The sequence below is a fragment of the Brevibacterium sp. genome (genome assembly GCF_052105255.1).
In the GTDB taxonomy this organism is placed as follows: Bacteria; Actinomycetota; Actinomycetes; order Actinomycetales; family Brevibacteriaceae; genus Brevibacterium; species Brevibacterium linens_B.
Genome location: NZ_JBQDYQ010000005.1, coordinates 1 through 86494, shown reverse-complemented (window position 1 = coordinate 86494; position 86494 = coordinate 1). Strand labels below are relative to the sequence as shown.

The following is an 86494-nucleotide window of genomic DNA, read 5'->3' as shown; positions in this document are numbered from 1 at the left end:
GGGGGGCCCCGCGCGTGTTTTGGTGGGCGCGCCCCCCCTTCGTCCCCCCCGCCGGCCGCCCCCCCCCCCGCGCCGGCGGTGCCGCCCCCGCCGTCAGGTAGCAAGAGCCTATTCGGGGTCGAGGGCCTCGCGTCCGCCGCGGGGGAACCCTCCCGCCCGGCGGGCGGCCACGAGCCCTGTGATCGTGAACGCGAGGGTGGCAGCGAGGATGAGCAGCAGCGTGGCCGTCCATCCGGCTGTGGCGGTGTTGAGCCAACCGGCGAACGGCGGGGCCAGGGTCGCTGCGAGGTAGCCGCCGAATTGGACGCGCGCCGAAGCGGACGCGGTCTGGGCGTCGCTGCCGGCGGTGCGGGCGATGATCGAGAAGATCGCGGTGAACCCGCCACCCTGGGCGATGCCGCCGGTGGTCGCCCACAGCCAGTAGGCGCCGGGGGCCGCCAGCAGTCCCACGGGCAGGGACAGCCAGAGGACTGCGACGGTCGCCACGGGCACCCACGGCTTCGTCTTCACGGCCAGCAGCGGCACTCCGAAGGCGCCGAGGATCGCCGCGATCTGGAACAGGGATGCCGTGCCTCCGGCGGCAGTGGGGGCGAGCCCGATGGTGTCGCCGAGGTAGCTCGGCAGCCACGTCGTCGTCGTGTAGTAGGCGGTCGACTGGCCGGAGAACGTGATGATGAGCAGGGCGATGATCAACCGGAAGGAAGCCGGAGCCTCGGCCCACGACTGCTTCGCGGCGGGGGCCGCCTCGGTGATGGACGGGTCGTCAGTCGAATCGACGGCCTCCGCGGCAGCGCGGGCAGCCTCCCCCTCGCGGCGCACGCGCACGCGGATGAGCACCATCCAGAAAGCGAGCCCAGCGAAGGCGAGAACACCCCATGCGGCCAGGGCCCAACGCCATCCGAGAGCCTCGGCGAGCGGGCCGGTGCCGATGAGAGTGGCCATCGACCCGACGTTCATCATCGCCGAGTACAGGCCGGTGACCATCGACACCTGTTCCCACGGGACCTCGCGGCGGATGATGACGGGGACGACGATATTGCCCAGGGTGATCGCGAGGCCGATGATTCCGGTGCCCACGAGCACGAGCCAGGACGGACCGACCGACCGCAGAACTGTGCCCAGCAGGACACCGGACAGACAGGCGAGAACCGTGGCTTCGGCCCCGAGGCGGGTGATGAACTTCCCCGCCAGCGGCGTGGCCAGCGCAAACAGCAGAACCGGCAGACCAGTGAGGAGACCGAGTCCGGCGGCGCTGAATCCCGTGCCCTCCTGGATGTCGGGCAGGATCGCCGTCGGCGCGATGATCGGGGTGCGCAGGTTGAGGGCGAGGATGACGATGCCCAGAACGATCCAGGGCAGCATCCTCTTGGCAGAAGGCCGCTGAGGCGAACTCACATCCGCTCGGGAACGCGGATGCCGAGCACCCCTAGACCGGCCTGGAGGACCTCGAGCACGATCGCCGAGAGCCGCAGACGGGAGTCGCGCAGCTCTTCGGTCTCGGCGATGAGCACCGGGCACTGCTCGTAGAACGAGGTGAATGCCTGGGCGAGATCGAACAGGTAGGTGCACAGGCGGTGGGGCGTCGACCCGGCGGCCACCTCGGCGACCACATCGGCGAAGCCGAGGATCGACAGGGCCAGCTCACGTTCGGCCGTCTCGCCGAGGCTGATCGCCGCGTTCGCGACCTGGGAGGCATCGACGCCTTCGGCCTCAGCTTTGCGTCCGATCGAACGGATCCGGGCACCGGCGTACTGGAGATACGGGGCGGTGTTGCCGATGGGGGCGAGCATCCGGTCGAGGTCGAAGGTGTACGAAGTGTCGTGGGCGACGGAGAGGTCGGCGTACTTGACCGCACCGATGCCGACGATGCGCGCGACCTCATCGGCCTCCTCGGGGCCGAAGTCCACGTGTGATTCTGCCAGGGTCGTCTTCGCTCGGGTCACGGCCTCTTCGAGGAGTTCGGCCAGGCGCAGCGGGGCACCCGAACGGGTGCGCAGGATCTTGCCGTCGGATCCGAGCACATTGCCGATCTTCACGTGCTCGGCGCTGAAGGTCTCCGGCAGCCAGCCGGCCGCGCGGGCGACGGTGAAGACCATCTCGAAGTGCATGGCCTGCGGGGTGCCGACGACGTAGAGCGCCCGATTGACACCGAGGTTGATCGCCCGGTTGCGGATGGCCGCGAGGTCGGTCGTGGCGTAGCCGTAGCCGCCATCGGACTTGCGGATGATGAGCGGCAGGGGTTCGCCCTCACGACCGGTGAAGCCTTCGGGGAACACGCACAGCGCTCCATCGGAGATCGTGGCCAGGCCCTTCGCCTCGAGCTCGTCGCAGACCTCGGCGAGCATGTCATTGTAGGTGGACTCTCCGGCAAGATCGGCGTCGGTGAGGGTGACGTCGAGGAGGGAGTAGATGCGGTTGAAGTACTCGCGGGAGTAGCCGACGAGCGTCGTCCACAGGCCCAGGGTCTCTTCGTCGCCGCTCTGGAGTTTGACGACGCGGGACCGGGAGCGGGTGGCGAAGGCTTCATCTGAGTCGAACTTCGCCCGGGCCGCCTGGTAGAAGGCGTTCGGGTTCTCGGACACTTCGGAAGCCTCGTCGGAGTCGACTCCCACATCGAGGAGGTGCTCGATGAGCATGCCGAAGGGGGTTCCCCAGTCGCCGATGTGGTTCTGGCGGATGACCGTGTTGCCGACGAATTCGTGGGTGCGGGCCAGGGCGTCGCCGACGACGGTGGTGCGCAGGTGCCCGACGTGCATCTCCTTGGCCACGTTCGGGGCCGAGTAGTCGATGGCTACCGTCTGCGGATCCGTGTTCTCAGGAGCGGCGGCGACTCCGCCGGCGGACAGGGTGGAGGCAAGGAATTCCGGGGTGAAGGTGAGGTTGATGAACCCGGGTCCGGAGATCTCCGGGGTCTCGCACACACCCTCGAGGTCGAGGTTCTCGACGATCTGTGCGGCGATGTCGCGCGGCTTCGACTTCAGCTCCTTGGCCAGCGGCAGGGCCACATTGGCCTGGAAGTCTGCGAACTGGCTGCTGCGGATGACGGGGTCACGTCCGGCGAAGTCCTCACCGAAGGCCTGGGTGAGGGCGGCGGCGAAACGGTCCGTGAGCACAGAAGTCAGAGATGGCATGTGCCCATTCTATTGCCGCGTGCAAGTTGCCTGGGCATCGGTTCCGGCCCGCGGTCGCCGCACAGTCGAGCTTGTAATGTGGGTCACGTGACTTATCTTCGCTATCCCCATATCCAGTCCGATCTCATCACCTTCACCGCCGACGACGATGTCTGGCTCGTTTCCTCCGCCGGCGGCCGCGCCTGGCGGCTGACCTCCGATCATGCGCCCGTCCGGTCACCGAGGATCTCCCCCGATGCAGCGCACGTCGCGTTCGTATCCTTCCGCACCGGACAGGCGGAGCTCATGGTCGCCGAGGTGGCCACCGGAGCCCTGCGTCGGCTCACCTGGTTGGGGTCGAGCGCGATGACGATGCTCGGGTGGGCCGATGCCGCCCATATCCTCGTCGGTGCGAATGCCGGGGAGTTCGAGGTCCGCAACCATGTCGTGAAGTCCGTGAGCCTCGACGGTGAGGTCGATCGGCTGTCGTTCGGTCGTGCCTCGGGTCTGGCCCGGCACCACACGGGAGTGACCGCTCTGTCGACGCCGTTCTCCCGTCCGCCCGCGCACTGGAAGCGCTACCGGGGAGGCACTGCGCCGAGGCTGTGGCTCGATCGGGTCGGCAACACGAACTCTGCCGGCATCGGAGATGGAACCGGAGCCCGGTGGCAGCGGCTGCTGCGCGAGGAGGAGGCCTCTCTGACCGACCCGCTGTGGGTCGGCGATTCGCTCGTGTTCACCTCGGACCGGGCCGCGACCTTCCCTCACCATGCCGATGAGCAGGCGAACCTGTGGATCATCGACGGACTGGCCACCTCGGCGAGTTCGGGTGATGACTCGGTCGAACCACGGCAGCTCACGCACCAGACCGAGGCCACCGGCTATGTCCGTGACGCCACGACCGACGGCACCCGCATCGTCTGGCACTCCCGTGGGGAGATCAAGATCCTCGACAGCCTCGACGCCGAGGTCCGCACCCTCGCAGTGACCCTGCCGGGCACCCAGGTGCAGCCGCTGAGCCTCGATCCGAAGACCGGGCTCAACCACATCAGCCCCGACAGAGAAGGCAATGCCTCGGTGGTGGAATGGCGGGGCAAGACGTTCTGGCTCGCCCACCGCGAGGGCCCGGCCCGGGCGCTGTGCGCGGATTCGTCGATCCGCACCCGCGAGCCCCTCGTCCTCGGGGACACCGGGTTCGCCGCGTACATCACCGACGTCGAAGGGGAGGACGCGATCGAGGTCGCGTCCGTGACTGGGGACAAGCCGCCTCGGCGAATCGGGGTTGGAGCCCTGGGACGGGTCCTCCACCTGAAGGCGGATCCGGCGGGGAAGATGCTCGCCACGATCTCCCACGACGGATCGATCCGGACCGTCGAGGTGGGCAATGGTCGGACGCGTCTGGTCGGGCATTCGGGACACGGCGAGGCGCGCGATCCGCGGTTCTCACCCGATGGGAAGTACCTCGTGTGGTCCCAGCCGACGCAGGGTGAGGAGCTGCTCGCGCAGCTGATGATCGCCGAGGTGAAATCGGATCGCGAGGCCCAGCCGCTGACGACCGGCAAGTTCAATGATTTCTCGCCGACGTTCACCCGGGACGGGAAGTTCGTCGCCTTCCTCTCCGATCGCACCTTCGATCCTTCGTACAACCAGCATTCCTTCGATCTGTCGTTCAACGGCGTCACCCGACCGTGGCTGCTGCCCCTGGCCGCCGGTGAACCTGCGCCCTTCGGACCGAGCGCCGGCGGATGGGCGATCAGCGAGGTCACCGAGGAGGCGAAGTCCGAGCGCGGTCGCGGGGACAAACCGGCCGCCACCGTCGAGGTCGAACTCGAGGGAGCCGAGGAGCGCATCGTGCCGTTCCCGGTCGCCTCGGGGGTCTTCCGCGATCTCGAATCCGCCGAGGGAGGACTCGTCTGGCTGCGCACCGGCGACGTCGAAGCCGGTGAGCTCGGCACCGGGCGGGCCGGAGATGCCGGTGACAAACCCGCCGAGGTCATCCAGTACTTCGATTTCGCCAAGCGGAAGGTCACCACCGTCGTCGACAAGGCCGACGAGTATGAGATCTCCGGAGACGGCAAACTGCTCGTCGTGCGCAGCGACGATGCGATCAGCGTGGTTCCGGCGAACCGGAAGGTCGAGGCCGACGATGACGAGTTCGTCTCCATCGACATCTCGCGTCTGCGATTCGAGCTCGACCGTCGGGCCGAATGGCTGCAGATGTTCGAGGAGAACTCCCGGATCATGCGCGACCACTATTGGCGCGAGGACATGAACGGGGTCGATTGGGAGTCGGTGACGCTGCGCTGGCGTGCCGTGGCTGCTAAGGCCCTGACCCATGACGATCTCGTCGACGTACTGTGGGAGACCGTGGGCGAGCTCAACACCTCGCATGCCTATGTCAGTCCGCCGTCTGGGCTCGGCGATGGGTCGAAGAAGCTCGGATTCCTCGGTGCGGATCTTGAGCGGAGCGCTGAGGGTTGGACGATTTCTCGCATCCTTCCCGGTGAGAGCAGTGAACCGGAGGCAAGGTCGCCGCTGCGCCAGGCCGGAGTCGGAGCTGCCGTCGGCGATATCATCGTGGCTGTCAACGGTCAGCCCGTCGACGAGGCGGCCGGTCCCGCCGCACATCTGCAGGGGGCCGCGGACACGATCGTCGAGCTGACTCTGCGCCGCGGTCGCAAGGACCGCACGGTCGCCGTCATTCCGCTGCCCACCGAGGAGAAGCTGCGCTATCAGGATTGGGTGCGCTCCCGCCGGGAGTATGTGGCCGAGAAGTCCGGCGGCCGCATCGGCTACGTCCATGTGCCGGACATGACCTCGTACGGCTGGGCACAGCTGCACCGGGATCTGCGACAGGCCACGGCCTGTGAAGGCGTCATCGCCGATGTGCGATTCAACCGAGGCGGTCACACGAGTGCTTTGGTGGCCGAACGCTTCGCCGACCAGGTGGTTGCCTGGGGTGCGGCGCGCAACTATGACCAGATGGACCGGGATCCCGAGGACGCTCCGCGCGGGCCTGTGGTCTTCGTGGCCAATGAGTTCTCCGGCTCCGACGGCGACATCATCAACGCGCGCGTGCAGGCCAAGGGCATCGGCCCGGTCGTCGGCGTGCGCACGTGGGGCGGAGTCGTCGGCATCGACGGTCGCTACGATCTCGTCGACGGCACCGGAGTGACGCAGCCGCGCTATGCCTTCTGGATCGAGGGCAAGGGCTGGAGTGTGGAGAACTACGGCGTCGAGCCCGATATCGAGGTCGAGCACGATCCCGGTCAGCTCTTCGCCGCCGACGATCCACAGCTCGACCGTGCCATCGCCGAGGTGTTCGCGGGGTTGGAGGCCCGGCCCGCCGCTCAGGCGCCGGAGTTCCCGCCCCCGCGCGTGCAGCCGCTGAAGAAGGACGGTGCCGGGGCGCCCGACGCTCCTGCCGAGGACTGACCTCCCGCGCAGGCATCACTGGCCGGTCGGCACCCGACCTAAGCCCACTTGCCTGCTGCCGGAAGCCGGCGGCTGCTTCGGCCCAGCCACCGCGTGGTGAGTCATCGACTTTTGGTCCAGTCATCGAGATAAAACTCGATGACTGGACCAGAACCCGATGACGAACCGAACGAAACCCGATGCGTGCCGGGCTCTCTACCGCTCGGTCGGGGCCAGGGCCCACACGGCGACGGCGAGCAGCACGAAGCCCGAGATCACGCCGCTGATGACCGGGATGAACGCCGGAGCCGCCGCGAAGAAGGCGATGAACCCGCCGATTCCGCAGAGGGTCACGGCGGTGGCGAGCACATGAAAGCGATCGAGCTCGAACACCCAGCCGAGCGCGAAGAAATGAGTGCCGACGACCACCGCCACCCACGCCACTCCGAGTTCCGAGTGGCCGAGGCTCGCCAGCAGCCGGGTTCCGGCGAACAGCAGGACCGCCTCGATGAGCACGATGATCCAGTAAGCGCGCCAGGACGTCCGTTCACGACGACCGCTGTCCCCTGATGCGCCGAGGCGGTCGCCACCACCACGTTTCCGCAGCAGTCCGCGAACTGCGAAGACGACGACGCCGACCGTGATGACGAGTGTCCGCCCCAGGGTCGAGAACTGGACGGTGTTGAGGACGAGGAACAGCAGTCCGAAGCCGGCACCGATGAGCGCCCCGATCTCAGCACCGTCCGCTGTCCGCCTGGTGCTGAGTCCTGTCGTGTGGTCAGGGTCGGGTGCTTCTGCGGTCATCATCGTCCGTTCGTCCGTGCGCTCTATCTGCCCCCGGGAGAGTACCGAGGGCCCGGCAAAGCCATTTTCCACCACGAGGTCTGCGACAACATCCCTTACAGCAGTCTTCCCAGCGAACTCACGTGTTTCCGCCCGAGCAACGTGGAGAGTCCATCAAATACGTCGTTTCCACTCCCTCCAAATGAGTCATCGGGTTCTGATCCAGTCATCGAGAGAAAACTCGATGACTGGATCAAAACCCGATGACGAAGTGGCCGAAACCCGATGCAGGAGGCAGATGAACCCGTCTTCAGTCACGTGGACGCTGACGAACTCCGCGCCGTGGCGGGGGCAGAAGCCTGCACACCAGCGGCTCGTTCGGTCATTCCGACAACCTCACCACGAGTGAAGGCGGCCTGACCATGAGTGAAGGCGGCCTCATCACGGGTGCAGCGGCACGCTCGATTCGTCGGTGAGCGCGAGGAAGCCGAAGGTCTCCTGCAGATACAGCTCGACTGTCTCACCGTCGTGGCCGCTGTAGCCGATCGACAGGTCCTGGCCGAGGTGGAGTTCGTAGTCTCCGCCGCGGGTGGACACGAGCAGAGCGCCCTCGAGAGCCGGCGCCCAGACGATCTCCCCGGCACCGAGCTGGCGCGAGAGGTGATCGCGGATCGGGAAACCGTGGTCGGTCGACTCGGAGACCTTCGTGTATTCGGCCTCGGACAGCAGCAGGCTGTAGGGCCCGTCGACACCGGCCGTGCGCAGGCCGGACAGCGCCTGCGCCACCGCGTCCGCATAGTCCTCGACCGCATCGGGCAGGGTCACGGTCGCGTTCGACGAGTTCGGGACGATACCGCCGAAGCCTGCGGAGTCGAGTCCGTGGAGGATGGCCCGGTCCTCGGCCAGCGCGATCGTCGTCGCCGCGTCCTTGACCGGCTGCCAGTCCGAATCGCCGGAGCCGCGCGCTACATCGTCGATGGCCTCACGCGTGACCGTGAATGGGGCGCGCAGTTCGACGAATTCCTGCACGATGCGCTGTCGAATGTGCAGACCCGACGAATACGACTGCACATGTCTGATGTGCCCCGTGGTCACCGAGGAGGTCTCGAAACCGGTCGGCCCTGCGACGTCGACGATGCGCCGACCGGCGATATTGCGCTTGAAGGTGCGCCGAGCCTCTTCCTCGATCTCCGCCCAGGCCGGGCCGGTGATGGGGGCGAGTTCGCGATAGAGATTGTTCACTGTCGTCTCCTGTTCAGGCTGCCGATTCCCAGGCTGCCGTCCGTGGGTGCTGAGGGGTCTGCGTCTGTCCGGTCATCGCTGTGTGTCGGGTCATCAGCGACCGGATCAACGTCCGCTCCGTCGTCGCTGTCCGGTCCGTCGGCCTTCGCCGAGGCGGCTCCACCGATCCCGAGTCCCGCCTGGATAAGTTCCCCGTCGGGATCGTCGAGGAAATCCTGGGAGGGGACGAAGAACAGCCCGCCGGTCACCGCGGTCGAGAAGTCGAGGATCCGGTCGTAGGTGCCCACCGGGTCCCCGATGAACATGTTCTCGAGCATCTGCTCGGTCGTCGTCACGTCGGCGGCATAGGCGATGAAATAAGTGCCGTATTCCCCGGAGCCGACAGATCCGAAGACCATATTGTCGCGCACGATCTCCCGGTCGTTGCCGTCCTCGTCCTCGATCGAGTTGAGCACGAGGTGCGAGTTCGGAGCCTTGTCCTCCTCGGCGAACTCGACGTCGGAGAGTTTGTGCCGCCCGAAGGCCGCTTCCTGCTCCTCGACGCTGAGCTCGTCCCAGGCGGCCATGTCGTGTGTGTACTTCTGAATGATCACAAAGGTGCTTCCCGGATACCCCGGAGCGCCATCGCCGGGAACGGCGCCGGCCCCGGCTCCTGCCCCGACGGCGGCAGCAACATCGGGTCCCGCCTCGGCGGAATCCGAGACGGACTCCAGTGCGCAATCCTCGGCGAGGTCATCGGGGTGGCGGAACACGGCGTCGACGGCACCCTGGTCCTCGGGGTTCTCGGTGCCGTCGACGAAGCCGAGGATGTCACGTTCGTCGAAATACCGGAAGCCGTGGACTTCGTCGGCGACATCGACGGCGCCCTGCAATGCGTCACCGATGAGGCGGGCGAGTTCGAAGCACAGGTCCAGGCGGCGAGCGCGGATGTGGAACAGCAGGTCACCGGGGGTGGACGGTGCCGTGTGGACGTCTCCGCGCTGTTCGATGAACGGGTGGAGACCCCATGGTCGGGGCGCGGTGAACATGCGGTCCCAGAGGTCGGCGCCGATGCCCGTGACACAGCTGAGATCTGCTTCGCGGGAGCGGAAGCCCACCGTTCGGGTCAGACCTGCGATCTCGGGCAGGAAGTCCTTGGCTGTGCTCTCGAATCCGGGGCGAACGGTGAGGACGAGGAAGATCGCCGACGGCGACGGCGGAACGAGCACCCGTTGCGGACTCTTCCCATTGGGGAATGCCTGTTGCCAGACGGTCACTGCATCATCTCCTCCGCTCGCGGATTCGGCGCGGTGCACCTCGGGACACCAAGGTGACCTCCGTCTCGGAGTCTACGCCTCACCAGGCCTGATTGGCCATGGTGTTCGGCGGTTGACAGGCACCCCTGAGATCGACAGTCACGGCGGCTGTGCCCCGTCGTACACTCGAAGGAAAGCGAACGAAAGGAGCATCTGCCGATGTCCGAGAAGAAGAGCTCCGCCACGAGCAGCGCACACGAGGTCCGGGTCCGCCGCATCTACGACGACGTGCAGAAGTCCGATGGGACACGGATCCTCGTCGATCGCGTCTGGCCGCGCGGGGTGAGCAAAGACAAGGCCCACCTCGACGAATGGGTCAAGGACGTCGCGCCCTCGACCGAGCTGCGCAAGTGGTATTCCCACGACCCGGAGAAGTTCGACGAGTTCGCCCGCCGCTTCCGCGAGGAACTGAAGAACGATGATGCCGCGCAGGCTCTCGATGAGCTGCGCGAGCTCGCACGGACGGGGACTCTGACCCTGCTCACCGCGGCCAAGCGCGACGACATCAGCCAGGCCACGGTGCTCGCCGAGATCCTCAATGACGACAAGAAGACGAGTGGCGCAAAGACGAGTGGCAAGGCCAGCGAATGAGCGAGATCAGCCCTGACACCCGCGACAGGACCGATGTCCTCACCGGGGGCTGCTCCGAGTGCGGCTTCACCGGCACCGAGGACCCGACCGGAGTCCCCTCCACCCTCGCCGAGGCGGCCGCCACCTGGCAGACAGTCCTGACCAGGGCTGACGCCACCGAACGGCGCAGCCCCGACCGGTGGTCCGACGTCGAGTACGCCTCCCATATGCGCGATGTCCTCGACGAATTCCGCCGCCGCACCGAGCGCATGCTGGCCGAGACCGACCCGACCCTGGACAACTTCGACGGCGATGCGGTCGCCGTCGACGCCGATTACGCCCATCAGAATCCCGCCGAGGTGGCCCCCGCCCTGCGGGCGAACGCAGAGTCCTATGCCGGCCTCCTGTCCCAGGTCAGCGGGGAGGAATGGGATCGGCGCGGCTTCCGCGCCGACGCTCACTCCTTCACCGTCACCTCACTCACGCTCTACGGACTCCACGAAGTCCGGCACCACCTCGGCGACGTCGGGGCCTGACAACACGACCGAAACGCCCGGCGAAAGGTGAGGCCATGTCATTGGAATGGGAACAGATCGTCATCGATTCGCCCGACCCGTTCACGCTCGGGCGCTGGTGGGCTCGGGCGCTCGAATGGGTGATCGTCGACGAGAACGACACGGAGATCGAGATCCGGCAGACTCCCGATCGCCTGCCGGGAATCATCGTCGGCATCGACCGGGAAGAGAAGGTCGTGAAGAACCGACTCCACCTCGATTTCCGGCCCGATGATCGGGACGTCGAGGTGGCCCGCCTCCTCGACCTCGGAGCACGCCGTGTCGATGTGGGTCAGACCGGAGACGAACCGTGGGTCGTCCTCGCCGACCCCGAGGGCAACGAGTTCTGCATCCTCGGCGGCTCCTGATCCGACCGCGCACGGCCGGAACACCGGCCGCAGCCGGACAGGAGGCACTGACGTCGAGGTGACGCACCCAAAGTATTTTGGACAACTGTGTCCACTAAATTCGGATCAATGGGCGCTTGGCCGATAGGAACGTCTTCGGCAATATCATCCTCGCGCTCGCCGCGCTCGTCATGGTGGCCGTGGCGATCCGCGTCGAACGGACGTGGGCACGGCAGTCAGAACCCGCCCTCGCCGAGGCGGCCTGCTAGTCCCAGCTCAACCGAGGCTCAGCCCTGATCCTCCGGTTCCCACAGCTCGATCCGGTTCCCTTCGGGATCGGTGACCCAACCGAAGCGTCCGATTCCGTCCATCTGCTGGGTCTCGTCGTCCACCTCGGCGCCGGCAACGCGGAGCTGCGCGATCATCGCGTCGAGGTCGGCGACACGGAAGTTCAGCATCGTCTGCTGCCGGTCCTGGCCCTCCGCACGCGTCCCGAAGTAGTCGGTGTCGGCCTCGAAGAGTCCGATCACGGTCGGTCCGGCCGGCTGCTGCCACAGCCCCTGATCACCGAAGTCGACGCCGAGGACGTCGCGGTACCAGGCCGTCATCGCCTCGGGGTCGGCAGCCCGCAGGAAGTATCCGCCGATTCCATTCACTGTCTCCATGGATGAATGGTAATCCCAGGGATGGACTCAAGTGTCGCGGAATGTCGGGAGACTGTAGTTTGTTACAGGGCACAGATCGTCAACCCGTGAAAGGACGTTCCATGAGCAAGTTCGCAGTCACCAATGCCAACACCGGCGAGGTCGAGGAAGAGTTCGCCTCGGTTCCCAAAGAGGAGATTCCCGCCTACATCGATCGTGCCCACGAGGCACATCTGGCGTGGAAGGAGACGCCACTGTATAAGCGCGGGGCGATCCTGCGCAAGTTCGCCGATCTCGTCGATGAGAATGCCGATGAGATGACCGACATCATCGGCCGTGAGATGGGCAAGATCAAGAAGCAGGGCCTCGGCGAGGTCGACAAGGTCGCCCGCACCGCCCGCTGGATGGCCGACAACGCCGCCACCCACCTGTCCACGACCCACCTGGCCGCCGCCGGTGCGGCCAAAAGCTATGTCGAGCACCAGCCGCTGGGCGTGCTGCTGGGCATCATGCCGTGGAACTTCCCGTACAACCAGATCGCCCGCTTCGTGTTGCCCAACCTCATGGTCGGCAACACGATCATCATGAAGCAGGCATCGATCTGCCCGAAGTCCTCGCAGTACTTCGAGGACCTCCTCACCGAGGCGGGACTGCCGAGGGGCGTGTACCAGAACATCTACCTCGATTCCTCCCACGCCGAGGAGGTCCTCAAGGACTTTCGCGTCAAGGGCTTCTCGCTCACCGGTTCCGAGGGTGCCGGTGCCTCGGTGGCCGCGATCGCCGCGAAGTACTACAAGCGCGCCGTGCTCGAGCTCGGCGGCAACGACCCGGCTGTCGTCCTCGATTCGAAGGATGTCGCTTCGGTCGCGCAGAAGCTCGTCGGACTGCGCCTGGCGAACGCCGGTCAGGTCTGCACTTCGCCCAAGCGCATGATCGTCGTCGATGAGCTCTACGACGAATTCGTCGCCGAAGCCATCAAGGCCACCGAAGCCATCAAGGTCTCGGACTTCGACGACCCCGAGGCCGGCATGGGACCCGTGTCCTCCGAAGGTGCTCGCGACGAGATCATCGAGGCGATCGAGAAGGGTGTCGCCGATGGTGCGACCCTGCACACCGGGGGCAAGAAGCTCGACCGTCCCGGCTGGTTCATGTCCCCGGCCGTGCTCACCGACATCGACCCGAAGTCGGACCTGGGCTGCAACGAGCTCTTCGGACCGGCCGTGATGATCTACCGCGCCAAGGACGAAGAGGATGCTCTGCGCCTGGCAAATGACACCGAATACGGCCTGATGTCCTCGGTGTGGACCGACGACCTGGAGAAGGGGCAGGAGTTCGGCAAGAAGATCAACGCCGGCATGACCCTGATCAACGCCCACATGGAGTCCGGACCGGAATACCCCTTCGGCGGCATCAACCGCTCCGGCTACGGCCGCGAGAACGCCCAATGGGCGTTCCAGGCGTTCACCAACGAACACCTCATCCGCGTCCACGTCTGATCAGTCACACCTGGTCTCAGGTTGATCTGATCGGCTGAGTCCTGTGCCCTAGCGCAGGATCACCATCGCCGAGGCGACCGAAAAGGCCCGATCGACAGCGAACTTCCGCTGTCGATCGGGCCTTTTCCGTTTCGAACAGTGAGATCCGGCGAAAAGGTCACGGCAGATGAAGTTGCGTTTGTATAACGCTTCTCAAGCGGTCGCGGGACCGGTGGACGACTGCGACGGATTCTCGCTGCTCCGAGAGCACATCTCCGACTGTGACCAGCAACGATGATCCGAATCACACCTCTCAACATTGCATCCGTTTCTCTGCCTGCATGGACGTCGGTGATGGGGCAGAAACGGTTACAGCACCGGAAAAGAGGCGAGGGACCCTTTGACTCCCTCTGGGGCCCGGCATACTGTGAAAATTCTTAAAGACCAATGGATGTTTTTGAATGTGAGGCAGAAGTGAACGTCAGAAAGCGGCTCTACTCGGGAATTGCGATCGCGGCTTCTCTGGCCCTGACGGCCGGACTCTCAGCCTGTTCCTCCGGGGGCGGCGATGAAGATGCGCCACTCGAGGACACCTACACCTATGCCACGGATACGTCATTCGTTCCCTTCGAATTCAAGGAAGACGGCAAGTATGTCGGCTTCGACATCGACCTCATCACCGCTGTCGCCGATGAGGCCGGGTTCGAGCTCAAGCAGGAAGTGACGAACTTCGACGGCATCATCCCGGGACTCCAGACCGGGTCCTTCGATCTGGCTGTGGCCGGAATCAGCATCACCGACGAGCGCAAACAGACGATCGACTTCTCCGATCCGTACTACAAGTCCGGCCTCATCCTCGGTGTGCCCACGGACAACGACGACATCAAGAGCGTCGATGACCTCGACGGCAAGACGGTCGCGACCCGTCTGGGTTCGACGAGTGCCGCCTATATCGAGGACAACATCAAGGGCGCGGAGGCGAAGACCTACGAGCAGCTCGATCAGGCTTACCTCGCTGTCGAGTCCGGCAGCGCAGATGCGGTTCTCTACGACCAGCCGAACGTCGCCTACTACATCCGCACAGAGGGTGAGGACAAGCTCAAGATGGTCGGTGACCTGCTGGAAGCCCAGGACTACGGCATCGCCATCTCCAAGGACAATCCGAACCTCGTCAAGGCCGTGAACGAAGCACTGGCGACGATCAAGGAAGACGGCACGTATGCGGAGATGTACAAGAAGTGGTTCGGCGAAGAGCCGCCGGCAGAAGACTGACATCCCAGTTGTGAGCACACAGCGGACTGCGGGCAGGGGAAGCATCCCGTGCCCGCAGTCCTGTGGAAGGAAGATATGTCCCGCTTAGCCCGCTTCGACTGGCTCGGAGTCATCGACTACATCCCGGCCCTGCTGCAGGGCCTCTACTACACGCTGCTCGTCTCCGTCGTCGGTCTCATCATCGGATTCGTCCTCGGTGCGATCTTCGGTCTCGGCAGGATCTCGCGCAGCAAGATCGTCTATGGGATCTCGACGGCCTATGTCGAACTGCTGCGCGGCACTCCGGTGCTCGTCCAGGCGATCTGGATCTACTTCGCCCTGCCGCTCATCATCGGCTTCAACATCCCCTCGCTGACGGCGGGCATCATCGTCATCGGGCTGAACTCCGGGGCCTATATCGCCGAGATCGTCCGCGGCGCCGTCCAGTCGGTGGAGAAGGGCCAGATGGAGGCGGGCCGGTCGCTCGGTCTGTCCCAGCATCTGACGATGCGGTATGTCATCTGGCCGCAGGCTTTCAAGCGGATGATCCCGCCCTTGGGCAACCAGTTCATCATCAGCATCAAGGACACCTCGCTGCTGTCGGTCATCCTGGTGCCCGAGCTCATCTTCCAGGGTCGTCTGGTCGCGTCCAACCACTTCAATGCGGTCGAAATCTACACCACGGTCGCGATCTTCTATCTGGTCATCACGCTGACCCTGTCGAAGGTTCTCAACATCATGGAGAAGAGGCTGACTCACTGATGATCATCCACGTAGCTGATCTGCACAAATCTTTCGGCGACAACGAGGTGCTCAAGGGCATCGACTGTGATGTCGAACCGCAGGAGGTCGTCTGCGTCATCGGACCCAGCGGTTCTGGAAAGTCGACGTTCCTGCGGTGTCTGAACATGCTCGAAGAGATCACGAACGGTGAGGTCGTCATCGACGGCAAGAGCCTCACCGACAAGCAGACGAACATCAATGAGGTGCGCACGGAGATCGGCATGGTCTTCCAGCAGTTCAACCTCTTCCCGCATATGAGCGTGCTCGAGAACATCACCTTGGCGCCTCTGAAAGTCCGCAGCCTGAGCACCGAGGCGGTCCGTGACCGGGCTCTGAAGCTGCTGGACAAGGTCGGGCTCGGTGACAAGGCAGATGCCTATCCGGCGCAGCTCTCCGGCGGCCAGCAGCAGCGGGTGGCGATTGCTCGGGCCTTGGCGATGGAACCGAAGATGATGCTCTTCGATGAGCCGACCAGTGCCCTTGATCCCGAACTCGTCGGTGAAGTCCTCGCCGTGATGAAGCAGCTGGCGAACGAGGGGATGACCATGGTCGTCGTCACCCACGAGATGGGCTTCGCCAGCGAGGTCGCCGATCGGGTGCTGTTCATGGACGGCGGTGTCATCGTCGAAGAAGGCACTCCCGACGAGATCTTCAAGACCCCGAAGTCAGAGCGGACGAAATCCTTCCTCAATAAGGTGCTGTAGTCCGCCGCCGCGAGTTCCGACGTCTCTGTCTGGAAGACACTTCACGCACAATGGCCTCTCCGGAAATGAACAGTGCGGCAAGTACCGTGAACAGCACCAACTCTATCGGCACTGTGTACAACACTCGGGGAAGAATCTCGTACTGCGTAAAACCGAACTGATCGAAGATCAGTGCGTTGGCGTACGACGCGGCGATCCCGACAGCCACGAACACCAGGTAGGTATAGCCCAAGAACCGTCCGAGTGTTCTGTCCGTGCACAACAGCATGATCATGCATGTGAGGACCGGTGCCAGGAGAGCATCAGACAGGTCGTGCACATTGCTCAGAGTCACAACCGTGTTCTCGCTGATGTGCTCTGCCAGATAGAACGAGTAGCAGATTCCACCGGCCACGAACACCAGAACAGCGATGACAGCGTTCACGCTCCGCCGCGTCAGAGCGAAGCTGTTTTCGGTAGTGCGTTCCTCGCGCATGTGCGCCTTTCAGACTTCCGACTTCACCTCACAAGCCACCTTACCTCTGAAAGGAATCAGCTGCTGACGGGACCGACGCGGATCGCGCCGGCGGCATCGAGGGCGAGTTCGATGCTCTCCCCGGCGATGTCGACAGCGATCGAGGAAACCGCTGAACTGACCGTTCTCACCGTCAGGCGGGCACCGATGACGATTCCCCGCTCGGTGAGGAAGCGCAGCAGCTCCGGGGACCGGTCGGACACCCGCACCACTTCGACCTCGACACCCGGGGTCGTCTCTTCCAGCCGCCGACTCGGCACCGACGTCATCTGACCCTGGGTATCGGGGATCGGATCGCCGTGCGGGTCACGGTCCGGATCGCCGAGCACCGCGTTCATCCTCTCGAGCACGAGATCGGACACAGCATGTTCGAGACGGTCGGCCTCCTCGTGGACCTGATCCCAACTCAGTCCGAGCGCCTCGACGAGGTAGGTCTCCACGATCCGGTGGCGGCGGACGATGGCCACCGCGATCTCCCGCCCGGCATCGGTCAGCACGATCTGTCCGTAGGGTTCGTAGTCGATATAACCGTCGCGGGCGAGCTTCTTGAGATTCGCCGACACCGTCGAGGCGGTCACAGCCAGCTGCTCGGCCATCTCCGTGGTGGTCGGTCGACCGCCCGGCCACTCATAGGCCTTCCAGATGAGGGTGACGTAGTCCTCGACCATCCGGGTCACTGCAGGGCGCGGCATGGACCTCATTCTACGCATCGGCCTGTGCCCGATCGGCCGCCACGGCGGATCCGGCCTCCGGGGTTCGGACGTCGGATCCGTGGTCGGTGGGGGCCGCCTCGGCGAGGTCGCCCGACACGGGATCCTCCGGACCCTCCTGCGGGGGACGGCGGAACGGAGCGGCGAGGGTGGGCAGGATGTCACCCCGGTGGAGGATGAGGAACACGATCGCCAGCACCGCCTGGATCGCGGAGAGGATGTAGCGCCCGGACGTATCGGTGACGAAGAACTGCAGTCCGAAGAGCGCGGCGATTCCCAGCGCGGGTGCCCAGTGGAAGCGCAGAGCCAGGATGATCGCGACGCCGAGGATGGTCTGCGTGGCCGTGAGCGTGAACTCCTCGATCTGCCGCCCGTCCAGGGGCAGCCCGAGGCCGCCGCCACCGGCGAAGTGCGCGATCGGCAGGGAGCCGACGAGCAGGCTCCACTGGTTGACCTTCGAGGCGATGAGCGTGCCGATGGCGGCCCCGCCCATGCCGCGGACGGCGAACATCGCGGCGATGATGAACTCGGGTGCTTCCGAGGCCAGCGGGGCCAGCCACTGGACGAGGAAGTAGCTGTCGATCCCGAGGCGCTCACCCGAGGCCACGAGTGCCTCGGCGAACGGTTCGGCCGAGAGCAGGATGATCGCGGCTGAGACGACGAACATGGTGACCACTGTGATCCGGCGGGCCTTCTGCGGCATGGCGACGATGAGGGCCGCGGCGCCGACGAACTCCTCGTCTTCATCTCCCGCGGCCTGTCCGGCCCGCCACAGATAAGCGGCGAAGATGAGGACGAGCCCGATGCCGAACCACATGGGGATGCTGCCGAGCAGCGGGATGGCGAAGGCGATCACGCCGAGGATGACGAGGAAGCCGATATCCATCCGGCTGCCCGAGTCGAGACGCAGGGAATGTTGGACGGGTGACTTCGTCCGTTTGGCCATGCGGCGCGCGACGAGCAGGGCGATGATGACGACGAGCGGCCAGCCGAAGCCGAGGAGCAGACGGTTCGATCCGGTCATGTTCGCCGCCGCGAAGTGCAGGTAGTCCGGATCCGATCCGGATCGGAACGCGTAGTAGAGGTCCACGGCGTATTCGGGGAGGACCGCGATGAGGGCGAGCAGGGCGATCGCGAGAGCTCCCGAGATGTCCTTCTGCGCCGCCTCGGCGGCCCAGGCCAGCAGGAAGGCGGCCGCGACGATGGCGGCGCCGAAGGCGAGGAGCTCGAGGACCGGGGCGAGTTCGATGCCGCTGATTCGCAGCACCACGGCGGGTGCGGCGATGAGCAGGCAGATTGCGAAACGGCGAAGGATTGCTGTGGGCATGCTTCAAGACTTCCCGCCGCGAATCGGGTGTGTCTACGCACAACTGAGACTTAGACGCCTCCAACAATTGCGAAAGGTGCCGGGATCCGCTTGTTTCTGGGGATCTCACGGCCCGCTGAGATGAAGTCGTGTGCCTCAGATCACCGGAGTTCGGAGAGTGCCGCGGCGAGGTATTTCGCGGAGGGGCCCGCTCCGGCATCGACGATGTCGGCGGGGGTGCCGGTCGCCACGACCCGACCGCCGTCGTCACCGGCGCCGGGGCCGAGTTCGACGACGTGGTCGGCGACGGCCACGACGCGCATATCGAGTTCGACCATGATGACCGTGTTGCCGGCGTCGACGAGGGTCTGCAGGTGTGCGACGAGCCGGTCGGCATCCGCACAATGCAGTCCGGAGGTGGGTTCGTCGAGGACGTAGAGGGTGTCACCGCGCTGGGAGCGCTGGAGCTCGCTGGCGAGTTTGACCCGCTGCGCCTCACCGCCGGAGAGTTCGGTGGCGGGTTGGCCGAGGCGCAGGTAGCCGAGGCCGACGTCGATGAGGGCGGTCAGGGAGCGCATGATGTCGAATTCGCCGGTGAAGAAGTCGTGGGCTTCCTCGACGCTCATGGCCAGCACCTCGGCGATGGTGCGTCCGCGCCACAGGATCTCCAGGGTGCTCGACTGGAAGCGGGTGCCGTGGCAGTCGGGGCACTCGGTGTAGACCGAGGGCAGGAACAGCAGCTCGACCATGACAGATCCTTCACCCTCGCAGGTGGGGCAACGTCCACCGGCGACGTTGAACGAGAAGCGGCCGGGTTTGTATCCGCGTTCCCGGGCCTCGGGGGTTTCGGCGAAGCGGCGGCGCACATGATCGAACAGACCCGTATAGGTGGCGACGTTGGACCGGGGCGTGCGACCGATGGGCCTCTGATCGATGCTCACCACCCGTCGGATCCCTGTGAGTTCCCCGGTGACTGTGCCCTCTAGTTCCTCGGGTTCGTCGGTGAGCAGCAGCCCGTCGTCATCGGACGTTGGTTCGTCAGCAGTGGTGGCGGTGCCCAGTCGGTCGCCGACGACGGCCGGGAGCACTTGGCTGACGAGGCTGGACTTGCCCGATCCCGATACTCCGGTCACGGCGGTCAGCGAGCCCAGCGGCAGATCGAGGCTGATGTCAAGGAGGTTGTTGCGGCGAATGTTCTCCAGGCGCATCCAGCCTCGCGGCTGTCGGGGTTCGTGGGGTTCGAGTCTGCGTCCGCCGAAGACATAGCCCCTGGTCACGGATTCGTCGATCTCGGCAAGTCCGGCCGTAGGTCCGCTGTAGAGGACGTCTCCGCCGCGTTCGCCGGCGCCGGGCCCGATGTCGACGAGCCAGTCGGCATGGCGCATGATGTCCACGGAGTGTTCGACGACGAAGAGGCTGTTCCCGCGGTCCTTCAACCCGTCGAGGATGCCCAGCAGGGCATCGACGTCCTGCGGGTGGAGGCCGGCGGAGGGTTCGTCGAGCACGTAGACGACGCCGAAGAGGTCCGAGGTCAGCTGGGTGGCCAATCGCAGCCGCTGCAGCTCACCTCCGGACAGCGTCGGTGTGGTCCGATCGAGCGAGAGGTACCCGAGCCCGAGGTCGACGATCGGCCGGAGCCGATCGATGAGACCCTCGCCGAGGCGGACGAATGCGGCGAGCTTGTCCGCCGCCGGGTGGTCGTCTGCCTCCGTAGCCGCCTTCGCCGAGGCGACCTCATCGCGGAGGACGGACATGAGTTCGTGCAGCGGAAGCGCGGAGAATTCGGCGATATCGAGACCGGCAATCGTCACCGACAGAGCGTCAGGTCTGAGTTTCTTTCCATGGCACACCGGGCATGTACCGGCACTGAGGAATTCGGCGACGCGCCGTTTCATCCCGGCACTCTTCGTGTTCGCAAACGTGTCGAGCACGTATTTCCGGGCTCCGACGAAGGTTCCCGAATAGGTCGGTTCGGCGCCTGCTGCGATCGCTTCGCGCGCTTCGGCCAGCGTCAGCCGGGAATGGACGGGAAGGTGCGGGGTCTCCTCGGTGTAGAGGAGCCAGTCGCGGTCGGCCTTCGGCAGGTCCTGCCAGGGGACGTCGACGTCGAAGCCGAGGGCCACGGCGGTATCGCGCAGCTGGTGGCCGTGCCAGGCCTTTGGCCAGGAAGCGATGGCGCGCTCCCGGATCGTCAGCGTCGGATCCGGGACCATCTTGTCCTCGGGCACCTCGTAGACGCGGCCGATTCCGTGGCATTCCGGGCAGGCACCTTCGACGGTGTTCGTCGAAAAATCCTCGGCCAACAGCATCGACTGCCCCTCCGGGTACTGCCCCGCCCGTGAGTAGAGCATGCGCACGAGGCTGGACACCGTGGTGACGCTGCCGACGCTCGAACGTGCGCTGCGCCCGCCGCGCTGCTGCTGCAGGGCGACGGCCGGCGGCATTCCGGTGATCGAATCAACGTCGGGGACCCCTGCCTGGTCGATGAGCCTGCGGGCATACGGTGCCACGGATTCGAGGTAGCGGCGTTGGGACTCGGCAAAGAGGGTGCCGAAGGCCAGGGAGGACTTGCCCGATCCGGACACTCCGGTGAAGACGACGAGCGCATCCCGAGGCACGGTGAGATCGACGTTGCGCAGGTTGTGTTCCCTGGCACCGCGGACCCTCACGTCCGACTGGATCTCGGTCGAGGATGTCGGATCTGAGGGCACAGAGGAGGTCATGAGGCCACCGTACCAAGGTCGGGACCCCCGATCACCTACGCGCCCGACGACAGAACCCCTCGTTCCGGGAATTTCGGAACGAGGGGTTCGATGTGCCTCAGTCGGCCGCTGTCATGGGCCGACCGTCATTCGGCGGGGCTGGCCTCGGTCGGTTCGACCACCTCGGCGGGATAGTCTTCCTGATCCTCTGGCTTGCGGATGAAGAACGCGAGGACGACGGGGACGATCGCGATGACCGTCGCCAGCAGGAACGCGGCGTGCCCGCCGGGGGCTCCCGCCTCGGGGACGGACTTGCCGTCGGCCTGGCCGGCATGCAATGCAGCGGAGTAGATCGAGATGAGCAGCGCGGTTCCGGCGGCTCCCGCAACCTGCTGCAGGGTGTTGAGCGCGGCCGAACCGTGCGAGTACAGGTGGCGGTCCAACGACCCCAGTGACGCGGAGAAGAGCGGAGTGAACGAACCCGCCAGGCCCAGGGACATGACGATCTGGATGATGATGAGCAGCCAGATCGGCGTTCCCACACCGGCCGTCGAATACGCGAACATCGAGGACGCGATCATGATCGTGCCGGGCACGAGCAGCGTCTTGGGCCCGCGGGCGTCGTAGATCCGACCCATCACAGGGCCGAGCAGGCCCATGAGCACGGACCCCGGCAGGAGCACGAGACCCGACTGGGTGGCGCCGAGGCCGACGACGCTTTGCAGGTACAGCGGCAGCAGAGAGAAGGTGCCGAACATCGACAGTGCGACGATGGCCATGATGATGACCGAGAAGACGTAGTTGCGCGAGTTGAACACGCGCAGGTCGAGCAGGGCGCGATCGCCCTTCTGCAGCACCAGTTGGCGCCACACGAAGAGGGCGAGGAAGACGACTCCGCCGCCGATCGTCGCCCATGCCAGGGTGCTCGTCGATCCGCCGCCTGCCTCACCGCCGTGGCCGCCGCCGAACCGGCTGAGGCCGTAGACTATGCCGCCGAAGGCGAACACGGACAGGATGATGGAGACGATGTCGATGGGGGCGTGAGTCGACTCGCCGAGGTTGGTCATCCACTTCGCGCCGAGTGCCAGTGCGATGAGCGCGATGGGCAGGATGATTCCGAAGAGCCAGCGCCAGCCGAGCGAATCGAGGACGATGCCGGACATCGTCGGTCCGATGGCCGGGGCCAGAGAGATGACGAGACCGACCCGTCCCATCATCCGACCCCGTGAGTGTGCCGGGACGACGTTCATCATCGTCGTCATCAGCAGCGGCATCATGATGCCGGTTCCTGCGGCTTGGACGATGCGTCCGATGAGAAGCAGGACGAACCCCTGCGAGACGAGGCAGATGAGCGTGCCGGTGGAGAACAGGATCATCGCGGCCAAGAAGATCTGACGCGTGGTGAAGCGCTGGAGGAGGAAACCGGTCGTCGGGATGACGACGGCCATGGTGAGCATGAACGCGCTGGTCAGCCACTGGCCGAGCTCCGGAGGGATGCCGAGGGCCTTGTTGAGCTCGGGGATGGCGATGGCCATCGTCGTCTCATTGAGAATGGCTACGAAGGCAGCCACGAGCAGCAGCCAGATGACTCGCATGCCGGCCGGGTCGATGGTGTCGCTATGCTGTGTCTGCGCCTGTGCGGGTGAGCTGTCGCTGGACAAGACGGTGCTCCGTTCGGATGTGTCTGAATGGCCCGGGGTGTGGGCGGAGGTCGCACGCAGATGCCGAATCGACGCGCAGACGAAAGTGTCAACAGCATCTCAGACTAACGTATTCCCGTTTCGCGCCGACAGTGGGGAGAACCCTATTCTGTCGACCGTCCGGTCCTCATCTCCTCCGAATGTCTGGTTGCTGCCGATTCACCGCCGATCTGCTCTGCGACAACGTCGAGACTGCGGGTGAGTTCGCTGATCCTGTCCTCGAGTCGGCGAACGTGGGCGACCGTCGCCGCTTGGTTCTCGTCGACGTTCGTCGAGACCTTCTCAACGATCCATGAGGCGAGCGTTCCCGTGACGACACCGAGCAGCGCGATGCCTCCGAGCATGAGGCACACCGCCAGCGTCCTTCCCACTCCGGTGACAGGTGTCATATCGCCGTAGCCGACAGTCGTGATGGTCACGAACGACCACCAGATGGCGTCTCCCATCGTGTTGATCGCAGAGTCCGTGTGCCGTTCGGCATCGAGCACGGCCAGCGAGGCGGCATAGACGAGCAGCGCCGACGCCGAGGCGGTGTAGATGAGGATCCGGCCCCGAACCGCAGTCCCGATCGTCCGATTGAGAACGTGCAGAACGGTGATCGCTCTGAGCACGCGCAGGGGACGCAGCAGCGGGAGGACGATGACGACGAGTTCGAAGAGATGATGGACGAACCACTCCCACCGTCGCTGCGCGAGGATGAGATTGACGGCGTAGTCGACGATGAAGACGAGCCAGGAGGCGAACACTATCCCGTAGGCGATGTCTCCGGCTCGCCCGGTCGGCTCTCCGATGACCTGCCAGCTGTACGCGGCGAGAAAGATCACCGCCGTGGTGATGAGCGGCCATTCCATGATGTCCTGCCAACGTTGCGATGTCACGCGTCGACTCTAGCAGTGCCTTCCGGACATCGACGATGACACGTTCCATGACGGATGAGCCGGCGTTCTCTGCCGACCCTTCGGTACCGCTCATCGCCGGCGCAGACGACGAAGGCTCCGAACCGCAATCGGTTCGGAGCCTTCGTTCTACGAGTGCTGTCTCAAAACTACTCGAGTGGAGGTAGCGCGACAGTGCTCTAACCTCGCCCCATCCTTACAGTTGGTGATCTCGGCGCATCGCGCGATCCGGCGGCGGCGCAGACCAGCGGTGGTCTCTCAGGAGTTCGCGGAGCGACTGCCTGTCCCTGTGCCGCGGTTGACAGCGGAGATGCTGGACGAGGCAGGGCGCAGATACGGCAACGGCGAGACGTTGCGCCAGGTCGCGCACGAACTGGGCGTGAGCAGGTCGCGTCTTGCGGATCGTTTGCGCGAGCATGGGGTCGTGATCCGTCGCCAGGCTCCTTCGCCGGAACAGGCGCTTGAGATGGCCCGCCACTACGAGCAGGGCGAGTCGCTGGCGAGGGTCGGTGCGCGGCTTGGCTTCAACGCGGGCACTGTGCGCACGCATCTATTGCGTGCTGGTGTCTCGCTTAGGGATAGCCACGGCCGGGAGAGATGAGCCGGGCACTTCGGATGAAGATCCGTCGTAGAACCAACGGACCTACCCCAGGACGGCACACGATGGCGCTAAGCGGTCCATCGGGCGACTCTACCTGCGGTGATTTCTAGGTCCGGAACGACCAAGCTCTCGGAGTAGATCACGGCTTCCGTTCCCACGTGTTGGCGATGAGCAGTATGGGCGATATCGAAAGTGGCGCACCTGCCACCGCTGTAGAGCAGATTCGTAATACGTGGGTCATCGTCGTAAGTGAGAATCCAAGGGAATCGGGCGCTCGCTAGAACCCTCGCAAGTTCTAGGTGCGCTTCCGCATCGAATGCGTGCAGGTAAAGGCCTTCACCCTGAACGAGGTACGGAGGATCTGCGTAGACGAAAACGTCAGTCGAGACGTCTTGAATCGAGCCTAGAAAATCTAGTGCATCATATTCGGTGACGTAGATACGATGACGCATATCTGCAATAGCCTGGACTCTTGACGAGAGTGATTCTCGATTGAATCGCGCATCAATCTTCCACTTGCCAAGCTGTTCAAATCCGCCGATCGGCCCCGCATCGAGGATTCCCGAACGGTTCGTTCGATTCAGGTAGAAGGTAGCGAAGCCAAGCTCAAAATCCTCACGGCCTGCGGGAGAGGCATATATTTCAGCCTGCCGACGCCATTCGTCGATAGTTAAAGGAACGGACTGAATCTCCCGGCAAAACTGGTTCGGGAAATCTAATGAAGCCCGCCAAAATGCTGCTATTCCGGGGTTCAGGTCGTTCAGGTGGATTCTATCTACGACCCCGTCGTGCAAGAGATGCAGAGCCGCGCCCGCTCCTCCGGCAAACGGTTCCGCATACTGACGCGGCTCAGGGTCTTGGGCAGTAATGAGCCTTGCGAGATAAGGCGCGAGTCTGGCTTTCCCCCCTGGGTATCGAAGTGGTGACAGATACCTCATTGGATCGGCGTGCTCCCCATATGGGCATTCATTTCAACGAGGACCGGAGCGTAGCGATCTGCCAAAGTCAGAACTTCCGCAGGGGTCCTGCCGCTGTGAATGTCGTGCACTGCGTACTGAGCAAGCCTAATGCTGTCGGGAGTCGTGTCGTGAAACGCCTTACGAAGCGGCGGCGTAGCCTCGGCGGTGCCGAGCGCATCAGATGCCTGTGGGTCAATTATCTTGATGGAGCTCTTGATTCTCTTATCAAGGTCCTTGGGCACATTTTGCTGACCATGCGACATGAGGAACTGATAGGCAGTGAGGTCAAGGATGACTCGCAGCATCACCGAGACTGTCTCGTTTTGGCGCTGCACGCTAAGCAATGATGTCTGGCGCACCATCTCCTGAATACGCGGCGTGAACTTGTCTAGGACGACCCCCCGAAGGATGTGCTCCCGGCCCCGCGTCGGCCGCGGAGGTCGTGGATCATTGGCCTCAGCCTGGCCGTTCCCACGGCTCTGACTGCCGCCTCCTGAGCCCTCGCCATTCGTTGGTGAGCCTCTATCTCCGCTTGAACCAGCACTCGTCGATCCGGCTGGCCCCGGTGTGTCCTGGCCGGCATCGTCAGCGGCCTTGGTACCCGCATCTCCCATGCCTGGAAGGAGATGTGAATACTTGTTGAGGTACTCGCGGAAGTCGTCGACTGTATCCAGTTCCCGCGCCCATGTCTTACCAGATTCAGCCTTCGGTTGCGCGAAATCTGTGAGTACCTGTCGGATGATTGGCAGGGAAAGCTCGGCGCCGTGACGGAACGTCATCTTCCCTTCCGAAAACTCAAGACCGATCATGTCCCGAACAACGCTGCGATCCACAAATCTTTGGATGAACGTGTAGCGGGCACTACGGACCGTCTCGAGAGCTACAAGCACGTCCGGCTCCTCGGCATACTCGCCGGACACCAGCTCAACGAATGCCATAGCGCGAGAAGCCTTAGCCGGATCGTTTCGCGCTCGTCGACGGTCCTTCATAGCAGCGCCCCATTCAACGGTGCCTGCACCGCCCGCGCCACCCGTGTGCTTTCTCTCGATCCAGACGTCCGCGTCCGCCTCATCCGGCGCTACAGCCACCCGCAACACTGCTGGCGGAGCGTAAGCGCTATCTTCGATCAGTCGTTCTATACGAGAAAGGTACTGTTTCTCCAACGATTCATCCTGGCTTAGCAGCGCAGGTTTAGCCCATAGCCGGAGACACGTTAGACGTCGATTGCCTTCCATCATCACGTAACGTCCATCGCGAGCTACAACGATCGGGGTGTCAGAACTATTCATACGCCCAGACCGGGTCAAATCCCTGAGCATGTCGAGGCAGTCATCACCAGCGGTGTTCAACATCAACTCGAATGCATCGGTCTGCGATTGAGCGTCTCGCGGGAAACGAGAGTTCCGTAAATCAAGGTCAATCAGATCAAGGGATATGTCCTCAACTGGAAAAGGCGGTCGCATGGGCTTCTTAGATGACGAATCAGCCATGCACTTCGTCCCTTTCCTACTAGTCTTGACCCGCTACCGGCACGTCAGTTCTCCTCCTGGAGGTCTCCACCACATCATCCCACAGGCCGTGGACACGGTGCGAGTTACTGGCACAACGCCCTTGCCCAGCCGTGCCGCAGGTGCGGTAGACAGAGCGAGCCCCGCTCCCTGCGGGTCGGGAGCGGGGCCAGACGCCGGGGACTGAGGACTGTTCAGTCGAGCCCACCTCGCATGTCAGTGGTCTTCTCGTTCGCGACGTGGATCGTCACTCCGGCCTCGTGGAGGCGCCGCACCGTGGCGAGGTGATCGTCCATCTTCTCCCCGAGACGTGCGAGGTCATTGACGATGACCGCGCTGACCTCTTCCTGCTGGGCGAGGTCGAGCACGGTGGCAAGGCCGTCGCCGATGCGTCCGATGTCGTAGTAGGACCCATCAACGGTCAGCCCGAGCTCGCGTGCGTACTGGCGGCAGTGGATCTCCTGATCGTCCAGCCATTGCAGATTGTGGACCGCGCTGCGTCGGTAGATCAGGGTGGTCATGATGCGCCTCCCGTCAGTGCTAGGTCCACGTCGGCCTGCTCGCTCGATGCTGCCGCGCGCCGGCAGGCGTTGCGGCGCTGGACGTGCTCGCGGTGTCGGACGCGGGCGAGGGCGATGAGGCTCATCGGGCCGAGCCAGAGCATTTTGAGCGCGTTCCATGCGCACAGCAGGACGACCAGGTGGAGCCATCCCCACTCGGAGCCTGCCTGGTCGATGAAGTCGCTCAGGAACTTGCAGGCCCCGATGTAGGGCGCTGCGAGCAGCATCGCGGGAACGCCCCATTTGAGTCCGCGGCGGGTGTAGATGGCATCGCGGATGCGGTTCGTCGGGAAGAACCGGCGGGTCTCTTCCAGGTTCTGGGCGGTGTTCTCGCTCTGACGCCAGCGGCGTCGGACGCGGTCGCTGAGGAACATCGTGGGCCTCCTTCAACACGGTCGAATGATCGAAGCGGCGTGTTGGTGGTGGCCCCTGGAAGGGGGCGATCCCGAAGGACCCTACAGATTGGAAGCCTGCGCTTCACCTCCTAGTTTACGCCGGCACCGGACGGAGTGGAAGGTCTCATCGTGGTGCCGGTGCACCTGGTCGGTAGTGCCTGCGAGTGGAAGGACCCGATCATGGTTTCTCTGGCTGACTATGCCCGCGATGAGCGGACGGCCCGCGTGATGCTCTCGATGATCGTCGAGCCCGATGACACCAACATCGGCCGCCTGCTGCGACGCGAAGGCGGCATCGAGACCCTTCGGCTGCTCGATGCGGGCGGTCCGATGCCCGGCGTCCGGCCCGAGGAAGCGGCGATCCTGCACCACACCGTCCAGCAGGCCGGCTCGCGGGTCGGCTTCGAGAACGATCTGGCGCACGTCCTCGACGGTTCGTATACGCCGCTGATCCCCGGTGATGCGCACTGGCCGGTCTCGGTCGACGCGCTGGGAGAACGCGCCCCCTACGTGCTGTGGGCGCGAGGTGCGACCTCGTTCCTCGCGAGCCGGCGCGATGCGCGGGTCACGATCACCGGGTCTCGGGCCGCAACCGCCTATGGGGATCACGTGGCCGGTGAGCTCGCCGCGGATGCGTCGATGGCCGAGCAGATCGTCGTCTCCGGCGGCGCCTACGGCATCGACGGCGCCGCACATCATGGGGCGCTGGCAGCCGATGGTGACACGATCGCGGTGATGGCCAGCGGCCCGGACCGCCTCTATCCCGCGGGGCATCGCGACATGCTCGAACGGGTCTCCGATCTGGGGCTGGTGATGAGCGAGATGCCACCGGGATCGACCCCGACCCGGCACCGGTTCATCGCCCGCGGTCGACTCCTCGCGGCGCTGTCCTCGGCGACGGTGATCGTGGAAGCCGGGGCACGATCCGGCGCGCTGAACGTCGCCCGCGAAGCACACGCGCTCGGCCGTGGCGTCGGGGCAGTGCCCGGCCCGATCACGTCCGCGGCGAGCACCGGCACGCATCTGCTACTCAGTGAGGGCACCGCTACCCTCGTCACCGGCTCCCACAACCTCGCCGCCCTCACGACCGGCCGGCAGCAGGCTCCGGCACGAGCCCAGGGTCTGAGCTCCGGACTGGACCTCGATGCCCTCGATCAGGAGCGGCCCGGCCGTTCCCTCTGATCCCCAGGGTTCGCTGCTCAGAGCGTGCGTCCCTGCCGGGCCTCCACCGTGAGGTCCGGCTGCTCGGTGTCCGGGGCCCGCTGGCTGAGCTGCTTCGCCCGGTTGAGCGCGGCGGCGGCGCGGGCGGCGTCGATCTTCTGCGCATCCGACCCTCCACCTGCGCCGAGGGGCTGGTCGTCGGTGATCTGGTAGCGGTCGCGGAAGGCCGCGACGACCTGCCCGGCCCGGCGCCACCGCTGCGCCGTCCGCGCGTCTGCCGGCTTTGTTCCGAGCGCGGCCGTCCACGGTGCGCCCTCGTTCGTGTCGCGGTCGAGGACCGCGACCGCGCGGCGTTCGATCAGGTCTTCCCGCTCCACGAGGGTGCGGTGCATCTCGGGGTCGGTGACGCCGGAGGCATACGGGATGAGGCCGGCGATGAGCCGCGGTGCCTGCCGGGTGCGCCCGGAACCTGCGGGCCGGGCGGTGGCGCGGGTGAGCCGGTGGTGCAGGACGGAGGCGATGTCGTCGGCATCGGAGAATCCCCGCGCCCGCACCAACCTGGGGAACAGCTCGTCGAGGTCGTGATGGTTCGCCTCGGCCCGGCGCAGCTCGGCAGACAGGGCACCGTAGGCGTCGGAGCCGAGCACCACGTCGACCTGCCTCTCGGTGAGGCCGGAGACTTCGAGGAGGGTCGCCCAGCGGTCGTGCTGGCCGGCTTGGGCGATGGTCTCGTACTCCGCGGCGAGCTGTCCGATCGACCCCCACCGTTCCTGCTCGGCGGTGATCGTCTCGTGCGCGGACAGCTCGGCCCCGACGTGCTGCAGCACCCCGTACAAGACGGTACGGGCAGTCGCGTCCGGGTTCTCGGAAGGGTGCGGGGCGACATGCGCGTCGTCTGTGGTGTCGGTGGCGACGTAGGCGAAGTTCCCGTGCCGGCCGCGGGTCATCGCGACGTAGAAGTTCTCCCGCGTCGTCGTCGCCGTGGTGATCACGTGCGAGGTGTCGACCGTCACCCCCTGGGCACGGTGCCCGGTGATCGCGTACCCCAACTCGACCTGCTCGGCCACATACGCAGCGGGGAGCACCATCGACCCGCCGAAGCGTCGCCCCTCCGGGCGGACGGTGATCGACCCGTCCTCGCCCACGGCGGTGATCGTCCACCGGTCGCCGTTGCGCACCCAGGCTCTCCCGTTCTTGGATCGCAGACGCCGGTTGTTCTCGCGGGTGATAACCCGGTCTCCTGGCGAGGCGGACGTGCCATCGTGCAGGTCGACCTCCCGGCCCGGCGTGATCGCGCCCTCCATGATGAGGTCGGCGCGGGCACGCTCGTTCAGCTGCGTGACCGTCTCCCGCGATTCGGCCAGCAGGATCGACGCCCGACCGCTCTGGGTGTCGTGCCGCCAGGCGGCGTAGGCGGCGTCGACCATCTCCTCCAGGTCCTCGCCGCGCACGCGCTGGTGCTCGATGAGGGTGTCGATCGCGCTCGTGCGGCCGTGGCGCAGGTTCAGGGAGTTCGTCTTCTCCCACCGGGCGGAGAACCGATGCACGTCGGTGAGCTCCGGGGCGTCATCGCGGTCGTGCACGAGCATCCCGAACGCGCCGCCGGCGTCGACCGCCTGCAACTGCGACCAGTCGCCCACGAGCAGCACCTTCGCGCCGGCTTGTTCGGCGAGGCCGGTGATGCGGTCGAGCGAGCCGGTGCCCGCCAGCGATGCCTCATCGAGGATCACAAGCTGCCCTCGTTCGAACGTGCGTCCCTGGAAGAGATGCATCTGCCACCAACGGGCCGTGTTGTCGGTCTCGATGCCCAACTCCACACCGAGCACCTGCGCCGCGTTCTCCGACGGAGCAAGCCCCACCACAGAGCCGCGGCCGTGCTGCTTCTCCCACGACCGCTTCAACGCGCTCATCGCCGTCGTCTTGCCCGCACCTGCCGGCCCGACCAACACGTCCACGACCCGACCCGAGACGCAGATGCGCTGCAACGCCTCGGCCTGATCCGCCCCGAGGCGGCGGCCCTCCATGTCGGGTCTGCTCGTGATCCGCTCCACTGTCGCGAGGTCGACGGTCGGTCCAGTCGTCGTGTGAGAGCGGTCGAGGAGACGGTCTTCTGCCGCCAGCAGCTCCTCCGTCGAATACAGCACCGCCCCCGAGTGACGGAACCGGCTCGACCCGTCCGGGCGGCGGAACAACAGCGGGCTCGACGCCAGCTCCGGCGGGGTCAGCCGCAGCGACGCATCCTCGGCGGCGTCGGTCACCATCGCGGTGATCGCCTCCCGATCCTCCGCGGACGCGAACCGGACACCCATGAGCTGCCGGGAAGTCTCGGCGTGCAGGTTCCATCTCCGCCACGTCGAACGCTTCTCACCCACCATCGCGACGACCGAGCGGCCGAGATCGGCGATCGTGTCCAACGGCACGTCGTCGGCACGCAACAAGGCCGCCGGCTCCCCGATCGCGGTGATCGTGCGCGCCCAGCCGGTCGCATCCTCACCGAGCAGGGCACTGGCACGGTTCCGCCATTCGGAGGTGAGGTCGGCGAGGGAATGCGCCTGCTTCTCCGGGCGGGTGGCGAGCGTCGCTTGCGCCCGCAACTTCACCACGGTCGTCGCCGACGGCTCCCGGCCGTGCTTCTCGACGTAGGCGTCGATCAGTCGGGTCTTCTCCTCCTCGATCTGCCGGGTCCGTGAGGAGAACTCCGTCACCAGCTCCTCCGGCACAGGGGCGAGCTCCCATGCCGGGTTGCGGTCGCGGCCGCGTTCCCGGGCTTCCCATTCGATGCCGAACGTGCCGGTGATCCGGTCGGCAAGGGTCGCGTTGTAGAGCTCGGACAGAGCGACGACCGAGGCATGCACGGGCCGCCCGGCGAGAGTGCGCCACTTCTGGTCCTGCACCGTCAGCACCTTGTTGCTCACAACCACGTGCGTATGCAACTGCGGGTCTGCCCTGCGCGAGTCGTAGTGGTCGAACGCGGTTGCGAGGACACCGGCGACATCGACATGGGCGACCGCCCCCTCGGGGCCTGCGGCACCCACGCGGGTGGTCGCGACCTCTCGTTCGAGGAACGCGATCACCTCTGCAACCGCCTGATGATGCGCGTCCGCAATCAGGGATTGCGTGCCCGCGTCCGCAACTCCCCACAGCGCCGACAGAGACTTCGGCACCGAGAACGTCAAGTCATAGCCGGCGACCGCCCGGCGGGTGCCGCGCTCGGCCTCCTCCGCCTCGATCGCCGCGACCTGCTGTGCACGCGAGACCGGCCCCAGCTCGGGGTCGAGGCCGGCGACGCGCTTGTCGACGCGCTCCTGCACACTCGCGTACTGCCGGTACGCCTCACCCAAGGCCTCGCCCGTGATCGGATCGCGGCCCATGCCGACCAGGAGCTGAAGCTGCGCCTCGGACACCTGCCCGCCCTCGGCGAGCTCGCCAGTACCGAGGTATGGCAGGCCCGAGCCCATCCAAGAGCCGGGAGGAGTTCCCTCTTCCGTGTAGTACCTCGTCAACGGCGTGGACAGCGAGCGGTCGCCATCGCCCGCGGCGACCGTGCGCAGGAGGTACTGGTAGCCGTCGCCGGCCGACATCACACGCATGGAAACCGTCATGTAGGCCAGGTGAACCGTCGGCATCTCGCATCGGTGACGCGGACGATCCCCGACGTGTCAACTTAGGTTGACGCGGCAGGCCTCTCTTGAAAGACGTGTGGCAGCTCATGAGGCGCTCCGGGCTGGGGTTGACTCAGGCGGATCTGCTCGCGGAACAGACGTCTGGCCGACGACGATCAGACGATGAGCCGCGCCGGCTGGGCGCTGCGAATGACGGTCGTCGTACACCGGGCAGGTGATCTTCCCGGCGAGGGACGTCACGAGGGGTGCGCTCACCGGACTGGGAGGCTCAGTCGCGGCTAGCTTGAAGTCGGGGTTCCTTCCTCCGTGTAGTACCTCGTCAACGGCGTCGACAGCGACCTATCGCCGTCGGCGGCAGCGATCGTACGCAACAGATACTTGTACCCATCGCCCGCGCTCATCACCCGCATCGACACCGTCATGCCCACCAGGTGAACCCGGCCAGCACGAGCCGAGGCGGCGCCTATCTCTGGACGGCGTTCCGTCGGTGGCGCGGTCTCGTCCCCTCTGATGTCCAGCCTTGAACGCTAGCCTTGGACAGCATGGTAGCCAGGACGACTCTCGACGCTAGTCACGAAGCGTCTACGTCTCAGGGCTGGGCGTGGGCTTATCGACGTCTCATCGATGCAGCAGTTGCGATACTGGTGTTCGCCTACGACCTCCTGTTCCTTGTCTCCATGCTGGTAGGCGGCGAGTTCACGCCGCTGATGTTCGTAACCGCACTGGTGCTGTCGCTTGCGATCTGCGTGCTCTATCTGTTCCGGCACCGGTCGCTCCCGTGGACTTTTGCTGGCATGTTCACCGCAGCGGCGGCGCAGGTCGCCATCGGGATCGGGCTCGCGCCGGCCTCGGTGACCGTGCTGGGGTTCATGCTGTACGCGATCGGTTCGTGGGGAACTTGGAGACTGCTGATCCCAGCCGTCGTACTGACGGCAGGATGGACGGTGCTCGCCGGTATTCCGGTGGTGCGGGACGATCGTGCGCGCGTCGGCGAGATCGGGATGCTGATGCTCGCCTACGTCCTCGTTGCACTCGTGGGGCGCCTCCTCCGTGGACGACGCGAACGATTCGAAGCATTGCAGGCACGTGCCGAGCAGTTGACGCGGGAACGGGATGCGCAGGCAGCGATCGCGGCCGCAGAGGAGCGGACACGGATCGCCCGGGAGATCCACGACATCGTCTCGCACAGCCTGGGCACGATGGTGGTAATGGCCGACGGCGCCGCGCAGACGGCGACTGCAGACCCCGAGCAGGCGGGGGTCGCGATGGCGCAGGTGCGCGACACCGGCCGTGACGCGATGAACGAGATGCGGCGGATGCTCGGGGTCCTGCGCACCGCTGATCCCACAGGTCGTTCGCCGCAGCCCGGGTTGGGCGAGGTGGATCGGCTGGTGGCGGAGGTGCGTGCGACGGGGTTGCGGGTCGATGTCTCAACTGCGGGCGTGCCGGTGCAGCTGCCGTCGGGTCTCGATCTGGCCGCGTTCCGGATCGTGCAGGAGGCGCTGACGAACGCGCGCAAGCACGGCGGGCCGCTGTTGAGCTTGGTGAAGGTGTCCGTGACCTACCGACCCGATGCAGTGGACCTCATCATCACTGATGACGGACGCGAGCCCGCCGCTGTGCCGGCCGGGGCGGGTGGAGGGCACGGCCTGGTCGGGATGCGCGAGCGCGTCGACGCCTACGGAGGCGCGCTGCGCGCCGGCCCTCGTCCGGGCGGCGGTTATGAAGTGCACGCGACGTTGCCCCTGGGAGGTGGTGCGGGATGACGATTCGGCTGGTGTTGGTCGATGACCAGGAGCTGTATCGGGCGGGCTTCCGGATGGTGCTGAGCAGCCGTCCCGAGTTCGAAGTCGTCGGCGATGCCGACGATGGCGACACCGCGTTGGAGTTGCTGCGCACAGTCGAGGCGGACGTGGTGCTGATGGACGTGCGGATGCCTCGCATGGACGGCGTGGAGGCGACCCGGCGCATCCGCGAGAAAGACGGCCCGCGGGTGCTGGTGCTGACCACGTTCGATCTGGACGAGTACGCCTACGACGCGATTCAGGCCGGCGCCTCCGGGTTTCTGCTGAAGGACGCCCCATTGGAAGAGCTTGTCGCGGCGATCCGGCATGTCCATGATGGCGACGCCGTGGTCGCGCCGAGCACCACCCGTCGTCTGCTGGATCGCTTCGCCGAACAGCGGCCCCACCCTGCTCACGATCGCACTTGGAATGGAGAGGGCATCTCCGAGTTGACGGCGCGAGAGCGCGAGGTGCTGGAACTCATCGCTCAGGGGCTGTCGAACGGTGAGATCGCCGAGCGTCTGGTGATCGCCGAGAGCACGGCGAGGGTGCATGTCGGTCGCATCCTCGCGAAGCTCGGACTGCGCGACCGAGTCCAGGCGGTCGTGATGGCCTATCAGATCGGGATCGTCCGCACCGGCACGTAAGCAGATCGAGTACGCGACCGGCTGCGGATAAGCAGAACGCGTAGCGAAAGATAGTCGTCCAGGCAGACGATTCCTCGCGTGATTCTGGCGAGAGTAGATGTCATGTCACTCGTCGTCTCCACCGAGAAGCTCACCAAGTCCTACGGCTCCCGCACCGTCGTCCAAGACCTGGACCTGCGCATTCCCGAAGGGTGCGTCTACGGGTTCCTCGGCCCGAACGGTTCGGGCAAGTCCACCACGATGAAGATGCTGCTGTCGCTGATCCGCCCGAGCAACGGGCAGGTGCAGATCATGGGCCGCCCGATGAACCGGAGCACCCGTCGGGAACTGCTCGGGAAGATCGGGTCGCTGATCGAGTCGCCTCCCGGCTACGGGCACCTCACCGGCCGGGAGAACATGCGCATCACCCAGCGCCTGCTCGGGTTGAACGACCAGCAGATCGACTTCGCCGTGCGCACGGTGCGGATGCAGAACCAGATGGACAAGAAAGTCCGCGAGTTCTCCCTCGGCATGAAGCAGCGCCTCGGCATCGCCATGGCGCTCGCGAGGCAACCGAGGCTGTTGATCTTGGACGAGCCGACGAATGGCCTGGACCCTGCTGGCATTGAAGAGATCCGCGATCTGCTCCGCCGCCTCGCCGAGGGCGGGATCACCGTCATGGTGTCCTCGCATCTGCTCGGCGAGATCGACAAGACCGCGACCATGCTGGGCATCCTCAGCCAGGGCCAGATGATCTTCCAAGGCACCCGCGACCAGCTCTTCTCTGCCGCGACCCCGGATGTGCTCATCGACTGCACACACCCCAGCCGGGCGCAGCAACTCTTCGCGCGGCACCACCAGACGACCTTGGAGAACTCGACGCTACGGCTGCCGGGTGCTGACGACCGCACCACCGCGGGCGTCGTCGCCGCGCTCGTCAGCGAGGGAATCGGCGTCTACGGCGTGCGCCGCGACGAACAGACCTTGGAGCAGATCTTCATGAGCCTGACCGCGGGCGGTGGACTGTGAACGGGACGGCGGTGCGCAACGAGTTCGCGAAGATGCGGCACCTGCACCTCGGCTTGCTCATCGCGCTGCTGGGCGTGATCATGCTCGGGATCGGCCTGTTCAGCTCGCTGGGCAGCCCGGACTTCGACCGTGCGACGCAGGATTCCTGGAACACGCTCATCGGCGGCACCGCGTCGGGTATCACTCTGGCCGCGCCGCTGCTGCTCGCGGCGATCGCCAGCCGGCAGGTCGATATCGAGCACCAGGGCAACGGCTGGCTCATGTCGGCCACCTCCGGCATCACCCCCGGCGGGTTGTGCCGAGCGAAGTTCCTCGCCCTCGGCCTCCTCGTCGCTGGGGCCACCGTCGTCACCAGCGGGCTGCTCGCGGGTGCCGGGCTGCTGCTGGGCATCACGGCCCCGTTCCCGGCCGGGCGATGGATCGGCTTCACGGCGGCACTGCTCGCAGTCAACCTCGTATTGATCGCCCTGCATACGCTCATCGCCGCACGGGTGGAGAACCAGCTTGTCGGCATCGGCATCGGTCTGCTCGGAACGATCCTCGCCCTGTTCGGCACCGCCGTTCCCGCGTGGATCTCCCACCTCACCCCCTGGGGCTACTACGCCCTGGCCACTGCATCCGGCTACGTCGACGGCGTTCTCGTCGCGGTCACGCCCGCCTATCTGAGCATCGCCGCGCTCTGTGTCATTGCGGGCGTCGCGTTCCTGCTCCTCACCCGCCAGTTTGACCGAAAGGAGGCCTGACGTGAACGCCATCGGTGCAGAACTCGTCAAGCTCAAGCGCTCCCTGAGTTGGGCCGTCGTCGTCCTGCTTCCCATTACCCTCGTCGTCTCCGGATCGGTCATGACCCTCATCGACGGGCGCCCGCTCGAAGACGGCTGGCACACGCTCTGGATGCGTTCGATCGTGTTCTACGGCCTGTTCCCCCTCGCGGTCGGCGTCGCGATCCTCGCCTCACTGATCTGGCGGGCCGAGCACCGCGGCAGCAACTGGAACGCGCTCATGAGCGGGCCGACGTCCTCGCTACGCATCGTCCTGGCGAAAGCCACTGTCATTGGGATGCTGGCCGCGATCATGCAGGTGCTCGCAGTGGCGACCACCATCGTGCTCGGCAAGCTCGTCTTCCAGTTGCCCGGCTTCCTGCCCGGCGAGTACCTGATCGCAGCGGTCGTCATCATCGTGGCCTGCTTCCCGGTCGCCGTGCTGCAGTCCTGGCTCTCGATGCTCATGCGTTCCTTCGCCGCGCCCGTCGCGGTCGCCTTCGTCGGTGCGGGCATCTCCGCGTTTCTGCTCGTGCTCAAGCTGACACCGGCTATCTTCATCAGCCCCTACGCCACCGTCAGCAGAGCCACCCAGCTCGGCACCTCCACCTTCGCCGACACCGGGGAGGTCACCGGGCCTGTCGTCGCTCTCATCATCGGAGCCGCTCTCATCCTGTCCGCCGTCCTCACCACCGCGAACACCGCCATCCTCGAACGCGGCGACACCCGAACCTGAACTCTCCGCCCTCTGTCCGCGAGAGCGCACACGTTCTCGCCTTCGATGCCTCAGAAAGGTCGATCATGTCCACGCCTCACCAGCCCCAGCACCCCGACCAGCACGCCACCGGGACGAATGCCCGATTCTGGCAGGAGACCGGCGATGCGATGGCCCCAGCGTCCGCACCCGTCGAAGACACCACACCCGAGCACCGCAGAAACGGCAGCCGCGGCTACGGTCTCACCGCCTTGATCATCGCTGCCTGCTCGATCGTGCTCGGCATCGTCACACCCCACTTCGCCGCCATTCTCGTCGCCGGCGGTGCCGTGGTCGCGGGGATCGGCATGCGCAAGTGCGCAGGCGGCCCGCGTAAACTCGCCGCCGCCGGGCTCATCGTCTCGGCGATCGTGTTCGTCCTCTGCGTCGTCTACACGATCATCGTCTACGCAGTTATGGGCCCCAGCATCTACCAGGGTCTCTGAACGCCACCCAAGACACTCCTCCCGATAAGAGCAACAGCGTGACGAGGAGGAAGGGGCGCCCTCCTCCGAGTAGTACCTCGTCAGCGGAGTCGACAGGGAACGATCGCCGTCACCGGCGGCGACGGTGCGCAGGAGATACTCATAGCCGTCGCCAGCCGACATCACCCGCATCGAGACCGTCATACCCACCAGGTGAGCCGACGCCGTAACCGACGCTGCCGCTACACCGAGGCAGGGTTCCGCCTTCAGGAATAGAGCGACTGCTTGTTCACGGCGTTCCAGAGGACGAGAGCGAGGCCGAGAGCGAAGGCGATCGCCGCGCCGAGGGCTGCGGCTCGGAAGCCGGTGATGTTGCCGAACCCGGTTGCGAGGCTGCCGAGCATGGCGACGCCGACGACGCTGCCGGTCTGTCTGGCGGCGTTGATCACGCTTCCGGCGATCCCCGTCAGGGTGTCCGGGGCGGCGGAGACCGCGGCGCTGGTCGCCGCGGGCATCGCGATCGCCATTCCCAGCCCTGCGACGAATGTCAGGATCGCCACCACCGGGTAAGGGGTAGAGGTGTCGAAGATCATCAGACTCGCGAATCCTGCCGTGCCGATCGCGAGGCCGGTGAGCATCGCCCGCTGTGGGGTGTGTGCGGCGGTGATGCGGCCGCCGAGCGGGGCGCCGATGATCGCGCCGAGTGCTTGCGGGGCCATGACGAGCCCCGCGATCGCGGGTGCGAGGCCACGGGTGTCCTGGATGTACAGGGTGAGTGCGAGCAGTTGCCCGAAGAAGCTGAAGTTCAGCACGAACCCGACCACCGTCGCCGTGGAGAATCCGGGCGCGGAGAAGATCGACAGTGGCAGCATCGGCGCCCGGCTGCGGCGCTCGTGCCACACGAACCCGACTGCAGCCAGGACCGCGACAGCGAACCCGGCGGCCGCACGGGCGGTGAGGCCGTGGTCGCCGGTGTCGATGATCGCGAACGTCAACCCGGCCAGCGCCAGGATCGCCAGCATCTGACCGGCCGCGTCGAGCCGGCCCGGTCTCGCGGTACGGGCGGGCAGAGACCGGAGGGCGCCAATCGCTATGGCGACGACGACGGGCACGTTGACCCAGAAAGCGGCGCGCCAGCCGATTCCGTCGAGGAGCACGCCGCCGAGCAGCGGTCCGACCGCCGCGGCCACGCCGCCGGCCGCGCCCCACAGTCCGACCGCTGTGGCTCGTGCGGCGGGGTCGGTGAAGAGCTCGGTGATCAGGGCGAGGGTGGCCGGTACGACCGCGGCCGCCCCGATGCCTTGGATCGCGCGGGACGCGATGAGCAGGCCAGCGTTCGGGGCCAGGGCGCACGCGATCGAGGCGAGCGCGAACACGGCGATGCCGGTCAGGTAGACGCGGCGCGCCCCGTATTGGTCGCAGGCGCTGCCGGCGGGCAGCAGCAGGGCGGCGAACACGAGCGTGTACGCGTCCATGATCCACGCCAGGCCACCCGGTGAGACTGACAGACCGGTGCCGAGGTGGGGCAGGGCGATATTCACGATCGTGGTGTCCAGCATCACGAGGAAGTAGCCGGCGACGACGACCCATGTCCCTGCACTGCTTGCCCGTTGCCCCATGGGTTTCCTCTCGTCGTACTGCGTTCAGCTACGACGCTCCCACGCGGATGGTTCGGTGGCCGCCGAACCGTTCGGGCGGGAGAATGGGGGGCATGGAGCGGACCTTCCCCGAAGCGGCGCCGAGTATCGCGCCGGTCGCGGCGGCGCTGGCCGACCCGTCACGGGCGGTGATGTGCACGGCGCTGATGGACGGGCGCGCCTGGACGCCGGGCGAGCTGGCGACGCTCTGCGGTATCGCGCGCTCTACCGCGACCGAGCACCTGCACCGGCTTGCCGAGGCTGGTATCACCGTCGACGTCCGGCAGGGCAAGCACCGCTACGTCACCCTCGCCGGTGATCAGATCGCGGAACTCCTCGAACGCCTCGCCGCCGTCAGCGGTCACACGCTCCCGACGGCGCCGAGCCTGAGCGCGTCCGACCGGACGAGGCGATTCCGCGAGGGGCGCACCTGCTACAAGCATCTCGCTGGGCGTCTCGGCCTCCACCTCACTGACGCCCTCCGCTCACACGGTCATCTCGATGAGGACTGGCGGCTCACCGGCGCCGGCACAGCGTGGGCCGCACGTCACCGTCTCGATCTGTCCGAGCATCGCGGCAAGCCCTGCCTGGATACGACGGAACGACGTCCTCATCTGGCCGGGCCCCTGGGAGTCTCCCTCTGCGCGGCCCTGTTCGCGCAGCGCTGGATCAGCCGCATCGGAGACGGCCGAGCGATCAGGCTCACGCCAGATGGTCGAGGCAACCTCCGCGATCTCCTACAACTCGCCTGAAACCATGCCCAAGGAGATGCCGCTACGTTCACGACCGGACGGCGTTCTCGCTTGCATGTGGTGCCGCTTGGCTGGCGTGGGCGGTGAGGGGTAACGCTGGGGTTACCTCCGATTGGGGTGGCAGCGTCATCGACGGAGGGGCGCTTGCGGCGTGAGATGGACGTATGGTTCTTCATCAGGCACCGGCCCCTCCTGCGTCGACGATTCACGCCGAGCAGATCGTCAAGATCCCCACCGGCAGCGTCGGGCAGCCTCCCATCCTTCGGGGTGTCTCTCTGGACCTGAGCGGTGGTGGACTCACCGCCGTGGTCGGCCCCAGCGGTGCGGGCAAGACATCCTTGCTGTATTGCCTCAGCGGCCTCGACAAGCCGGACCAGGGGCAGGTCTGGGTCAACGGAACGGATCTGTACTCGCTCGGCGACGAGAAGCGCACCCGGTTCCTTCGTGGGACGGCGAGTTTCGTGTTCCAGCAGTACAACCTCATCGGCTACCTCACCGTGGAGGAGAACGTCCGGCTCCCTCATGCCTTGGCCAAGCGGAGAATCGATGCCGACGCGGTGACGGACATCCTCGCCCGGTTCGGTCTGACGGAGAAGCGTTCGGCGCGGGTGAGCACGCTGTCCGGGGGTGAGCAGCAGCGGGCGGCTCTATGCCGGGCGATCCTGATGCGGCCGTCGGTGATCTTCGCCGATGAGCCCACCGGCGCGCTCGACACCGCCAATACCGGCATCGTGCTGCGGGTCTTGCGTGAGCTGGCCACCCAGGACTGCTCGGTCGTGATGGTCACCCACGACGTCGAGTCCGCCGCGTTGGCCGATCGGATCGTGTTCATGCGCGACGGGATGATCGCCCATGTCACCGGGCGGCTCGGCGTGGACGAGATCCTCCACACCATGGCACGGCTCGGAGGCAGGTGACATGCACAAGTACGCTCGTCGCATCCTTCTGTCCGATCTCGGCAGCTGGTGGCCGGCGATCGCCACGGTCGCCGGCGTGACCATGCTGGTCGGGTTGTGCACCGCGCAGTTCGCCTGGACCCACGACGCCCGCTTCATCGCCGCAGTCTCGGCGCAGGGCCATGCGATCACCGAGTTCACGATCGTGTCCGAAACGATCTACCTGCTCGTCGCCGCCCTCGCGCTGTTCTCGCTGACGGTCGTCGGCATCGCGACCGTGGAGTCCACTCGGCGCACGTTCTCCCAGTGGCGTCTTGTGGGGGCCACGCCGAACGATGTCAGGCGCAGCATCTGGGCGCTGGTCGCGACGGCGGCGTGCATCGGTGCCGTGCCCGGATCGGTCCTCGCGCTCGGCCTGAGCTATCTCGTCGTCCCGGCATTCAACCAGATGGCCGCGCCGGGCTTCGACGCCCCGATCCTGCCGCCGTCGATCCTCGCCTGGCTCGTGTCCCTGCTCCTGGGGGTGGCCACCTGCATGCTCGGGGCGTTCGGGCCGGCGCATCGAGCGTCGCGGACGCATGCGATCGAGGTCTTCCGTGCCGTTCCCGGCCGTCGCCGGAAGGGCTGGTGGTGGCGGGCACCACTCGCAGTGATCCTGCTCGTGTCCTCGCTGGCGATGGTGGTCGCCGCGGCCGTCATGGGCCGATCCGAGGCCGGTGTGGCGGTGATGTTCAACCTCGCCATGAACGCCGGCATCTCGGCGGTGCTGTTCATCTACGTCGTCGGCCCGCTCCTCATTCCCGTCGCGCTCGCGGGTCTGGGCCACCTGGCCGGGGCCGTGGGCAGCGTCACGGGGCGACTGGCGGGCAAGGCCGCCGTCGAGCGGGCGGGGACGAGTGCGAACACCATCGCCCCACTGGCGGCGGGCATCGGCGGTGTGGGCGTCATCCTCACCTCCGTCGAGTCAGCGGCAGCCGTGGTCAGGTCCTTCGACAGCTCGGTGGAGACGAACCTCGCCGACACGCTCATCATGGCCGCGCTGATCTCCTTCGTCCTCCTAGTCACCTCTGCCGCGGTCGTCTCGCTCGCCTCGCGTGATCTCGAACGCGAGCACTCGCTGCTGCGGATCGCCGGGATGCCCAGCCGCCGCATCACCCTCTGGTACGTCTGGCAGTCGTGCCTCCTCGCGCTGACCGGCACCGTGCTCGCGCTCGTCCCGATCGTCATCACCGTGGCGACGACGGCCATCAGCTCGGCCGCTTACGCCGGTCATCCGATCGTCTCTGTGCCGTGGATGACCCTGGTTCTCGGGTTCGTTCTGGCGTGGCTGGTGCTCTTCCTCGTGCAGTGGTGGCCTGCTCGGGCCTCGTTGCGCGCCGATGTCGCGATGGGGCTGCGGGCGGCATGACGAAGACGGGGCTGAGCGTGCGCCAGCGGGAAGCTCCAGGAGCGCCCGCGACAATGGGAGGCATGCGAGACAGGCAGCCGAGAGTCACGACCCCCGGTGTCGCGCTGCGCCGCCATCCGGGCCGCCTGCTGTTCACGTCTTGGCCGTGGCGGTGCCTCGCCTTTCTGCTCAGCACCCCGCTGGTCGCCGCGGTCTGGCTCGTGAGTTGCTGGCCGCTGCTGACCTTTGCCGGTGTGCCGCTCGGGCACCTCGAACGGCACCGGCTCAGGTTGCTCGATCTCGCACCGATCCCGAACCCGCACGTCCCGGGCCCGCGGGCAGGGCTGGCGGCGTGGATCCGTGTGCGGGCGAGGGAGCGGATCAGCTGGACCGAACTGCTGCACGGTGCGCTCCTGGTCCCGCTGTCGGTGCTGAACTTCGCCGTCCTGACGTTGGTGCTGCTGATGCCGGGCATGCTCGCCACGTCCAGTGGGCTCCTGGTCGTGTTCAGCATCTTGGGAGTGGATCCGGCGACCGTCGACCCGGGCACGACCGCGATCCAGCGTGACCCTCTCGCTCAGGTTCTGCTCTGCGTGCTCGGCCTCGTTCTCCTGATCGCCGGCCTCTACGCCGTCACCCTCCTCGCGGAGGGGCAGCGCTACCTCGCCCGGATGCTGATCACCGAACCCGCCCCAGAGCTGTCCGCTCAGGTCGAAGGGCTCACCCGCTCCCGTGCCCGCGTCACCGACGCGTTCGACGCCGAACGCCGCAGGATCGAACGCGACCTCCACGACGGAGCCCAGCAGCGCCTCACCGCGCTCGTGATGACACTCGGAACGATGCGCTACCAGCACGACCGCGGCCACGACGTCACCGACCTCATCGACCAGGCCGGCCACGACGCCCGCCGCGCCGTCGAGGAGCTCCGCCAGATCGTGCACGACATCTTCCCCGCCGCGCTGCGCGAGAACGACCTGACCGGTGCCCTCGACGACCTCGCCGCCAGCACGGAGACCGCAGGCATCACCACGACGGTCACCATCGACCTCCCCTCCGAACTCCCGACCGACGTGCAAGTCGGGGTCTACTTCGCGACCAGCGAACTGTTCACCAACGTGCTCAAACACGCCCGCGCGACCAACGTTCGCCTCCTCGGCCACCAAACCGAGGAAGGTCGCATCTTCGTGACCGTCGAAGACGACGGAGCAGGCGGCGCGGATCCGGACGGCACCGGCCTGCTCGGCGTAATCGACCGCATCGAGACGCTCGGCGGCCGGGTCCACCTCGTCAGCCCGGTCGGCGGCCCGACCCGCATCAGTTTGGAGGTCCCATGCGCATCGTGATCGCCGAAGACGCCGCACTCATACGCGAAGGACTGAAGAGTCTGCTGCACACGGCCGGCCATGATGTCGTCGCCGCTGTCGAGAACGGGGAGGACCTCCTCGACGCCGTCCGCGCCCATGCTCCCGATGTGTCGATCATCGATGTGCGGATGCCGCCGACGTACACCGACGAAGGCATCCAGGCCGCACGCGCACTCCGGCTCATCAACCCGGCCGAACCGATCCTCGTGCTCTCCCAGATCGTCTCCCGACGCGCCGCCGCCGAGCTGCTCACCACCGGCGACGGCGGGATCGGCTACCTCCTCAAAGACCGCGTCGGCAACGTCGAGGAGTTCTTTACCGCGCTCGACACCATCGCCGACGGTGGCCAAGTCATCGACCCCCAAGTCGTCCGCGAACTGCTGCGCCGCCGATCCCGCCTGGACGCCCTCACGCCCCGCGAGATCGACGTCCTCGCACTCATGGCCGAAGGCAAGACCAACACCGCCATCGCCCGGGCACTCGTGGTCAGCGATGCGGCGATCGCCAAGCACATCAACCGCATCTTCGCCAAGCTCGACCTGGACGCCGACGAGGCCTCCCACAAACGCGTGCAAGCCGTTTTGACGTATCTCCGCCAGTGACCACTCCACGCCTACTTGATCACCTCAATAGATTGAGAACCGCAGAAACTAGCCGATCAAGACGGCACTACTTTTACTTCCCCACGGGGTACCGACCTCGGCGTAGTAGCGCGTCAACGGTGTTGAGAGGGAACGGTCGCCGTCAGCGGCAGCGACGCTGCGAAGCAGGTACTTGAAGCCGTCGCCGGCGCTCATCACCCGCATCGAGACCGTCATGCAAGGCAGGTGCACACCGCGCGATGAGGGTGGCTTGATTGATCAAGCGGTGAAGCCGCGGCGCGCGCGAACGAGTTGCCGGTAGCGGCTGGGCGTGACGCCGACGGCCTGGCGAAACGTGCGGGCCGCGTGCCCTCGGCTGTACCAGCCGACTTGTTGCATCGCGGCTTCCACTGGCAGGTCAGTGTCGCGTAGGAGCCGCGCCAACTGCTCGGCCCGGACGGTCGCGAGGTAGCTCATGGGCGTTTTTCCATAGGCTTCGACGAAGATGCGGCCGAGTTGTGATGGTGACAGGTGCACGGCAGTAGCGAGCCCCGACAGAGTCCACCGCTCGGCCGGGGCGTCACGCAAGAGGGCTGCCGCGGTGCGGGTCTCGGTGCGCAGTGGTGCGAGGTGGCGGTAGCGCGGCACACGTGACCGCGTGGACCTGCGTTGTATTTGTACCGGTCCATAACGCGCCATGGTCGTCGTGATATGAGGCGTCACGACATCGAGCACGGAGAACAGCAGCGCTTGAAGGCGATAGAACCGCGCTGGCGAAGGACCGTTGAGGCTGAGCGCGACCAACTCATCGAGCCATGGCATCAGCACCCCGGCACGATCCGCACCGAGGCGCAGTATCTGGGCTGACGTGGAGTACAACTCTTCCGCAAAGTCACGCGCTTGCCACCGGTCAGTCAGGAGCGCAGCGTGCTGCCAGAAGACCTGGTCAATAACGTAGTCCCGGTCAAGGTAGACGGTGGTGACGGTGATCGAACCTTCGGGTTCGCTGCCGCAAAGTGTGTTGGCCGCAAGCAGCACTACATCACCGATGGTGACGGGTTTCTCGCCGAACTCGCTGAGGAGAATCGCCGACCCGTGCCGAACGAGGACGAGTTTCACACGGTCGTAGGCGATGGGAGCGATGGGCTCGCGAATGCTCCTGCTGCGAGCCACGATGGGTCGATAGGTTCCTGGCTCTTGAAGCACGAAGCCACCGCTGGGCGTCATCATGATCGTTGCCGCCGTGACGACTGGCGCGTCTGTGGGACTGCCAGGCGCCGTTCGAGAGACCCTTCCGCCACGCCCTCCACGTTCCAGGTGTCATCTGCCACTATCCGGTCGTTTGGCTCGTCGGCGGATGCTCACGTGTCGCGCCTTCTGGCGACGATGATGGAGGGCAGCAGGAACGCGAGGGTCCAGGCAAAGAGGATGAGCCAGGAGACGGCTGCTGGTGGGGCATCGTCGGGGACGGTGGCGAACCAGAGGGTGTAGGAGGCGATGTCGGGCAGAAAATACCAGTTCTGGCCCTGGAGAAACGGGCTAACGATCAGCAGGTAGACCAGCAGGATCGCCGCGGCGGGGATCGCCCTGCGGATGAGGAAGCCCAAGGCGGAGCTGAGCACTGCCATGAGAGTGAGGTATCCGGCGGCGCTCAACGTGATCCGGAGCGCCAGCGCGAGATCGACCTGCTCCACGTCGGTTCCGGTGGTGAGGAGCATCGTGGTGATGCTCGCCACGATGGTGACGACGGCGGCTGCGAAGGCGTGCGGGACCAGCGCCGCAGTGGCTGCCAAGCGTTGGGCCGTCCGGTCGGGGATGGCGACCAGGGTGGTGCGGATCTGCCCGCCGATGTATTCGGAGGTCGCGGCGATGACGCCGAGCAGGAAGAACCCGCATTGGGTCCAGGTGACGGCGGTGACGCCGTAGTCGAGCACGTTCGCTGAGGAGCCCGGACCGATTTGAGCGTTCGCGCCGAACGCGATCGACAGGACGATGGTGAGCGTGAGCGTGCCGGCCAGGATCAGCCAGATCGCTGGCAGCGACCACATCTTTGAGGCCTCGGCGCGGACGGCGTCGATGAACGCCTGGGCGTGGGTGCGAGTGGAGATCAGTGTGGTGGTCATGCGTCCCTCCGGGTGAACACGGTGCCTGCGGCGAGGAGCAGAACGGTGACCCAGGCGGCCATGATCAGCCCCCCGGTGAGCGGGGCGATCTCGACGCTGGTACGTACGGTGGTGAACATCCGCATTCCGGCCAGGTCGGGCAGGTAGCTCGCGGCGGGGAAGCTCTGCGCGAGGAGGTAGGTGACGGTGACCGCGGAGGAGTTGGCGACCAGGATCGCCATGGGGATGATGCCGTTGCGGGTCAGCACGGTCAGTCCGAGGCCTAGCAGCGCCATCAGCACCCAGTAGGTGGCGGCCCCGCCCATCCGCGCGAGGGCCTGGCCGTCGAGTGCGGGCGCGTCGGTGCCGAGCAGCAGGTGGATCGTGCCGAAGACGGCGGCGATCGCGACCACTGCCAGCAGCGCGGTGGCGACGATAACGGCTGCGGTCTTTGCGAGCAGGAGTTGAGTTCGGGAGGGGATGGCGGTGAGCGTTGTGGTGATCTGTCGGCTCCCGGCTGATTCTTCTCCCTCAGTGGTGTATTCGCTGCCAATGGCCGCGACGCCGAGGATGATCGCGCCGAGTACACCTACGGCGAGTTCGGAGAAGCCGGTGTCCGGTCCCGGGGTTCCGGTCAGGCTGGTGATCACGGCGATCCCGGTCGGCACGATGAGGCCGGCGGCGAACGCGAGCCAGACGAAGGGCAGGGTGGCGAGTTTGGACAGTTCTGCGCGCAGTGCTCTCATCGCTGGCCCCGGTCGGCAGTGAGCGCGAAGAATGCGTCTTCGAGGTTCTTGTGGTCGCTTGTGACCTCGGCCAGGGTGCCATCAGCGACGATCCGGCCGTCGCGAATGATTACGACATCGTCGACGGTCTCGGCGAGTTCCCCCATCAGGTGGGAGGACAGCAGTACGGTGCGTCCGGCTTGGGCCTGCTCGCGCAGGAACGTGCGTATCCAGCGGATGCCTTCGGGGTCCAGCCCGTTGATCGGTTCGTCCAGGACCAGGGCCGCCGGTTCGGCCAGCAGCGCGGCGGCGAGCCCGAGTCGGCGCCCCATGCCCAGCGAGTAGGTCGCCACCCTCTTGTTCCCGGCATCGGCGATCCCGACGAGTTCCAGCACTTCCTCGACTCGTGTGTTGTCGACGCCTGCTGATCGGGCGACCCAGCGCAGGTGGGCTCGCCCGGTGCGTGAGCGGTGGGCTCCGGACCCGTCGAGGAGCGCGCCGATACTGCGTAGCGGGTCGCGCAGTGAGGCGAATCGCTGACCATCGACGAGTGCCTGGCCGGAGGTGGGGCGGTCTAGGCCGAGCAGGATGCGCAGGGTGGAGGACTTCCCGGCTCCGTTGGGGCCGAGGAACCCGGTCACCCTGCCGGGTCGGGCTTTGAAGGTGATGTCGGTAAGGATGGTGCGGGAGCCGCGTGTCTTGGTCAGGTGTTCGAACGTGAGCATGTCCTCTATGCCATCAACGCGAGCGGCAGAACTCACCACAGCCAGGGGTGGTCTTCTTCCCGCGTTCTCACCCCAGGGGGTGTCACCTCCAGCGGGGAGTGTCCTCACCCCGTGGTGTGAGGACACGACAGCGGGTGGCTTTCTAAGATTGGAGAGTATGGAACACGAAGGGCGGCCCTCCTGGGATTCGCGCGCCTGGCTGATCGCGGCGGGCGTGCTCGTCGTGCTCCTGCTTGCGCTCCTGGCTCTCGGGCGAGATTCGCCCTACCTGGTCGTAACGGTCTCGCTCATCGTCGCCGCTGCCGTCATCGTTGCCACCTGGGCGTTGCTGCGAACCCGCGCCCAGCGCCGCGCCTACGAGGAGCAGCTGACCGACTGGGCTGCGGAGAAAGCCGCGCAGACTGAGCGGCTGCGAATCGCCCGCGAGTTGCACGACCTCGCGTCCCACGGACTCGGGCTGATGACCGTACGGGCCGCCACCGCGAACCTCACTGAGGACGAGGAGGATGCCGAACGCCGCCAGGCGCTGACCGATATTGAGCACCTCGGGCGTGAGGCCACCACCGAGCTGCGCCGCATGCTTGCCCTGCTGCGCAGCAACGGAGATCCCCCGGTGCCGCTGCGACCTATCGACTCGCTGGCTGATCTGCCGGGCATTGTTGAGAGCGCCCGGAGAGCCGGGTTGACCGTGACCGTGGATCAGGGCGACCTCGGCGAAGTGGCACCCGGGGTGCAGCTGACCGTGTGCGCAACCGTCCGCGAGGCACTGACCAACGTCCTCCAGCATGCCGGTCCGACGGCCGTGCACCTCACGATCCAGCGCGTGCACGACAACATCAGCGTCGACGCCCGCGACGACGGACGTGTGCCGGGGTGGCGGTCGCATCCGGGCACCGGCAACGGTCTGCGAGGACTACGCGAACGACTTTCTGTTCACCACGGGACCCTCATCACCGGCCCGGTCGACGAGGGTTTCCGCCTCCTGGCGCGGATACCCGAGCAGGCCGCATGACACCAGAGTCCACTACGCACATCGAGGCGCCCGTGCGGCTGTTGCTGGTCGACGATCAAGCGCTGCTACGACACAGCCTGCGCATCGCGATCGACCGTGAATCCGACCTCATCGTGGTGGGCGAGGCTGGCACCGGTGCAGAAGCCATCAGGGCCGCCCGCGAGCTACGACCCGACCTGGTCCTCATGGACATCCGCATGCCCGACGGCGACGGCATCCACGCCACCGAAAAGATCACCGGCACACCAGACCTCGCCCACACCCGAGTCCTCGTGCTGTCCATGTTCGAGATCGACGACTACGTCTACGGCGCGCTGCGCGCCGGCGCCAGCGGGTTTCTCCTCAAAGACGCCCGACCCGACCAGCTCATCGACGCCATCCGACGCGTCCACCACGGCGAATCGCTCTTTGCCCCCGCCATACTCATGAACCTCGTCGAACACTTCCTCGACCATCACACCCCCGGCGCCCCACGTGGAGTTGAACGGCTCACCGCGCGGGAAACAGAAGTGCTCACGCTTGTCGGGCGCGGACTGTCCAACGACGAGATCGCCCGAGAGCTGACCGTCTCCCACAACACCGTCAAGACACACATCAGCAGCCTCTTATCGAAGCTGGGTGCACGCGACCGCGCCCAGCTCGTCATCTTCGCCTACGAGCACCGACTCGTCGCCGCCACCAATCGTGGCCCGAACGGTTAACCGCCGATCCGCGGCCTCGGGCGAGAATGGAGCATTGGCCTCGAAGGAACCCGTCACCATGGCCGTGGAATCTCGTGACGGCGCCCGCATCAACATCGTCGAGTACGGCCGGAGCTGCGCGCTATTCCAGTGGACTAAAACCGCGAGACTACGCCGAACAAGACGCGACTACTCTTGCTTTCCTACGGGGTCCCCTCCTCCGTGTTGTACCTCGTCAACGGCGTCGAGAGAGAACGCTCGCCATCGGCGGCGGCGATCGTGCGCAGTAGGTACTTGTACCCGTCGCCCGCGCTCATCACCCGCATCGACACAGTCATGCCGACCAGGTGAACAGCACCACCACGACACGGCGCGAGGCTCACGTCCGGACGGGGTTTTTACTGGTGCGTGGCGGCGATTGTGGCCGCAAGACCGTCCTGCATGTCCTTGACGAAATATGTAGGCATCTCCAGAGACGGGAAGTGTCCTCCCGTCTCTGGCGCATTCCAATAAACGATCTGGCGGTATCGCTCTTGCGCCCATGATCGAGGCGACTTCTCAATGTCGTGCGGATAGACAGTGACCGCGGAGGGGACGTCGACTCTGAGTTCTGGGTCGAGCGAGTTGTGGCTTTCATAGTAGATACGCGCCGAGGACGCTCCGCTTCTGGTCAGCCAATACAGAGTGACGTTGTCGAGGAGAGCATCTCGAGAAACGGTCTCGAAAGGGCTGTCATCGGTATCTGTCCACTCAGCAAATTTGTCGAGTATCCAAGCAAGAAGTCCGACGGGCGAATCGACAAGCGAGTAGCCGATGGTCTGCGGCCGGGTCGCCTGCTGTTTCGCATACGCGGTGCCGTGGCGGGCGAAGTCCTCGGACTCTTGCACCCATGCGCGTTCGGTCGCCGTCAGTCCGTCCGCCGACAGTCCGGGTGGCGCCTCGGAGAACGTCGTGTGGATGCCGATGACATGCTCCGGGTACCGGCCGCCGAGGATCGTGGTGATGACTCCGCCCCAGTCACCGCCGTGGGCGACGAATCGGGGGTAGCCTAGCCGATCCACCAGCTCGACCCAGGCGGCTGCGATCTTATCGGTGCCCCAGCCCGCGACATCAGGCTTGTCGCTGTAGCCGAAGCCCGGCAACGACGGGACGATTACGTGGAACGCTGGAGCTCCTGCATCCTGGGGATTCGCCAGCTCGTCGAGCACATCGATGAACTCAACGACGCTGCCGGGCCAGCCATGAGTCATAAGCAGCGGCACCGCGTCTTGACGGTCAGAGCGATGATGCAGGAAGTGGATTCCTAGACCATCGATGGTGGTGCGGAACTGGCCGATCTGATTCAGCCGAGCTTCAAAGCGGCGCCAGTCGTACCCGGTGCGCCAGTAGTCGACAAGAGTCACGAGGTCATCAAGCGGCACACCCTGCTCCCATCGGTGGCGTCCTGGTTCGGAGCTGTAGACCGTCTCGGCCTCCGGCAGCCGCGCCGCTGCGAGCCGGGTACGCAACTCAACAAGCTCGGCCTCGGGCGTGTGAACCTCGAACGTTCGGACCTTGGTGGGTGGATTGGGCATATGGGCCTCCTCTGCATGTGAACCGCCTTAGACGGTTCTAGCACGACTGGGTGAACGGACACAACCAGCTAAGGTGGTTCCATGAGTCCTCGATTCCCCGGTTTCCGCCTCGGAGCCGTGCTCGCCACGAGCTTCACCGGAACCCTGACCGAACGTCAGGGCGATCCGGTCGAGCGCATCCCGACCCCGCAGCGGCTCGCTGATTGGCTGGGTGTCAACAGCCTCGCGGTCGACTCCTGCACTGACACCGATCTCGAACGCGCCAAGGAGCTCAGGGAGTCTCTTCACACCGCTGCGACCGCAGCAGCCGTCGGCGACCCGCTTCCAATGGCCGCTGTACGGGTCATCAACGAGTTCAGCGCCAGAGGTCGTGCCTCCGCGATCTTGACGTCCGGCGGTGACAGGGAGTGGCAACTCATGCCCGCCTCTCAGGTGGACGACGCGCTCGGCGTGATCGCCGCAGATGCGATCGCCATCCTTGCCGGTGAGCGCGATGGAAAGCTCGCTCTGTGCGCATCGCCTACCTGCCGTGCCGCGTTCTTCGACACGAGCCAAAGCCGCACCCGCAAATGGTGCGACATGAACACGTGCGGAAACCGCCAGAAGAAAGCACGACTCGACGCCAAAGAACGCGGGGCGTCAAGAACGAATGACTAGTCATCCTCGTTGCACGTGCGCCCGGTGCGCTGGGTAGCCCCTTTAGTCAGTCATCTGCCTGGCCCGTGGCGTTCCAGCTCGGGCTCCTCGGGGCCGTCGATGTACTCGTCGGCGTGGCGTACCTGCCGCTGCTCGTCCTCTTCGGAACCCGCATCTTCCACGGACTGGGCACCCGCGACCTGGCAAACATGGAACTCAGCGCCGGAATCGCGCTACTGATCTTTGGAGGCGTCCTCGCTTATGAAGTCGCGATCGACTGATCGGGGTGCCTGCTTCTTCCTAGTGGCCAAGGTCATCATTCTTTGCAGCGGTCGCTGCAGCGGCAAAAGTGCTGCCGTTCTTGATGGCGGTGCGCTACCCCTCTCAAAATAGGCACATGTAAGAGAGGCTTACGCTGGCGAGTAAGAGGCCCTACGGACTCTCGGCTCAGCTCGAAGCATTCCCGAGCCCAACGCTGTGATAGTCGGTACGGCCAGGCAGCAGATGGTCAGCACCGCCAATAAGCCCCACGGGAGATGGCTCAGCCCCACCAGCATTGGCATTCCTAGCAGTATTGACCCGACCAGGCTTGAGGTCAGCGTGAAGAACCATCCGAATACAACACCGGTGATCCCGTACGAGGCTCCTTCAAGCGCGTTCGCCAGGTTTATCGTGGTCGGGGCAACCCCGAGCGTTTCGAGCATGCGGGAATCGCTTCGTCGTTGAGGTCCGCACATGGCCACGGTGCCCATGCCGCCCGCAATGCAGATCGGTAGAACAAGCCCGAGCACCATCCCGAGGCCGTTTGCTTCCACGCCGGCGGCGGCCACTGATCCGTACAGGGTTCCGATTAGGGATATCGCAAGGGCGTAAGGAAGTGATGCGGAGATGCTTTGAGCGGTGCGCTGTCGAACCGCGGTCCGCGCCAAGTGCCATGCGAGAGCACGAGTGGGCGTGAAAAGCGACCAACAGGCGAGGGTCGCGGGCAGGGTCCAGGCTGAAAGGGCGAGCGCAGCCGCGAGTGTCATCAGCATCCCGGCGACGATGGCGTCCGGCTCGCCGTCTGCATAGATGCCGTCTATGACACCAGTGAAGAAGCAAAGACCAGCCATGCCCACCAGACACACGCCGGAGATTAGTGCTGACTTCGTGATGCGCGAAGTCGGCATAGCCGCGTCGCGTAGTGCTTGGAGCTCGTCCACGCGCGCGGCTCGCTTGGCCGGACCCCAGGCACCGGCCAGCGCGAACGCCATCGTGAGCGAGATTGTGCCGAACAAGACCGAGGGCGAGTAGGCCGGTGGGCCAGTCACCGGCAACCCCATCTCGGCCCACGTCTGCACATATAGTACGGAAACCACGGGAGCGAGGAGCGATGCGAAGACGCCCGCCACTGCACCCAACACCGCTATTTGGGTCAGGACGATTCGGCGTATCTTGCGAGAGGGCATTCCCAGGATTTTCCAGAGTGCGTGGCTTCGGGACTGAGCTAAGACCACGAGACGAGTGTTGGTTGCGGTGACAGCGCATGCGGTGATCCCGATGAACGACATCAGCACACTGACCAGCGATTGGAGTTCAAGCGCCATGGCCTCGCTGTTGGCCCGTGCGATGGAGGTGCCGACGGAGGCTGCCGAAGCGAATACCGTGCCGACGCATGTGCTGCATACGAGCAACGCGGCGAACGTCCATAGCCAGGTGCTGCGGTGAAACCACAGATCCCGCTTGACGATCTGGTTCATAGTGTCTACCACTGCGTCCGCTGCGCTGATATGACGCGGGAAGTCAATTGATCCCGCGTGGGATGGGGAATGTCATCCACTGTGCGAGCGTGCGCCATGACGACTGCTCGGTCTGCGCGGGCGGCGGCATCGATGTCGTGGGTGACCATGACCACGGTTGCCCCTCGACGCGAAAGGTGATGAAGGTGGTTGAGGATCAGGTCAGAGTTGCCGAGGTCGAGAGCAGAGGTGGGTTCATCCGCGAAGACGACAGCGGGTTGGGCGGCGAGGACGCGTGCGATGGCAACGCGTTGTTGCTCGCCGCCAGATAGTTCATGGGGTAGATGCTGTGCACGCTCGGCCAGGCCCACGGAACGCAGTACCTCCGCGGTGCCGACAGATGCTCGTGACCCCGGAGTGATGCGGGAGGGAAGCTCGACGTTTTGCGCGACGGTCAGCGATGAGACCAGGTTGTAGTCCTGGAAGATGAAGCCGACATGGTGCGAGCGAAACCGAGAGCGATTGGCCGGGTTGAGGGCGCTGAGGTTGGTGCCTGCCAATGTGACCGTGCCGGTCGTGGGGTCGGTCAAGCCGGCCGCGCAGTGCATGAGCGTTGACTTCCCTGAGCCGGACTCTCCGACGATGGCGACGAACTGACCGGCAGGTACCGCCAAGGAGACGCCGTGGATTGCCGTGACCTCCTTGCCCCGGTTTCCACGAAACGTCTTGGTGACATGACTGAGTACGATCGCGTCAGCGTGTGGTGATCGTGCTGAATCGTGCCAGTGGGTGTTCATATCCTCTATTCCAGCCCGCCCCGAAGTTGCTCGCACTGTCGCCAGACCGTCTCTTCGCGGTAGGGCTGGCCATACCTGTGTACTGGTGCCGCGCCCTGCCTCTCCGGCTCTGAAGCGTCGCATCCAAGTTGCCCGTGTCCGAAGGTCCGCGTACGGGAGGCCGGGGGTACGGGCAGGTGCCGCTCGAAGACTCCGGGTAGACCTACTGACCGGCCCTGTGGCGGCTGCTTCGCTTGAAGCATGACCCAAGCTCGCCTCGATTCATGTCTGCCTCGAAGAGTCCCTAAGACGACGGCTCCACAAGGGGACCCTCGGACTCGGGGTTGCGGGGATGGCCGGCACGGCGTGGGGAGTGAGCACTGAATCTCACCGCCGCCGTCGGCCTCATGGTCCTGTCTTCGTTCGGCTTCGCCGGCGGCGCGGTCTTCCAGCACATGTCCATCAAGGCCGAACAGCGACCGGGCAAAGAGCAGGCGCTGACGCTGCGGCAGCTCGGTGGGCAGTTGCGCGAGCCGAAGTGGCTTCTTGGCCTGCTGTTGATCGTCCTCGGAGCGGCCTTGCATGTGGCGGCGTTGTTCTTGGCACCGGTCACGGTGGTCCAGCCCATCGGTATCCTCGCCGTGCCGTGGTCGGTGCTGCTCGCGTCCAGAATCCACGGTTACCGGGCTTCACGGTCGGTGTGGCTCGCTGTATCCGTCACAGTCGCCGGCATCGTCAGCTTCACGGTGCTCTCCACTCGCTTCTCTCATGAGGAGCGCGCAAGCATCGATCTTCCTCTCGTGCTGATCGCGGTCGTCCTCGGCTGCATGATCAGCGCAGGACCATTCACGATCAGCCGGGGTGCGTCTGTCGCTTTTCGCTCGCTGGCCTTGGCTGCGGGCGGGGCGGTGCTCTTCGGTCTCACGTCGGCCTTGTTGAAGTCACTGTTCGTGTGGCTGGAGATCGGCGGAAGCTTGTTGTCTCCCACGTCGGGCTTGTTGTGGTTGGGGGTCATCGCTACCTGCGTTGTCGGTGGCTGGATGATCCAGCAGGCCTACGCGGTCGGACATCCCGAGGTCGTGGTCGGTGCGCTGACGACCGTCGATCCGGTGGTGGCGGTGGTCTACGGGCTGGTGGTGCTCGACGAGGGCATGCGCATCAATGCCCCGGTGGTCGTTGCGATGCTCGTTTGCGGAGCGGTGGCGGCGCTCGGGGTCGCCGGGCTCGCTCGATATCACCCCGAGGCGCGGCGACGTGCCTCACTGGTCGGTGCGCGGTACGGGCGGGGGTGAGACGGTGTCGCTCAGCCACGTAACGACGCCGACGCCGCGGGTGGCGGTGGTCAGCGACTACACGCTGGACACTCTCGGCGGTGCCGAGAACGCATTCGCCGAGCAGGTCGGTGCCCTCGCCGAGGTTACCGACGTGCTCGCCGTCTGTCCGCCCAGCGGCCGTCTGACGGCTCTCGGGGGTCATCCCCGCATCACGTCCGTATCCGTACCGGTCGCGTTCGTCGCTCCAGGGCTCGGGTTCCCGGTCGCCCGTCATACGCCGCGACTGCGCGCCAGGCTTCGCCACGCGTTCGAGGCCGCCGGAATCGATGTCGTGCATGTGCATTCGGAGTTCGGTATCGCCGCAGCGGCGATCGCTGCGGCACGTGAGCTACGGATTCCGACGGTGCAGACGGTACACACGTTTTTCTGGCAGACCGGCGCACACATACAGACGTTGCTGGCTGCCGGTGTCCCGGCCTTCCATCGATTAATGACGGGCCTGCCGTTCCCGTCGCAGCGGCTCGCTGAACGACGCGGGGACTCCGCGCTGCGGAACATGACCCTGGCAACTGGGTTGGCGACCGACCGAGTGATATCGCCGTCGGCACATCAGAGTCACCATCTGCGACAGGCAGGCCTCCGGGAAGTGGACGTCGTTCCCAACACGGTGCGTTGGAACACCGCGGCCCGGCCACTGACGCGGGTCGATGGACCCTTGCGGGTCTTATGGACCGGCAGGTTCTCGGCCGAGAAGCGCGTGCTGCCGTTCCTGCGCTCGAGCCTGCGAGCACTCGACCAGATGGGTCCGGGCCGGTTGCAGATCGACGTGCTCGGCACCGGGCCGCAGTTCCCAGCGGCGCAGCGGATGGTCGAAGAGCGCGCCGGCATCCGGCTGCACGGGCGGGTTCCCCATGCCGAGGTGCCGGGCTGGCTGTCGCGCAGTCACGTGACCGCCCTGACATCGATCGGATGGGACAACCAGCCGATGACCGTCGCCGAGTCGGTGATGGCGCTCCGTGGCGTCATCTGGTGCGATCCCGTTCTGACTGAAGGACTCACGGAGGCCGGGATACCCGCATTCGGCGACGACGAGAACGCGCTCGTCGACCGGCTGAGCGACCTCGCCCGCGATCCCGCACCAGTTGTGGCCGCCTCAAGAGCGGCTGTCAGTGCCCGCTCGGCATTCGGAGCGGAGTGCTTCACCCGGACGGTGCTCAGCGTCTATCGCCGTGCCGGCGTCCCGGATTCCTCTTCTCGATACGAAAGGCCACGATGAAAATCCTGATCGGCACCGACACGTACCCGCCTACGGTCAACGGTGCGGCGCAGTTCTCCCAACGTCTGGCGCGAGGGCTGGCTGGACGCGGCCACGAGGTGCACGTTGTCTGCCCGTCGCCGACCGGACAGGCTGGGCGAATCGAGACCGAAGACGGCCGCGTACACCATCGAGTGCGCTCCTTCCGCTACCCGAAGTACGACACGGTCCCGGTCGGCATGCCCGGCAGGGTGGGGCGGGTGGTTCGAGGGGTGCTGGACGATGTTCGCCCGGACGTGGTGCACGTCCAAGACTTCTTCTTGATTGGCCGGTCCCTGCTGAAGCATGCCCGGAACCGAGGAATCGGCGCGGTGGCGACTAATCATCTGATGCCGCAGAACGTCTTCGATCACCTCCCCGTGCCGGCGCCGCTGCACGACCTTGCCGCGAAAGCCCTGTGGTGGGATCTGGCGCGTGTTTACCGCAAGGCCGATGTCGTCACTTCTCCCACTCCGCGAGCCGTTGAGCTGCTGCGCGACTCCACGGGTCTGCATGCGATCGCCGTGTCCAATGGAATCGACATCGCCCCCTACCTCGCCGCCGTTGAGCCGGCTGACGATGACCGGAATCCGGTGATCGTATTCGTCGGACGGCTCGATCCAGAGAAGCGGGTCGGCGATCTGCTGCGGGCGATGGCCCGGCTGCCGGCCGAAGTCCCTGGACGATTGGAGGTCGTCGGCGAAGGGTCACAGCGTGCCGTGTGGCAGGCCGAAGCCCAGCAACTCGGGCTCAACGCCGACCGGGTGGTCTTTCGTGGATTCCTCTCTGATGGTGAACTGCTGGCCACGTATGGGCGTGCCGACGTGTTCTGTATGCCGGGGATCGCCGAGCTGCAGAGCCTGGCAACGCTTGAAGCGATGGCGACCGGAACGCCTGTGATCGCGGCAGACGCGATGGCGCTGCCGCATCTGGTGCACCACGGCCAGAACGGCTACCTCTATGCCCCCGGCAACATCTCCGAGCTGAGTGGTCATCTCGCGACGTTGCTTCAAGCCCCGGGCCTTCGACACACGATGGGCGACCTGAGCCGCGAGCTCGTGACCGCGCACAGCATCGAGCGCACGCTCGAGACCTTCGAGAGCCTGTACGCGCAGGTCTCTCGCACCTCCGGTGGCATTCAACTGCTGCGCAGGGCGGCTGCCCTACGTCTCGTGCTTGGCGTCGGTTCGGCCAAGAGCGGTGGGCGATGAGTTTCGGCCGGCGCGGCACGATGCGCAGGACCGGCCTTCGGAATGAGGCTCCGCTGGCGGCAGATTTGTTCGTGGAGTGGTCGGGCTGGCCATACCAAGAAGACTCAGGGTCGACGTATGTCGGCGATGCCCGATCCGGGCTGGAATGGAAGGCATGAACAAGATCTTTCGTAGCAGCATCGTCGGAGCGGCCATCGTCGCAAGCCTCGCCCTGGCCGGGTGCTCATCCAACGGCCACTCGGAGCAGGAGTCGTTCGATTTCAGCGGCGACACGCTCAACGTAGTTCACGACAACTCGTACATGAACGTCTCGGTGTCATCGCACTCCAGGGACGATGCGGTTGTCGTCGAGGTCAACACGCAGACGCTGGCCCAGAGCCCCGAGACACCGGCCTGGTCGTTGTCGGACGGCATCTTGAACCTGGGCACTCCCTGCGGTGGCAGCGTCGTCGGGTACTGCGAGGGCAGCTACTCGATCCAGGTTCCCCAGGGCACGGAGGTGCTGATCAACGGTCAGCCGACGTCGGTCGGCTGACCAGTCAGTTCTCCTGTCCGCGCAAGTAGGTCAGAACCGCCGCGACGCGGCGGTTCTGATCGTCGTTCGGGGGCAGATCGAGCTTCATCATGATGTTGCCGACGTGCTTGACGACCGCCGCATCGGAGACGACCAGGCGCCGTGCGATAGCTGCGTTGGAATGGCCCTCGGCCATGACCGCCAGCACCTCCCTCTCGCGTGGCGTGAGCCGGTCGAGCGGATCGCGGCGACGGCTGATCAGTTGGTTGATGACCGCCGGGTCGACCGCGGTGCCCCCGGCATGGACCCGGCGCAAGGTCTCGGCGAAGTCCTTCACATCGCTGACCCGGTCTTTGAGCAGGTAGCCGACGCCGGCTCCGCCGGCGCTGTCGAGGAGCTCGGCGACGTAGCTTTGCTCGACGTATTGGCTCAGGACCACTACGGGCAGGGCCGGATTCTCCTCACGCAGCCGCACCGCCGCGGTGAGCCCCTCGGACCGGAAATCCGGTGGCATCCGCACATCGGTGACCACGAGATCGGGGGCGGCTTCGCGGGTCGCGGTGATCAGTTCCTCGGCGGTCGCGACAGCGGCGGCGATGGCGAATTCGTTACGCTCGAGCAGCACCTGGAGTCCTTCGCGCAGCAGGGTGTTGTCCTCGGCGATGACCACGCGCAGCGGATCAGTACTGGCGGAAGACTCTGTCGATATGGTGACGGTTTCAGACATTGATGCGGCCTTCCCCGAATGCGGCGAGTGTGATGGTGATGGCCGTCGGCCCGCCAAGCGGTGAGTCGATGGCCAGGGTGCCATCGAACGCAGCGATGCGGTCGGCGATCCCGTCGAGTCCACCGGTCTCGTGGCGGTGTGAGCCCGCGCCGCCGCTGCCGTCGTCGTGGACGCTGACCTGTACCAGGTCTGGCCGGGGCTGCTGCAGCCGAATCTCAGCCCGGCTCGCGCCGCTGTGCTTGACGACGTTGGTGAGGAGTTCCGCAACACAGAAGTACAGGTTCGTCTCGACCTCGGCAGGTAGGCGGTCGGTGAGCTGATCCTCGATGTCGATGGGCAGGGTGAGCGTGTCGGCGAGCTCCCCGATGGCCGCGCCGAGCCCATGGTCGATGAGCACCTGCGGGTGAATGTTGCGCACGAACCGGCGCAGCGCCTCCAGCGTCTGGCGGGCCTGATCCTGTGCGCGGATCACATCCTCCCGGCCAGGGGTATCTGCGGACATCTCGGCGAGGGCGAGTCCGAGCGTCATGCTCACCGACATCAGCTGCGGTTGCACCCCGTCGTGCAGGTCCCGCTCGATGCGACGGCGTTCGACATCGAAGGCGCGCACCAGGCGGCTCCGCGACTGCGTGGTCATGGTCAGGTCGCGCTCCAGGCGCTGCTCAGGACGGGTCAGAACCTGCAACACCAACACGGCGTGCGCCCGCGCGGCGACAGGCGAGACGAAGACGAAACCTGCGAGCAGAACCACGGCGATGACCATCGCCAGCAGGGACTGGGGCACGGTGCTGACCGTGAACGGCCCGATCACCGCCTGGTCACCCACCGCGGCGAGAATCGGGCTGATCAGGGCGACACACGATGCCACGACGATCAGAGCCGCGAGTACCGCGATCGCACCGCCGAGGGTCAGCATGATCACCGTGTAGGCCAGCGGCCGGACCAGGGTTCGCGGCTCGCTCAACCGCGTCTGAGGATGACCGCCGGCGTTCCGGTCGAGCAGCGCGGCGGCACCGCTCCAGTCGGTGCGGGTGAGGACGAGAGAGATGAGCGGGAGGCCGAGACCGAGCAAGGCGAGCCCAGCCGCGACCAGTGCGCCCGCTCCCTCGGCGCCACGATCAGAATCCATCATGACCAAGCCGATTGGGGCGGTCAGCAGTGCGACCGTCACCATCGCGATGAGCGTGCGCGCGCAGACGGCGACGGTGTAGAGAGAGGCCCGAGACCGGCCGATCTTCGGCAGTCCTTCCGGCTCTAACTCCACACGACTCATCCATCTATCGTAAAGAACGACTCCGAGCAGCACCGTAGGGCCAGCCATACCTTGAATCGACGGTCCGGCCCCACTGCGTGCAAAGGACCCTGCGCGATGTGCTGGTGTGTATGAACGCATCTGCCCCGCCCAGCACCGTGCTGCATCTCCAAGATGTGACGCGCACCTACCAATCCGGCACATCCACGCTCACCGCCTTAGACCGAGTCACGATCGGCTGCCGCCGAGGCTCGTGGACGGCGATCATGGGACCCTCGGGGTCGGGAAAATCGACGCTCTTGAACTGCGCGGCCGGACTCGATAGCCCGGACTCGGGGCAGGTGCTCCTCGACGGACGCGATATCTCGGGTCTCAGCGACGACGTGCTGACCCGGATGCGGCGCACCGATACCGGCTTCATCTTCCAGCAGTTCAACCTGGTGGCCGCGCTGACCGCGATGCAGAACGTCATGCTTCCCCTGCGGCTGGCGAATCGCAAAGACGCCGGTTCAGCCGCCACCGATGCGCTGACCGCTCTCGGGCTGGGCGAGCACGTCCGGCACAAGCCCCGTGAGCTCTCCGGTGGCCAGCAGCAGCGCGTCGCCATCGCCCGCGCTCTGGCGACGCAGCCGAGCATCCTGTTCGCCGACGAGCCCACCGGAGCACTCGACAGCGCTTCGGCGAGCAGAGTGCTCGATGTGCTTCGCGTCCTGGTCGATGAGCAGGCGCAGACGATCCTGATGGTTACCCACGATCCAGCCGCGGCTGCACGCGCCGACCATGTGGCGTTTCTGCGCGACGGTCGCCTGGTCACGACGCTGAACGGGGCGAACGCGAGTCAGATAGCCGCGACCCTGGCCGATCTGGAGACCGTGCGATGATCCGGCTGGCCATCCGCACCTTCGCCGACCGCTGGCAGCTCTTCGTCGGAACCGTCCTCGCGGTCACCGCCGGCGTCGCCATCGTCCATGCGGGGATGACGATCATCCTCGGCGTCGAGAACGCCGAAGCCCCGGCAGGATCGACGCCCGCCGAGGCAGAGGCGTTCAGCCAGGCAGCGAGCGGGGCGAGCACGCTCACCGGCATGACGGTCATGCTCGGAGCGTTCCTGACGATTTTCGTCGTCGGCTCGACCTTCAATTTCGCGGTCGATCAACGCCGAGGCGACCTCGCGATCCTCAGACTCGGCGGAGTCACCTCCCGTCAGGTCCGCAGACTGCTGCTGGCCGAGGCCCTGCTGACCGCGCTCGTCGGCACCGTCGCCGGTGCGCTGCTCGGCGTGGCGCTGACGGGTGTGCAGAGCACGGTGTTGTCCTGGCTCGGTACCTTCCCCGCCGAGCTGGAGACTCCGCTCCAGCCCGCGATCCTGATCCTCGATCTGGTCATCGCGGTCGCCGTGTGCCTCGCCGGCGCACGAGGCGGTGCGCGCCGGGCGACGAAGATCAGTCCCCTGGACGCGTTGCGTCGAAGCAGCAGCGAGCAGCGTGTGATGACCGCCGGTCGGTGGATCGTCGCAGCGATCGCGATTGCCCTGACCACTGTGCAGACCTACTTCTCCGCGACCACCGGCGGGATGCTGATCCCGTTGCTGCTCGGCCTGGGCATCGTCATCACCGCCTCGGTCGCGATGAGCCGTCTCTCGCCCCTGCTCGTGCCAGCCGTCGCCCGCGTACTCGCCCCCTGGGCACAACGCTCACCGATCACCGACGTGGCCGTGGCGAACCTGCGCGACGCGATCCGCCGTACCGCCTCCTGCGCGGCGCCGATGATCGTGCTCGTCAGCCTCGTCATGGGCCTGCAAGGCATCCTCGACACCCAGACCAGGGCCGCCGCGACCGAGACAACCCAGCTTCTCCAAGCAGACCTGATCGCGACCGGCGACGGCATCGACCTGGACGCGGTGGACACGATCGACGGCGTCTCTCTGGCAGCACCGGAAACGGTCGTGCCGCTGGCGATTCAGCTCACGGACGGCGGCATCACCACCAACGGTCCGGGCACCGTCGTCGCCGTCGACCCCGACGCCTTCCGCGCCACCCATCTCCAAGAACCTGAGAGCGGAGACCTCACCGCCTTCGGCCCCGACAGCATCGTCTTCGGCCCCGGCCTGGACAGCACGATGGTCCGCGGCCACTACGACGAGATCATCCTGAACATCGACGGCGAGCCCGTCGCCCTTCGCGAGGCGGCCAGGATGGGTGAAACGCTCGCCGGCAGCGACGGGTTCTACATCGACCGCTCCATCCTGCCCGCCGATGTCCTCGACCGTCAGACGACCCTGCTCATCCAACTCGAGCCCGGCGCCGATGCCTCGACGGTCGAACAGAGCCTCTCCGCCGCCGGTGCCACGAGCGTGCAGACCCCCGCCGAACTCTCCACAGAACAAGACAGCGTCTCCGACAGTGAGAACCGTGCCGTCATGGCCGCCATCGTCGGCCTCGGCAGCATCTACGCGCTCATCAGCGTGCTGAGCACCCTCGCCATCTCGATCAGCCAACGCCGCAGCGAGATAGCCACCCTGCGTCTCACCGGTCTCACCCGACGACAGGTTCAGCGCACCACCGTCACCGAAGCACTCGCAGCCACCGGCATCGGACTCATTCTCGGCGCGGTCGCCGCAGTCCTCGCCCTCGTCGGTCTCTGGGCCGCGACAGCTCGCATCTACGGTGCACCCGTCATCGCGATTCCCTGGACGCTGCTCGGAGCCATCACGCTAGTCACCGTCGCGCTCACCGTCATCACAGCAGTCGTGGCAACCCGAGGCGCGCTCAAAACCCCTGCTGTTCAAGCGCTGGGAACCCAGGAGTGAGAAATCTGGCTGGCGCCGAACTGATCTGAATAGCGACGGCAGGAAAGGAACATGCATCATGAAAAAGACTCGGAACGAAATCGAAGCCGAACCCTCCCATCTTGACGCTGCTGAGATCGCCGCTCATCCGCGCGCCTCGGAGCCTGTGAAAGCGGCACACGCCATCATCGAAGAACACGGTGAAGAGAACAAAGAGATCATTCAGCAGCGGCTGGCCGAGCAAAACCCTCCCAGTCTTGACGAGATGGGCAGGCTGACAGCGAAGCACGCCCCCTCCTGGTGGAAGCTGCACCGAGCGCGAAAGAAGGTGATCGCGAAGATCGAACGTCCCGGATAACCGAAGACTCACGCCCATTTTCTGGTAGTCCAATGCGATGGCCTCCGGCTGAGTATCAGGTGCTGTTGGCCCGTACCCAGACCGTGCACCGTCCCGTCGGGCCGCTAGCCTACGACTGTGTGAAGGTCATCGTCGTCAGAGACGGTTCCGCGATCTTGTTCAGCGAGTTCGGGCAGAAGCCCGTCCGTCCCGGCGACGTGATCCTGCTCGGACCGAATATCCTGTGCGGGTCCGAGCCCGAGGGACACATCACGGTCACCACGATCTACGCCGACACCGACTATGTGATCGACCAGGCCTTCTGGCAGCACGCGGGCATCCTGCACGACCGACTCGACGCACCGTTGTTCGTCAAGGAGACCTTCACCGAACCCGCGCAGATCATCCGCCTCGGCGAGCACCACACCGGGCTGCTCATGCCCTGGCTGGACGAGCTGGTCGCACTCAGCCTCGATGACGCACACGCTCGCTTCCATCGGATGCAGGCGCTGTGGTTCGCCGTCATGGACCGCATCGCCCCACACATCCACGTCACCGATCACCGGGTCTCACCCTCGCAGCGTGCCAGGAGCCTGCCCGTGCACCCGCGAGTGCGGCGCTTCGCCCCGACACGGACCGAAGCGGCCGAGGTGCGTGAGGCGCTTAGCAGCGCGATCGCCGAGCCGTGGACACTGAGCGACCTGGCTGGGATGGTGCTTCTGTCCACGAAACAGCTCTCGAGAGTGTTCGTCGATGCCTATGGCAAGACGCCGCTCGCGTATCTGACCATGCTGCGAGTCGAGGAGATGGCCCGCCTGCTGAGGGAGACGGACCTGACGATCGAGCAGGCCGGCCGCAAAGTCGGGTGGCACTCCCGCAACCGCGCCTCCGACGCATTCCGGCAAGCAACCGGCATGACCCCAAGCCATTACCGGGCACTCCGAGTAACGAAGAACCGGCATTCAGCTTGAAGTGCTGACAGCGGGCTATCCCAGCAGCAGATCGACGCCGAGAACGGGGTTCTCAGTTCGGGGTAGCAGCCTGGCCGGGTCGCAGCCCACACCTACCTGCAGCCGAAGCATGCGTTCGTTCATCCGTTCGTAAGAGTCAAGACAGGTCTGTCAGCGCTTGCGGCTGTAGGAGACGATTGCTAGCGGGCAGAAGACGATCAAGATTCCGACGGACCAGATGATCGTCTGGACGATCGAGTCTCCTGCCGGTGCTCCGGCCAGCAATGCACGAGCAGCGTCCATCGCGTGCGTGACGGGGTTGATGTTTGCCCAGGCTTGGAGCCATGCGGGGAGCGTGTCGATCGGGGCGGCGAGGCTAGAGCCGAGCATCAGCGGGATGAACACGATGAACGCGAAGGCCATGACTGCGCCCTCGTCCTTGACGAGCACGCCGAGGAAGACGGTCACCCAGCTCAAGCAGAACCCGAAGGCCAACACGAGAACGACTGCTGCCAGGGATGATCCGGCGTCGGTTTGGATGCGGAAACCCATGAGGTAGCCGATCCCGAACAGCAACGCGATGGCGATGATGTAGCGCACCATGTCGGCCATGATCGACCCGAGCAGGGGTGTTGATCGTCCGATCGGCAAGCTGCGGAAGCGGTCGAAGACACCCTTCTTCATGTCAATGTTGATGCTCAGGCCGCTCGAAAGCATGCCGGAGAGTCCTGCGCCCATGACCACGATTCCCGGAAACAGATAGAAAAGATACTCGTCGGTGGAACCCGCAACCGAGCCGCCGAAGAGATAGACGAACAGCAGCAGGAAGATCGCCGGGGTGACCACTCCGTTGACCAGCGCACCGGGGTTCCTCGCGGACTTGGCAAGGCTCCGACGGGCCAGGATCAGGCTGTGCCGTAGCAGCCCTGCCGGACGTCTCTCGGAGCTGGTTGCGGTGATGGTGTCGGCGCTCATGCGTGGCTCCTTTCGGCCTCGTCGTTCGTGTCGCCGATGGTGGGTGCTCCGGTGAGGGTGAAGAACACCTCGTCAAGGCTGGGGAGCCGTAACGCGAACTCGGCAACCTCAATTCCTTCCGCTTCAAAGCGATGGGCGATGTCGAACATCGCCCGATCGCCGTCCACCGGCGTGATCAACTCGTGTTGAGCGGTGCGCTCGACCGGGTGGCCGGAGACGGCGGCCAGGATGGCAGCGGCCCTCTCCACGTCGCCGGGGTTCTTGGGACGGGTCGCGATGGCTTGGCCCCCGACGATCTGTTTCAGCTCGGGTGGAGTGCCGTGGGCGATCACGCGGCCGTGGTCGATGACGGTGATCTCGTCAGCCAGTGCGTCGGCTTCTTCCAGGTACTGCGTCGTCAGAAGGACGCTGGCGCCATCGGCGGTGAGTTCACGGATGATCCGCCATAGCTCTTCGCGCTTGCCAGGATCAAGACCGACCGAGGGCTCATCGAGGAACACGACACGAGGGCGACCGACGAGGCTCGCGGCGAGGTCCAGACGTCGGCGCATCCCGCCGGAGTAGGTAGCCACCGGCTTCTTCGCGGCATCGGTCAAGCCGAAACGCTCCAACAGCTCGGCCGCCCTGCGGGAAGCCTCGCGTTTGCGCAGATCGAGCAGACGCCCGATCAGGATCAGGTTACCCAGGCCCGTGAGCTCTTCATCCAGCGTCGCGTACTGGCCTGTCAAGCCAATGATCCGTCGCACCTTGGCCGCTTCGCGGGTGACGTCCATGCCGGCGACTCTGGCGGTTCCGGCATCGAGGCCTGTCAAAGTCGCCAGGATACGGATCGACGTTGTCTTCCCAGCCCCGTTCGGGCCGAGGACGCCGAGCACGGTGCCCGGCCGGGCACGCAGATCCACCCCGTCCAGAGCGGTGTGCTTGCCGTACCGCTTCACCAGCCCCTCGGCTTCGATCACATAGTCACTCAATTGAATCTCCTTGCCTTCATCGCCGTGTTCAGGGGCGCAGTGTCTTGGGGAATCCCGTCCAATGCAGATCGGGGCGCAGGTGGCTCATGTCGTTGAACATGACGATGCTCGGTGGCACGCTCGGCCGGTGCTCGATCACGGTCAGCGCAGCGTTGGCGCTGCTGAGCCCAAGCCACCTGATAGCCGGGGCGTCCATGGCGTGACGGAGGAGCCACGCGATCGGGTAGGCGTGCGTGATGAGCACTTCGTGCACGTCGTCATCGCCCTCGGGTGCGGTGGCGAACCTCGCGGTGAGGCTCTGGGCGATCTGGTGCCCTGCTTCGGCTTCGTCGGTGTCGTAGCCGTCGAAGAACGGCACCCATGACGGCGGGGTCTCCTCCGGCTTCGGCACGTAAGGCACATGGTCGATCAGCTCGGCCGCTTCGCTCACCTCGGCGGTGCCGGTGAGGAAGATGTTGAGCTGCCTCGCGCTGTCGGCGGCTCGCGGCAACGGCGAGTGCCAGACGGCGTCGATGGGCAGATGCGCTAAACGCTGACCGAGAAGACGAGCTTGCTCGCCCCCGGTGTCGGTGAGGTTGCCGAACGCGTCGGCGTCACCGTGGCGTGCGATGTAGAGATACCTAGTAGCCATAAGTATGTCGGGGAGCACCACGACGATGCCCCGGCTCTCCTTTCTCTCGGGGTAAGGCTTCGGGTCAAAGGACGGTGACGGTTCCGGCGGTACCGTCGAGCGTGATTCGGGCACCGTCGTCAATGCGGGTAGTGACACCGGCGACGCCGAGCACGGCGGGGATGCCGTATTCGCGGGCGACGATCGCGGCGTGCGAGAGCGCGCCGCCGGTCTCGGTGACCACCCCGGCGGCGACGGCGAACAGGGGTGTCCAGGCTGGGTCGGTGTAGGGGCAGATCACGATGGCTCCGCGGCGGACGGTGGCGAAGTCGGAGGGGCCGCGGACGATCCGTGCCGCTGCGGTGACCGTTCCGTGGGATCCGGGAGTCCCCCTCAACGCCTCAGCTGGGTGGGGCGGGCCGGGGACTCTGGTGTCGGGAACCGCTGCGGTGATCGGGCGTGCTTGCAAGATCCACACGGTGCCGTCTGCGACGGCCCATTCAATGTCTTGCGGCCCGCCGAGCACCGTCGCGATCCGGCCTCCCAGCTCGACCAAGGTCGCGACAGTGGCGTCGTCCAGGGCGCGTGCGGATTGCTGGTCGGGAGCGACCGCGCTGGTGACCACACCGCCGCGCTCACGGCCCAGGTCGATACGGGTCTGTTTACTTCCCACCGCGCAGCCGATGGCCCCGTCCGCGGCGACCTCGTAGGCGTCCGGCGTGATCGTTCCGCCAACGACGGCCAGACCGAGGCCCCAGGATGCTTCGATCCTGGTTGGCTGCCCGTGCTGCTGGGGTGTGAACATGACCCCCGACACATCCGCCTCGATCACTGGCTGCACGAGCACCGCCATGCCCGACGCGTGAGGCAACTCTCCACCCGTCCGAGCCCAGTAGCCATCCACTCGTGCAGCGCGGGCCGACTCCCAACAAGCCATGATCGCCTGACACACGTCGTCTGCGCCGCGAACCCCGATGACGCTCTCGTACTGGCCAGCTGCCGAAGCATCCCCGGTATCCTCGTTCATCGCAGACGAACGCACGGCCACCACCGGATCGCCCAGCCTCCCCAGCTCACCGGCGACGGCATCACGCAAGAAACGCACGGCCTCCGCGCCGGCCGGCTGATCGCCGTGTGGCACGACGAACCCGTCGGGCACCGGCAGCCCCTCCCGCAGCAGCACACCGAGCGCCGCCGCCTTGCCACCCGAGCTCGCCCGGGTCGATTCTGAGAGCGTCGTCAGCATCACACCATCCTTCAACGAAAGTTTGACAACATTCTGTTGATCGTAGCAGGATGGACGGCATGGAACGCAAGCACGACGTCGAGCAACTCAGCAGTGCCGACCACGAGTCGACCCGACGTGAGCGCGAGGCCCAGGGCCGACTTCTCGACAAGGGCGCAGACCAGTTGGAACCGCGCCCGTGGCAGCAGGCCGCAGCCCCGCCCTCGGCGGTGGATCTGACGCAGTACGCGCTCTGGCGCTCATCCGAGCTGACCCCAGACGAGCTTCTGGGCGCACTCTCGCTGCTCCCGGCAGCACGCGCCGAGGTCGAGAGCGTGGAGATCGGCGTACTCTTCGCCGCTCGCAACGAGGGGCTCACTTGGGCGCAGATCGCCCAGGCGATGGGGTTCCGATCCCCGCAAGCCTGCCAGCAGTACGTGAACCGGCTCAGCGCCAGGCAGGACAGGCGAGCATGACGCATCAGTCCACGCCGGAACTGCTCGTGCTGCACGCCGTGCGCCTCATGGGATTCGCCGACAGTGACGCCGTCGCCGAGCGTGCGGGAACGAGCCACGTCGAGGCGCTGCGCGTGTTGAGTGAGGCGGAGCGTGAGGGGTGGGTGCAGCACGCCGCGTTCGCCGACCTCGAAGGCTGGTCACTCACCGACTCGGGCAAGACGGAGAACGAGCGCCAACTCGCGACAGAACGCGCGGACGCCGACCCCGCTGGCGTGGTGGCGGCTGTCTACCGCGAGTTCCTTCCGCTCAACGCCCGCCTACTCCGAGCCGTCACCGACTGGCAGATCAAGCCCATCGGAGCAGACCAGCTGGCCCCGAACGACCATGCCGACCGCGCATGGGATGGACGCGTTCTCGATGAACTCACGGCACTCGGCAGGAAACTTGCACCCTTGGGCGAGCGCCTCGCTGCCGTTCTCGCGAGATTCTACGGCTACGCGGAACGGTACGAGACTGCCCTGCACAAGGCCAGGAACGGGGAGCTCGATTGGATCGACAGGACCGAAGTGGATTCCTGCCACCGAGTCTGGTTCCAACTCCACGAAGACCTCGTCGCAACACTCGGCATCGACCGTAGGAACGAAGCATAGATATCTATGCAAGCAGTCACCAAGCGGGCGAGGTCGCTGCCGGCGTCCGAGACATAGCGTGGATCCGCAAGTTCAAGCCGATCGAGACGCAGCTACTTTCACGACAGTACGCGGTGCTTTCCTCCACGAGTTAAAACGTCAATATGAGCGACCTATTTGTGGCGAGTTCGCGATGACGCGGGAGTACAGCGGGAGAGTCTGGGCGAGAGCCGTGAGGGCTACGCGCAACGCCTCGTCGGGCCGTCCAGCGCCTCGAAGCGCGAGCGCGAGAAACGTCTGCGCGGCTTCGCCCGTGGTCTCATAGCTCGGCTGGTTCCTCAGGAGATCAACTACGGCCTTTGGCGCGCCGGCGTTCCGCAGTGAGTTGGCGATGTGCATTGTTCCCTGCGCCCGGCTGGGCTCGGAGAGTCCGCGGTCGAGGCCGTCCCGGTAGAGGAGAACAGCTTCGTGTTCCTTGCCGAGGTAGTCGTGGACGAACGCCCACTCGTACAGGGCGTCTGGATCGTCTTCGGCGCGCTCCGCGACCAGGGCTTGCATGTTGTCGAGCATCGTGTCGGGTGCGGTGTCGTCTACCGATTCCCAGAATTACGCGATCCGGCGTCCCAGTCGGCATCCATCCCGTCAGGATCTCACGCAGTCGATGCTCCCGCGGCGGTCAGCCTGTCCCTGTCAGTGCTAGGCAACTCGGGGTTCTGGCTACCCCGCTGTAGCCCGAGCAGGGTGGATGCACGACCGGTTCGCAAGCTCTGCTGCTGGTTGGCACCGCCAGATGTTTCGAGAAGGGAAGCGCCGTATGACGACCACTGTCGGTCCCGCACCTGATGCTGAGGTCGGCCAACCACCGGCTGCCGTGACCCGACGGAACGCGGCACTCGCGCTGTTCGCGCTGAGTGTCGGCGGGTTCGGGATCGGGCTGACCGAGTTCGTCATCGCCGGACTCCTCACCGAGGTCGCCACGGATCTGGGCGTCACCATCAGCCAGGCCGGGCACCTCGTCGGCGCCTACGCGCTCGCGGTCGTCCCCGGCGCACTGCTCATCACCCCGTTTCTCATGCGGCGGCCCCCGAAGTACGCGCTCGCGGTGCTACTGGCGTTCTTCGTCGTGGGGAACCTGCTCTCGGCCTGGGCGCCAACGTATGAGGTGATGATGGCGGGCCGGATCGTGGCCGCGCTCGCGCACGGTGGCTACTTCGGCATCGGAGCCGTCCTCGCCGCCTCCCTCGTGCCCGCTTCGAAGCGGGCGTCGGCCGTGGCGGCCCTGTTCGCCGGGCTCACGATCGCGAACGTTCTCGGCGTGCCCGCGGGAGCGCTCGTGGGCCAGCAGTACGGATGGCGCACGGTGTTCTGGATCATCAGCGCACTCGGAGTGATCGCACTGGCCGGGCTGATCGCGCTCGTACCGAAGACCGAGCCTGAACGGGATCAGCTGCCCGTCGCCCGGCAGTTCCGGGCGTTGGCGCGCCCGCAGGTGCTCGCCTCGCTGCTGACCACCGCGCTGGTGTTCGGCGGCATGTTCGGGGTGTTCACCTATATCGAACCGCTGCTGCGCGAAGTCACCGGATACTCGGCCGCCGCGATCCCGTGGCTGCTCGTGATCCTCGGCGCGGGCCTGTTCGCGGGCAACATCCTCGGCGGCAAGGCCGCCGACCGGAACGCGGACAACGCCGTGCTGATCCTGTCGATCCTGCTGCCGGCCGTGATCCTCGCCCTGGGTGCAGTCGCCGGGATGCCGGTGCCGGTCGCGATCGGGCTGTTCCTGCTCGGCCTGACCGGCTTCGCCACCGTGCCCGGATTGCAGGCGCGGGTGATGCGGCACGCGACAGGAGCCACGACCCTGGCATCGGCGACGAACATCGCCGCATTCAACCTCGGCAACACCATCGGCGTCAGCCTCGCCGGAGCCGCAATCGCCGCCGGCTACGGGCTGGTCAGTCCCACCGTCGTGGGCGCGGGTCTCACGGTCATCGGCCTGGCGCTCATCGTCGTCGCCCGCATCGCCGCACGGCGCCGGGCCTCTTCATCCGCTCGCCACATCAGCTCGGCAATCTAGGAAGGCTTCACCATGCATCTCGATCTCGAAAGCCGCGTCATCATCGTCACCGGCGGCACCAGCGGCATCGGCCTCGCCACCGCCCACGAACTCGCAGGCGAGGGGGCGAAAGTCGTGGCGGTCGCCCGCCGCGGCCCCGGCGACGGCGTACTTCCCGCATCGGCGCACTTCGTCGCCGCCGACCTGAAAGCATTCGACGCCGCGGCCCGGGTCGTGGCGAAGACCATCGAGCGGCACGGCCGAATCGATGGGCTGGTGAACAACGCCGCTCTGTTCGATACCCGTGACTCGTTCGAGGCGATCGATGACGAGCTGTGGGAGGCGACGTTCGAGGTGAATCTGTTCGCCCTCGCCCGCCTCACTCGCGCCGTGATCCCGGCAATGCGGGACGCGGGCGGCGGAAGCATCGTGCATCTGGGCAGCGAGGCCGCCCGCATGCCCGACCCGACGATGGCCGCCTACGCCGCGTCGAAGGCAACAGTGCTATCGCTGTCGAAATCGCTGGCGATCGAGTACGGCCCGGCGGGGATCCGCTCGAACGTCGTGTCACCCGGCCCGACCCGCACCGCCCTCTTCGACGCACTAGGCGGGTTCGCTGAGCAGCTCGCCGCGCGCTTCGGCACCGACCCCGACACGGCGGTGGACCGGTTCATCCGCGAGGAGCGCCGCCTGCCCGCCGGCCGAATCGGCAAGCCGGAGGACGTCGCCGGGGTGATCGCCTACCTGCTCTCGCCGAGAGCGGGGCAGGTGACGGGTGCGGAGTGGTCGGTCGACGGCGGTGCCCTGCGCCAGATCTGACCGGACCCATCATGACCACGATCTCTGCCCCTGAGACGACGCTTTCCAGTGCTGTCGCCTCCGATGGCGCGCCGGTGCCGCTCCTCGTGCACCGGCCGGCGAACCCGCGCGGCTGGATCGTCTGGGCGCACGGCGGCTCCTGGCAGCACGGCTCCGTCACCGCCTGGGCGCCCGTCACTGGCGGTCTCGCCTCGTTGTCGGGGTGGGCGGTCGTCTCCGTCGAGTACCGCCTCGCCCCGGCTCACCGGTTCCCGGCCGCGGTGGTCGACGTGCTGGCGGCCCTCGACTGGGCCGACCGTCGATCCGACGGGTTGCCGGTGGTCGTCGGGGGCGACAGCGCTGGCGGCACGATTGCCGCTTCCGCTGCCCTCGCCCGGCGCGATACCGGCGATCGGGTGCCGGCCCAGGTGTTGGCGTATCCACCGCTCGATCCCCGTTGCGCCCGCCCGTCCTATCGCGCCGGGTCTGGCGCGTTTCCGAACCGGGCCGACCTGCGTGCGGCGTGGCGACTCTGGCTCGACAGCACTCCCGAGCCGACGATCCTGCCCACCCCACTAAAGGCTCCGAGTCTTGCCGCGCTGGCCCCGGTGTGCCTGATCGTCGGCAGCGACGATCCGGTTCGCGACGACGTGATCGCCTACGCCGACCGCCTCCGCACCGACGGCATCCCCACGACCTTGGAGGTGCTGCCCGCCGTCGGGCACGCCGACCTGCTCATCCCTCGTAGCCGCGTGCTGTCGGCGGTGGCCGCAGCCCTGTCCGAATCATCCCTGTGCGAACTATCCACTCCGCGACCTCAACCGACACACATGGAAGGAACCCCATCATGACCACCACCACTCCCGCGCCGCTGGAGGCGCTGACCCGTCACTTCATCGACCTGCGCGACGGCAACCACTTCGGCCACGTCACCCGCTCCGGCAAGGAGACCGCCTTCGGAGAGGCCGTCCAACTCCTCGACAGCCCGGCCCGACAGGTACTGATGGAGTTCAACGAGCACCTGCTCGCCGGTACCGGAAGGATCGACGCCACCGGTCTGCACCGCGACCAGCGTGGCGGGCTCATCGCGTCCTGGCTGCTGACCTGGCCCGAGCAGCGCGCCGCGAACCTCTCTCCCATCAGCCTGATCGCGACCTACGGGGCCGGGTTCCACCACCCGCACCTGCGCGGCGCGACCATCGGCGAGTGGCCGCTGAACGTCGCCGAGCCGGAGCACGCCGAAGAGCTGGTGCCGGTGCTGCGCACGATCGCCGGCGCCGACATCCACAACCTCGTGTTCCAGGTCGGCGGCGACTGGCGCATCATCCCCGCCCTCCACCCCGCTGCCGAGAAGCAGTCAGCATGAGAGTGTCGGTCCTCGACCAGGTGCCGATCACCGAACACACCGCGACCAGAGCGGAGGCCGTGCAGAGCGGTCTCCGTCTCGCCCAGGAAGCCGAAGCGCTGGGGTACCACCGGATCTGGTTCGCCGAGCACCACCGCTCGGCCTCCTTCGCCAGCACCGCCCCGGAGATGATGACCGCGCTCGCCCTGGAACGCACCGAGCGCATCCGGGTCGGCACCGGTGGCATCCTCCTGCCGCTGTACCCGGTGCAGAAGGTCATCGAGGTGATGGCCCTGCTCGGGCAGGTGCATGGCGACCGCGTCGATGCCGGCGTGGGACGGGCGGCGCTGGACGACCCGGACTACGGGGAGAAGATCGCCGCCCTCGTCCACGCCCTCGGTACCCAGCATCCGTCGGGGGCGGGTGAGCCTGATGGCCGGGTCTGGGTGCTCGGGGCGGGCGGCTCCGCCGCACCCCTCGCCGGCCTCGTCGGTGCCGGGTATGCGCACGGGCATTTCTTCGTGCCCCGCGGCGGCGAAGCTGCGACCGCCGCCTACCGTGCAACGGCCACCGAGCATGGTCATGGCGCGCATACCGTGTTGGCTGTGCGCGTGATCACCGCCGAGACGCACGAACGCGCCCAGCAGTAGGCGGAGGCGATGCTGCTGTGGCGGGCACGCAAAGATCTCGGCTTCGACGGGCCGATCCCGTCGGCCGAGAGCACGGCACGACACGAGTGGACCGATGCCGAACGCACCCGCGCGATGGGCCGTTCCAAGGCGATCATCGCGGGCACGCCTGACGAAGTGCACACTGAACTGACGGCTCTCGCCGAGGCGCACAGCGCGGACGAGGTCATGATCAACACCGTCACCAGCGACCCGGACGACCGACTGACCTCGTACCGGCTGCTGGCCGAACGCCTCATGGGGTGATCGTCGCGGTCACCGCACGAAGAAGCGCTCCCAGGATCGTCTCTGGGAGCGCTTCTTCGTGCGTCGGGGTGACTGGTTATGAGGCCGAGGTCAGTAGCCGCAGCGCGGCGAACGATGGGCTTCCGGGTTCGGCGGTGTGGGTGAGGATCCGTTGCCCGTTGCCCTCGGGCAGATGCAGCACCTCGTACCCGAGTTCCAGCTCTCCGACTTCGGGGTGGCGGAACCGCTTCGATCCGCTGGTGCACAGCCTGACGTCGTGGCCGGCCCACAGGCGGGCGAACTCGGGGCTATTCATCGAGAGTTCGCCGACGAGCTCGGCGAGGCGGCGGTCGTCGGCGAACTGTGCCGCCACATACCGCAGCGAGGCAACGGCGAGGGCGACCTCGTCGGTCCAGTCGACGTAGAGATCGCGAGTGTGCTCATCGAGGAACAGCAGCCTCAACTGGTTCGGTCGATCCTCGACCATCGACGGGGCGTCGTAGTCGAGGTGCCCGGCGAGCAGCAGGTGGCCGGAGCGGTTCCAGGCGAGGATGTCGTTGAATCGGCCCAGCAGCACTGCGGGCACGTCGCCCATCGAGTGCAGCAGTTGCTCCGCGCCGGGCTTGGCGACCTCGGGCTTCGATGTAGCGCGGGGCCGCTTCTCGGGGGTCGGGTGCGCGAGCGCGTACAGGTGGGTGCGTTCGTCGGCGTCGAGCTGCAGGGCGCGAGCAAGGGCGTCGATGATCGCATCCGAGGCGTTCTGCGACTGCCCCTGTTCCAACCGGGTCAGATACGTGACGGAGACCCCGGCGAGCTGCGCGAGCTCCTCCCGGCGCAGCCCCGGCACACGGCGGCGACCGTAGCTGTTCACGCCGACCTCGTCTGGGGTGATGCGGTCGCGGCGCGAGCGGAGGAACTCGCCCAGCTCGGTGACCGGGCCATCGGTATCAGTGGGCTGCGATAGTGCCATGCCATCTATTGTCCCGCATGCGTACCGGCGGAGCCTGACCCTGCCAGTGCTAGGCAACCGCAGGCCACGCAAACCGAGGATCTGGCTACCTCTTCCGCATCGTCCGAGTCTGGATGTCATGAGCCAAACAGACACCTCACCACCACCCAGTACCGCATCGACACCTGTTCCGGCGGAACGGTTCACCGCGGCGCAGAAGATCGCGATGGCGGTCCTGCTGACGGCGAACTTCACCCTCGCAGTCGACTTCTCGATCCTCAACGTCGCCCTGCCGCACATTGGCACCGAACTCGGCTTCGCGACCTCCGCGCTGCAGTGGATCGTCACCTCCTTCGCGCTCTGCGCCGCAGGGTTCACCCTCTTCTTCGGCCGCGTGGCCGACCTGTTCGGCCGCAAGCGCCTCTTCATGATCGGGATCGTGCTGCTCGGCGTCTCCTCCCTCGCAGGCGGGCTCGCCACCGAACCCGTGCTGCTCCTCGCCGCCCGCGTCGGGCAGGGCATCGCGACCGCGATGGTCACTCCCGCCGCGCTGTCGCTCATGACCACGATGTTCCCGGAAGGCCCGGCCCGATCCCGCGCGCTCGGCCTCAACGGAGCGCTCATGGCCGCCGGGTTCACCGCCGGAGCGGTGCTCGGCGGGCTCCTCACCGGGGCCGTGTCGTGGCGGTGGGCGTTCTTCATCAACGTCGTCGTCGCCGTCGCGGTGATCGTCATCGCCCCGTTCGTGCTGCGCGAGCCCGCCCGCGGGGCGCGCCCGAAGCTCGACGTGCCCGGAGCCGTCACCATCACGCTCGCGCTGGTGGCGCTCGTGTTCGGGATCGACACCGCCGGCCACAACGGCTGGACGCATCCCGGCACCTGGGGGCCGATCCTGGGCGCGCTGATCCTGTTCGCCGTGTTCCTGAAGATCGAGGCCCGCGTCACCGAGCCCCTCGTCGCACCGGGCCTGCTGAAGCGCTCGAATATCGGCTGGGGCAACACCGCCGGGCTCCTCGCGTTCGGCACCTTCACCTCGCTCGTCTTCCTGCTGACGCTCTACCTCCAGCAGGTCCTCGGCTACTCCGCCATCACCGCGGGCCTCATTCTCGGAGTGCTCGGCATCGGCACCGTGATCGGCGGCCTCGTCGCCCCGAAGATCATCGGCAAGACGAGCGCGAAGACCGCTATCGTCGCAGGCCTCGTCGTGCAGGCCGCCGCCACGGCGCCGCTCGCATTCGCGGGCGACACCCGCGCGTGGCTGGTACCGGTGCTGATCCTCACCTTCGTCGGCGGAATCGCGAACCTCGTCGCAATCGTCGGCTACGTCGTCGCCTCCACCTCCGGCGTCCCCGCCAACCAGCAGGGGCTCGCGACGGGCCTCGTGACGATGAGCCAGCAGGTCGGCATCGCCCTCGGCACCCCCGTCATGTCGGCGATCGCGACCGGCATGGTCGCCGCGACTCTCCTGCCCGGGCTGCAACTCGCGATCGGTGTCAACGCCGTGATCGCGATCGGTGCGGCGATCCTCATCGCGGCGTTCCTGCGTCTACCCAAGGCAGTCGCACCGGTCACAACACCCGAACCGGCCGACATGACCGTCTAACACACTGCCCTCATCATGAACGCCCCGCGAGTTCCTACCCTCACTGGAAGCTCGCGGGGCGTCCACTTGTTGCCGGACTGATCGCGGTGTTCGAGCCCGTTCTTGCGCGAACCAGCACGATCCATCGCCCTGTTGGTCCGGTCGCCTACGACTGCGTGAAGCTCATCGTCGTGCGCGATGGGTCCGCGATCCTGTTCAGCGAGTTCGGTGAACAACCAGTCAAGCCCGGTGACGTGGTGCTGCTCGGCGCGAACGTGCTGTGCGCGTCGGAACCGGAGGGGCATGTCACAGTCACCACGATCTACGCCGACACCGACTTCCTGCTCGATCAGTTGTTCTGGCAGTACGCCGACGTCCTCCGCGACCGCCTCGACGCGCAGGGGTTCGCCGACACGATCTACACCGAACCCGCCCAAGTGCTCCGGCTCGGGGAAGACCGCTCTGGAATGTTGATGCCCTGGTTGGACGAGCTCGTCGCACTCAGCGTCGACGGGCATTACAGGGAGCGGTTTCATCGGATGCAGGCGTTGTGGCACGCGATCATCGACCAGATCGCGCCGTTCATCCGCATCACTCCGTATCGAACTTCACCGCACCAGCGGGCACGGCTCCACCCGACGTTACCGAGGGATCGCCAGTTCGCGCCGTTGCGGGCGGAGGCACGCCAGGTGCGCGATGCTCTGCGCAGTGACATCGCTCGGAGCTGGGGACTGGCAGAGCTGGCGGGCATGGTGCATCTGTCCACGAAGCAACTCAGTCGCGTGTTCGTGGACGCCTACGGAAAGACGCCGTTGACGTATCTGACGATGCTGCGGGTCGAGGAGATGGCTCGACTGCTGCGGGAGACCGACCTGTCGATCGAGCAGGCCGGACGGCGGGTCGGGTGGCGTTCTCGCAATCGTGCGTCGGCGGTGTTTCGCGAGTGCGTCGGGAACACGCCGAGCCGGTACCGGGCCATGCGCTCCGCGGGCAGCAGCGTGCCCACGAATGAGACATCGGTGCCCACCTAAACGACCCCATCCCGGGCCGCCGCGCCCACGGTCGCGGTTTCGTTGATATCCCGTTGTTCTACGTCAGGTGCCTCCGAGTTCCTGACGGCCAACCTACCGCTCCATTCGTTCGCTGACCGTCTCGACACTCTCCGGATACACCTGGCTCACCTCGCAGGTGCAAGACCAGCCGCCCACACCCCCGGGTGGCTGGTCTACCGGGAGGAGGCCGAACGATGGCGACGAGGGAAGAGGCCCGCCAGAAGCGGGAAGAGAGGCTCGATGAGCTGCACAAGAAGCTCACCGGTGCGGTCGAGCAGCTCGTCACGGGCGAGGACTGGGCTGATGCGCTTCGCTTCGCCGCCCGGTTCCGGTCCCGCTCGTTCAACAACGTGCTGCTGATCTGGGAGCAGCATCAAGCGGCGTTTGAGCAGGGGCGGGTGCCCGAGCCGTTCCCGACCTTTGTCGCCGGGTACAAACAGTGGCAGCAGCTCGGCCGGCAGGTCGAGAAGGGCCAGCCGGGGTATCAGATCCTCGCCCCCGTCACGGGCAGGTTCGCGTCCGCGAACCCGTCCGACCCAGCTTCCTGGTATCGCCTGAATCGGGGTGAGAAGCCGAAGCCGGGCGAGGTGGTGCGCTCACGAATGGTCGGCGTGCGCCCCGCCTACGTCTGGGATGTCTCCCAGACCGCCGGCGAGCCGATCCCCGAACCGCCGTCGCCGGTGCTGCTCAAAGGTGAAGCGCCCGACGGGCTCTGGGACGGGCTCGCGCAGCAGGTACGGGCTGCTGGGTTCGAGCTGATGCGGGTGCCGCATGAGGGGATGATCCGCGGCGCGAACGGGCTGACTGATTTCGAGGCGAAGACGGTGGCGGTGCGGGAGAACATGGACCCCGCCGCCCAGGTGAAGACATTGGCGCACGAGCTCGCGCATGTGCTGATGCATGACCCCGACCGGGAGGATGCCCGCCTGCATCGCGGGATCGGCGAGGTCGAGGCAGAGTCCGTTGCGCTGATGATCGGCGCGGCCCACGGAATGGACACCACCGGTTACACGATCCCGTACGTCTCGGGGTGGGCCGCGAATGTCGATGGCAAGGAACCCGTCGAGGTTGTCAAAGCGACCGGTGAGCGGGTGCGGAAGACCGCCGCGGGGATTCTCGACCTGCTCGACACCGTGCAGGTGCCCGACGGCGCCCCGCCGGGCCTTGACCGTGATGCGCCGCGGCCTGCGCGTTCGAAGGAGCGCAGCGCTGCGACGGTTTTGGAGCCAGAGCCCAGCCGAGCCCCGGAGCCGGCGCGTGCACGGGGGCTGTGATGGCTGCCCGGACCTCGTTCACGACCGCTCTCGCCGGGCTCGCCCCGGATGCGCCGTTGCCGGTCGCCGCGCGTCTATTCGCGCAGGCGGGGGTGCCGGTGTTTCCGTGCGCGCCGGGCGGGAAGAACCCGCTCACCGAGCATGGCTTCCACGACGCCACTGCTGACCTTCGTCAGGTGGAGTCGTGGTGGCGACGGTTCCCGGCGGCCAACATCGGGATGCCCACTGGTTCCGCCTCCGGCGTGGTGGTCGTGGACGTCGATGTGCACGGCGTCAACGGCTACGAGGCGTTCCGTCGGGCACGTCAGACGGGGCTGATGAACGGGTGGGAGGCGCTGGTGCGCTCACCCACCGGCGGCCTGCACATCTACTACCCGGCCGCCCTAACGAGTGAGCAGCCGTCGTGGCAGGCGGGGCGTGCGGGGATCGACTTCCGTGGGGATCGCGGGTACATCATCGTGCCGCCGTCTCGCCGCATCATCGACGGGGAGACGGCCCTGTATCGTCTCGCGTCGCTGAGTCCGACGCCGGGCCGGGCGTTGGACGCGGCAGCGCTCCGCAGGTTCTTGGACCCGCCGCGTCCGCCGCGCAGGCTCCCCGAGCGAGGTTCCTCGCCGGGGCGGGCGGATCCGGTGAAGCTCGCGAAGTGGCTGGGCGGTGAGCGCACGGATCGCAACCACAAGTTGTTCTGGGCGTCCTGCGTGCTCGCCGAGGAAGGCGTGCCCTACCGGGAGGCGCTCGATGCGATGCTCACCGTCGCCCAGCCTGACTTCGGGCAGCGCGAGATCGCCCGCACCGTCGCCTCCGGCTACAAGCGCATCCACGGTGACGCACCCCGCCCCAGAGACTCCGACACGGCACGGGCCACCCCCGGTCACGATCTCGATGCCGGGCCTGTGGGTCGTGTCGCGTCGAGGGGGCTGCGATGAACCCTCAGGAGCGTCGCGGGTGGGCGGTGGTCACGGCCGCGTCGGGCACCGTGCTCATCGGGGCGGGTGCGTTCTGGTTGAGCTTCACCGCGCTGGCCGATCTCGCTGTGCGGTCGGGCATCGCGGCCGGGCAGGCGTGGATCTGGCCGCTGCTGGTGGACGGCCTGATCGTGGTCGCCACGGTCGCCGTCGTCGCCCTCGACGGACACCGGACGGCCTGGTATCCCTGGGCGTTGCTGATCGCCGGCGCGCTGGTGTCGGTGACTGCGAACGCGGCCCACGCTCTCGTCACCGCCGAGGCGACCGTGCCCGGTGTCCTTGCCGCGACGGTCGCCGCCGTCCCGCCCCTGGTGCTCCTGGCCTCCACGCATCTGACGGTGGTCCTCATCCGCTCCACCCGTGTTGCCGATGTGCCGGCCGAGTCGCCGGTTCCCGTGCTGTTCCCGGCGACCAGCTCCGAGGCTGAGGCCCCCGACCGGCCGGCTTCGGAAGCGCTCGCCCTGGTGGAGCCGCCGGAGACGGAGGAGATCACCGCCCCAGTCGCGCACGAGCCGGTCGCGCCCGAGCCGACCGAAGTCAATGTGCCGCCGACAGTCGCGGGCGGCGAGGGCCGGCGTGAGCAGGCGGCTCGGTTGCGGGGCGAGGGGTGGTCGAACAAGCAGATCGCCCGCGCCATGGGCGTGCATCCCTCGACCGTGGGCCGGTGGCTCCCACGCCCACCCGACCCCGACCCGCAGGGGCCGCGTGAGTCGTCCGACCCAGCACGGGTCGGCATCCCATCCAATCACTCTGAGGAGGAATCACCATGAACGCCGAACCGCATCCGCACGACCCCCAGCAGCAGCGGCCGCCCGATCCGTCCCCGACACCGGAGCGGCCCGAGGTGTCGGCGGTGATGGCGCCGGAGGCGATCCAGGCCGCCGACGTCGACCGCAACCAGCAAGCCGAGCTAGACACCGAGAAGCCGACGCGTGGGGTCGACTGGGTGCGCCCGTCGGATCTGATGGCGCGGGCCGGCGGTGCCCTATCGCGGCGCGGGATCGACTTCCAAGCCGGCCTCGCACTCCGCGCCAGGACCGGTATCGCCACCGGCGCGAAACACCTTGCCGCGTCTGCGAAGCGGTTGCCGCCGCTGTCCGCGTTCGGGCGAGACGAGCCCGCGATCGAATCGCGCGGCCTGGGACGGGAATGAGGCGGGCTGACCGATCATGCACACGACCCGACCGGCTTTCCCTGACCGCCCGCCGTGTCGTGGGAGGCGCGGTGCACCTGTCTGTCAGGAGGTGCCGTGATGATTCCGCACACGATGACCGCCGCCCCGGGTGGCGGCGAGGACTACACGACCGGTGAAGGGCTCCGCGCGCTGCTGGGCCGGCTGCACGAGGAAGGGCCAGGAGCATGGCGTACCGACTCGACCGCCGCGAAACTCATGAGCTTCGCGGCGGACAAGTACGCGGCTCTGGCGCGGAAGCATGGTCTTGATCCCTGGGAGGCCGTCAGCGCGGCGTTCGAGGTGATGCGCACCCGCTCGGCGCGGGAGGCGGAGGACCCGTGGGCGGTGGTCACGCACGCGGTGCGGATCACCTGCATCGCCGAGGAACGCGGCCAGGGCCTGCTCTGTTCGACGCATCAGGCCCGCCGCCCGCACTACTCGGTCTTCCACGACGCCGAACGCCTCTCCGACCGCGAGAACCCCCTCGATGACTACCACCCCGCGTTCCACACCACCGACCCCGATCCCGGCAACGACGACGAGGAGTCGCGGCCGGAGGCGGCGGGGCCGGCCGTGGTGGTGACGTCGGCGTTTGGTGCGGTGGAGGATGCGATCGCGTTCGTCACCGTGCTGGGGTGGCCGCCGCAGACCGCCCGCGCCGCGGTCGAGCACGTCTGCCAGGCGCTCGCTCGGGCGGGGTCGCGGCAATCAGCGTTCGAGGTGCTGCGCCGCGACCAGCACTCCCGCGCCCTGCTCGACCTCCCCGGCACGTCCTGGACGGCGCTGCTGCGGGTCCTGCTCGGCAACCCCGCCCCGGGCCTGTGCGCGACGAGCGCGGGCCGGGGCATCCTGCTGCGGTTGTTGATCGGTGAGACGTTGCCGGTGCTGCTGCACGACGACGACCTCGTGCTCACCGTCTCGCTGGCGGCCCCGAAACATGGGGGTGGGCGATGAGCGGCGGGCATATCGAGCTGGAGCGGGCGGTGTCCTCGATCATCATCGGCAACCGGCACCGCACCGACCTGGGCGACATCGACGCCCTTGCGGCGTCCATCGCGCGTGACGGGCTGCTCCAGCCCCCGACGATCACGCCGGACGGGGTGCTCGTGTGCGGCAGGCGCCGGCTCGCCGCGATCCAGAAGCTGAACTGGCGGGTGGTGAACGTCTGGGTCCGGCAAGGGATCTCCGACCGGCTCGGGCACCTGTTGGCGGAGCAGGACGACAACCTGCTGCACAAGGACCTCACCCCGCTGGAAGCTGCCAGCCTCTACCGCGAACTCAAAGCCCTCCTCGCCGAGGACGCCGCACGTCGGCAGGAAGCCTCGCGGTTCTCCGCCGACCGTCAGTCCGAGGAGGAAGGGGACGGTGGCGGAAATTTTCCGGCACCGTCCCCTCGTGCGGGTGAGGCCCGGCAGCAGGCGGCGGCGATGATCCCCGGCGCTGCGTCCTATCGGACGTTGGACAAGATCGAGTACGTCCAGCAGGCCGCCGCCCGCGACGACCTCCCCGATGAGACCCGCACCCAGGTCGCGGACGCGCTGGCGCGGATCGAGGCCGGCGCGCCGGTGCATCCGATCTTCGAAGAAGTCCGCGGCCTGGTCGGTGATCCAGGGGCGTCGCGGGATGCGCAGTTGGATGAGCTGGCGAAAGCGGCGCTTGCCCGGGCCAAGGGCAAGCCGCAGCGCCGCAAGGCCGGACGGTCTCCGGTGGCGGGGCCGGTGGTGTGGACCACGCGGTCGTTCCTGGTGATCTGGGGCGAACTCACCGATTGGTGGACGCACTACGACCCCGCCCAGCTCGCCACCGAGCTCACCGATGAGCAGATCGAAATGTTCCTGACGATCGCCGCCGGCACCACCGCGTTCGCCACCGCCCTCTCCACGGCGCGGAGCACCGAGCCCAGCGATGCAGGCGATCCCGCCGAAGATGCGGATGGGGAGGGCGCGGTGCGGCACCTGCGCGCCCTCTGACCTCTCTGGTTGTTCGCCGCCCCGGACCCGGTATGGGTGTCGGGGCGGATGTGCGTCTGGTGCACCTGGTGGCCATGAACCCGACAGATGCTTCTCGTTCCCGCCGCCTCGTCGTGATCGTCACGGCCGCCGCCCTCGTGCTGGTCCTCGTCGGCGTCGGCGTCTACGGCCTGGTCACTGGCCCCCGCACTTCCGACCCGCCGCCCGCGACCTCGTCCGCACCGTCCGGACCGGTCGCTCCCGGCGGTGATCCGCGCGAGCTGGCGCCGATTCCGGAGACGGATGATCCGGAGGAGTTCGCCCGCTCCGTCGCCGAAGCCTTGTTCGCGTGGGATACCGCCAGTGGGTTGATGCCGTTGGACTACACGAGCGTGCTGCTGGAGGTCGCCGACCCCACCGGTGTCGAGCAGGCCGGCCTCGCCTCCGATATCGCCGGCTACCTCCCAACCCGCGAATCCTGGACCGAACTCCGCAAATACAGCACGACCCAGCATCTGGAGATCACGAACGTGTTCGTGCCAGAGGCGTGGGCGGAGGCCGTGGAGCAGGCGCAGCCGGGGCAGCTGCAGCCGGGCACGACCGCGTACACGATCGAGGGCATCCGCCACCGCGCCGGGGTCTGGAACGACGAACCCACGACGAGCGCGCATGAGGTGGCGTTCACGATCTTCCTGACCTGCCCGCCCGACGGCGACCCCTGCCACCTGCTGCGGCTGTCGATCCTCGACCAGCCCCTGCACTGAAAGGGAGGCCATGATGCGGAAGGTGATCGCGGCACTCGCCGCCCTCGTCCTGCTGGGCCCGCTGCTCGGGCTCGTCTCGGTCGCGTTGCTCATGAACCCGGCCACCGTCTCCTGCGCCGCCCCCGACGGCGGGTTCCAGGTCGGTGAGAACCCTGGGGAGCTGACGGCGACGACGCGGAACGGGGAGACGATCACGCTCGGCCGCGCCGAGCTCACCCATGCGGCGACGATCATCGAGACCGGATCGGGCATCGAGGGGGTGGGGCGCGACGGCATCCTGATCGCGCTGATGGCCGCGCTCACCGAGTCGCGGATGCGGATGCTCGCCAACACGAGCGCCTACCCGGAGAGTGGCGACTATCCCAACGACGGCAACGGGTCGGACAACGACTCACTGGGCTTGTTCCAGATGCGCCCGCAGGCGGGGTGGGGCACGGTCGCCGAGCTCATGGACCCCGACTACCAAGCCGCGGCGTTCTACGGCGGTCCCGGTGGGCCGAACCAGGGCTCGCCGCGGGGGCTGCTGGATATTCCGGGGTGGGAGCAGATGGGCAAGGGCGAAGCGGCCCAGGCCGTGGAAGTGAGCGCGTATCCGGAGCGGTACGACAACTACGAGCCCGTCGCCGAACAGATCCTCACCACCCTCACGAGCACCGGCGTTGGTGCTCCCGCGACCATCGCCCCGGCGCTCGTGCTCGCCACGGAACCGGTGACAGAGTCGTCGCGGGTGGTGTTCCCGCTGCCTGAGGGCACCTGGGTTGCCACCTCGCCGTTCGGGCCGCGCACGCACCCCATCACCGGCGAGGAAGAGTCCTTCCACACCGGCGCAGATTTCTCCGCCCCTGACGGCACGCCGATCCTTACCGCCGCGGACGGCACAGTGACGGTATCTGAGTTCTCCGGTGGGTACGGCGGCCTCGTCGTCCTCGAACACCACATCGACGGGCAGACCGTCGCGACAGCGTATGCGCACTCGTGGGAGACCGGCATCCACGTCCAGGCCGGCGACCAGGTGCGGGCCGGGCAGCACATCGCCGACGTCGGCTCCAGCGGCATGTCGACGGGCCCGCATCTGCATTTCGAGGTCCGCCAGGGCGGCACCGACGGCGAGTACATCGACCCGGCGAAGTGGCTCAACGACCACGACGCCGTCGACCTCCCCGAGGCCGACGTGCCACCGGCCGGGCAGGAGGAGTGCGACACCGGGGCCGGGGCGCTGGGTGATCCGGTGCCGGTCGAGGGCGACCCGGATGAGCTGGTGGACGATCCGACTAGCGACGGGCAGATCACGGTGCGGATGCTCAGCGTCTACGAACAGACGCTGGCCGGGTTCCCGGAGTCGACGTGGGCGTGCTACTCGCCGCGCCCCGGTCAGAAATCCGAGCACCCGCTCGGACGGGCCTGTGATGTGGCGTTCGGGAACGCGATCGGCCAGTACCCGACCCCGGGACAGCTCGAGTACGGGTGGCAGGTCACGAACTGGCTGATGCAGCACGCCGAGACGCTCGGTGTCGAATACCTGATCTGGCAGGGCAAGATCTGGTCCCTGGCCCGCGCCGACGAGGGATGGCGCGACTACACCGGCGGCGGGATGCACGACCCCGGCGATGTCACCGGCGGCCACTACGACCACCTCCACATCACCGTGAAAGCGTAAGGTCCGAAGTTACATCTAATGTAAGATTCGTACCTTAGATGTAAGCCGGAAT

86 protein-coding genes are annotated in these 86494 nt (G+C 66.5%); 52 read left to right on the top strand and 34 right to left on the bottom strand.

The window, feature by feature from the left end; translation table 11 throughout:
• Positions 1-108 precede the first annotated feature (108 nt).
• Both ACTIIH_RS03165 and argS read right to left on the bottom strand, forming a co-directional pair.
• The gene (locus ACTIIH_RS03165) at positions 109-1362 is read right to left on the bottom strand and encodes an MFS transporter (RefSeq protein ID WP_441450396.1); all 1254 of its coding nucleotides are present in this window, start codon (positions 1360-1362) and stop codon (positions 109-111) included.
• Positions 1363-1391: 29 nt separating this feature from the next.
• Positions 1392-3131 (bottom strand): arginine--tRNA ligase, encoded by a 1740-nt coding sequence (gene argS, locus ACTIIH_RS03160; protein WP_441450395.1) that lies wholly within the window; start codon positions 3129-3131, stop codon positions 1392-1394.
• An 87-nt stretch (positions 3132-3218) separates the two neighbouring features.
• Between argS and ACTIIH_RS03155 the strand changes: the two genes are divergently transcribed.
• Positions 3219-6545, top strand: coding sequence for a S41 family peptidase (locus ACTIIH_RS03155; RefSeq protein ID WP_441450394.1), 3327 nt, complete (start codon positions 3219-3221; stop codon positions 6543-6545).
• 195 nt (positions 6546-6740) lie between these two features.
• Here ACTIIH_RS03155 and ACTIIH_RS03150 read toward each other — a convergent pair whose 3' ends face one another.
• From ACTIIH_RS03150 to ACTIIH_RS03140, 3 genes are all read right to left on the bottom strand, one after another.
• Complete coding sequence (locus ACTIIH_RS03150) at positions 6741-7328, bottom strand: hypothetical protein (protein ID WP_441450393.1); 588 nt, start codon at positions 7326-7328, stop codon at positions 6741-6743.
• A gap of 420 nt (positions 7329-7748) precedes the next feature.
• Positions 7749-8549 (bottom strand): family 1 encapsulin nanocompartment shell protein, encoded by an 801-nt coding sequence (locus ACTIIH_RS03145; RefSeq protein ID WP_441450392.1) that lies wholly within the window; start codon positions 8547-8549, stop codon positions 7749-7751.
• Positions 8546-9805, bottom strand: coding sequence for a Dyp-type peroxidase (locus ACTIIH_RS03140; protein ID WP_441450391.1), 1260 nt, complete (start codon positions 9803-9805; stop codon positions 8546-8548). Before ACTIIH_RS03140 ends, ACTIIH_RS03145 begins: the two co-directional genes overlap by 4 nt.
• Before the next feature lie 198 nt (positions 9806-10003).
• Between ACTIIH_RS03140 and ACTIIH_RS03135 the strand changes: the two genes are divergently transcribed.
• From ACTIIH_RS03135 to ACTIIH_RS03120, 4 genes are all read left to right on the top strand, one after another.
• Complete coding sequence (locus ACTIIH_RS03135) at positions 10004-10435, top strand: DUF488 domain-containing protein (RefSeq protein ID WP_441450390.1); 432 nt, start codon at positions 10004-10006, stop codon at positions 10433-10435.
• Positions 10432-10950: a DinB family protein gene (locus ACTIIH_RS03130; protein ID WP_441450389.1), complete on the top strand. Its 519-nt coding sequence runs from the start codon at positions 10432-10434 to the stop codon at positions 10948-10950. Before ACTIIH_RS03135 ends, ACTIIH_RS03130 begins: the two co-directional genes overlap by 4 nt.
• Before the next feature lie 35 nt (positions 10951-10985).
• Positions 10986-11336, top strand: a complete 351-nt coding sequence (locus ACTIIH_RS03125) for a VOC family protein (protein ID WP_441450388.1) — start codon at positions 10986-10988, stop codon at positions 11334-11336.
• A gap of 116 nt (positions 11337-11452) precedes the next feature.
• Positions 11453-11584, top strand: a complete 132-nt coding sequence (locus ACTIIH_RS03120) for a hypothetical protein (RefSeq protein ID WP_441450387.1) — start codon at positions 11453-11455, stop codon at positions 11582-11584.
• Between the two features lie 18 nt (positions 11585-11602).
• Here the strand turns inward: ACTIIH_RS03120 and ACTIIH_RS03115 are convergent, their stop codons facing one another.
• Complete coding sequence (locus ACTIIH_RS03115) at positions 11603-11980, bottom strand: VOC family protein (protein WP_441450386.1); 378 nt, start codon at positions 11978-11980, stop codon at positions 11603-11605.
• A gap of 101 nt (positions 11981-12081) precedes the next feature.
• Between ACTIIH_RS03115 and ACTIIH_RS03110 the strand changes: the two genes are divergently transcribed.
• From ACTIIH_RS03110 to ACTIIH_RS03095, 4 genes are all read left to right on the top strand, one after another.
• On the top strand, positions 12082-13455 hold the full coding sequence (locus ACTIIH_RS03110) for an aldehyde dehydrogenase family protein (RefSeq protein ID WP_441450385.1): 1374 nt from the start codon (positions 12082-12084) through the stop codon (positions 13453-13455).
• Positions 13456-13908: 453 nt separating this feature from the next.
• Positions 13909-14706, top strand: a complete 798-nt coding sequence (locus ACTIIH_RS03105; protein WP_441450384.1) for a transporter substrate-binding domain-containing protein — start codon at positions 13909-13911, stop codon at positions 14704-14706.
• Positions 14707-14781: 75 nt separating this feature from the next.
• Positions 14782-15447: an amino acid ABC transporter permease gene (locus ACTIIH_RS03100; RefSeq protein ID WP_441450383.1), complete on the top strand. Its 666-nt coding sequence runs from the start codon at positions 14782-14784 to the stop codon at positions 15445-15447.
• Positions 15447-16172 carry an amino acid ABC transporter ATP-binding protein gene (locus tag ACTIIH_RS03095; protein WP_441450382.1) on the top strand — a complete coding sequence of 242 codons (726 nt, stop codon included), beginning with the start codon at positions 15447-15449 and terminating at the stop codon, positions 16170-16172. Before ACTIIH_RS03100 ends, ACTIIH_RS03095 begins: the two co-directional genes overlap by 1 nt.
• Here the strand turns inward: ACTIIH_RS03095 and ACTIIH_RS03090 are convergent.
• From ACTIIH_RS03090 to ACTIIH_RS03065, 6 genes are all read right to left on the bottom strand, one after another.
• Positions 16156-16647 carry a hypothetical protein gene (locus ACTIIH_RS03090; protein ID WP_441450381.1) on the bottom strand — a complete coding sequence of 164 codons (492 nt, stop codon included), beginning with the start codon at positions 16645-16647 and terminating at the stop codon, positions 16156-16158. The two genes, ACTIIH_RS03095 and ACTIIH_RS03090, sit on opposite strands and share 17 nt — an antisense overlap.
• A 56-nt stretch (positions 16648-16703) precedes the next feature.
• Positions 16704-17378 carry a metal-dependent transcriptional regulator gene (locus ACTIIH_RS03085; RefSeq protein WP_441450380.1) on the bottom strand — a complete coding sequence of 225 codons (675 nt, stop codon included), beginning with the start codon at positions 17376-17378 and terminating at the stop codon, positions 16704-16706.
• A 10-nt stretch (positions 17379-17388) separates the two neighbouring features.
• Positions 17389-18723 (bottom strand): sodium:proton exchanger, encoded by a 1335-nt coding sequence (locus tag ACTIIH_RS03080; RefSeq protein ID WP_441450379.1) that lies wholly within the window; start codon positions 18721-18723, stop codon positions 17389-17391.
• A gap of 140 nt (positions 18724-18863) precedes the next feature.
• On the bottom strand, positions 18864-21425 hold the full coding sequence (locus ACTIIH_RS03075) for an excinuclease ABC subunit A (protein WP_441450378.1): 2562 nt from the start codon (positions 21423-21425) through the stop codon (positions 18864-18866).
• A gap of 125 nt (positions 21426-21550) precedes the next feature.
• Entirely contained in the window at positions 21551-22999 is a 1449-nt protein-coding gene (locus tag ACTIIH_RS03070; RefSeq protein WP_441450454.1) for an MDR family MFS transporter, read from the bottom strand.
• Positions 23000-23208: 209 nt separating this feature from the next.
• Positions 23209-23982, bottom strand: a complete 774-nt coding sequence (locus ACTIIH_RS03065) for a potassium channel family protein (protein WP_219618108.1) — start codon at positions 23980-23982, stop codon at positions 23209-23211.
• A 328-nt stretch (positions 23983-24310) separates the two neighbouring features.
• Here ACTIIH_RS03065 and ACTIIH_RS03060 point away from each other — a divergent pair, with 328 nt between their 5' ends.
• Positions 24311-24601 (top strand): hypothetical protein, encoded by a 291-nt coding sequence (locus ACTIIH_RS03060; RefSeq protein WP_441450377.1) that lies wholly within the window; start codon positions 24311-24313, stop codon positions 24599-24601.
• A 68-nt stretch (positions 24602-24669) separates the two neighbouring features.
• On the opposite strand, the gene ACTIIH_RS03055 is transcribed toward ACTIIH_RS03060, so the two are convergent.
• The 4 genes from ACTIIH_RS03055 to ACTIIH_RS03040 all read right to left on the bottom strand — a co-directional run bounded on the left by ACTIIH_RS03055 (position 24670) and on the right by ACTIIH_RS03040 (position 28002).
• Positions 24670-25539: a DNA adenine methylase gene (locus tag ACTIIH_RS03055; protein WP_441450376.1), complete on the bottom strand. Its 870-nt coding sequence runs from the start codon at positions 25537-25539 to the stop codon at positions 24670-24672.
• Complete coding sequence (locus tag ACTIIH_RS03050) at positions 25536-27050, bottom strand: hypothetical protein (protein WP_441450375.1); 1515 nt, start codon at positions 27048-27050, stop codon at positions 25536-25538. Before ACTIIH_RS03050 ends, ACTIIH_RS03055 begins: the two co-directional genes overlap by 4 nt.
• A 212-nt stretch (positions 27051-27262) precedes the next feature.
• Positions 27263-27589, bottom strand: coding sequence for a recombinase family protein (locus tag ACTIIH_RS03045; RefSeq protein WP_441450374.1), 327 nt, complete (start codon positions 27587-27589; stop codon positions 27263-27265).
• Positions 27586-28002 carry a hypothetical protein gene (locus ACTIIH_RS03040; RefSeq protein WP_441450373.1) on the bottom strand — a complete coding sequence of 139 codons (417 nt, stop codon included), beginning with the start codon at positions 28000-28002 and terminating at the stop codon, positions 27586-27588. The genes ACTIIH_RS03045 and ACTIIH_RS03040 overlap by 4 nt, the downstream gene beginning before the upstream one ends.
• Positions 28003-28203: 201 nt before the next feature.
• On the opposite strand from ACTIIH_RS03040, the gene ACTIIH_RS03035 reads away from it, so the two are divergent.
• Entirely contained in the window at positions 28204-29205 is a 1002-nt protein-coding gene (locus ACTIIH_RS03035; RefSeq protein WP_441450372.1) for a DNA-processing protein DprA, read from the top strand.
• A 17-nt stretch (positions 29206-29222) separates the two neighbouring features.
• On the opposite strand, the gene mobF is transcribed toward ACTIIH_RS03035, so the two are convergent.
• A complete protein-coding gene (gene mobF / locus ACTIIH_RS03030; protein ID WP_441450371.1) occupies positions 29223-32786 on the bottom strand; it encodes a MobF family relaxase in 3564 nt (1187 codons plus the stop codon).
• A gap of 665 nt (positions 32787-33451) precedes the next feature.
• Here mobF and ACTIIH_RS03025 point away from each other — a divergent pair.
• The 6 genes from ACTIIH_RS03025 to ACTIIH_RS03000 all read left to right on the top strand — a co-directional run bounded on the left by ACTIIH_RS03025 (position 33452) and on the right by ACTIIH_RS03000 (position 38207).
• Positions 33452-34573 (top strand): sensor histidine kinase, encoded by a 1122-nt coding sequence (locus ACTIIH_RS03025; RefSeq protein WP_441450370.1) that lies wholly within the window; start codon positions 33452-33454, stop codon positions 34571-34573.
• Positions 34570-35238, top strand: coding sequence for a response regulator (locus ACTIIH_RS03020; protein WP_441450369.1), 669 nt, complete (start codon positions 34570-34572; stop codon positions 35236-35238). Before ACTIIH_RS03025 ends, ACTIIH_RS03020 begins: the two co-directional genes overlap by 4 nt.
• Positions 35239-35340: 102 nt before the next feature.
• Complete coding sequence (locus ACTIIH_RS03015) at positions 35341-36246, top strand: ATP-binding cassette domain-containing protein (RefSeq protein ID WP_190247125.1); 906 nt, start codon at positions 35341-35343, stop codon at positions 36244-36246.
• Positions 36243-36989 (top strand): ABC transporter permease, encoded by a 747-nt coding sequence (locus ACTIIH_RS03010; RefSeq protein WP_441450368.1) that lies wholly within the window; start codon positions 36243-36245, stop codon positions 36987-36989. Before ACTIIH_RS03015 ends, ACTIIH_RS03010 begins: the two co-directional genes overlap by 4 nt.
• 1 nt (position 36990) lies before the next feature.
• On the top strand, positions 36991-37743 hold the full coding sequence (locus tag ACTIIH_RS03005) for an ABC transporter permease (protein WP_190247123.1): 753 nt from the start codon (positions 36991-36993) through the stop codon (positions 37741-37743).
• A 65-nt stretch (positions 37744-37808) separates the two neighbouring features.
• A complete protein-coding gene (locus tag ACTIIH_RS03000) occupies positions 37809-38207 on the top strand; it encodes a hypothetical protein (RefSeq protein WP_190247122.1) in 399 nt (132 codons plus the stop codon).
• 245 nt (positions 38208-38452) lie between these two features.
• On the opposite strand, the gene ACTIIH_RS02995 is transcribed toward ACTIIH_RS03000, so the two are convergent.
• The gene (locus tag ACTIIH_RS02995) at positions 38453-39805 is read right to left on the bottom strand and encodes an MFS transporter (RefSeq protein WP_441450367.1); all 1353 of its coding nucleotides are present in this window, start codon (positions 39803-39805) and stop codon (positions 38453-38455) included.
• Between the two features lie 92 nt (positions 39806-39897).
• On the opposite strand from ACTIIH_RS02995, the gene ACTIIH_RS02990 reads away from it, so the two are divergent.
• The 5 genes from ACTIIH_RS02990 (at position 39898) to ACTIIH_RS02970 (ending at position 44824) form a co-directional block, all read left to right on the top strand.
• Positions 39898-40575: an ArsR/SmtB family transcription factor gene (locus ACTIIH_RS02990; RefSeq protein WP_441450366.1), complete on the top strand. Its 678-nt coding sequence runs from the start codon at positions 39898-39900 to the stop codon at positions 40573-40575.
• A 164-nt stretch (positions 40576-40739) separates the two neighbouring features.
• Positions 40740-41492, top strand: a complete 753-nt coding sequence (locus ACTIIH_RS02985; protein ID WP_114307611.1) for an ABC transporter ATP-binding protein — start codon at positions 40740-40742, stop codon at positions 41490-41492.
• 1 nt (position 41493) lies between these two features.
• Positions 41494-42879, top strand: a complete 1386-nt coding sequence (locus tag ACTIIH_RS02980; RefSeq protein WP_441450365.1) for an FtsX-like permease family protein — start codon at positions 41494-41496, stop codon at positions 42877-42879.
• A gap of 62 nt (positions 42880-42941) precedes the next feature.
• Entirely contained in the window at positions 42942-44201 is a 1260-nt protein-coding gene (locus tag ACTIIH_RS02975) for a sensor histidine kinase (protein ID WP_223289951.1), read from the top strand.
• Positions 44189-44824 carry a response regulator transcription factor gene (locus tag ACTIIH_RS02970; RefSeq protein ID WP_096197305.1) on the top strand — a complete coding sequence of 212 codons (636 nt, stop codon included), beginning with the start codon at positions 44189-44191 and terminating at the stop codon, positions 44822-44824. The genes ACTIIH_RS02975 and ACTIIH_RS02970 overlap by 13 nt, the downstream gene beginning before the upstream one ends.
• 258 nt (positions 44825-45082) lie before the next feature.
• On the opposite strand, the gene ACTIIH_RS02965 is transcribed toward ACTIIH_RS02970, so the two are convergent.
• From ACTIIH_RS02965 to ACTIIH_RS02950, 4 genes are all read right to left on the bottom strand, one after another.
• A complete protein-coding gene (locus ACTIIH_RS02965) occupies positions 45083-46033 on the bottom strand; it encodes a helix-turn-helix transcriptional regulator (RefSeq protein WP_441450364.1) in 951 nt (316 codons plus the stop codon).
• Between the two features lie 131 nt (positions 46034-46164).
• Entirely contained in the window at positions 46165-46926 is a 762-nt protein-coding gene (locus tag ACTIIH_RS02960; protein WP_441450363.1) for a hypothetical protein, read from the bottom strand.
• Positions 46923-47651 (bottom strand): ABC transporter permease, encoded by a 729-nt coding sequence (locus tag ACTIIH_RS02955; protein WP_441450362.1) that lies wholly within the window; start codon positions 47649-47651, stop codon positions 46923-46925. Before ACTIIH_RS02955 ends, ACTIIH_RS02960 begins: the two co-directional genes overlap by 4 nt.
• Positions 47648-48355 carry an ABC transporter ATP-binding protein gene (locus ACTIIH_RS02950; protein WP_441450361.1) on the bottom strand — a complete coding sequence of 236 codons (708 nt, stop codon included), beginning with the start codon at positions 48353-48355 and terminating at the stop codon, positions 47648-47650. Before ACTIIH_RS02950 ends, ACTIIH_RS02955 begins: the two co-directional genes overlap by 4 nt.
• A gap of 157 nt (positions 48356-48512) precedes the next feature.
• Between ACTIIH_RS02950 and ACTIIH_RS02945 the strand changes: the two genes are divergently transcribed.
• A complete protein-coding gene (locus tag ACTIIH_RS02945; protein ID WP_441450360.1) occupies positions 48513-49367 on the top strand; it encodes a sensor histidine kinase in 855 nt (284 codons plus the stop codon).
• Complete coding sequence (locus tag ACTIIH_RS02940; protein ID WP_441450359.1) at positions 49364-50068, top strand: response regulator; 705 nt, start codon at positions 49364-49366, stop codon at positions 50066-50068. The genes ACTIIH_RS02945 and ACTIIH_RS02940 overlap by 4 nt, the downstream gene beginning before the upstream one ends.
• Positions 50069-50250: 182 nt before the next feature.
• Here the strand turns inward: ACTIIH_RS02940 and ACTIIH_RS02935 are convergent, their stop codons facing one another.
• Together ACTIIH_RS02935 and ACTIIH_RS02930 are read right to left on the bottom strand one after the other, a co-directional pair.
• Entirely contained in the window at positions 50251-50385 is a 135-nt protein-coding gene (locus ACTIIH_RS02935) for a hypothetical protein (protein WP_441450455.1), read from the bottom strand.
• A gap of 60 nt (positions 50386-50445) precedes the next feature.
• Complete coding sequence (locus tag ACTIIH_RS02930) at positions 50446-51621, bottom strand: epoxide hydrolase family protein (protein ID WP_441450358.1); 1176 nt, start codon at positions 51619-51621, stop codon at positions 50446-50448.
• Positions 51622-51702: 81 nt separating this feature from the next.
• Between ACTIIH_RS02930 and ACTIIH_RS02925 the strand changes: the two genes are divergently transcribed.
• Together ACTIIH_RS02925 and ACTIIH_RS02920 are read left to right on the top strand one after the other, a co-directional pair.
• Complete coding sequence (locus ACTIIH_RS02925) at positions 51703-52278, top strand: CGNR zinc finger domain-containing protein (RefSeq protein ID WP_441450357.1); 576 nt, start codon at positions 51703-51705, stop codon at positions 52276-52278.
• 65 nt (positions 52279-52343) lie between these two features.
• Positions 52344-52538: a hypothetical protein gene (locus tag ACTIIH_RS02920; protein WP_441450356.1), complete on the top strand. Its 195-nt coding sequence runs from the start codon at positions 52344-52346 to the stop codon at positions 52536-52538.
• Between the two features lie 129 nt (positions 52539-52667).
• On the opposite strand, the gene ACTIIH_RS02915 is transcribed toward ACTIIH_RS02920, so the two are convergent.
• Both ACTIIH_RS02915 and ACTIIH_RS02910 read right to left on the bottom strand, forming a co-directional pair.
• Positions 52668-53996, bottom strand: coding sequence for an ABC transporter permease (locus ACTIIH_RS02915; protein WP_441450355.1), 1329 nt, complete (start codon positions 53994-53996; stop codon positions 52668-52670).
• 5 nt (positions 53997-54001) lie between these two features.
• Positions 54002-54772, bottom strand: a complete 771-nt coding sequence (locus tag ACTIIH_RS02910) for an ABC transporter ATP-binding protein (protein ID WP_441450354.1) — start codon at positions 54770-54772, stop codon at positions 54002-54004.
• Between the two features lie 386 nt (positions 54773-55158).
• On the opposite strand from ACTIIH_RS02910, the gene ACTIIH_RS02905 reads away from it, so the two are divergent.
• From ACTIIH_RS02905 to ACTIIH_RS02890, 4 genes are all read left to right on the top strand, one after another.
• Positions 55159-56043: a DMT family transporter gene (locus tag ACTIIH_RS02905; RefSeq protein WP_441450353.1), complete on the top strand. Its 885-nt coding sequence runs from the start codon at positions 55159-55161 to the stop codon at positions 56041-56043.
• Positions 56006-57301: a glycosyltransferase family 4 protein gene (locus ACTIIH_RS02900; RefSeq protein ID WP_441450352.1), complete on the top strand. Its 1296-nt coding sequence runs from the start codon at positions 56006-56008 to the stop codon at positions 57299-57301. Before ACTIIH_RS02905 ends, ACTIIH_RS02900 begins: the two co-directional genes overlap by 38 nt.
• A complete protein-coding gene (locus ACTIIH_RS02895) occupies positions 57298-58530 on the top strand; it encodes a glycosyltransferase (protein ID WP_441450351.1) in 1233 nt (410 codons plus the stop codon). Before ACTIIH_RS02900 ends, ACTIIH_RS02895 begins: the two co-directional genes overlap by 4 nt.
• Before the next feature lie 154 nt (positions 58531-58684).
• Entirely contained in the window at positions 58685-59065 is a 381-nt protein-coding gene (locus ACTIIH_RS02890; protein ID WP_441450350.1) for a hypothetical protein, read from the top strand.
• 4 nt (positions 59066-59069) lie between these two features.
• On the opposite strand, the gene ACTIIH_RS02885 is transcribed toward ACTIIH_RS02890, so the two are convergent.
• Together ACTIIH_RS02885 and ACTIIH_RS02880 are read right to left on the bottom strand one after the other, a co-directional pair.
• Entirely contained in the window at positions 59070-59771 is a 702-nt protein-coding gene (locus ACTIIH_RS02885; RefSeq protein WP_441449258.1) for a response regulator transcription factor, read from the bottom strand.
• On the bottom strand, positions 59764-61077 hold the full coding sequence (locus ACTIIH_RS02880) for a sensor histidine kinase (RefSeq protein WP_441450349.1): 1314 nt from the start codon (positions 61075-61077) through the stop codon (positions 59764-59766). The genes ACTIIH_RS02885 and ACTIIH_RS02880 overlap by 8 nt, the downstream gene beginning before the upstream one ends.
• A 77-nt stretch (positions 61078-61154) precedes the next feature.
• Between ACTIIH_RS02880 and ACTIIH_RS02875 the strand changes: the two genes are divergently transcribed.
• Genes ACTIIH_RS02875 through ACTIIH_RS02860 form a run of 4 tightly spaced genes read left to right on the top strand, consistent with a single transcriptional unit; the run spans position 61155 to position 65119 of the window.
• A complete protein-coding gene (locus ACTIIH_RS02875; protein WP_441450348.1) occupies positions 61155-61904 on the top strand; it encodes an ABC transporter ATP-binding protein in 750 nt (249 codons plus the stop codon).
• Positions 61901-63832 (top strand): FtsX-like permease family protein, encoded by a 1932-nt coding sequence (locus tag ACTIIH_RS02870; protein ID WP_441449255.1) that lies wholly within the window; start codon positions 61901-61903, stop codon positions 63830-63832. The genes ACTIIH_RS02875 and ACTIIH_RS02870 overlap by 4 nt, the downstream gene beginning before the upstream one ends.
• Positions 63833-63890: 58 nt before the next feature.
• A complete protein-coding gene (locus tag ACTIIH_RS02865) occupies positions 63891-64169 on the top strand; it encodes a hypothetical protein (protein WP_441450347.1) in 279 nt (92 codons plus the stop codon).
• A 32-nt stretch (positions 64170-64201) separates the two neighbouring features.
• Positions 64202-65119, top strand: a complete 918-nt coding sequence (locus tag ACTIIH_RS02860; RefSeq protein WP_441450346.1) for a helix-turn-helix domain-containing protein — start codon at positions 64202-64204, stop codon at positions 65117-65119.
• Between the two features lie 150 nt (positions 65120-65269).
• Here the strand turns inward: ACTIIH_RS02860 and ACTIIH_RS02855 are convergent, their stop codons facing one another.
• The 4 genes from ACTIIH_RS02855 to ACTIIH_RS02840 form a co-directional block, all read right to left on the bottom strand.
• Complete coding sequence (locus tag ACTIIH_RS02855; protein ID WP_441450345.1) at positions 65270-66073, bottom strand: ABC transporter permease; 804 nt, start codon at positions 66071-66073, stop codon at positions 65270-65272.
• Positions 66070-67044, bottom strand: coding sequence for a daunorubicin resistance protein DrrA family ABC transporter ATP-binding protein (locus tag ACTIIH_RS02850; RefSeq protein WP_015780261.1), 975 nt, complete (start codon positions 67042-67044; stop codon positions 66070-66072). The genes ACTIIH_RS02855 and ACTIIH_RS02850 overlap by 4 nt, the downstream gene beginning before the upstream one ends.
• 28 nt (positions 67045-67072) lie before the next feature.
• Entirely contained in the window at positions 67073-67675 is a 603-nt protein-coding gene (locus tag ACTIIH_RS02845; protein ID WP_096197319.1) for a histidine phosphatase family protein, read from the bottom strand.
• Positions 67676-67739: 64 nt separating this feature from the next.
• Positions 67740-68900 (bottom strand): PEP/pyruvate-binding domain-containing protein, encoded by a 1161-nt coding sequence (locus tag ACTIIH_RS02840; protein WP_441450344.1) that lies wholly within the window; start codon positions 68898-68900, stop codon positions 67740-67742.
• Between the two features lie 59 nt (positions 68901-68959).
• On the opposite strand from ACTIIH_RS02840, the gene ACTIIH_RS02835 reads away from it, so the two are divergent.
• Positions 68960-69355, top strand: coding sequence for a DNA-binding protein (locus tag ACTIIH_RS02835; protein WP_137803156.1), 396 nt, complete (start codon positions 68960-68962; stop codon positions 69353-69355).
• Positions 69352-69987: a transcriptional regulator gene (locus tag ACTIIH_RS02830; RefSeq protein ID WP_441449250.1), complete on the top strand. Its 636-nt coding sequence runs from the start codon at positions 69352-69354 to the stop codon at positions 69985-69987. The genes ACTIIH_RS02835 and ACTIIH_RS02830 overlap by 4 nt, the downstream gene beginning before the upstream one ends.
• Positions 69988-70125: 138 nt before the next feature.
• Here ACTIIH_RS02830 and ACTIIH_RS02825 read toward each other — a convergent pair whose 3' ends face one another.
• Positions 70126-70536: a tetratricopeptide repeat protein gene (locus tag ACTIIH_RS02825; protein WP_441450343.1), complete on the bottom strand. Its 411-nt coding sequence runs from the start codon at positions 70534-70536 to the stop codon at positions 70126-70128.
• Positions 70537-70780: 244 nt separating this feature from the next.
• On the opposite strand from ACTIIH_RS02825, the gene ACTIIH_RS02820 reads away from it, so the two are divergent.
• Genes ACTIIH_RS02820 through ACTIIH_RS02795 form a run of 6 tightly spaced genes read left to right on the top strand, consistent with a single transcriptional unit; the run spans position 70781 to position 75094 of the window.
• Positions 70781-72037 carry an MFS transporter gene (locus tag ACTIIH_RS02820; protein WP_441450342.1) on the top strand — a complete coding sequence of 419 codons (1257 nt, stop codon included), beginning with the start codon at positions 70781-70783 and terminating at the stop codon, positions 72035-72037.
• A gap of 12 nt (positions 72038-72049) precedes the next feature.
• Positions 72050-72835 (top strand): SDR family NAD(P)-dependent oxidoreductase, encoded by a 786-nt coding sequence (locus tag ACTIIH_RS02815; protein ID WP_441450341.1) that lies wholly within the window; start codon positions 72050-72052, stop codon positions 72833-72835.
• Positions 72836-72846: 11 nt separating this feature from the next.
• Positions 72847-73665 carry an alpha/beta hydrolase gene (locus ACTIIH_RS02810; protein WP_441450340.1) on the top strand — a complete coding sequence of 273 codons (819 nt, stop codon included), beginning with the start codon at positions 72847-72849 and terminating at the stop codon, positions 73663-73665.
• Positions 73662-74180 carry a hypothetical protein gene (locus ACTIIH_RS02805; RefSeq protein ID WP_096197297.1) on the top strand — a complete coding sequence of 173 codons (519 nt, stop codon included), beginning with the start codon at positions 73662-73664 and terminating at the stop codon, positions 74178-74180. Before ACTIIH_RS02810 ends, ACTIIH_RS02805 begins: the two co-directional genes overlap by 4 nt.
• The gene (locus ACTIIH_RS02800; RefSeq protein WP_441450339.1) at positions 74177-74809 is read left to right on the top strand and encodes an LLM class flavin-dependent oxidoreductase; all 633 of its coding nucleotides are present in this window, start codon (positions 74177-74179) and stop codon (positions 74807-74809) included. The genes ACTIIH_RS02805 and ACTIIH_RS02800 overlap by 4 nt, the downstream gene beginning before the upstream one ends.
• Positions 74810-74818: 9 nt before the next feature.
• On the top strand, positions 74819-75094 hold the full coding sequence (locus tag ACTIIH_RS02795; RefSeq protein WP_441450338.1) for a hypothetical protein: 276 nt from the start codon (positions 74819-74821) through the stop codon (positions 75092-75094).
• Between the two features lie 76 nt (positions 75095-75170).
• On the opposite strand, the gene ACTIIH_RS02790 is transcribed toward ACTIIH_RS02795, so the two are convergent.
• Complete coding sequence (locus ACTIIH_RS02790) at positions 75171-76043, bottom strand: helix-turn-helix transcriptional regulator (protein ID WP_114307613.1); 873 nt, start codon at positions 76041-76043, stop codon at positions 75171-75173.
• A gap of 118 nt (positions 76044-76161) precedes the next feature.
• Between ACTIIH_RS02790 and ACTIIH_RS02785 the strand changes: the two genes are divergently transcribed.
• The 10 genes from ACTIIH_RS02785 to ACTIIH_RS02740 all read left to right on the top strand — a co-directional run bounded on the left by ACTIIH_RS02785 (position 76162) and on the right by ACTIIH_RS02740 (position 86442).
• Positions 76162-77625, top strand: coding sequence for an MFS transporter (locus ACTIIH_RS02785; RefSeq protein WP_096197294.1), 1464 nt, complete (start codon positions 76162-76164; stop codon positions 77623-77625).
• 155 nt (positions 77626-77780) lie between these two features.
• On the top strand, positions 77781-78635 hold the full coding sequence (locus ACTIIH_RS02780; RefSeq protein WP_441450337.1) for a helix-turn-helix domain-containing protein: 855 nt from the start codon (positions 77781-77783) through the stop codon (positions 78633-78635).
• 215 nt (positions 78636-78850) lie between these two features.
• Positions 78851-79930 carry an ArdC-like ssDNA-binding domain-containing protein gene (locus ACTIIH_RS02775; RefSeq protein WP_441450336.1) on the top strand — a complete coding sequence of 360 codons (1080 nt, stop codon included), beginning with the start codon at positions 78851-78853 and terminating at the stop codon, positions 79928-79930.
• A complete protein-coding gene (locus tag ACTIIH_RS02770) occupies positions 79930-80859 on the top strand; it encodes a bifunctional DNA primase/polymerase (protein WP_441450335.1) in 930 nt (309 codons plus the stop codon). The genes ACTIIH_RS02775 and ACTIIH_RS02770 overlap by 1 nt, the downstream gene beginning before the upstream one ends.
• Positions 80856-81668, top strand: a complete 813-nt coding sequence (locus ACTIIH_RS02765) for a DUF2637 domain-containing protein (RefSeq protein WP_441450334.1) — start codon at positions 80856-80858, stop codon at positions 81666-81668. The genes ACTIIH_RS02770 and ACTIIH_RS02765 overlap by 4 nt, the downstream gene beginning before the upstream one ends.
• The gene (locus tag ACTIIH_RS02760; protein WP_441450333.1) at positions 81665-82051 is read left to right on the top strand and encodes a hypothetical protein; all 387 of its coding nucleotides are present in this window, start codon (positions 81665-81667) and stop codon (positions 82049-82051) included. Before ACTIIH_RS02765 ends, ACTIIH_RS02760 begins: the two co-directional genes overlap by 4 nt.
• A 99-nt stretch (positions 82052-82150) precedes the next feature.
• On the top strand, positions 82151-83026 hold the full coding sequence (locus ACTIIH_RS02755) for a hypothetical protein (RefSeq protein ID WP_441450452.1): 876 nt from the start codon (positions 82151-82153) through the stop codon (positions 83024-83026).
• Complete coding sequence (locus tag ACTIIH_RS02750; protein ID WP_441450332.1) at positions 83023-84042, top strand: ParB N-terminal domain-containing protein; 1020 nt, start codon at positions 83023-83025, stop codon at positions 84040-84042. Before ACTIIH_RS02755 ends, ACTIIH_RS02750 begins: the two co-directional genes overlap by 4 nt.
• Positions 84043-84116: 74 nt before the next feature.
• The gene (locus tag ACTIIH_RS02745) at positions 84117-84785 is read left to right on the top strand and encodes a hypothetical protein (protein ID WP_096197315.1); all 669 of its coding nucleotides are present in this window, start codon (positions 84117-84119) and stop codon (positions 84783-84785) included.
• Between the two features lie 10 nt (positions 84786-84795).
• Entirely contained in the window at positions 84796-86442 is a 1647-nt protein-coding gene (locus ACTIIH_RS02740) for a M23 family metallopeptidase (protein ID WP_441450331.1), read from the top strand.
• Positions 86443-86494: the final 52 nt, after the last annotated feature.

Coding starts and splice junctions, on each gene's coding strand:
- ACTIIH_RS03165 (WP_441450396.1), bottom strand. CDS start 1,362: ATGCTGCCCTGGATCGTTCTGGGCATCGTCATCCTCGCCCTCAACCTG.
- argS (WP_441450395.1), bottom strand. CDS start 3,131: ATGCCATCTCTGACTTCTGTGCTCACGGACCGTTTCGCCGCCGCCCTC.
- ACTIIH_RS03150 (WP_441450393.1), bottom strand. CDS start 7,328: ATGACCGCAGAAGCACCCGACCCTGACCACACGACAGGACTCAGCACC.
- ACTIIH_RS03135 (WP_441450390.1), top strand. CDS start 10,004: ATGTCCGAGAAGAAGAGCTCCGCCACGAGCAGCGCACACGAGGTCCGG.
- ACTIIH_RS03130 (WP_441450389.1), top strand. CDS start 10,432: ATGAGCGAGATCAGCCCTGACACCCGCGACAGGACCGATGTCCTCACC.
- ACTIIH_RS03125 (WP_441450388.1), top strand. CDS start 10,986: ATGTCATTGGAATGGGAACAGATCGTCATCGATTCGCCCGACCCGTTC.
- ACTIIH_RS03115 (WP_441450386.1), bottom strand. CDS start 11,980: ATGGAGACAGTGAATGGAATCGGCGGATACTTCCTGCGGGCTGCCGAC.
- ACTIIH_RS03110 (WP_441450385.1), top strand. CDS start 12,082: ATGAGCAAGTTCGCAGTCACCAATGCCAACACCGGCGAGGTCGAGGAA.
- ACTIIH_RS03100 (WP_441450383.1), top strand. CDS start 14,782: ATGTCCCGCTTAGCCCGCTTCGACTGGCTCGGAGTCATCGACTACATC.
- ACTIIH_RS03095 (WP_441450382.1), top strand. CDS start 15,447: ATGATCATCCACGTAGCTGATCTGCACAAATCTTTCGGCGACAACGAG.
- ACTIIH_RS03090 (WP_441450381.1), bottom strand. CDS start 16,647: ATGCGCGAGGAACGCACTACCGAAAACAGCTTCGCTCTGACGCGGCGG.
- ACTIIH_RS03085 (WP_441450380.1), bottom strand. CDS start 17,378: ATGCCGCGCCCTGCAGTGACCCGGATGGTCGAGGACTACGTCACCCTC.
- ACTIIH_RS03080 (WP_441450379.1), bottom strand. CDS start 18,723: ATGCCCACAGCAATCCTTCGCCGTTTCGCAATCTGCCTGCTCATCGCC.
- ACTIIH_RS03075 (WP_441450378.1), bottom strand. CDS start 21,425: ATGACCTCCTCTGTGCCCTCAGATCCGACATCCTCGACCGAGATCCAG.
- ACTIIH_RS03070 (WP_441450454.1), bottom strand. CDS start 22,999: ATGCGAGTCATCTGGCTGCTGCTCGTGGCTGCCTTCGTAGCCATTCTC.
- ACTIIH_RS03060 (WP_441450377.1), top strand. CDS start 24,311: ATGCTGGACGAGGCAGGGCGCAGATACGGCAACGGCGAGACGTTGCGC.
- ACTIIH_RS03055 (WP_441450376.1), bottom strand. CDS start 25,539: ATGAGGTATCTGTCACCACTTCGATACCCAGGGGGGAAAGCCAGACTC.
- ACTIIH_RS03050 (WP_441450375.1), bottom strand. CDS start 27,050: ATGGCTGATTCGTCATCTAAGAAGCCCATGCGACCGCCTTTTCCAGTT.
- ACTIIH_RS03045 (WP_441450374.1), bottom strand. CDS start 27,589: ATGACCACCCTGATCTACCGACGCAGCGCGGTCCACAATCTGCAATGG.
- ACTIIH_RS03040 (WP_441450373.1), bottom strand. CDS start 28,002: ATGTTCCTCAGCGACCGCGTCCGACGCCGCTGGCGTCAGAGCGAGAAC.
- ACTIIH_RS03035 (WP_441450372.1), top strand. CDS start 28,204: ATGGTTTCTCTGGCTGACTATGCCCGCGATGAGCGGACGGCCCGCGTG.
- mobF (WP_441450371.1), bottom strand. CDS start 32,786: ATGACGGTTTCCATGCGTGTGATGTCGGCCGGCGACGGCTACCAGTAC.
- ACTIIH_RS03020 (WP_441450369.1), top strand. CDS start 34,570: ATGACGATTCGGCTGGTGTTGGTCGATGACCAGGAGCTGTATCGGGCG.
- ACTIIH_RS03015 (WP_190247125.1), top strand. CDS start 35,341: ATGTCACTCGTCGTCTCCACCGAGAAGCTCACCAAGTCCTACGGCTCC.
- ACTIIH_RS03000 (WP_190247122.1), top strand. CDS start 37,809: ATGTCCACGCCTCACCAGCCCCAGCACCCCGACCAGCACGCCACCGGG.
- ACTIIH_RS02995 (WP_441450367.1), bottom strand. CDS start 39,805: ATGGGGCAACGGGCAAGCAGTGCAGGGACATGGGTCGTCGTCGCCGGC.
- ACTIIH_RS02990 (WP_441450366.1), top strand. CDS start 39,898: ATGGAGCGGACCTTCCCCGAAGCGGCGCCGAGTATCGCGCCGGTCGCG.
- ACTIIH_RS02985 (WP_114307611.1), top strand. CDS start 40,740: ATGGTTCTTCATCAGGCACCGGCCCCTCCTGCGTCGACGATTCACGCC.
- ACTIIH_RS02980 (WP_441450365.1), top strand. CDS start 41,494: ATGCACAAGTACGCTCGTCGCATCCTTCTGTCCGATCTCGGCAGCTGG.
- ACTIIH_RS02975 (WP_223289951.1), top strand. CDS start 42,942: ATGCGAGACAGGCAGCCGAGAGTCACGACCCCCGGTGTCGCGCTGCGC.
- ACTIIH_RS02970 (WP_096197305.1), top strand. CDS start 44,189: ATGCGCATCGTGATCGCCGAAGACGCCGCACTCATACGCGAAGGACTG.
- ACTIIH_RS02965 (WP_441450364.1), bottom strand. CDS start 46,033: ATGATGACGCCCAGCGGTGGCTTCGTGCTTCAAGAGCCAGGAACCTAT.
- ACTIIH_RS02960 (WP_441450363.1), bottom strand. CDS start 46,926: ATGACCACCACACTGATCTCCACTCGCACCCACGCCCAGGCGTTCATC.
- ACTIIH_RS02955 (WP_441450362.1), bottom strand. CDS start 47,651: ATGAGAGCACTGCGCGCAGAACTGTCCAAACTCGCCACCCTGCCCTTC.
- ACTIIH_RS02950 (WP_441450361.1), bottom strand. CDS start 48,355: ATGCTCACGTTCGAACACCTGACCAAGACACGCGGCTCCCGCACCATC.
- ACTIIH_RS02945 (WP_441450360.1), top strand. CDS start 48,513: ATGGAACACGAAGGGCGGCCCTCCTGGGATTCGCGCGCCTGGCTGATC.
- ACTIIH_RS02940 (WP_441450359.1), top strand. CDS start 49,364: ATGACACCAGAGTCCACTACGCACATCGAGGCGCCCGTGCGGCTGTTG.
- ACTIIH_RS02935 (WP_441450455.1), bottom strand. CDS start 50,385: ATGACTGTGTCGATGCGGGTGATGAGCGCGGGCGACGGGTACAAGTAC.
- ACTIIH_RS02930 (WP_441450358.1), bottom strand. CDS start 51,621: ATGCCCAATCCACCCACCAAGGTCCGAACGTTCGAGGTTCACACGCCC.
- ACTIIH_RS02925 (WP_441450357.1), top strand. CDS start 51,703: ATGAGTCCTCGATTCCCCGGTTTCCGCCTCGGAGCCGTGCTCGCCACG.
- ACTIIH_RS02915 (WP_441450355.1), bottom strand. CDS start 53,996: ATGAACCAGATCGTCAAGCGGGATCTGTGGTTTCACCGCAGCACCTGG.
- ACTIIH_RS02910 (WP_441450354.1), bottom strand. CDS start 54,772: ATGAACACCCACTGGCACGATTCAGCACGATCACCACACGCTGACGCG.
- ACTIIH_RS02905 (WP_441450353.1), top strand. CDS start 55,159: ATGGTCCTGTCTTCGTTCGGCTTCGCCGGCGGCGCGGTCTTCCAGCAC.
- ACTIIH_RS02895 (WP_441450351.1), top strand. CDS start 57,298: ATGAAAATCCTGATCGGCACCGACACGTACCCGCCTACGGTCAACGGT.
- ACTIIH_RS02890 (WP_441450350.1), top strand. CDS start 58,685: ATGAACAAGATCTTTCGTAGCAGCATCGTCGGAGCGGCCATCGTCGCA.
- ACTIIH_RS02885 (WP_441449258.1), bottom strand. CDS start 59,771: ATGTCTGAAACCGTCACCATATCGACAGAGTCTTCCGCCAGTACTGAT.
- ACTIIH_RS02875 (WP_441450348.1), top strand. CDS start 61,155: ATGAACGCATCTGCCCCGCCCAGCACCGTGCTGCATCTCCAAGATGTG.
- ACTIIH_RS02870 (WP_441449255.1), top strand. CDS start 61,901: ATGATCCGGCTGGCCATCCGCACCTTCGCCGACCGCTGGCAGCTCTTC.
- ACTIIH_RS02865 (WP_441450347.1), top strand. CDS start 63,891: ATGAAAAAGACTCGGAACGAAATCGAAGCCGAACCCTCCCATCTTGAC.
- ACTIIH_RS02860 (WP_441450346.1), top strand. CDS start 64,202: ATGCGATGGCCTCCGGCTGAGTATCAGGTGCTGTTGGCCCGTACCCAG.
- ACTIIH_RS02855 (WP_441450345.1), bottom strand. CDS start 66,073: ATGAGCGCCGACACCATCACCGCAACCAGCTCCGAGAGACGTCCGGCA.
- ACTIIH_RS02845 (WP_096197319.1), bottom strand. CDS start 67,675: ATGGCTACTAGGTATCTCTACATCGCACGCCACGGTGACGCCGACGCG.
- ACTIIH_RS02840 (WP_441450344.1), bottom strand. CDS start 68,900: ATGCTGACGACGCTCTCAGAATCGACCCGGGCGAGCTCGGGTGGCAAG.
- ACTIIH_RS02835 (WP_137803156.1), top strand. CDS start 68,960: ATGGAACGCAAGCACGACGTCGAGCAACTCAGCAGTGCCGACCACGAG.
- ACTIIH_RS02830 (WP_441449250.1), top strand. CDS start 69,352: ATGACGCATCAGTCCACGCCGGAACTGCTCGTGCTGCACGCCGTGCGC.
- ACTIIH_RS02825 (WP_441450343.1), bottom strand. CDS start 70,536: ATGCTCGACAACATGCAAGCCCTGGTCGCGGAGCGCGCCGAAGACGAT.
- ACTIIH_RS02820 (WP_441450342.1), top strand. CDS start 70,781: ATGACGACCACTGTCGGTCCCGCACCTGATGCTGAGGTCGGCCAACCA.
- ACTIIH_RS02815 (WP_441450341.1), top strand. CDS start 72,050: ATGCATCTCGATCTCGAAAGCCGCGTCATCATCGTCACCGGCGGCACC.
- ACTIIH_RS02810 (WP_441450340.1), top strand. CDS start 72,847: ATGACCACGATCTCTGCCCCTGAGACGACGCTTTCCAGTGCTGTCGCC.
- ACTIIH_RS02805 (WP_096197297.1), top strand. CDS start 73,662: ATGACCACCACCACTCCCGCGCCGCTGGAGGCGCTGACCCGTCACTTC.
- ACTIIH_RS02800 (WP_441450339.1), top strand. CDS start 74,177: ATGAGAGTGTCGGTCCTCGACCAGGTGCCGATCACCGAACACACCGCG.
- ACTIIH_RS02795 (WP_441450338.1), top strand. CDS start 74,819: ATGCTGCTGTGGCGGGCACGCAAAGATCTCGGCTTCGACGGGCCGATC.
- ACTIIH_RS02790 (WP_114307613.1), bottom strand. CDS start 76,043: ATGGCACTATCGCAGCCCACTGATACCGATGGCCCGGTCACCGAGCTG.
- ACTIIH_RS02785 (WP_096197294.1), top strand. CDS start 76,162: ATGAGCCAAACAGACACCTCACCACCACCCAGTACCGCATCGACACCT.
- ACTIIH_RS02775 (WP_441450336.1), top strand. CDS start 78,851: ATGGCGACGAGGGAAGAGGCCCGCCAGAAGCGGGAAGAGAGGCTCGAT.
- ACTIIH_RS02770 (WP_441450335.1), top strand. CDS start 79,930: ATGGCTGCCCGGACCTCGTTCACGACCGCTCTCGCCGGGCTCGCCCCG.
- ACTIIH_RS02765 (WP_441450334.1), top strand. CDS start 80,856: ATGAACCCTCAGGAGCGTCGCGGGTGGGCGGTGGTCACGGCCGCGTCG.
- ACTIIH_RS02760 (WP_441450333.1), top strand. CDS start 81,665: ATGAACGCCGAACCGCATCCGCACGACCCCCAGCAGCAGCGGCCGCCC.
- ACTIIH_RS02755 (WP_441450452.1), top strand. CDS start 82,151: ATGATTCCGCACACGATGACCGCCGCCCCGGGTGGCGGCGAGGACTAC.
- ACTIIH_RS02750 (WP_441450332.1), top strand. CDS start 83,023: ATGAGCGGCGGGCATATCGAGCTGGAGCGGGCGGTGTCCTCGATCATC.
- ACTIIH_RS02745 (WP_096197315.1), top strand. CDS start 84,117: ATGAACCCGACAGATGCTTCTCGTTCCCGCCGCCTCGTCGTGATCGTC.
- ACTIIH_RS02740 (WP_441450331.1), top strand. CDS start 84,796: ATGATGCGGAAGGTGATCGCGGCACTCGCCGCCCTCGTCCTGCTGGGC.